Annotated in this window: 90 protein-coding genes, 1 pseudogene and 3 riboswitches; of the genes and pseudogenes, 35 read left to right on the top strand and 56 right to left on the bottom strand. The window is 43.0% G+C overall.

Annotation, left to right across the window (positions count from 1 at the left end; translation table 11 throughout):
- Window positions 1-331 precede the first annotated feature (331 nt).
- The 7 genes from CSV73_RS12210 (at window position 332) to CSV73_RS12180 (ending at window position 5,928) form a co-directional block, all read left to right on the top strand.
- Window positions 332-862 (top strand): RNA polymerase sigma factor SigV, encoded by a 531-nt coding sequence (locus CSV73_RS12210; protein WP_099627727.1) that lies wholly within the window; start codon window positions 332-334, stop codon window positions 860-862.
- Complete coding sequence (gene rsiV, locus CSV73_RS12205) at window positions 859-1,731, top strand: anti-sigma-V factor RsiV (protein ID WP_099627726.1); 873 nt, start codon at window positions 859-861, stop codon at window positions 1,729-1,731. The genes CSV73_RS12210 and rsiV overlap by 4 nt, the downstream gene beginning before the upstream one ends.
- 120 nt (window positions 1,732-1,851) lie before the next feature.
- Complete coding sequence (locus CSV73_RS12200; protein ID WP_099627725.1) at window positions 1,852-2,781, top strand: polysaccharide deacetylase family protein; 930 nt, start codon at window positions 1,852-1,854, stop codon at window positions 2,779-2,781.
- A 151-nt stretch (window positions 2,782-2,932) separates the two neighbouring features.
- Window positions 2,933-3,388, top strand: coding sequence for a MarR family winged helix-turn-helix transcriptional regulator (locus CSV73_RS12195; protein ID WP_099627724.1), 456 nt, complete (start codon window positions 2,933-2,935; stop codon window positions 3,386-3,388).
- Window positions 3,389-3,468: 80 nt separating this feature from the next.
- Window positions 3,469-4,422 carry a ring-cleaving dioxygenase MhqE gene (mhqE, locus tag CSV73_RS12190; protein ID WP_099627723.1) on the top strand — a complete coding sequence of 318 codons (954 nt, stop codon included), beginning with the start codon at window positions 3,469-3,471 and terminating at the stop codon, window positions 4,420-4,422.
- Between the two features lie 103 nt (window positions 4,423-4,525).
- Complete coding sequence (locus CSV73_RS12185) at window positions 4,526-5,128, top strand: alpha/beta hydrolase (RefSeq protein WP_099627722.1); 603 nt, start codon at window positions 4,526-4,528, stop codon at window positions 5,126-5,128.
- 269 nt (window positions 5,129-5,397) lie between these two features.
- On the top strand, window positions 5,398-5,928 hold the full coding sequence (locus tag CSV73_RS12180; RefSeq protein WP_099627721.1) for a YceI family protein: 531 nt from the start codon (window positions 5,398-5,400) through the stop codon (window positions 5,926-5,928).
- Window positions 5,929-6,052: 124 nt separating this feature from the next.
- Here the strand turns inward: CSV73_RS12180 and CSV73_RS12175 are convergent, their stop codons facing one another.
- The 6 genes from CSV73_RS12175 to chrA all read right to left on the bottom strand — a co-directional run bounded on the left by CSV73_RS12175 (window position 6,053) and on the right by chrA (window position 12,936).
- Window positions 6,053-6,490 carry a GNAT family N-acetyltransferase gene (locus tag CSV73_RS12175; RefSeq protein ID WP_085132475.1) on the bottom strand — a complete coding sequence of 146 codons (438 nt, stop codon included), beginning with the start codon at window positions 6,488-6,490 and terminating at the stop codon, window positions 6,053-6,055.
- Between the two features lie 62 nt (window positions 6,491-6,552).
- Window positions 6,553-7,239 carry a Dph6-related ATP pyrophosphatase gene (locus CSV73_RS12170; RefSeq protein ID WP_099627720.1) on the bottom strand — a complete coding sequence of 229 codons (687 nt, stop codon included), beginning with the start codon at window positions 7,237-7,239 and terminating at the stop codon, window positions 6,553-6,555.
- Window positions 7,236-8,228: a GNAT family N-acetyltransferase gene (locus tag CSV73_RS12165; protein WP_232319136.1), complete on the bottom strand. Its 993-nt coding sequence runs from the start codon at window positions 8,226-8,228 to the stop codon at window positions 7,236-7,238. The genes CSV73_RS12170 and CSV73_RS12165 overlap by 4 nt, the downstream gene beginning before the upstream one ends.
- Window positions 8,229-9,306: 1,078 nt before the next feature.
- Entirely contained in the window at window positions 9,307-9,831 is a 525-nt protein-coding gene (locus tag CSV73_RS12160) for a PCYCGC motif-containing (lipo)protein (protein ID WP_099627719.1), read from the bottom strand.
- 84 nt (window positions 9,832-9,915) lie between these two features.
- On the bottom strand, window positions 9,916-11,301 hold the full coding sequence (fumC, locus tag CSV73_RS12155) for a class II fumarate hydratase (RefSeq protein ID WP_099627718.1): 1,386 nt from the start codon (window positions 11,299-11,301) through the stop codon (window positions 9,916-9,918).
- A gap of 456 nt (window positions 11,302-11,757) precedes the next feature.
- On the bottom strand, window positions 11,758-12,936 hold the full coding sequence (gene chrA, locus CSV73_RS12145; RefSeq protein WP_099627729.1) for a chromate efflux transporter: 1,179 nt from the start codon (window positions 12,934-12,936) through the stop codon (window positions 11,758-11,760).
- A gap of 266 nt (window positions 12,937-13,202) precedes the next feature.
- On the opposite strand from chrA, the gene CSV73_RS12140 reads away from it, so the two are divergent.
- The 4 genes from CSV73_RS12140 (at window position 13,203) to CSV73_RS12125 (ending at window position 17,526) form a co-directional block, all read left to right on the top strand.
- On the top strand, window positions 13,203-13,823 hold the full coding sequence (locus CSV73_RS12140; protein ID WP_085132471.1) for a DUF47 domain-containing protein: 621 nt from the start codon (window positions 13,203-13,205) through the stop codon (window positions 13,821-13,823).
- Window positions 13,824-13,836: 13 nt separating this feature from the next.
- Window positions 13,837-14,835, top strand: a complete 999-nt coding sequence (locus CSV73_RS12135) for an inorganic phosphate transporter (RefSeq protein ID WP_085132470.1) — start codon at window positions 13,837-13,839, stop codon at window positions 14,833-14,835.
- 191 nt (window positions 14,836-15,026) lie between these two features.
- Window positions 15,027-15,227, top strand: coding sequence for a cold-shock protein (locus CSV73_RS12130; protein WP_009766462.1), 201 nt, complete (start codon window positions 15,027-15,029; stop codon window positions 15,225-15,227).
- Between the two features lie 142 nt (window positions 15,228-15,369).
- Window positions 15,370-17,526, top strand: a complete 2,157-nt coding sequence (locus tag CSV73_RS12125) for an MMPL family transporter (protein ID WP_199093098.1) — start codon at window positions 15,370-15,372, stop codon at window positions 17,524-17,526.
- Between the two features lie 156 nt (window positions 17,527-17,682).
- Here CSV73_RS12125 and CSV73_RS16515 read toward each other — a convergent pair whose 3' ends face one another.
- Window positions 17,683-17,850: a hypothetical protein gene (locus CSV73_RS16515; RefSeq protein WP_157111248.1), complete on the bottom strand. Its 168-nt coding sequence runs from the start codon at window positions 17,848-17,850 to the stop codon at window positions 17,683-17,685.
- Between the two features lie 21 nt (window positions 17,851-17,871).
- On the bottom strand, window positions 17,872-18,333 hold the full coding sequence (locus tag CSV73_RS12120) for a hypothetical protein (RefSeq protein ID WP_085132468.1): 462 nt from the start codon (window positions 18,331-18,333) through the stop codon (window positions 17,872-17,874).
- Between the two features lie 276 nt (window positions 18,334-18,609).
- On the opposite strand from CSV73_RS12120, the gene CSV73_RS12115 reads away from it, so the two are divergent.
- The 3 genes from CSV73_RS12115 (at window position 18,610) to CSV73_RS12105 (ending at window position 20,560) form a co-directional block, all read left to right on the top strand.
- Window positions 18,610-19,737: a CAP domain-containing protein gene (locus tag CSV73_RS12115; RefSeq protein ID WP_085132467.1), complete on the top strand. Its 1,128-nt coding sequence runs from the start codon at window positions 18,610-18,612 to the stop codon at window positions 19,735-19,737.
- A gap of 98 nt (window positions 19,738-19,835) precedes the next feature.
- The gene (locus CSV73_RS12110) at window positions 19,836-20,285 is read left to right on the top strand and encodes a hypothetical protein (protein ID WP_099627716.1); all 450 of its coding nucleotides are present in this window, start codon (window positions 19,836-19,838) and stop codon (window positions 20,283-20,285) included.
- Window positions 20,270-20,560: a DUF2653 family protein gene (locus tag CSV73_RS12105; RefSeq protein ID WP_099627715.1), complete on the top strand. Its 291-nt coding sequence runs from the start codon at window positions 20,270-20,272 to the stop codon at window positions 20,558-20,560. The genes CSV73_RS12110 and CSV73_RS12105 overlap by 16 nt, the downstream gene beginning before the upstream one ends.
- A gap of 217 nt (window positions 20,561-20,777) precedes the next feature.
- Here the strand turns inward: CSV73_RS12105 and CSV73_RS12100 are convergent, their stop codons facing one another.
- Both CSV73_RS12100 and CSV73_RS12095 read right to left on the bottom strand, forming a co-directional pair.
- Window positions 20,778-21,386, bottom strand: a complete 609-nt coding sequence (locus CSV73_RS12100; protein WP_085132464.1) for a superoxide dismutase family protein — start codon at window positions 21,384-21,386, stop codon at window positions 20,778-20,780.
- A 442-nt stretch (window positions 21,387-21,828) separates the two neighbouring features.
- Window positions 21,829-22,509 carry a phosphoribosylaminoimidazolesuccinocarboxamide synthase gene (locus CSV73_RS12095; protein ID WP_099627714.1) on the bottom strand — a complete coding sequence of 227 codons (681 nt, stop codon included), beginning with the start codon at window positions 22,507-22,509 and terminating at the stop codon, window positions 21,829-21,831.
- 260 nt (window positions 22,510-22,769) lie between these two features.
- Window positions 22,770-22,878: riboswitch (TPP riboswitch) on the top strand.
- Window positions 22,879-22,948: 70 nt separating this feature from the next.
- Between CSV73_RS12095 and CSV73_RS12090 the strand changes: the two genes are divergently transcribed.
- The 4 genes from CSV73_RS12090 to CSV73_RS12075 are packed head-to-tail and all read left to right on the top strand — an operon-like array spanning window position 22,949 to window position 25,521.
- Entirely contained in the window at window positions 22,949-23,548 is a 600-nt protein-coding gene (locus CSV73_RS12090; RefSeq protein ID WP_099627713.1) for a thiamine phosphate synthase, read from the top strand.
- The gene (thiS, locus tag CSV73_RS12085; protein ID WP_085132461.1) at window positions 23,532-23,738 is read left to right on the top strand and encodes a sulfur carrier protein ThiS; all 207 of its coding nucleotides are present in this window, start codon (window positions 23,532-23,534) and stop codon (window positions 23,736-23,738) included. Before CSV73_RS12090 ends, thiS begins: the two co-directional genes overlap by 17 nt.
- Window positions 23,735-24,508 (top strand): thiazole synthase, encoded by a 774-nt coding sequence (locus CSV73_RS12080; protein WP_099627712.1) that lies wholly within the window; start codon window positions 23,735-23,737, stop codon window positions 24,506-24,508. The genes thiS and CSV73_RS12080 overlap by 4 nt, the downstream gene beginning before the upstream one ends.
- Window positions 24,505-25,521, top strand: coding sequence for a ThiF family adenylyltransferase (locus tag CSV73_RS12075; RefSeq protein ID WP_085132459.1), 1,017 nt, complete (start codon window positions 24,505-24,507; stop codon window positions 25,519-25,521). The genes CSV73_RS12080 and CSV73_RS12075 overlap by 4 nt, the downstream gene beginning before the upstream one ends.
- 487 nt (window positions 25,522-26,008) lie before the next feature.
- On the opposite strand, the gene CSV73_RS12070 is transcribed toward CSV73_RS12075, so the two are convergent.
- From CSV73_RS12070 to CSV73_RS12055, 4 genes are all read right to left on the bottom strand, one after another.
- Entirely contained in the window at window positions 26,009-26,701 is a 693-nt protein-coding gene (locus CSV73_RS12070; RefSeq protein ID WP_099627711.1) for an ABC transporter ATP-binding protein, read from the bottom strand.
- 3 nt (window positions 26,702-26,704) lie between these two features.
- The gene (locus tag CSV73_RS12065; protein ID WP_099627710.1) at window positions 26,705-27,775 is read right to left on the bottom strand and encodes an ABC transporter permease; all 1,071 of its coding nucleotides are present in this window, start codon (window positions 27,773-27,775) and stop codon (window positions 26,705-26,707) included.
- 16 nt (window positions 27,776-27,791) lie between these two features.
- Window positions 27,792-29,084 (bottom strand): globin-coupled sensor protein, encoded by a 1,293-nt coding sequence (locus CSV73_RS12060; protein ID WP_099627709.1) that lies wholly within the window; start codon window positions 29,082-29,084, stop codon window positions 27,792-27,794.
- A gap of 136 nt (window positions 29,085-29,220) precedes the next feature.
- Entirely contained in the window at window positions 29,221-29,667 is a 447-nt protein-coding gene (locus tag CSV73_RS12055; protein WP_085132455.1) for a hypothetical protein, read from the bottom strand.
- Between the two features lie 128 nt (window positions 29,668-29,795).
- Between CSV73_RS12055 and CSV73_RS12050 the strand changes: the two genes are divergently transcribed.
- The gene (locus CSV73_RS12050) at window positions 29,796-30,677 is read left to right on the top strand and encodes a MerR family transcriptional regulator (RefSeq protein WP_158232352.1); all 882 of its coding nucleotides are present in this window, start codon (window positions 29,796-29,798) and stop codon (window positions 30,675-30,677) included.
- On the opposite strand, the gene CSV73_RS12045 is transcribed toward CSV73_RS12050, so the two are convergent.
- The 5 genes from CSV73_RS12045 to CSV73_RS12025 form a co-directional block, all read right to left on the bottom strand.
- Complete coding sequence (locus CSV73_RS12045) at window positions 30,674-32,077, bottom strand: cryptochrome/photolyase family protein (protein WP_158232351.1); 1,404 nt, start codon at window positions 32,075-32,077, stop codon at window positions 30,674-30,676. The two genes, CSV73_RS12050 and CSV73_RS12045, sit on opposite strands and share 4 nt — an antisense overlap.
- A gap of 23 nt (window positions 32,078-32,100) precedes the next feature.
- Window positions 32,101-33,840: a DUF2207 domain-containing protein gene (locus tag CSV73_RS12040; protein WP_099627707.1), complete on the bottom strand. Its 1,740-nt coding sequence runs from the start codon at window positions 33,838-33,840 to the stop codon at window positions 32,101-32,103.
- 91 nt (window positions 33,841-33,931) lie between these two features.
- On the bottom strand, window positions 33,932-34,426 hold the full coding sequence (locus CSV73_RS12035; protein ID WP_099627706.1) for a DUF1648 domain-containing protein: 495 nt from the start codon (window positions 34,424-34,426) through the stop codon (window positions 33,932-33,934).
- A 16-nt stretch (window positions 34,427-34,442) separates the two neighbouring features.
- Entirely contained in the window at window positions 34,443-34,829 is a 387-nt protein-coding gene (locus CSV73_RS12030; protein WP_099627705.1) for a hypothetical protein, read from the bottom strand.
- A gap of 82 nt (window positions 34,830-34,911) precedes the next feature.
- Entirely contained in the window at window positions 34,912-36,108 is a 1,197-nt protein-coding gene (locus tag CSV73_RS12025) for a class I SAM-dependent rRNA methyltransferase (protein WP_099627704.1), read from the bottom strand.
- 285 nt (window positions 36,109-36,393) lie between these two features.
- Here CSV73_RS12025 and CSV73_RS12020 point away from each other — a divergent pair, with 285 nt between their 5' ends.
- Window positions 36,394-37,131, top strand: coding sequence for an MBL fold metallo-hydrolase (locus tag CSV73_RS12020; protein WP_085132448.1), 738 nt, complete (start codon window positions 36,394-36,396; stop codon window positions 37,129-37,131).
- A gap of 194 nt (window positions 37,132-37,325) precedes the next feature.
- Here CSV73_RS12020 and CSV73_RS12015 read toward each other — a convergent pair whose 3' ends face one another.
- From CSV73_RS12015 to CSV73_RS11960, 10 genes are all read right to left on the bottom strand, one after another.
- Window positions 37,326-38,156 carry an undecaprenyl-diphosphate phosphatase gene (locus CSV73_RS12015; protein WP_085133612.1) on the bottom strand — a complete coding sequence of 277 codons (831 nt, stop codon included), beginning with the start codon at window positions 38,154-38,156 and terminating at the stop codon, window positions 37,326-37,328.
- A gap of 277 nt (window positions 38,157-38,433) precedes the next feature.
- On the bottom strand, window positions 38,434-39,066 hold the full coding sequence (locus tag CSV73_RS12010) for a response regulator (protein ID WP_085132447.1): 633 nt from the start codon (window positions 39,064-39,066) through the stop codon (window positions 38,434-38,436).
- Entirely contained in the window at window positions 39,041-40,084 is a 1,044-nt protein-coding gene (locus CSV73_RS12005; RefSeq protein WP_085132446.1) for a sensor histidine kinase, read from the bottom strand. Before CSV73_RS12005 ends, CSV73_RS12010 begins: the two co-directional genes overlap by 26 nt.
- A complete protein-coding gene (gene liaF, locus CSV73_RS12000; protein ID WP_085132445.1) occupies window positions 40,081-40,782 on the bottom strand; it encodes a cell wall-active antibiotics response protein LiaF in 702 nt (233 codons plus the stop codon). Before liaF ends, CSV73_RS12005 begins: the two co-directional genes overlap by 4 nt.
- A 50-nt stretch (window positions 40,783-40,832) precedes the next feature.
- Window positions 40,833-41,465, bottom strand: coding sequence for a PspA/IM30 family protein (locus CSV73_RS11995; protein WP_099627703.1), 633 nt, complete (start codon window positions 41,463-41,465; stop codon window positions 40,833-40,835).
- 15 nt (window positions 41,466-41,480) lie between these two features.
- A complete protein-coding gene (locus CSV73_RS11990) occupies window positions 41,481-41,825 on the bottom strand; it encodes a lmo0954 family membrane protein (protein WP_099627702.1) in 345 nt (114 codons plus the stop codon).
- Window positions 41,826-42,607: 782 nt separating this feature from the next.
- Window positions 42,608-43,069: a DinB family protein gene (locus CSV73_RS11980; protein ID WP_099627700.1), complete on the bottom strand. Its 462-nt coding sequence runs from the start codon at window positions 43,067-43,069 to the stop codon at window positions 42,608-42,610.
- Between the two features lie 55 nt (window positions 43,070-43,124).
- On the bottom strand, window positions 43,125-43,487 hold the full coding sequence (locus CSV73_RS11975; RefSeq protein WP_085132439.1) for a hypothetical protein: 363 nt from the start codon (window positions 43,485-43,487) through the stop codon (window positions 43,125-43,127).
- Between the two features lie 147 nt (window positions 43,488-43,634).
- Window positions 43,635-45,908, bottom strand: coding sequence for a sensor histidine kinase (locus CSV73_RS11970; RefSeq protein ID WP_099627699.1), 2,274 nt, complete (start codon window positions 45,906-45,908; stop codon window positions 43,635-43,637).
- Between the two features lie 156 nt (window positions 45,909-46,064).
- Window positions 46,065-46,754, bottom strand: a complete 690-nt coding sequence (locus tag CSV73_RS11960) for a response regulator transcription factor (RefSeq protein ID WP_085132436.1) — start codon at window positions 46,752-46,754, stop codon at window positions 46,065-46,067.
- A 296-nt stretch (window positions 46,755-47,050) separates the two neighbouring features.
- Between CSV73_RS11960 and CSV73_RS11955 the strand changes: the two genes are divergently transcribed.
- Window positions 47,051-47,233, top strand: a complete 183-nt coding sequence (locus CSV73_RS11955) for a hypothetical protein (RefSeq protein WP_085132435.1) — start codon at window positions 47,051-47,053, stop codon at window positions 47,231-47,233.
- A gap of 110 nt (window positions 47,234-47,343) precedes the next feature.
- Here the strand turns inward: CSV73_RS11955 and CSV73_RS11950 are convergent, their stop codons facing one another.
- From CSV73_RS11950 to CSV73_RS16615, 6 genes are all read right to left on the bottom strand, one after another.
- Window positions 47,344-48,042 (bottom strand): ECF transporter S component, encoded by a 699-nt coding sequence (locus CSV73_RS11950; protein WP_085132434.1) that lies wholly within the window; start codon window positions 48,040-48,042, stop codon window positions 47,344-47,346.
- Window positions 48,015-49,688 (bottom strand): ABC transporter ATP-binding protein, encoded by a 1,674-nt coding sequence (locus tag CSV73_RS11945; RefSeq protein WP_085132433.1) that lies wholly within the window; start codon window positions 49,686-49,688, stop codon window positions 48,015-48,017. The genes CSV73_RS11950 and CSV73_RS11945 overlap by 28 nt, the downstream gene beginning before the upstream one ends.
- Window positions 49,670-50,548 carry an energy-coupling factor transporter transmembrane component T gene (locus tag CSV73_RS11940; protein ID WP_085132432.1) on the bottom strand — a complete coding sequence of 293 codons (879 nt, stop codon included), beginning with the start codon at window positions 50,546-50,548 and terminating at the stop codon, window positions 49,670-49,672. The genes CSV73_RS11945 and CSV73_RS11940 overlap by 19 nt, the downstream gene beginning before the upstream one ends.
- Window positions 50,549-50,630: 82 nt before the next feature.
- On the bottom strand, window positions 50,631-52,961 hold the full coding sequence (locus CSV73_RS11935) for an S-layer homology domain-containing protein (RefSeq protein WP_099627698.1): 2,331 nt from the start codon (window positions 52,959-52,961) through the stop codon (window positions 50,631-50,633).
- A 79-nt stretch (window positions 52,962-53,040) separates the two neighbouring features.
- Window positions 53,041-55,149: a DUF4430 domain-containing protein gene (locus CSV73_RS11930; protein ID WP_099627697.1), complete on the bottom strand. Its 2,109-nt coding sequence runs from the start codon at window positions 55,147-55,149 to the stop codon at window positions 53,041-53,043.
- Between the two features lie 144 nt (window positions 55,150-55,293).
- A riboswitch (cobalamin riboswitch) is annotated at window positions 55,294-55,478 on the bottom strand.
- Between the two features lie 141 nt (window positions 55,479-55,619).
- The gene (locus CSV73_RS16615) at window positions 55,620-55,796 is read right to left on the bottom strand and encodes a hypothetical protein (protein WP_099627696.1); all 177 of its coding nucleotides are present in this window, start codon (window positions 55,794-55,796) and stop codon (window positions 55,620-55,622) included.
- A gap of 370 nt (window positions 55,797-56,166) precedes the next feature.
- Here CSV73_RS16615 and CSV73_RS11920 point away from each other — a divergent pair, with 370 nt between their 5' ends.
- Complete coding sequence (locus CSV73_RS11920; RefSeq protein WP_085132429.1) at window positions 56,167-57,654, top strand: glycine betaine uptake BCCT transporter; 1,488 nt, start codon at window positions 56,167-56,169, stop codon at window positions 57,652-57,654.
- Between the two features lie 48 nt (window positions 57,655-57,702).
- Here CSV73_RS11920 and CSV73_RS11915 read toward each other — a convergent pair whose 3' ends face one another.
- The 7 genes from CSV73_RS11915 to CSV73_RS11885 all read right to left on the bottom strand — a co-directional run bounded on the left by CSV73_RS11915 (window position 57,703) and on the right by CSV73_RS11885 (window position 63,246).
- Window positions 57,703-58,983, bottom strand: coding sequence for an O-acetylhomoserine aminocarboxypropyltransferase/cysteine synthase family protein (locus CSV73_RS11915; RefSeq protein ID WP_099627695.1), 1,281 nt, complete (start codon window positions 58,981-58,983; stop codon window positions 57,703-57,705).
- A 141-nt stretch (window positions 58,984-59,124) separates the two neighbouring features.
- A riboswitch (SAM riboswitch) is annotated at window positions 59,125-59,228 on the bottom strand.
- A gap of 325 nt (window positions 59,229-59,553) precedes the next feature.
- Window positions 59,554-60,330 carry a sulfite exporter TauE/SafE family protein gene (locus tag CSV73_RS11910; RefSeq protein ID WP_099627694.1) on the bottom strand — a complete coding sequence of 259 codons (777 nt, stop codon included), beginning with the start codon at window positions 60,328-60,330 and terminating at the stop codon, window positions 59,554-59,556.
- A gap of 57 nt (window positions 60,331-60,387) precedes the next feature.
- The gene (locus CSV73_RS11905; protein WP_085132426.1) at window positions 60,388-60,615 is read right to left on the bottom strand and encodes a sulfurtransferase TusA family protein; all 228 of its coding nucleotides are present in this window, start codon (window positions 60,613-60,615) and stop codon (window positions 60,388-60,390) included.
- Between the two features lie 56 nt (window positions 60,616-60,671).
- Window positions 60,672-61,793, bottom strand: a complete 1,122-nt coding sequence (locus CSV73_RS11900; protein ID WP_099627693.1) for an MBL fold metallo-hydrolase — start codon at window positions 61,791-61,793, stop codon at window positions 60,672-60,674.
- Window positions 61,790-62,368 carry a sulfurtransferase TusA family protein gene (locus CSV73_RS11895; RefSeq protein WP_085132424.1) on the bottom strand — a complete coding sequence of 193 codons (579 nt, stop codon included), beginning with the start codon at window positions 62,366-62,368 and terminating at the stop codon, window positions 61,790-61,792. The genes CSV73_RS11900 and CSV73_RS11895 overlap by 4 nt, the downstream gene beginning before the upstream one ends.
- 44 nt (window positions 62,369-62,412) lie before the next feature.
- The gene (locus CSV73_RS11890) at window positions 62,413-62,892 is read right to left on the bottom strand and encodes a DsrE/DsrF/DrsH-like family protein (RefSeq protein WP_085132423.1); all 480 of its coding nucleotides are present in this window, start codon (window positions 62,890-62,892) and stop codon (window positions 62,413-62,415) included.
- A gap of 90 nt (window positions 62,893-62,982) precedes the next feature.
- Entirely contained in the window at window positions 62,983-63,246 is a 264-nt protein-coding gene (locus CSV73_RS11885) for a metal-sensitive transcriptional regulator (protein WP_085132422.1), read from the bottom strand.
- Between the two features lie 287 nt (window positions 63,247-63,533).
- On the opposite strand from CSV73_RS11885, the gene CSV73_RS11880 reads away from it, so the two are divergent.
- Together CSV73_RS11880 and CSV73_RS11875 are read left to right on the top strand one after the other, a co-directional pair.
- Entirely contained in the window at window positions 63,534-63,755 is a 222-nt protein-coding gene (locus CSV73_RS11880; RefSeq protein WP_029053955.1) for a DUF2187 family protein, read from the top strand.
- 147 nt (window positions 63,756-63,902) lie between these two features.
- On the top strand, window positions 63,903-64,553 hold the full coding sequence (locus CSV73_RS11875; protein WP_158232350.1) for a LysR substrate-binding domain-containing protein: 651 nt from the start codon (window positions 63,903-63,905) through the stop codon (window positions 64,551-64,553).
- On the opposite strand, the pseudogene CSV73_RS11870 reads toward CSV73_RS11875, so the two are convergent.
- Window positions 64,542-64,958 (bottom strand): annotated as a pseudogene (locus CSV73_RS11870) (EamA family transporter). The gene CSV73_RS11875 and the pseudogene CSV73_RS11870 overlap by 12 nt on opposite strands.
- Window positions 64,951-65,868, bottom strand: a complete 918-nt coding sequence (locus tag CSV73_RS11865) for a LysR family transcriptional regulator (protein ID WP_085132420.1) — start codon at window positions 65,866-65,868, stop codon at window positions 64,951-64,953. The pseudogene CSV73_RS11870 and the gene CSV73_RS11865 overlap by 8 nt, the downstream one beginning before the upstream one ends.
- A gap of 113 nt (window positions 65,869-65,981) precedes the next feature.
- On the opposite strand from CSV73_RS11865, the gene hutG reads away from it, so the two are divergent.
- The 4 genes from hutG (at window position 65,982) to CSV73_RS11845 (ending at window position 70,589) form a co-directional block, all read left to right on the top strand.
- On the top strand, window positions 65,982-66,941 hold the full coding sequence (gene hutG, locus CSV73_RS11860; protein ID WP_085132419.1) for a formimidoylglutamase: 960 nt from the start codon (window positions 65,982-65,984) through the stop codon (window positions 66,939-66,941).
- Window positions 66,938-68,128 (top strand): sodium/glutamate symporter, encoded by a 1,191-nt coding sequence (gene gltS, locus CSV73_RS11855; RefSeq protein ID WP_085132418.1) that lies wholly within the window; start codon window positions 66,938-66,940, stop codon window positions 68,126-68,128. The genes hutG and gltS overlap by 4 nt, the downstream gene beginning before the upstream one ends.
- Before the next feature lie 276 nt (window positions 68,129-68,404).
- Window positions 68,405-69,631 (top strand): peptidase T, encoded by a 1,227-nt coding sequence (gene pepT / locus CSV73_RS11850; RefSeq protein ID WP_099627691.1) that lies wholly within the window; start codon window positions 68,405-68,407, stop codon window positions 69,629-69,631.
- A 4-nt stretch (window positions 69,632-69,635) separates the two neighbouring features.
- A complete protein-coding gene (locus CSV73_RS11845) occupies window positions 69,636-70,589 on the top strand; it encodes a DMT family transporter (RefSeq protein ID WP_099627690.1) in 954 nt (317 codons plus the stop codon).
- 48 nt (window positions 70,590-70,637) lie between these two features.
- Here the strand turns inward: CSV73_RS11845 and CSV73_RS11840 are convergent, their stop codons facing one another.
- The 4 genes from CSV73_RS11840 to CSV73_RS11825 form a co-directional block, all read right to left on the bottom strand.
- The gene (locus tag CSV73_RS11840; RefSeq protein ID WP_099627689.1) at window positions 70,638-71,531 is read right to left on the bottom strand and encodes a DMT family transporter; all 894 of its coding nucleotides are present in this window, start codon (window positions 71,529-71,531) and stop codon (window positions 70,638-70,640) included.
- 269 nt (window positions 71,532-71,800) lie between these two features.
- On the bottom strand, window positions 71,801-72,826 hold the full coding sequence (locus CSV73_RS11835) for an ABC transporter substrate-binding protein (RefSeq protein WP_198166121.1): 1,026 nt from the start codon (window positions 72,824-72,826) through the stop codon (window positions 71,801-71,803).
- 77 nt (window positions 72,827-72,903) lie between these two features.
- A complete protein-coding gene (locus CSV73_RS11830) occupies window positions 72,904-73,683 on the bottom strand; it encodes an ABC transporter ATP-binding protein (RefSeq protein WP_085132414.1) in 780 nt (259 codons plus the stop codon).
- Window positions 73,684-73,688: 5 nt separating this feature from the next.
- A complete protein-coding gene (locus CSV73_RS11825; protein ID WP_085132413.1) occupies window positions 73,689-74,507 on the bottom strand; it encodes an ABC transporter permease in 819 nt (272 codons plus the stop codon).
- 107 nt (window positions 74,508-74,614) lie between these two features.
- Between CSV73_RS11825 and CSV73_RS11820 the strand changes: the two genes are divergently transcribed.
- The gene (locus tag CSV73_RS11820) at window positions 74,615-75,322 is read left to right on the top strand and encodes a hypothetical protein (protein ID WP_099627688.1); all 708 of its coding nucleotides are present in this window, start codon (window positions 74,615-74,617) and stop codon (window positions 75,320-75,322) included.
- Window positions 75,323-75,359: 37 nt separating this feature from the next.
- Here the strand turns inward: CSV73_RS11820 and CSV73_RS11815 are convergent, their stop codons facing one another.
- Together CSV73_RS11815 and CSV73_RS11810 are read right to left on the bottom strand one after the other, a co-directional pair.
- Complete coding sequence (locus CSV73_RS11815; RefSeq protein ID WP_085132411.1) at window positions 75,360-75,638, bottom strand: hypothetical protein; 279 nt, start codon at window positions 75,636-75,638, stop codon at window positions 75,360-75,362.
- Window positions 75,639-75,738: 100 nt separating this feature from the next.
- Window positions 75,739-76,818, bottom strand: coding sequence for an AI-2E family transporter (locus tag CSV73_RS11810; RefSeq protein WP_085132410.1), 1,080 nt, complete (start codon window positions 76,816-76,818; stop codon window positions 75,739-75,741).
- Window positions 76,819-77,073: 255 nt separating this feature from the next.
- Here CSV73_RS11810 and CSV73_RS11805 point away from each other — a divergent pair, with 255 nt between their 5' ends.
- Window positions 77,074-78,723 (top strand): SLC13 family permease, encoded by a 1,650-nt coding sequence (locus tag CSV73_RS11805; RefSeq protein ID WP_085132409.1) that lies wholly within the window; start codon window positions 77,074-77,076, stop codon window positions 78,721-78,723.
- Between the two features lie 44 nt (window positions 78,724-78,767).
- On the opposite strand, the gene CSV73_RS11800 is transcribed toward CSV73_RS11805, so the two are convergent.
- On the bottom strand, window positions 78,768-79,967 hold the full coding sequence (locus CSV73_RS11800) for an MFS transporter (protein ID WP_085132408.1): 1,200 nt from the start codon (window positions 79,965-79,967) through the stop codon (window positions 78,768-78,770).
- A 145-nt stretch (window positions 79,968-80,112) separates the two neighbouring features.
- On the opposite strand from CSV73_RS11800, the gene CSV73_RS16865 reads away from it, so the two are divergent.
- Both CSV73_RS16865 and CSV73_RS11795 read left to right on the top strand, forming a co-directional pair.
- A complete protein-coding gene (locus CSV73_RS16865) occupies window positions 80,113-80,235 on the top strand; it encodes a hypothetical protein (protein ID WP_255397532.1) in 123 nt (40 codons plus the stop codon).
- 225 nt (window positions 80,236-80,460) lie between these two features.
- Window positions 80,461-80,670, top strand: a complete 210-nt coding sequence (locus CSV73_RS11795; protein ID WP_085132407.1) for a CsbD family protein — start codon at window positions 80,461-80,463, stop codon at window positions 80,668-80,670.
- 96 nt (window positions 80,671-80,766) lie between these two features.
- Here the strand turns inward: CSV73_RS11795 and CSV73_RS11790 are convergent, their stop codons facing one another.
- Window positions 80,767-81,240 carry a YflT domain-containing protein gene (locus tag CSV73_RS11790; RefSeq protein ID WP_085132406.1) on the bottom strand — a complete coding sequence of 158 codons (474 nt, stop codon included), beginning with the start codon at window positions 81,238-81,240 and terminating at the stop codon, window positions 80,767-80,769.
- Between the two features lie 163 nt (window positions 81,241-81,403).
- On the opposite strand from CSV73_RS11790, the gene CSV73_RS11785 reads away from it, so the two are divergent.
- The 3 genes from CSV73_RS11785 to CSV73_RS11775 all read left to right on the top strand — a co-directional run bounded on the left by CSV73_RS11785 (window position 81,404) and on the right by CSV73_RS11775 (window position 83,026).
- The gene (locus tag CSV73_RS11785) at window positions 81,404-81,703 is read left to right on the top strand and encodes a DUF3243 domain-containing protein (protein ID WP_099627728.1); all 300 of its coding nucleotides are present in this window, start codon (window positions 81,404-81,406) and stop codon (window positions 81,701-81,703) included.
- 16 nt (window positions 81,704-81,719) lie between these two features.
- Entirely contained in the window at window positions 81,720-81,959 is a 240-nt protein-coding gene (locus tag CSV73_RS11780) for a hypothetical protein (protein ID WP_085132405.1), read from the top strand.
- Between the two features lie 161 nt (window positions 81,960-82,120).
- A complete protein-coding gene (locus CSV73_RS11775) occupies window positions 82,121-83,026 on the top strand; it encodes an EamA family transporter (RefSeq protein ID WP_099627687.1) in 906 nt (301 codons plus the stop codon).
- A gap of 243 nt (window positions 83,027-83,269) precedes the next feature.
- Here CSV73_RS11775 and CSV73_RS11770 read toward each other — a convergent pair whose 3' ends face one another.
- From CSV73_RS11770 to CSV73_RS16905, 4 genes are all read right to left on the bottom strand, one after another.
- Window positions 83,270-83,830, bottom strand: coding sequence for a hypothetical protein (locus tag CSV73_RS11770; protein WP_099627686.1), 561 nt, complete (start codon window positions 83,828-83,830; stop codon window positions 83,270-83,272).
- Window positions 83,823-84,710 (bottom strand): hypothetical protein, encoded by an 888-nt coding sequence (locus CSV73_RS11765; protein ID WP_099627685.1) that lies wholly within the window; start codon window positions 84,708-84,710, stop codon window positions 83,823-83,825. The genes CSV73_RS11770 and CSV73_RS11765 overlap by 8 nt, the downstream gene beginning before the upstream one ends.
- Before the next feature lie 12 nt (window positions 84,711-84,722).
- Window positions 84,723-85,352: an alpha/beta hydrolase gene (locus tag CSV73_RS11760; RefSeq protein WP_099627684.1), complete on the bottom strand. Its 630-nt coding sequence runs from the start codon at window positions 85,350-85,352 to the stop codon at window positions 84,723-84,725.
- 89 nt (window positions 85,353-85,441) lie between these two features.
- On the bottom strand, window positions 85,442-86,416 hold the full coding sequence (locus tag CSV73_RS16905) for a c-type cytochrome (RefSeq protein WP_099627683.1): 975 nt from the start codon (window positions 86,414-86,416) through the stop codon (window positions 85,442-85,444).
- Window positions 86,417-86,761: the final 345 nt, after the last annotated feature.

The following is an 86,761-nucleotide window of genomic DNA, read 5'->3' as shown; positions in this document are numbered from 1 at the left end:
GCGTGCTTGTTCTTTTAAGGTAAACAATCGTTCAGTCACATTCATCCGCTCCCACATCTTTTTATTCATTATAAACAAAAGTACCCTATAGGATAGACTTTTTTCAAAGTGTCTATCTTATAGGGTACATTTTACATGTTGAGGAGGATTTTTAAGAATGACCAAGAACTCTCACGATTGCTTTAAAAAATCCACTTCCACTTCGATACCATACACCTCATTTACTCTCATAATGTGTACACCGTAATATGTAATCATGTTTCCTATTTTTATATAAAGTCCAAACTTTTTGCAGAAGCTACCCGTCAAATGAGTAAGACGTGATCGCGACATGTTTAAAATTGAAGAAGGTGAACCGTTTGTCATGACAAAAAATAAAAAAATGGAGAAGGTAGAGCAATTCTTGATCGAAAATCAACATGCTCATTATCGGCTCGCCTATAGCTATGTAAAAAACAAAGAAAATGCGTTGGATATTGTGCAAGACTCGATTTTCAAAGCGTTGAAATCCATTCATCGCCTAGATGAAATCAAGTATTTAAAAACTTGGTTTTATCGGATACTCGTGAATACGTCCATCGATTTCATCCGAAAACATCGACGAATGATCGTGATGGATGATGGAGTACTGGATGGATATTTACCACAAACAGAAGATGAACAGACCGATATAGATTTGTTTGATGCACTTGATACGCTCACAGCTGATGAAAAATCGTTGATTATCTTACGTTTTTTTGAAGACTTGAAAATCGAAGAAGTATCAGCGATCTTGGATGAAAACATCAACACGGTCAAAACGAAGCTGTACCGAACATTAAAAAAACTGCGTATAGAAATTGAAAAGGAGGATTTGGAATGAAACGGATGAACAAACTAAAAAAAGAATATGATGCTATTGAAATTCCTCCTGAACTCGACGATTTAGTAAAAGAATCTATTCAAGCAGCAAAAAACACGAAAAAGAAGCGCTCTCCCTTGAGGAACTGGTCGATTGGCGTCGCTGCAGCAGCTGCTTTATTCGTTGGCAGTATTAATGTCAGTCCAACTTTCGCCAATTCGATCGGGAACATCCCCGTTCTTAGTTCCATCGTGGAAGTTTTCACTATACAGACTTTAACGATAGAAGAGAAAACATATCAAGCAAACTTGAATACGCCGGCAATTGATGGTTTGAAAAACGACGGATTGCAAACTGCTCTAAATGAAAAATACATTGAAGAAAACAAAGAGCTCTTTATGAAATTCAAGCAAGAGATCGCAAAAATGGAAGAGGCAGGTAGCGGTCATTTAGGCATGGATTCGGGATATGAAGTAAAAACCGACACCGACCAGATTCTATCCATTGCACGTTATGAAGTAACTACGGCTGGATCTTCTTCCACTGAGATGCAATACGATACGATTGATAAGCAACATACTATTCTTCTCACCTTACCGAGTCTGTTTAAGGATGATTCCTATGTGGAGATCATTACTACTTACATTCAAAAAGAGATGAAGAAACAAATGGAAGAAGACGAAAACACTACGTATGTAGCTGTTGAAGGAGCAGACCTCGAGTTCAGTTCGATCCAAAAAGACCAAGATTTCTATATTACTGCAAATCATAAACTCGTCATTTCTTTTGATCAGTACGAAGTGGCACCAGGTTATATGGGTGTCGTCACATTTGAAATTCCTTCAGATATTTTACAGGACGCTCTAGTGGGAGACACGTATATTCAGTAAGTTATTTGACAGCAGCAGATGATTGATTTCGTCTGCTGTATTTCCTATGAATGAAGACCATTTTATACATACGATGAAAATAGTTTATTCAACACACCATAATAGGAGGATATATATTTCATGAGTACGCTACATCAACCAGTCCGAAGAAAAAGACGAAAGCTTAAAAAAAAATATTTTTATCTGTTAATTTTTCTTCTCGTTCTATTAGGCACTGTACTATTTGTTGGGACATCCTATTCTTTCCGTGAGCCACCTCATACAACGGATGAACCAGAAATCGTACCCGATAAGATCGAAACACCGACATCAAACGATAAGTCAGAACCCATTGATAAACTAGAACCAATAAAACCACCAGAATCAAATCCTGAACCTGAAGTATTTCCTCAAATTGAAAGCGATGAAACCGAAATACTTACTGAAGAGAATGAACTTGAAAAAGTAGTCTATTTAACTTTCGATGATGGTCCAAGCAAATGGACTGAACAGTTTTTAGATATCCTAGATGCACATGATGTAAAAGCAACATTCTTCATGCAAGGCAGTAATTTTAAAAAAGAACATCTACAGGAAAGTGTAAAACGTGTAGCACAAGAAGGTCATTACATAGGCGGCCATAGCATGACCCACAATTATCAAGCACTTTACTCTAATCAACAGTTTGTACCCGAGATGGTTGAAACACTTGATCTGATCCATGAAATAACAGGAACAACCCCTCGTTTAGTTCGTGCCCCTTATGGATCAGCACCTGGATTAAACAACGAACACATACGAAAACAACTAGCTGATGCCCAGATTAAAATTTGGGATTGGACGATCGATTCGCATGATTGGGAACTTCCTGGTAACCCCACTCAAATCATACAAAACATTAAACAGGAAACTACTTCTGATAAAGAAGTCGTATTGATGCACGAAAAATCACAAACGTTGGAAGCATTACCTAAAATCCTGAACTTTTTCAAAGATCAAGGATATGTTTTCGCTGTCTACGAGGATGCGAGTCACTTTATGCTTAATTTCCAGAATGATTCAGCACTGTGAAATAGCTCTGTATTGGAGTCTACTAGTAGAATATAGTGTTTGGATGGCTAATGATAAAGTACCGTTAGCCTCCCCTTTACAAACGCATAAGTTGACATCGTAAAATCCATATTATATGATTACCTTGAATTCGAGATAAAAGGAGAACGTCATGGACAATCAAAATGTAGATCGTTATGAAGAAGATTTGTCTCTAAAGGCATTTATAGTTTTAACTCGAGCAATGCAATCCATTAAAGTACGCGTGGAAGAAGATATCAAACGCTCAGGTTTAAATACAACAGAATTTGCTGTTTTAGAATTAATTTATAGTAAAGGCGATCAACCGATACAAAAAATCGGTGAGCAAGTACTAATTGCAAGTAGTAGCATCACGTACGTTGTCGATAAACTAGAAAAGAAAAACTTACTAAAGAGAAAACCTTGTCCTAAAGATCGACGTGTAACGCATGCGTCCATCACAACCGATGGGACGGAACTGATGAATGAAATCTTTCCCCCTCACAAAAAAGCGATAAAAGAAATTTTTAGTGGATTAGATATACAAGAAAAAGAACAACTCATTACACAGGTAAAAAAATTAGGTTTACATGCACAAAATATGTAATGTGAGATCTAGTTTTTTTAATATAATATCTCGAATTCGTAACATATCAATTCATTATAAATAAAAAGGGGTTTGAGCACATGACAACCGAATTACTAGGAATTCACCACGTTACCGCCATGACAGACGATGCCATGAGAAACTATGAGTTTTTCACAAACGTACTTGGCATGAGATTAGTTAAGAAGACAGTCAACCAAGATGTCATCCAAACGTATCACACATTTTTCGCAGATGATATCGGTTCACCAGGAACAGACATGACGTTCTTCGACTTCCCGAATAACCCGAAAGGTACACCGGGGACAAACTCGATTTCCCGAATAGGACTTCGAGTGCCTAGCGACGCCGCACTTGAATATTACGTAGAGCGTTTCAAAGAGTTCGGCGTAGAAAATGATGGCATTCAAGAGCTCTTCGGAAAAAAGGTACTGCCTTTCCAAGAAGAGGACGGGCAAAAATATCAACTGTTCTCGGATGAGAATAATGAAGGTGTCGCACCAGGTACACCTTGGAAAAATGGACCCGTACCTGAAGATTACGCAATTTACGGCTTAGGACCGATTGAAATCACAGTTAGCTATTTTGAAGATTTTAAAAAAATGCTAACGGAAGTGTATGGTATGAAGCCAATTCTTACGGAAGAGAACGTCACATGGTTTGACGTAGGCGAAGGTGGCAACGGAGGACAGGTCATTTTACGATATGATGATACAACACCAGGCCGCCAAGGGTATGGACAAGTCCACCATGTATCGTTCAGAGTGAAAGACCATGAAGCGATCAAAAATTGGGAAGCAAAATATGATGAAATGGGAATACAACATTCCGGTCATGTAGACCGCTTCTACTTTGAAGCACTCTATACACGCGTCGGCCATATTCTAATTGAGCTATCAACAGATGGCCCAGGTTTCATGACAGATGAACCATACGAAACATTAGGCGAAAACCTATCACTTCCCCCATTTCTTGAACCAAAACGTGAATATATTGAATCTCAGATTCGTTCGTTCGATACAACACGTTCATAATCGGTGTAAAAGGAGTTTTGTAAATGGAAGCCATGAAAAGAATCCACCCTATTACAGCCATTGGTAGAACGACCGGATATTTATTCAAAGGAGTGGTAGAACAGTGAACTATCTGTACAATGAAAAGAAAAAAGGTGCACCCGTATTTGTATTGCTCCACGGCACAGGTGGTACAGAAACAGACTTGGTATCTCTTGCCGAACTACTACATCCTGATTACAACGTTTTAGGCATCAGAGGAAATGTGCAGGAAAATGGAATGAATAGATTTTTCAAACGGCACGGTGAAGGGCAGTACGACTGGGAAGATCTTGAATTTCGCGGCAATGAACTGTATGAGTTCATAGTCAAGAAATCAAAAGAATACGACTTCAAACCGGAAGATGCAATTCTTGTTGGATTCTCAAACGGTTCAAACATCGCTATTCACATGATGCTTAAACAACCAGGAACTTTCAAAAAAGCCGCTTTATTCGCACCACTGTACCCAGCAGATATAGCAGAAACACAAGATTTTAGCGATGTAGAGGTGTTTCTATCACTAGGGGAAGATGATCCGATTGTGCCAGAATCTGAAAGTAAGCGAGTCATCCGTCTCTTTGAAGAAAGAGGTGCACTTGTCACGACAGCTTGGGTTACAGGACATAGCCTGACACAGGAAGTCGCGCTTCAAGCGAAAAATTGGTTGGATTCAACACATAACTAGGAGTGATCATGATGGAGATCATCCGGAAAAACCTTTAGCAGAAATGACGATTGTCTTGAAAGGTCCAAAGCAATTCATTATTACGCATATATCTCACAAAAAAGGGTAATGAATTCGTAAGAGGTGCTAGTAATGTGCTTTTATAAAACGTATAAATCAAAGCCATCACCTGATTCCTCGTTTCTCAGATTCAAAGGAAAGTTCATCTAGAATAGACTGCATCGTACTACATTTAAAATACAAACTAACAATTATTGGAGGAGATTTACATGACAAAAGCAACATGGAATGTTGACACAGCACACAGTACAGTAGAATTTTCCGTACGTCATATGATGATTTCAAATGTAAAAGGTACATTTAACGAATTCCAAGCGACCATCGAAGCGGACCCGCAAGATTTAACAGATGCATCGATCGATTTTACAATTGATGCAAACAGTATTGATACCCGCAAACCTGATCGAGACAATCATTTACGTTCAGCTGACTTTTTCGATGTAGAAAACTTTCCAAACTTATCGTTTAAAGCTACCGCTATCGAGAAGACGTCAGATAATACGTATGACATAACAGGTGACTTCACTATTAAAGATACAACGAAGCCTGTCACATTCCAAGTAACGTTTGAAGGCATAGCTAAAGATCCAATGAGCGGAGACGAAGCTGCTGGATTCACAGGTCATACGAAGATTAACCGTAAAGATTTCGGTTTAACATGGAATGCTACTCTTGAAACGGGCGGTGTCGTCGTAAGCGATGAAGTGAAAATCAATATCGAAATCCAATTACGTAAGTAAGCTGTATAAAAGTGAGTGAGTGAATTAATTAGTTAATTACGTGCAATATATACCAAGCCCCTAAAGTTAGATTTTCTCTTCTAACTTTAGGGGCTTTTCTTTATAGAATACGTCCTATCGCCAACTACAGAGCTAACTCTTTCTTCATCTCAATATGCGGTATGCCGTCTTCCATGAAGATATCAGAAGTGGTTTCGTATCCAAGTTTACGATAAAACTCTTCTGCATGTGTTTGTCCATGCAATTTCACCCAAACCAATCCCTTGTCCTTTGCGATATCCTCCAACCCTTGAACAATTACCTTCCCAATGCCTAGACTCCGATGAGAGACTAACACACAAATGCGTTCTAACTTCCCCATCCCATCTACTACTCTCAATCTACCAGATGCGATCGCTTGTCCTTCATGTTCCACTAAAATATGCTCGCATACTTCATTCAGCACATCGAATTCATCAAACTCGTCCTCTTCCGGAACAAGTTGTTCTTGAACAAATACAGCTTTTCGTATGTCGAAAGACTTTTGAAGATCTTCTTCTGTAACTATTCGCTTACTATTCATTATACATCTACTCCTTTTTCTACTTTTTATTCAGTCGGCCAAGCAAAAAGTAAGAAACTTCCTCAGACGATTTCTCCGTCTGTGGAAGTTCCTTGTTCTATTTCACATTTCAAAAATACATAGCCGTCTTTTTCGAGAGTTTCATTCATTTTCACGGGAATACGTTCCTTGAAAATAGGTCCATCGACAACAACCGTATGGAATTCTCCGGACTCACCGCAGCTATCGATGCCGAGTGCTTCGAGTTCATCTAATAATTCAAGTGTGAAACGTCTACCGAGAAATTCGGCTGGCATCATCTTTGTATTGACGACGACCACATAGGCTTCAAAGCCTTCTGCGATGAATTCTTCAAGTAGCTTACGTCTCGGTTCTTCCCAAAGTGGATGATATGTGTCCATACCCACTTTGGCACACATCGACTGTACCCACAGCAAGTGATCTTCTAAATCGATATCTCCAAATACTGCTTTGTGAATACCATGTGCTTTCGCAACGCGCATCGCATCTATAAATTGTATTTCATAGCCAGCCCAGTCTGCTTTTCGGATCATCAGTGGTATATCCATTTGCTTTGCCTGTGCTTGAACAATTTCCAGTGGTAATGCGTGTGATTTGGAATGCGGCTGATCTAACTCGAACATCGTCCACAGCATCGCTGGCGTATTTCCCTCTTGGATCGCGCGATATGCGGCGAGCGCAGAGTCTTTACCGCCACTCCATGATGTGACGAACTTCACGCCCGTCATTGTCCGTCCGCCCATGAGATGCGTGCATCCACTGTACGCGCCATGCGAATCATGTACGAACGGAATCCGAGCTTCGGCCAGAAATAGGATGCCAAATGATTCGCCGTCAACCAATCCGTCATAACATATTTATAACCTGCATTTTTCATTTGAGTGAAACTGTGGTTCGCAATCGATTTACCAATACCTTGTCCACGCAACTCAATATTTGTCGTCGCCTGTACAAGCACGGCCGATTCATCCGGCGTTGTCATAGCATGGCGCGCATCTGTCGGTGTAAATAGATGAAAAGCTACAGGTACATGATCCTGCTCAGCGACCCAGCTGCGCGTACCTTCTTTTCCTTCATACGCCGCAAACACATCGCGCTCCGCATCCAACGCTTCTTGAGTAATCGGTTTCCACGCGGGAGCTTTCGCTTGATGCAAACTGTTCCACGGCGCCATCTTGTGCAATGTTTTTTGCTCTTCCCCTACCAGTTCCTTCATCTTGACGAGACTATTCTCTCCTGGCTGTGCACGATAGTGTTCAAGTGACAACGCCGCAAAGCGCTGTTCGAAATGAAACGACTGCTCCAGCATTTCAAGAATTAATTCATCATTACCGACCGGTATATCCATCACATGCTCAAAGTACCCATTGCGGACCCATTCCGCTCCCACTTCGGTATACATCAATCGCGCTAATCTTGGGTGCTCGTCTTCATGAATGACGAATGACGGATACCCCACATAGACAGTACGACCTCGGGTAGCATCTTGACGATATTCGTATAATAAATAGCCGATGACATCTTCGTCACGCAACGTCACGAGTCCTCCTGTATACGGTTTCTCCAATTCTTCACGCAAACGTTCTTCTGCGTGTTCCACGTCCTCAAAGCGCTCCTGCAAAAATGGAAAACGTTGTCGTTCATCTGCATGTCTCGCCGCTAATAACGAGGCCATCTTCGGTATATACTGCTCTTCGAATTGTACAAAATGAATCATCAGAATCCCCTCCTGCCTAATTTAACTAAATTATACCACATGCTTTTAGCTTGCCAATGAAATGAATGGATATGATGCTTTTTTGGGGGATGGACTGTTGGTGTAGCGCGGATAGGCTTCGACATTGAGCGCGTACACTCCCACATAGAGCGCTCAACCACAGACTATGAGCGAGTACGCGCGGACATAGAGCGGATGCGTGGGTTCATTGAGCGGGTAACGTGAAACTATGAGCGGTTGTAGATGGTGAGTGAGCGGATAACGCTACGCATAGAGCGCTTGCGGGGCTACATTGAGCGGATAGCGTGATTCATTGAGCGGAAGTCGCGAATGCCAAAGATTAGATGGCGCGGCGATAAAATGTGGGGAGGTAAAGTGTAGGGCCGCGGACATAGAGCGGATGCGTGGGTTCATTGAGCGGGTAACGTGAAACTATGAGCGGTTGCGGATGGTGAGTGAGCGGATAACGCTACGCATAGAGCACTTGCGGGGCTACATTGAGCGGATAGTGTGATTCATTGAGCGGAAGTCGCGAATGCCAAAGATTAGATGGCGCGGCGATAAAATGTGGGGAGGTAAAGTGTAGGGCCGCGGACATAGAGCGGATACGTGGGTTCATTGAGCGGGTAACGTGAAACTATGAGCGGTTGCGGATCAAGATTGATCGGATAACGCTACGCATAGAGCGCTTGCCGGGCTACATTGAGCGGATAGCGTGATTCATTGAGCGGATGCCGCGAATGCCAAAGATTTGGATGGCGCGGCGATAAAATCTGGGAATGTAAGGTGTAAGGCCGCGGACATAGAGCGGATGCGTGGGTTCATTGAGCGGGTAACGTGAAACTATGAGCGGTTGCGGATCAAGATTGAGCGGATAACGCTACGCATAAAGCGCTTGCCGGGCTACATTGAGCAGATAGCGTGATTCATTGAGCGGAAGTCGCGAATGCCAAAGATTGGATGGCGCGGCGATAAAATGTGGGGAGGTAAGGTGTAGGGCCGCGGGCATTGAGCGCAACAAAAAAACTGCAGATCCCACTCCCATTAAAAAGAGTGAATCTGCAGCTTATACAATCAATCAAGCAGGCATTGGAGTATCTGTAGGTTTCGCATACTCTCCGTTGCCATATTCCGTATCAATCGCGTCACGGATTTCTTTCATCGACTTGCCGTCTTGCTTCATTTGCACGGATTTCACAGCAATCTCTAGGCAAACTAGGCAACGTGTGCCGTGATCATCCCAGACAATGGAGCCGTCTTCGCGTACTTCATCCAAGAAACAATTCATATTACTCTTATGTCCAGCACTGTCTCCGCAACCGCAATAGCAAGGCATGTATTCCAAAATGTCCGTTGCGTTGCCTGCCACTTGATAGACCATGCGCATGTCTTCCGGCTTATCATCAAGGAATGAAGGCAGGATATCCGCTGAAGCGGTCACTTCCTGCAAATCACCGTTCGGCAAATGCTCTCCGTGATCATGTCCTGCTTCTGCCTGTGCATCTTGTGGATTTACTTCAGCAGGCTTTTCTGTAGCGTCGTTTCCACATGCAGCAAGCATCAATGTCAGCGCCGCCAGCCCTGCAAGTAACTTCTTTTTCATGTATATTCCTGACTCCTTCGTATAGAGGTTATGTCATTAGTATACAAGATTTGCAGGATAAACAAGCGCACAAATTCGTGACAATTATGAGTTGCCAGTCATCTTGCTTGGATCTACATATTCGTCAAATTGTGCTTCTGTCAATAAACCAGTAGAAAGTGCCGCTTCTTTCAGCGTTGTACCTTCTGTATGAGCCTTCTTCGCAATTTTCGCCGCATTTTCATAGCCGATATATGGATTCAATGCTGTGACTAGCATCAAGGAGTTTTTCACTTTATTGTCGATTTCTTCATGGTTCGGTTCAATCCCTACCGCACAGTTATCGTTGAAGCTGATCATACCGTCAGCAAGTAATTTCGCTGATTGTAGGAAGTTGTAAATAATTACGGGTTTGAAGACGTTCAATTCAAAGTTCCCTTGGCTCGCTGAAAAACCGATTGTTGCGTCGTTCCCCATTACTTGTGCCACAACCATCGTCAACGCTTCACTTTGTGTCGGGTTCACTTTACCTGGCATAATTGAGCTGCCGGGCTCGTTTTCTGGAATCGTAATTTCACCGATACCTGAACGAGGACCGCTTGCCAACCAACGTACGTCATTCGCTACTTTCATCAAGTCCGCAGCCAATGCTTTCAGTGCGCCATGTGTATAGACGACTTCATCGTAGCTCGTCAATGCATGGAATTTATTCTGAGCAGACGTAAACTCGATACCCACGGACTTCGAAATTTCTTCCGCTACTTTTTCGCCAAAGCCAGCTGGTGCGTTAAGTCCTGTTCCAACTGCTGTACCGCCGATTGCGAGTTCTTTCATCGTCTCTACACTAGTTTTCAGCATGCTGTGCGTTTTCTCTAGCATTCTGTGCCAACCGCTGATTTCTTGTCCTAAAGTCAATGGCGTCGCGTCTTGTAAGTGCGTACGTCCAATTTTAATAATATCTGCAAAGTCTTCGGATTTTTTCTGAAGTGTGGCAGCTAATTTATCGATTGCTGGCAATACTTCGCGCTCAATCGCGATAACTCCCGCCACATGCAGTGCTGTCGGGAATGTATCGTTGGAACTTTGGGATTTATTGACATCATCATTCGGATGCAGGCGTTCTTCCTCGCCCCACTCCTCAAGCAACTGGTTCCCACGGTTAGCGAGTACTTCGTTCATGTTCATGTTCGACTGCGTACCGCTTCCTGTTTGCCAAACGACCAACGGGAAGTGCTCGTCCCATTTGCCTGCAATGACTTCTTCTGCTGCTGTTTTTATAGCTTTCATTTTAACTTCGGACAGATTGCCGAATGAATGACTTGCGATCGCTGCTGATTTTTTCAAATGGGCAAAGGCTTGGATTACACCAAGCGGAATGCGTTCCCCGCCGATTTTAAAGTTGTGCTTACTGCGCTGCGTCTGCGCGCCCCATAACTTATCCGCTGGTACTTGTATTTCTCCGAACGTGTCGTGCTCAATACGATATTCCATCTTTACATCCACCTCTCAAAATAATAATCAGACTCTCTATCTCTATCATGCCCTATTTTCGAGCAGATTTGAATTAAAAAGGGTTAGGGAGAGTTGCTTAGTGAGTAGGAGGTACTTAGATCACTCATTGTAGGTAGTGTATACATTATTGTTTTGTCTTAACTTATTTTAATTTAAGTACTGAAGTTCGAAAATGTATTACAACATTTACTTTAATGTGCAACAAACATCCAGATATCCCGACTAAACGCGCATAATACAGAAGCGATTGCATACACTATGAGCGTTATGACGAGCGGTTTCCGTCAGGCTTAATTGGACAAGCGATGTCGAAGCGTTTAGGTCATCCGCCACAATCGGCAAGCTCGGTATAATGAAGCATTCATATGTACAAAACTCTTTTTTCTATAGAATTTATTCAATATAACAAAAAAGCAACCGCATTTTATTGCCTTTCTACCATATGGAAAGTAGTGTTCCGCCTAGCGCCCCAACTAACACGACGATCCACGGAGGCATCTTCCAAAAGGTCAGCATACTGAATAAAATCGCTGCCAATGCAAAGTCCTCTGCCCGTAAAATGGAGCTTGTCCAGATCGGATTGTATAACGCCGAGAGTAAAATTCCGATAACCGCGGCATTGACACCCATCACTGCTCCTTTGATTTTCGGATGATTGCGTAAGACGTCCCAAAAAGGCAAGGCTCCGACAATCAAAAGAAAGGCGGGCAAGAAAATCGCAACGGTCGCAAATAATCCACCTTGCCAACCGTTCATCACTGCACCGAGATAGGCAGCAAACGTAAACAATGGTCCCGGAACCGCTTGTGTCGCACCGTAACCTGCTAGAAACGACTCGTTTCCAATCCAACCCATTGGCACCAATTCCTGCTCCAATAAAGGCAAGACGACGTGACCGCCTCCGAATACGAGCGCACCAGCTCGATAAAAGCTATCGAATAATGCTACCCAGTACGCCCCTGTTAGTTCCCGAAGCAATGGCAAAATACCGAGTAAAGTGAAAAACAGTGTAAGACAAATGATTCCCATTTTCTTTGATACGAGGAATTTGGTTGAAACAGAATCTGACACATCATGGGCTTTAAACAGCCATAACCCCACTAATCCCGCTAGAATAATCACGCCGACTTGCGTAAAGGCCGCTTGCCATAAAAGTGTGACGACGAGCGCAAATAACGCAATGGCCTTTCGCTTGACGTCCGGTGTTAAATTCTTCGCCATTCCTAGTACTGCATGCGCAACTATCGCCACAGCCACGATCTTCAAACCATGCAACCAACCAGCCCCACTAATATCTGAGCCTGCCAGAAGCGTAGCAAACAAGATCAACGCTACAACGGATGGCATCGTGAAACCTAGAAAGGAAATCAGTCCGCCTAGCACTCCTGCCCGTGCCACGCCGATACCAATCCCTACCTGACTACTTGCTGGGCCCGGTAGAAATTGTGCCAACGCGACTAAATCTGCATAGCCTTTTTCATCCATCCATTTACGTTTTCGTACGTACTCTTCATGGAAATAACCTAAATGCGCGGTAGGACCACCAAAGGAAGTCAGCCCCAGTTTAAGAGATACGACAAATAGTTCTACTAATCTTTTTACAGAAGAAGCCATGTGATTCAACGTTTCTATCTCCTTTCCATTTATATAATCCTTTACTGCGATCATCTCATGTCCACATTTTTTTTCAACAATTCTTATACATCTTTACAATAACTTAACAATATTCCACCAAATAAAGCTCTGATTAGATTTACTAAGTTTTCTTAAGGGACCCCATCTAACTTTCGCGCAATTTCTACACTATTCGCTATCTTTTACCACACGTTTTTTGTATGATGTAATAACTATCGATGTCAACAATAAATGGAGGAATTTAAATGCTAGGTCCACGTAAACCCGATCCATTTTTTACAGCATTATTAGACATCGCGAAACATGTGCAGGCATCTATGCACTATGCGAACGATTCTAAAGTCCATTCTGTGTCAGACCTGAAAGAAATTAGTATTCGAATGAAAGAGTATGAAACGGCAGGCGACACGCTGATTCATGAATTGATAACCAAACTAAATACGTCGTTCATGACACCTATTGAACGGGAAGATATTTTGAATATTGCGATTGCCATGGATGATATTTTGGATGGCATGGAGCATTTCCTTGCGAATCTTGAGATGTTCTCTCTCATCGAAATTGATGAATACATGCAGAAATTCATCAATAACATCATGAAAAGTACCGATGAAATCGTTCTTGCGATGGAATTGCTGACGAAGAAAAAGTTAGTTGAGATGCGCTCGCATGCTGTGCAAATCAAAGAGTACGAACGTATTTGCGATGAAGTTTTGCGAACTTCCATCAAGCAAATGTTCCTTCGCGAAAAAGATCCGATCCGCATCATTCAACTGAAAGATTTGTATGAACTACTTGAAGATACCGCAGACTTTTGTCAAGACGTGGCAAATAATATTGAAACAATCATCATGCGCAACGCATAAGGAGTCCTGACCGATGGATACGATTCTCATACTAACCATTCTCGTCGTGATATTTGCCTTGGCGTTCGACTTCATCAATGGTTTCCACGATACAGCTAACGCGATCGCTACGTCTGTATCGACACGGGCATTGAAACCTCGGACTGCGATCATGCTGGCCGCCTCGATGAACTTCATCGGAGCGCTGACATTCACAGGCGTAGCGAAAACCATTACGAAAGATATCGTCGATCCGTTCGTATTGGAAAACGGATCGCTCGTCATTTTGGCAGCACTCGTTTCCGCGATCATCTGGAACTTGGTCACGTGGTATTTCGGAATCCCTTCCAGCTCTTCGCATGCACTGATCGGCTCCATTGCCGGCTCGGCGATTGCGGCAGCGGGTTTTGGCATTCTGAATTACAGTGGCTTCATCAAAATCATCCAAGCACTGTTGCTATCTCCTATCATTGCACTAGTTGGTGGATTTCTTGTCATGACCCTATTACGGATGGTATTAAAGAACCGTAATTTATTCAAAGCGAACCGCCGTATCCGTTACATGCAAATCGGTACGGCTGCGATTCAATCGTTCACGCATGGTACGAATGATGCGCAAAAAGCGATGGGTATTATTACGATGGCTTTGATAGCGGCAGAATTACAGACAACCGATGATATCCAGCTATGGGTACGAATTGCGGCGGCTACTGCGATGGGTATCGGTACGTCAATCGGTGGTTATAAGATTATCAAGACCGTTGGCGGCAAGATTATGAAAATCCGGCCGATTCACGGGATTGCGTCAGACTTGAACTCCGCAGTCATTATTTTCGGTGCCACACTTCTTCATTTACCTGTCAGCACGACGCACGTAATCTCTTCTTCTATTATGGGAGTCGGTTCAGCGCAACGCTTAAAAGGCGTGAAATGGGGAGTCGCACAGAAGATTGTTTTGACGTGGATTATCACGATGCCAATCTCTGCATTAATGGCTGCAGTCGTCTATAAAATATTCACACTTTTCCTATAATGACATGAAAATCCAAACAGTCCTTCCTTTGTACTAATCTTTCCACTTGCTATTTCTGACTTTTCTTGTTATGATAAAGAAGAATTATTTTTGTTCGACGTTGGTCTACGATTTATCTCGACCGTTTTTTAGAAATTGAGCAAGGATAGTAATACAATGTGTACACGAGTGTGCACGAGGAGGAAACAAACATGGAACAAGGTAAAGTAAAATGGTTTAACGCAGAAAAAGGTTATGGCTTCATCGAACGTGAAGATGGCGACGATGTATTCGTACACTTCTCAGCTATCCAAGGTGATGGCTTCAAAACTCTAGAAGAAGGTCAAGACGTGTCTTTCGAGATCGAACAAGGACAACGCGGACTTCAAGCAACTAACGTTACTAAAAACTAATTTACCTATACAAACCACTTCCTTTTAGGAAGTGGTTTTTTTGTGCACTTTTTTCCATATTTCCATAACACTTCTCTATATTTCATTGTTATGATAAGCATAGACAAGTGAATAATGGACTTGATTCACAGAGTGAGGAGGAATGACATTGCAACGTTTTGGGAAGTTTGTAACTCAATCATATAAATGGATTTTCACGTTTTGGCTTTTGCTATTTGGTGTGATGGCGTATTTCGCTATTCAGTTACCCGGCTTGCTTGCAGGAGATGGCTTCCGCGTAGACGGTGAGCATGAACACGTGATGAAGATCGTTTCGGAAGACTTCGGTTTACCTGCTGAGTCTTTATTTTTAGTATTTGACGGAAAATCCGATGCAGAAATCGATGCGTCACTTGATCAGCTGGAAAAACTCGGGGTCGTGTCCGATATCGTATCCCCTCTTACTGAAAAAGAACAGTATTCAAAAGACTTATCCTATGCCCTGCTACAATTCGATAAAGCGCCTGATGATATGCCGCGTGTCGTGGAAGATATCCGCGACGAGATTGATGGTCAAAAAGGCGTAACACTCACAGGCGGCGGAGCATTTGAACACGATGTCAACCAAGCTAGCCAACGTGACTTGATGACAGCTGAAGCGATCGGTTTGCCGATTGCGATCATCGTGCTACTGTTTGCGTTTGGTACGATCGTTGCTTCATTCGTTCCATTGATCGTCGGAATCGGCACAGTCGTTTCTACTCTCGGCATTTTAGCACTGCTCGGCAATACGGTGGACCTATCCATCTTCGTACTGAATATCGTACCGATGCTCGGTCTCGCCCTCTCTATCGACTTTGCGTTATTATTCATTAGTCGTTATCGGGAAGAACTTACTAAACGCAGCGTGTCAGATTCTATCATTATGACGATTCGCACTGCAGGCCGTTCGATCATATTCTCAGCTATTTGTGTGTTCATCGGACTCGGTGCGATGCTTCTTATCAAAGTGGATATTTTCATGAATATCGCACTTGGGGGAATGATTGTCGTAGGTATGGCAGTCGTTTCTTCACTTACTCTGTTGCCTTCCGTTCTGCTGATGCTTGGCGAACGCATCCATAAAGGACGTCTGCTGAAAGAGCGTAGCGAAGAGGCGAACGGTTGGAGAAAATTTGCGCATTATGTGATCAAGCGTCCCGTGACGATTGCAATCGTTGCGTTTGTGTTACTCGCAATCGCTGTAATTCCAGTAAAAAATATGGAATTGACGATTCCACAGATTGATTCATTGCCGGAATCATTTGATACACGTGTAGCCTTTGAACAACTTGAAGATGAATTTGGTTTAGGCGACGAGAGTACCGTGTTCCTGATCGCAGAGCGTGACGGCAGCTGGAAGACGACAGAAGGTCTCGGCGATATGATCGCATTACAGGACCAGTTAACGAATGACCCATTAGTCAAAGATATTTCGACTGTCTTTACGATCATTGGAATCGATAACGTCTCTGAATGGGAGCAAACTTTACGTATTCCACAAATGTACGACCAACTCAATCCCGTGCTGAAGAATTTCACCGATAGTGGTAACCGTTTATTCATTCCCGTGACATTAAACGCTGCCGGCAGTTCGAACGAAGCACAAGACTGGGTTCGTGACTGGTCAGAGAAAGATACAGGCTTTAACATTTTGCTTGGTGGCGAACCGCGATTCAACCAGGAAATTTTCGATGAAATAGCGGATCAAATCATATACGTGTTGCTGATTATTATCGTCTCTACTTTCTTCATCTTGATGTTCGCGTTCCGTTCATTAATTATTCCGGTGAAAGCGATTCTGATGAATATTCTCGGATTGTCGGCTACATTCGGCATTCTCGTCTATATATTCCAGTACGGCCACTTCGGATTAAATCCAGGTACCGTAGCGCTCATCATCCCAGTCATCGTCTTCAGTCTAGTATTCGGCTTAAGTATGGACTACGAAGTATTCCTCATTTCGCGGATGCAAGAAGAGTTCGCGCAGTCGTTCGATAATGATAAGTCGACGGTTGAGGGATTGGCCACGACAAGTAAAGTCATTACGTCCGCCGCGCTCATCATGATCGTTCTGACAGGCGCTTTCGCGTTTACAGACGTCATGCCAGTGAAGCAAATCGGCGTAGGTATCGCAGTCGCAGTGGCGATCGATGCGACGATTATTAGACTATTGCTCGTGCCAAGCTTAATGAAACTGTTCGGCAAGTGGAACTGGTGGCTACCGTTTGGCAAAGGCCTATACCGATCAACTAGTCAGCAAAATAGCATCAAGAAATAAAATGAAGCCGCGCAAGATTCCGTCCAGGTTGACCGGAATACTTGAGCGGCTTTTTTCATTTGCTGAGACGCGTTGGCGATGGTACTCGCATAACCACTAACTCCACACGATGAAAAACTGCCAGGAATAGTACATCCCTGGCAGTCATTCTACTTTTTATTGCCAGCCAAACGTACCGATTTCGGTATACGACTGGTTGTCCATTGATTGATGATTTTTTTGTGTAGGATTACTTTTGAAGGTAGCTTGCACCATTAACACGACGCCCACTACCGCCACAATCAACACCACGATCATCCAAATCGCAACTGTTTTACCCTTCATTCGATATCACCCCTGTAGCTGTTATTTCGTTTTGACGGAAAAGCCTTCTTCTTTCAAATAACTTGCCGCCTCACCGTAATCTCCGAAGCCCTCTTCTAAGTTGACTTCATGATAAATATTAAAGAAGCCATCTTCTTCAAGAAGCGTCAGCATTTGACCATTGGAATTTTGCCAAGTCTCTGCGATTGTTTCAGGTTCCTGCACCTCTGTCGCCAATCCTTCAATTGCCGCGCGGATCACTGCACGGAATTCATCCGCAGAGTAATCGCGTACATTGACTAGACCGCGGTCATCTGCTTCATAACCTTGAACATCTGCCACGTAGACAAATGCATTACCGTTCGGGTGCAAATGCTGCACGACTACCGTTTTATCATACAACGACTCTTCATAATGATAGTTCAAGCGTTTCATAGACACTTCTTTCTTCACTAACTCCGGGAACTCTTCTATAATCTGTTGTTTTTCTTCAAATGTTAACATATTTTTTCCTTCTTTCTAATGAAATTCATTCTTCATCTTGTTCGCCATTCCGTAATCAGGACAATCAATATGACGACTGCAAATGCGACTATATAAAACCAGGAAGGTACACTGCTCACGCCACCGAACATGCCATCCACTCCTTCCAAACTTCCATTCTTTTTTTAGTATACCCTTTTTCCTGCTACTCTGTAGGAAAATTTTCAACATTTCATAGTTACCACTGTATTGCTGAGGGTGAAACAGAGTATAATATGATGGAGGAGTGGGTTTCTTATGATAAAACGCCTGTTTCAGTTACTCTTTCTCGCAGTACTACTCTACGCCTTCAAGCCTTTATGGGAAGGCCCGGTATCGGAATACGTGGACTTATCGTTTCTCGAACCGCTTGATGCCAAAGTAGAATCCGTGCTGAACGAGGAAGTAGTTGGATCTGCGCTTGACTATACAAAAGAATCGATTGTCGATTTTATTACATTCGTTTCCGATAAAGCTGTCGGAAGCAGTCCCCCAGATGAAGTGGCCCAACCTGTGCTCGATGCACCGGCAACAGGCATTATTTCCATCCACAATATCGAAATTGGCACAACCGAAGCGCAAGTGAAGGAAAAGCTCGGTGAACCTATGCGAAAATCCGTCAATGAATATGGAACGGAATGGCTGACGTTCCATGACAATTATCAGAACTTCGTCATGTTGTCATACGATATCAAACGTCGCGTCAATGCGCTCTATACAAATGATCGCCTCATCGCTTCATCCATCGGCATCGAGTATGGTGTACCGAAAGCGGAAATACGTGAAGGTCTCGGCGAACCGATCTCTGAAATACGTAAAGGGACAAACATCTATAAGTTGCAAAATGATGAAGGCATGGATATCTTTCATTCCGACGGTCTCTATATCTACGTCTTTTATGATCTGCATAATGCGAATACCGTAACTGCAGTACAATTAATAGCCGATTCGCTAGAGCAAAAAAAGTCCGCGCTCTATGCCCCTCAAAACGATGCGATGCGTCAAGGCTTTGAGATGCAACTATTTGATTTGACGAATGCGGCAAGAGTTCGACATGGCCGCTCCATTTTAACATGGGACGAACTCGCATCCGAAACAGCCCGTCTGCATAGTACAGATATGGCAGTACAAGATTATTTCAGTCATGAAAACTTACAAGGCGAGTCCCCTTTCGACCGGATGAAAAAGCAAGGAGTAACGTTCGTCAGTGCGGGTGAAAATCTAGCTTACGGTCAATCAAGTAGTATTTTCGCACATGAAGGGCTCATGAATTCAAAAGGCCATAGAGAAAACATATTAATCCGTGACTACCAGTTCATTGGGATCGGTGTAGACTTTAATGACAAAGAACAGCCATTTTATACAGAAAACTTCTTCGCCAAGTAAGGGAATTTCCTTTCATTACGATCAGTTATCCAGTAAAATAAAGAGAAGGGCTTTGGTAAATCCAAGACCTTCATTACAGCACTAAAGGAGATTTTCAATTGAAAAAATTTGCTGCATTTTTCCTCGCTGCGACATTGATTTTGTCGCCAATCGGGAACATCATCTTCCAAGATGAAATTACTGCCGAAGCACGTGGCTATAAGTCCGGTAAGAAGAGTTTCAGTACACCAAATCGTGTGCAACCGAATAAAGCAGAAAAGAAACAAGACACCAATCAAAGTAATGATAAAGCAACAGCAGGTAACACAGCGAAGAAGCCAGGCGGAATGGGTGGCGGCTTGATGAAAGGTCTATTCGTCGGTGGACTTGCAGGTCTATTATTCGGTAGCTTGTTTGCGAATATGGGTATGCTCGGCTCCATTATGGGCTTGATGATTAACGTGTTAGCGATTGTCTTCATCATTTACATGGTTCGCAAGATTTTCGCGATCTTCAAAGAGAAAGAGCGTAAACGCAATGAGGATATGAATCAATGGAACAACAGATAATCTACGAACAAGACGTAGTGAATGCGGTTTGTGTCTTAATTGCAAAAGAGTCACGTGCAATGCCAGACGACGTGGAAGTCGAACTTGCTTACGATGACGACACTGGGTTTTCAGCAGATGCAGAGCTTAACGGCAAAATGCATCACTTGGACACCTCCCGTCTCGTCGAAGCGCTTCGCCTTTGGATTGAGCAGTATCTCGATCAAGATCCGATGGCAGCAGGCATTCAGCTAAAGCTGGATGATGAAGAAGGGATTATCGCGATCGTTCGATAATCAACAGGACGCCCCTTTCCGGGAGGGCGTTCTTTTTTTCGTCTGTGGGAATGAAGAGGCCGTTAGAAAGAAGGATGGTGATATGCATTATTCCATTTTATCATTAGGATTGAAACCCCTTGTAAATACAGATTATCCAGTTCTTATATATTTCGATTAAGACTTCGTCCACGCGAAAAAAGGATGCCCCACACCTCGGGACATCCTGCCTTACCTATTACTTCATATTCTCAGATGTAATCTCTGCACAAGCAAATGGTGTTCCTGAATTGCCTGCTGGATCGGTAATGTTATCATCTGCGCCTTCATGGATAATCAATGCACTTCCATCTTCATCCATTAACGAATTTTCTTTTCCAGACTCAAGCGTAACTGCATCTGTCGTCACAGTAACTTTTGCGTTACCTTCTTCATCCGCCACAAGATTCTCCAAATCTCCTGCGTGGTGTCCTTCTGGATTCTCTAATCCATGCTTTTTATCTGTTGGGTTGAAATGACCGCCAGCAGACTCTTTAAAGTCCGGTGCAGTACAGACGCCGGTTTCATGGAAGTGCATACCGTGTTCTCCTGGCTCAAGGCCGGATACATCGATATCCATTGCTACTCCAGATGGCCCTTGCGTTAGCGTTACAGAACCAATTTCTTCTCCATCCACATTTATAACCGGCGCCATCACTTCAGGCTCCACTGTCTCCTCTTCTACAACTGGATCACCCGTGCCGTTCACCGGTTCTTTTTCCTTTTCATTTCCTTCATCCGTAGCGCCCCCGCAAGCTGCCATCAATAACGCTGAGCTCAATGCAATACTTGATAATTTCCACATCATTAAATTCCTCCTTGTATAAGTTATGTAATTCATTGTTCATTACTGATTGGATAATGAACTCATAGTGTGTAGTGTACCCCATTTCTCAAAATTCTAACATGTATCTATCATTTTAAGAGCGGATCGCGGACTGGATAGAGCGGTTACCTCGTGACATTGAGCGTTTACCGCTGGACTTTGAGCGCTTTACGCCCGACATAGAGCGTTTACACAGACACATTGAGCGCTTAACGACAAACATAGAGCGCAACCGCTTCCCCCTTCCAACAAATAAATGAAAGCCGCAGACAGATTAAAGTTTCGCTGATAGAAAAGGCCCTTTCATTAGCTAGAATTCACTACCGCACACTGGTGAAAAAGCAAACTATGTATCGCCACACACACTGGTTGCCAGTATAGGAAACATAAAAAACCGGAAACATTTTTCGTTTCCGGTCAAGTTTTATGAGAATAATATCTTTTCTAATTCCATTGGTTCAATATATGTATCGCCTCGATAAACGCGCATATTGCCTCCTGAAATTTCATCGATCAACATGATGTTGCGCTCAGGATCGCGACCGAATTCCAATTTGATATCATATAGTTCTAAACCTTTTTCCGCCATCTCTTTTCGCACTACTTCAGAAATTTGCTTTGTTAATTCTTTAAGTGTCGCATATTCTTCATGCGTTAAAATGTGAAGTTGCGCCAAAGCATCTTCCGAAATAGGTGGATCTTGACGTTCATCGTCTTTCAGCGTCACTTCCACGTAAGCATCCAGTACTTGTCCTTCTTCAGCGTATGCACCGAATCTGCGCAAGAAACTTCCGACCGCACGGTATCGACAAATCACTTCTAATCCTTTACCAAAGACCGTAGCAGGCTTCACCGTCATCGTCACTTCATCCAGATCGGCATCGATGTAATGTGTCGGTACGTTTTGCTCCTCCAATTTCTCGAAAAAGTATTTCGTCATGCGAAGTCCAGACTTCCCGGCACCTTCAATCGTCAGGCCTACTGTGTTGGCACCTGGATCAAATACACCATCTTCCCCTGTTACATCATCCTTGAATTTCAATAGCACGTGGCCATCTTCCAAGCGGTAGACGTCTTTCGTTTTACCAGAATAGGTTAATTTCATCCGTACGATTCTCCTCTATTCATAAATGTGTACTACCTATTCAGTATAAAGCACTTTGACGAGAAGAAAAAGTATTGTTTGACAAAAGTTGATGGACGTCCAGGTCGTTTTCACAAAATAATCTTATACGTAGGATAATTAATACAAGTGAATTGAGGCAAATGAATAAAATAGTTTGGCGCAATCATCTTCTAGTTTTTATGAAGAAACTCTTTTCATTCTCACACACACATGATACGCTAGTTCTGAAAATGAAATATTTTGACCATTAGGGGAATCCTTTACAAGGACTGAGAAAAGAGTGTGGCTCTGAAACCCTTATTACCTGAACAGGTTAGCACCTGCGGAGGGAAGTGGCGAGTCGTTCCGTATGTATTTCTGTCGACACATCCACCACTTTCCGATTCGGGAAGTGGTTTTTTCTATTGGAGGGGCATGAATGAAATTACTTGGCGTGACCGATGACCGTCTTTCGCTTGATGAACTAACACTTCACTTGCAACAGACAATACCGTTTCTGGATGCTATGATCTTGCGTGAAAAGTCCAAGACAGATGAACAACTGATAGATGTGATTTCACGTCTTGCGAATTGTGGATTCCCACTTGAAAAGCTCATTATACATGCCAGACCTTACGTAGCCAGCAAGCTAAACCTTTCGAACGTACAGTTGCCGGGCTATGGCATGAGTGTACGGAATGCACGTCGGAAGTTTCCCGAGCTAACATTCGGCTGCTCGATTCATTCAATAGAAGAAGCAAAAAAAGCTACGACAGAAGGAGCAGATTGGCTCTTATACGGGCATGTTTTCGAAACAAAATCAAAACCTGGCCTACCAGCACGCGGTACCGACGAATTGTTTTCTATTGCGAAGTGGAGTTCGATTCCCGTATATGCAATCGGCGGAATTCAGCCACATCATTTGCCTGATTTGCAGCGAAACAACGTAGCAGGCGCGGCTGTATTATCCCCTATGCGGTCACTAAACGTTTTACAGAGTTATAGAAAAGGAGAGGCGTTTAATGGAGAAAATGATTGACCTGAACGGAAAGTCGTATTCAGTCGTTCCGGAAGTAAGGACGATTCAGCAGTTACTTGAGCATTTAGGACTTGGTGATCGTATTTTGATTGTGGAGAAAAACAAAGAAATTTTGCAAAAAGAGTACTACGATGCACCGATTATGGATCGAGACCAAATTGAAATCATACATTTTGTAGGAGGCGGATGAAGATGTTAAAAATTGCAGATAAAGAATTCTCTTCACGTTTATTATTAGGTACAGGGAAATACCCTTCATTTGATATACAAAAGCAGGCAGTCGCAGAATCGGAAGCAGACATCCTCACATTCGCGGTACGGCGCATGGATATTTTTGAAGCATCGCAGCCTAATTTTCTAGAGCAATTGGATTTAACTCGCTATACATTGCTTCCAAATACTGCAGGTGCAAGCACAGCAGAAGAAGCCGTACATATCGCGCGTCTCGCAAAAGCATCCGGACTTTGTGACATGGTAAAGGTTGAAATCATTGGGTGCAGCCGTTCATTGCTTCCAGACCCTGTAGAAACATTACGTGCTTCTGAAATGCTATTAGAGGAAGGCTTTATTGTATTGCCTTATACGTCAGACGATGTAGTACTCGCAAAAAGACTATGCGAATTAGGCGTTCATGCCATCATGCCGGGCGCTGCGCCAATCGGTTCAGGCAGAGGCATTCTGAACCCGCTGAATCTGTCATTCATCATTGAGCAGTCCAATGTCCCCGTGATCATCGATGCAGGCGTTGGCTCACCAAAAGACGCAGCATTCGCGATGGAGCTCGGAGCAGACGGTGTCTTGTTAAATACAGCAGTGTCAGAAGCGGCAAATCCTGTCATGATGGCAGCCGCAATGAAGATGGCGATTGAAGCGGGACGTCTCGGTTATAAGGCAGGACGTATGCCAGTACGTGACTATGGTGTAGCTAGCAGTCCCACTGAAGGACTTGTGACAAATTGATTGGTAAATATTCTCGGCAAGAGCTGTTTGCACCGATCGGACTGGTTGGGCAACAGCGTATTCGTGAAGCAAAAGTTTTCGTCTTAGGAGCGGGTGCACTCGGTTCTTCTGGAGCGGAGATGCTAGTCCGGGCAGGTGTCGGTGAACTGACGATTGTCGATCGCGATATTTTGGAATGGACCAATCTCCATAGACAGCAATTATATACGGAACAAGATGTCATCGATCAATTGCCAAAAGCAATTGCTGCGGAAAGCCGATTGCGCGCTATCAACAGCGATGTGAAAGTGCGTGGGATTGTAGCGGATGTGACGCCAGAAAACATCCTCGAATTATTCGAAGGCCATCAATTCATTCTCGACGGCACAGATAATATCGAAACTCGATTACTGGCAAATGACGCCGCATTACAACTGGGCATCCCTTTCTTCATGGGTGCTTGCGTCGGGAGCTACGGGCTGACGTTTCCTATTGGTGTAAAAGAAGGCTCACCCTGCTTGCATTGTCTGCTCGAAGCGTTACCGCCACAGTCATTGACATGCGATACAGTCGGCGTCATCTCGCCAATCGTCGTCACGACAGCCGCCCGTCAAACCGCCGAATTGCTGAAGTGTATAACGGGCGCGTCGATGGAACCGCGTCTAGAATCCGTCGATCTTTGGACAGGCGAACGTGCTGCAATGGACGTGCAAAGTATGAAGAAACCCAGTTGTCCAAGTTGCTCAGCCACTCCTGTCTACCCTTATCTGTCTGCCAATGAAGTCATTCGGACTGCCGTGCTGTGTGGACGCGACACTGTACAACTAACCTGGCCGAAGCACCGACAAGTGGAACTACTGCCATTCGCCGAATCGATTCGCGGTATTGTTTCTAATTTAAAGCAAAATCCCTATTTGGTTTCCTGTGAATACAACGATCATCGACTCGTATTATTCCGTGATGGCAGGATGTTGGTGCATGGAACGAAGGATATTATGGTAGCCCGGAAGATTATCTCCGGTTTATTGGGATAATGCTTGGGGTTTAGAGCGTTCGTGAATGGGCTATGAGCAGTTTGCACGTTTGATAGAGCGGATACCTCGTGGGATAGAGCGGTTACCCATGGACTATGAGCGAATAACACGTGTGATAGAGCGCTCACCCACGGGCTATGAGCGGATAACACGTTTGATAGAGCGCTTAACAAGTGGCATAGAGCACTCACCCACGGACTATGAGCGGATAACACGTGTGATAGAGCGCTTAACACGTGGCATAGAGCACTCACACATGGACTATGAGCGAATACCACGTGTGATAGAGCGCTTAACAAGTGGTATAGAGCACCCAGCCACGGACTATGAGCGCCTAACACGTGGCATAGAGCGCTTCCCCCCGTGTATAGATCACTCCCCCCAATTTCATGAGCATACCCAATAAATCCGCCAATAAAAAACGCTTCGGAAAGCCATAAATAGCCGTCCGAAGCGTTTATTTTTATTATTTACCGAGCTATTCAACTCACTCATTTAAATCCACCTCAGCCACACTCTCCAGCCTTAACACACCATCCGTCATCTTGTACACCTTATCCACGTACTTAATCAACCGCACGTCATGTGTCACGACAATGGTCGCTGTCTGATTGGTCTTCGTTTCATTACGCAATAACTCCATTACCTCGAACGCCCGATCCGAATCAAGTGAAGCGGTAGGCTCATCTGCCAAAAGAATTGCTGGCTTACTGAACAACGCTTTAGCAATCGCCACACGCTGCCGTTCACCACCCGATAAATCAGAAGGATAATTTTTGTGCAACTTGGTAATACCCAAATCCTCGTATAACTTACGTTGCTCGTCTTTCGACATATTGCCTCTCTTTACTTTATTCAGCAATTCAAGTTGCTCGTCGACAGTTAGAAACGGCACGAGGTTGGAAGCCTGCAATATAAATCCGATTTCCTGTAAACGGATTTTTGAACGTTGCTTTTCATTCAGTTGCGATAATTCTTTCCCGTTAATGATGACTTGGCCTTCGCTTGGAGATTGTAGACCGCCAGCCACTGTCAGGAACGTACTTTTTCCTGACCCTGATGGACCGATGACTGCCACCAATTCACCACGCTCAACTACGAAATTTGTCTCTTTCATCGCTTCGACTAACGTATTGCCTTCACCGAACGTCTTTTTTGTATTTCGTAATTCCAGTACCATCGTTTACCCTCCTATCGCTTCTAGCGGATCAATTCGGATAATCGTCCAAACCGAAATGACTGCTCCGAGAATTGCCACTACTATTAAGACCAAACCATAAATTATCATGGTAGGTATATCAAACATGATAGGAACTGCATTTGGCAGGAAGCTTCCCGCAAGCAACGTCAGACCGAACGCGAGGACTACCCCGATCAACGCAAGAATGAACGTCTGCGCGATTACTGATCTTGCCAAATAAGCACTGGAAATTCCTTGCGCCTTCATCAGACCGAACATGCTGATTTTTTGTACTGTCAATACGTACAGGAAAATCGCAACGATAGCAGCTGAAATGACGAATAGGAAGTAAATCATATACGTTAACGTCAAATTTTGCTCTGTATAACCTGGCAGATTCTCAATAAACGTTTCCGTTTCAATGATTTCCGTATTGTCAGGCAAGGAAAGTGTATCCCAGTCTTTGTCTTTGATGACAATCGCATTGACCATGTCTTTATTCATTGTATAGGCGTCTCCATATTTAATTTTCTGCATATCATTTAACTTCATATAGAGAATAGGCGATGCATTGAAACGAGCCTTTTCTGTAAAGCCGACAATTGTCAGTTCCGTATCAGATGAAGACAACTCGAGTGTGTCCCCGATTTTAAAGCCTTCATCTTTCAACACATCAGATGCCACGACACCGTTTTGAACATAAAATGTCGGGTCTCCTTCACTGACTTCCGGCTTGATGAACTCTTCTCTATCAATACCGAAGAGCATCACATTTTGCTTGGTGGCACCATTGTTTGCGATGGCACCCATTTGACTGACAACAGCCGTTTCTTTCGCATTCAACTCTTCGGCTACTTCCTTGTTAAGTGCCGATTCATACAAACTCTTATCAGATTCCTCTGTCAGTAAAACGGCATCGACTTTCCATGTATCGATCGCTTCTCTGTTCATGCTGGCTAATCCATTTGCCAGTCCGGATAGGAAGAACACGAGGAAAGACACCAATAGCAAAATCGATGTAATGAGTAAAAACCGTAATTTATTCTTTTTTATTTCGCTCCAGGCTAAAAACATGCAGACTCACTTCCTTTTATAGGACATTTATCGCTTCTTCCAACTCATAAGAAGTTGAAACGACTTCTTTCGATACATCGCCAATTGATGTAATGACGCCTTGCAAATTTTTCATATGATCTGAAAAATGCTGGATATCGTCAATCGTCAAATGAACCGTCTTTGTTATGTTCCGAAATGTTTCTCTAGTTGTTTCCGTTTCTTTCCTGCCCATATCCGCAAACTTCGTGACGGTATCTATCGCATCATGAACGGCTCGCGTCTTCGCCTTCGACTGCGCGACGAGTTGTGCAATATTTTCTGTCGAACGTTTCGTCTGATCAGCTAGATTTCGGACTTCATCCGCCACAACCGCGAAACCTTTTCCATGGACACCCGCACGTGCCGCTTCAATTGCAGAATTCAGTGCTAAGAGATTGGTCTGATCAGCTATATTTTTCACTAACTGAACGACTTCTTCAATTTGAATGGATGAACGATTCAGTTCTTCAATTAATGCCGCCATGCCTTGTGTTTCCTTAACGATCGTCTCCGAAGTGACCACCATCTGTGCCATCTGTTCGATTCCAGACTGCGCTTGATCTACTGAAGTTTCGGAACGGACAATACTTTCTTGAATTTTCCCTTCGAGTACGGTAGATTGCTCAATCAAATCGTTGACGACTGCATATGTTGACTCGGACTTCCCTTCAATCTCCAGCGCAATACTACCAATTTGTTGCTTGACGCTATTTTTCACTTGTTGCTGATTTGCATGAATTGCGTCATTCGTACTCTTTTCGAATGCCTCAAGAACCAACTGCTTTTCGAAATTCAAAATCTTACTTAACGCCACAATCATTTCATGCTCTTCTGCACGATCTAATTCTAAATCAAATAATATATCGAGCATCGTTGAATGCAAGTTTTGAAAAGCCGCGATATACCATTTAGGTTCCAAACCAATGCGTAAATGAGCACCAGCTACTTTACGTCGATTGATCAAATAGGCTTCATTAATCACACCGTCGAATAATCCCGCGAGATGTATAGCTAGCGTCTTACGTAAATAATCGGTTGTACTGTACTTTTTAATCATTTGAGACAATGTAGGAACGGCTATCACACTAGAATAAAATGCTTCTACAATTTCATCCATCCGGTCGTTCATCGGGCCTTTTAACGCACGTAAAAGTTGTAAATCTCGCTCACTTAATTGAATAGCATCTAACTGCAATTGAATCTCTTTAGTAGGTACTTGCAAGTTGATAGGAACAGCGGAAATAGGTCGGACTAGTGATGGGGTTTTGCGTTTTTTCGTACTCCACATATTGGAATTCTCCTTTTCTTCCACTGACACGAACAAGCTGCTGGCTTCTAGGTTGTTAATACTTTGTACAATGTTTAGTTTACTTGATTATACATAGATCTACCCATAAACACTAGAATAATTGATGGGTATAGACTTATTTTATACTTTTTGATTTCTTGCTGATCAAAACTCCTACGAAGAAACCATAGACAGCGTGTCCGACCATCCACCAGAACAAGGAAACCATATTCGTGACAGGGGGCGTACGATCAGAAAAAGAAGTTGTCGGATACAATAATAATCCGATGGCTAAATTCACTAGAAAAGGGAACAATATCGCATGATTACGAATGAAACCACTACTCTTATCATACAGAATCACCAATATGATACAGAGAACAATTGAAACAATTAGATGGAAAAACACTTCAATCACTTCTGGAAATGCATACTCTTTTACGATAGGTATGTAATCAACATTCAATAACAAAGTATATACTTTGTGACCTGTAATTGACTGCATAAATTTTAAGAACATAGCGAGAAAAACACCAGTTAAGAGGCCAATCCATATACCTTGTACAATATATTTAGTTTTCATCTAGACACCTTCCTACACTGTAAAAATAATAGATTTGACTTAACTCGTCAAATCTATGTATAATGTTAGACATGTAGAATCGGGCGATATTGGATCGCTACTTATAGTATAAAGAAAGGTTGATCACTTTGAAGCCATCATCTGAAGCCCCTACGTATACAATTAAACAGGTTGCAGATCAAACAGGCTTGTCGCGGCAAGTTTTGAGGAAGTGGGAAGAACGTTATGACATCGTTATTCCACAGCGACTAGATAATGGCTATCGAATTTATCACGACGAGGATATCCGGTTATTTTTGCTGATGAAACGTTACGCAGAAGATGGTTTTGCGCTATCGCAAGCAGCCGAAATGGCGAAATCCCAGAAAAACTCCACACTTCCATTGAATCCAGAAAATACGTATGTAGAGGATACATTGAGCGACTTATTGCGCCACGGTAAAAATTGTGATGAACTAGAATTAAACTTCTCCTTGCAAGCCGCCTATCATAGATTAGGACTTGAACATTATCTTCAGCAAATCGTCATTCCATTTTTGCAGGAAGTAGGCGATCTCTGGGCAAGTGGTGAATGGGACGAATATCAAGAAGCCTTGTCGAGTCTGGTTGTACGCGATCAACTCGTCCAGCTACGGCGCAACTTCCAATACCGAGAAGACTCGCCCATACTGCTTGGCGCTTGCCTCCCTAATGAATCACATGAAATTCCGGTGCATATTTTTTTACTGCAACTGATGCTAAAAGGTTGGCGTACAGCGATGATTGGATCATCGCCGGCTCCGGGCGCGATCCAGTCTCTTATAGAAAAGATCAAGCCTGTCAAAGTGTTGCTGTCGGCATCCACTACGTTTCCATTTGAAGAGAATCCACAGATGATACAAGAGTTAGACGAGTTTGCAGGCCAACATCCTCATACCGAATTTTATCTAGGTGGATACGGAGCGTTCATTTGGGCTGACCGGCTGAATTTACAACATATTCATCTGCTTGAATCTATCGATGAAATTTAAGAATTTTTACATGTATCATACGCTGCCAATGCACGGGCACGGGCAGCTTGGTGGTCCACAATCGGAGCCGGATAGGATGTACCAATCGTTACTCCTGCTGATTCCAAGACATCATTCGGTGCTTCTGCCGGTTGAAATACATACTTTACTGGCATGTCCGTCAACTCGGGCAGCCATTTTTTTATATACCGCGCCTCTTCATCAAATTTCTTGGCCTGAAGGATTGGGTTAAACACTCTAAAGTACGGCGAAGCATCAAAACCGCTGCCCGCCACCCATTGCCATCCCATCGCGTTGTTCGCTAGATCCAAATCCACCAGCGTCTCTTCAAACCACTCCATACCTTCACGCCAGTCGATCAATAAATGTTTAATCAAAAAGGAAGCTACGACCATTCGCACACGGTTATGCATATAGCCTGTTTCCCATAATTCACGCATTCCGGCATCGACTAACGGATAACCGGTACGTCCTGTTTTCCAAGCCTCCAGCTGATCATCAGCTAGTTGCCACGGAAATTTTTCAAACTCTGGTCGCACAGGTTTCGTCAACATCTCTGGAAAGTACAGTAGCTGGTAATTATCGAAATCCCGCCACGCCAATTGGCGAATAAACGCTTCCACTTGTTGATCACCGACGTCTTCCGCTGCAGCTAACGCGCCGTGCCATAGCGAACGTACGCTTACATTCCCCCAAGCCAAGTAAGGCGACATTCGTGAAACACTAGATTGGGCGGGGAGATCCCGTCCTACTAAATAATCGTACAAGCCACAGTCTCGGAACGTTTCCCAACACTTCATCGCGGCTCTTTCTCCAGGTTGCCAATGATTTGCGAGCTTGTCATACCAACGAACATCCGATAACAAACCCCATTCATCGGAAGGCAATGACTGAAGTTCAGCAGTAGACGGCATGAGTTCAGGAGTCGCGAGCGGTGTCGCTATCAGTTCTTGTCGCAGTCGCTTCCAAAACGGTGTAAATACTTTATACGGCTGATTGGTTTTATTAAAGATGGCATCAGGCGCAACGAGTAATGACCCTTGGAATGAACGCACTTGAACACGTCTTTCCTCACAAGCCTCCGCTACTATACGTTCTGCTTCCCGGCTTTCGGGATCATATAATTCATTGAACACAAGCTGATCGGCTTCGCTTTCATCTAGCAACTTCATCAGCTGTTCGACAGGTTGCCCTTGACGCACCACGAACTGAATTTGTTGCTTCGCAAAGCGTTCGATTATTTCCAGCAAGCTGTGATGCAGCCACCAATCGGATGCTGCATAGCGCGTTTCCGGCAAAATGAAAACGGGCAACACTTCACCATGCGCTGCCGCCTCCACCAATGCGGGATGATCATGCAAACGTAAATCTTTTCGGAACCAAACTATTGTTTTACCCACTCTATTCACTCCTTTTACTTATCTTAAAACGCACCCGATCCACCGCCTCCACCACCTGTTCCACCTCCACTGCTACTGCTACTGCTACTGTCACTACTCGGAGCGTTGTTCGATACATTGGTCGATGCTTGATTGAAAGAACCTGTTAGGAATATAGGATTGTAGACTACACCGCCATAATAGGAATTTCCGTACTGTGCGTCTGTCGTATCCTGTCGATGTCTTTCATCATCACGAGTGCGATGTTGATCAAGCTGATTTTGGACACTGACGAAGTCCTTGTAATACGCGTCCAGTTCAGGATGCTTCACGCCTACTCCATAAATCAACACACGGAATCGATCATCAAGCGATAAGCCTTCCCATTTCTTCGTATCCAGTTCCTTCATCCATTGATCTACTCGCTCCCACTCAAGTTTGAGCAAAGTCCCTTCATAATTATTCGGACTGTAAAACAATGCGAATCCAAATGCACCTAACGTCAAAATCCCTACTAGAACTAGTTGCAAATATAACGCATAATAGATAAAAAAGATGGCCAATCCAATTCCAAGTGTACCAATTAGACTTAGGATTACGCGTTCTTTTGTAGTCTTGGCCTTCACTTTGTATTCATTCAATTCTGCTTTTAAAAGATCTTTCCACATGATAAATTTCTTATCAAATGCTTCATAATTCTTCTCTTCTTTCGTGTAACTTTTCAACTTGCCCAATGTGAACTTTTGATCCTGGCCGATTTGGAAAAATAGCAGCTGAATTAATTGCTTCTCGTGTTCTAATTTTACGTTCGCATCGACCAATTCAAACTCCTCATCGGATAGTTGTTTCACATTCCCTTTACGAACGAGATCAAGCAATGCGGCGGACATTAGCTCGATGGAAGCTGCTCCATTCTTGAAAAGAAGTACAGCCGGTAAGCTCATATCATTCGTGGGAACGTAAAAGCCATTCGACTCCATTTGATAGTGCGCTTCCTTCCTATAGCTTTTCCTTCTCGCATTCGCGAAAAAGCCAATCAAACCGACTCCAAAAACTCCCGCTGCTGCACTAACACTACCCACAGCACCTACAATCTTTTGACTCTCAATGAATTTCTCATGTAGCATAGCTACCATTTCCTGATCTTTTTTGACCGTAGGGCGAATGTCGGCATCTACCGCGGTCATGGCTGGAAATAAAGACGGTTCATAGATCACGCGAATATCACCATTGTTTCCCGCATGGACTTTTCCCAATGAAAATACGACCGTTCCATTCGCTTGTACTTTCCCTGTCTCTTCCGCACTGTCATAGCCGATGAACATTACGTCAGACGCTTTACTAGGAGGGATGATGGTAATCGTCATATTGCCATAATCCGTTTCATTACGACGATCAAAAAATGGCCAATAGAACTGCGCGCCATCTGTATATTTTTCCATTCCATTTCTAATCGTGTACTGCAAATCAAAGACTATGACTTCGCTATCTCCTTTGCGGTGTACACGATATTCCGTGTCACGCTTCTCAATCTCTAACTGTTTACCCTTTTCAGAGGCTTTAAAGTCTTCAATTGAAGCTTCATTTTTCGGTTGCATTTCTCGAATAATTCCGTTAAATCCACTGTCAAAATCATACGTGTGCTGCTCGTTAACCTGAACGGTACCATCCGCTTCCAACTGCGCGTTGATTTTTACGTCCGAAATGCTGAAATCTACTGCCCCAGCCGTTGTCGGCAGAACAAAGAAGGCTAGTAAAGAGACAAATAACAGTTTCCATTTCATAAAAAATCACCTCTTATCAGAAGTATACGATAAGAGGTGATCAATAGATTCGTTTATTGGCAGAATGTTAGGAATACATTTTAGGCATTTTCTATAACTTTAGTACTTTATACAAATAGACACCCATCGAACCAAATAATAGTGCAAGTATCGTGATGAGCAAAGGCATGTTCAATGATCCGATTCGAGCCAAAGCGATATCGATCGACTGCCATATGAGAAAGACAAATAGTAGTGTCGAAATGTTTTTCATGACATTCATGAATAGCACGCCATAGCGGTACTGGATTTCTACGTTATCAGGACGCAAATTCAAGTAGTTATACGTATGCGGATACTTCTCCAGCTTCCACATCCCTACCCACATAACGATACCAATGACTGGTAACAGCAGTAATTCCATTCTCGAACCGTAACGGTCCACTTCCCCATTCGCTCCAAAATGCGCAGGAATACGATCCGGCAATTGATTCCACTGCAACAATAAATAGACGAGAACAGCAGCGAATAAAGCGATAACCAACACATCGAACGCTTTTGCAACAGCAGGTTTCTCTATGTCTAGCTTCGGTTTTTTCGTCTCCATACTCTCGCCACCTAACTTATGATTCCGTTGCGCTCGTCATTTCAAATACATCAAAGACGTTCTCTTTAATATTGAGCGACATGATCTTGCCTTGTTTCTCATAGAAATGAATGGATCCTCTGCGGTCTTCCAGCATCTCCGTCCAGCCCCATTCTTCGATCGTACGCAAATAATGATCTGGCGGATTGCCTTCCGAGTCACCGATGCCTTTCAACTTATACTTCGCCGATTTAGTAATTTCCCCTACGCAATCCTCCGCTTTCACTTCATAAGCTTCTTTTGGAACAGGGAACCCTTGATTGATGATCGCCATGCGGTAGCCGTCTTCCCCGCTATACACATTGGAACAGCCAGTTAGTACCAAGACAGACAGCACAGCCAACAGCGCAAGTACTCGCTTCATATGTTTACCTCCCGTTTCACGACTTCATTGAATCCATCGTACTAGGAAATATTGACATTGTCACTCTACTTTTTGTGACGAATTAACGCAACTTCTGCACAATAACCACTTTTAAATAATTAAATTCAGGATAATCACGCGGCGTACGGAAGTCTCTTGGTAATGACGATTCTTCGAGTACTTTATAGCGCATATCCGTCTCTTTGAACGCTTGCTCAATGAAGCCTTTGAACTTCTTCATACTAAAGCTCGCGTTATTTGTGGAAGCTACGATAATACCGTTCTTCTCCGTAACCGCAATCGCTTCTTTCATCAGCATAGGATAATCCTTCGCTGTACTAAACGTATACTTCTTCGAACGCGCAAAGCTCGGCGGGTCCAGTACAACTAGTCCGAATTTCATGTCATGACGCTTGGCATAACGGAAATAGTCAAAGACATCCATCACTTTAATATCCTGCTGCTCGTAATCGATACCGTTGACACTGAACTGCTCGATTGTCTTCGCGACACTACGCTTCGCCAAATCCACATTCGTCGTTTTCTTCGCGCCACCTAAAATAGCAGCAACCGAAAACGCTCCTGTATAAGAGAACGTATTCAACACTTCGCGACCTTCCGCATAGTTGTCGCGAATCGCCTCACGTACATCGCGCTGATCAAGGAAAACTCCCGTCATCGCACCATCATTCAAATCAATCGCAAAGTTCATGCCATTTTCCTTGACGATGATCGGAAAATCTCCAGGCGTCCCTTGAACGAAATCATCCTGTTCCACATACTGCCCTTGTGAATCAAAACGCTTCTTCTCGTAAACCGCTTTGTAACCCCCACGCTTATCCAACACGTTATACACGTGATGACGGAACGCATAAATCCCTTCACTATACCAGCTGACCATATAATAGCCATCGAAATAATCGATCGTCACGCCACCAATTCCGTCGCCTTCTCCATTAAACAAACGGAAAGCCGTCGTATTCGGATCTTTCATATACGCGTCACGACGCTCAAACGCAGTCGCCATTTTCTGATCGAAGAAATCAAAGTCAATCTCTTCTCTCTCATTCGAAGTCAGCACCCAGCCAATTCCTTTATTTTGAATTCCATAATAACCTGTAGCCAAATATTTATGATAACGATCCGTCAGACGAATCAAACTACCTTCCTTCGCCTGAATCTCACTACTCATCACAGCATCCTTCAAAATCAAAGGATACCCCTTCTTCAAAGCCACCGTGCCCTGTGCATTTAACTGTATTTCAACTAATTTACTCATATCGTCATCCTCAAAGTGTATTTTCTCTATTATCGCATGGATGAACCAAAAGTGAAAGCGGCTCGACAGGATCGGCAGGCATAAGACGGGCTGGACTTGAGGCGCCTTTTGCCTCACGACCGGCACGGCTTATGACCCGAGATCCTAGCCGCTTGAACTAGATGAACCAAAAGTGAAAGGTGGCGCTTAGAGTCGGCACCTCAAAAAAAAATACCTACTTTACGACTTTTCCTCACCCTTCACTTACAATAAAAGTATGTAAATAACCAAACAGGAGGAATTCACATGAACATCATCCCTTTAGGCATCTGGGGCGGCTACCCAAAAGCAAACAGCGCCACCTCTTCATTTCTCATCGAACACGAAGGATTCCATTGCCTGTTCGACTGCGGAAGTGGCGTACTATCTTCCCTGCAAAATCATATCGCACTGGAACAGCTCGACGCGGTCGTCATCAGCCACTATCACGCAGATCACATCGCAGACATAGGAAGCTTGCAATATAGCCGGTTGATTCAGTACTACCTTGGACACCCTTCCCCACCACTACCTATTTACGGGCACGCGCAGGACGAGGAACAGTTTGCGAAGTTGACGTATAAAGAGCAAACACAAGGTATCGAAATTCAAGAAAATCAATCCGTCCAAATCGGCCCATTTACCGTAACATTTTGTCCAACTATCCATCCCGTCTACTGCCTAGCCATGAAGTTCACAGTAGGAGGCAAGTCTGCGGTTTTCACTGCCGATACGGAATGGTCGGACAAGCTCGTGGCATTCTCGCAACATGCCGACATCGTATTCTGCGAGGCCAATCTATACGAAGAACACCTCGACAAATCACCGGGTCACCTAGCAGGTAGCCAAGCAGGTGCACTTGCACAGCAAGCCGAAGTCGGGCAACTCGTCCTCACCCATCTGCCACCTCACGGGAATATCCATGAGATTTTGAACGAAGCAGAGAAAACGTTCAGTGGTTTGGTGGAAATTGCAGAAGTAGGAAAAAGGTATACAGTAATTTAAAGCCGGAACAGTAAACTGGTGAGTATGAAGGGATTGCAACTTCAGATAGGGGATGCTTCCCCATGGGCTCAAGCCATGCCCGCAGGAAAGCGTCCCCTCCGAAGCGCAAATCCCCTCCCCTATCCCCGTCAACCTATCCTATTTCATTCCACAAAAAACGACCTCTGCAAATTCTGCAAAGGTCGTCTAACTTCTTATAAAAACACAATCATTGCCAAGATCGCTGCCAGCACAATACGATAAATTGCAAACGGCATCAACTTGACCTTCGAAATCAACTTCAAGAAGAAGCGAATCGAAATCAGCGCGAATACAAACGCACTCAAGAAACCAACCACATAGAATCCTATGTCATCCATCGACATATACTCCCAGTTCTTCAACACCGACACAAGACTCGCACCCATCATAATTGGAACCGCCATGATGAACGTAAAGTCAGCAGCCGTCCGGTGATTCATCCCAAATAACACACCGCCGGAAATCGTCGCACCCGAACGTGAAAACCCTGGCCACAATGACAAACACTGAACCAATCCCACTGTAAATGCCTGTTTATATGTAATCTGATCCAGCGTCTGTACACGTGGATTTTTCGGTCCAAATTTATCCGCTGCAATCATTAACACCGCACCTGCAACTAGCGCAAAAATAACCGTTTCTACACCGAATAAATAATCATCAATTAAATCTTTCAGTGCAAAACCTAAAATAACAGCCGGCAACATACCAACGATTACGTGTAGCAAATTGAAACGCTCGCTCATCTTGACATCGCTATCTACTTTATACAAACCGACTAAACTAAATAACCGTTTCCAAAACACAACGACTACAGCCAAGATCGAACCGAGCTGAATCACTATTTTAAATGTAATCGCGGGATATTTCCCAAGGAATTCTTCCGTCTTCAGCCACATATCATCGACAATAATCAAATGACCCGTCGAAGAAACAGGCGCGAATTCCGTCATACCTTCTACAAACCCTAAAATTAGCGCTTTTATTAAATCAAATAATTCCATATGACTCTCTTTCCGCGAAGGTTTCCCTTCTGCTATTCTATTTTCTTTTACCCAGTCTACCATGACGTAACAAATAGTGGATAAGTTTCCGGCGGAATATTTTTTATCCACATGTGCATACTTTTTCGTTTTTGCATAAAACTGAATACTTATACACATAGTACGTGGATAGATTGTGGAGAAGTCCGTGACTTCAGACTATTCTAATTAAAAATGCTGTTTATCCACAGTTTTATCGTCTATCTACTACTATGTTGAAATTTTTACTAATAGACTATCAAACCGTTAATTTGTTTTGAAACGCATAAATAACCGCTTGAGTGCGGTCTTGGACTTCCAATTTGGATAATACATTACTGACATGGGTCTTAACCGTTTTTAACGCAATGAATAGCTCATCCGCAATTTCCTGATTAGATTTACCTTTGGCCAATAATAATAATACTTCTAGCTCACGATCAGTTAAATCTTCATGCAAGGCATGTGTCTGGGCACCGCGCATTTTTGTCATCATTTTAGATGTCACTTCGGGCTCGAGTACCGTTTGCCCTTGCATAGTTTCCCTAATAGCATCCGCCACCCGCTTTGCGTTGGACGTTTTTAAAATATAACTGACAGCACCTGCTTCAAGTGCGGGGTATAATTTATCGTCATCGAGGAAACTCGTGACGATGATGACCTTCGCTTCCGGCCAGTTAGCGATAATCGCAGCCGTCGCCTCGGCGCCATTCATGACAGGCATGACCATGTCCATCAAAATAATATCCGGACGCAAATCCAGCGCTTTCTCAACGCCTATCTGACCATTTTCCGCCTCCGCAATCACTTCGATATCCGGTTGCATTTGCAAATACGTCGATACGCCAATGCGCACCATTTCATGATCATCTACCAACAGCACTCGAATCATCCGCCAGCTCCCCTTTCAAAATCGGTAATTTCACTTCTATGATCGTTCCTTGAGAAGGTACCGAGACAATCTTACAACTGCCACCGATCTCAATCGCACGTTCCTTCACATTCTGCAGACCATAAGATCCACCTTTGCCATCATCCTGCTTAAATCCAACGCCATTGTCTTGCACGCGCAAAATCGCCAATCCATCACGTTCGATTAATAAAATTTCTACTTCCGTCGCCTGTGCATGACGAAGTGTATTCGACAATGTTTCTTGTGCAATCCGGAATAAATGATCTTCCGCACCTTTAGATAGCTCGATATCTTCTAATCGATGTGTAATATCAAACGTCACTTTTTCCTGCAATTCACTCAGTAACTCTTCGAGACCTTTCGCAAGCGTTTGATTATGCAATGCTGCCGGACGTAAATGAAGAAGTAAAGCTCGCATTTCTAATTGCGCTTGTTGAACCATTCTTTCTACTTGCAATAACGGCTTGCTTATCGGACCTTCTTCCGCTTGTTCCGCAAGTGCCGACAATAACATAGACGCCGCGAACAATTGCTGGGACACAGAGTCATGCAGTTCTCTCGCCAATCTTTGGCGTTCTTGAATGATCCGTTCCTGAATGATTTTATCTTGTGTCTCGACACGCTCATCAGTAATCTTACGCAAACTGTTCCGCTGTGCTTCGAGTACTTCATAAAGCTGTTCAATGGAACGATTCGTCTGTTTTTTCATTTTATTTGAGCTCGTAAATTCCTGTTTAGCATATAAATGCTGCAGTTTTCCGGTAATGATATTTTCTTTCATCCTACTGTTCAAGCTGACCCAGCTAGCAATTCCTAAACCGATGATGAAAATTGTTGTGAACAACCAAACGAGCAACGGCATATCCGCCGCTTCTGTATCGAGTAGCAACCTTTGATATTCCGCAATCGATACATCAATGAACAAATAGAAAAAGACCGCGACGATCAAACTAAACATCAACGTCAAGAAAATGGTGCGACCAATGATTGCCTTCATTTTCTACGCACCTCCACATCGCCGATCCAAGTAAATACCGAAATAATCAACTCGGGATCATTCGGCCGCTTTGTTTCATAGCCATCATGTTCTTGTAAGGTTTCATTGAACAATTGCTTTTGGGCCTTGCCTAAAATATTTGCTTCACCGTACAGCGTGGCATAATGAATTCGCACTGGGATATCATAAGGTAGTTCAATACGCACTTTACCAAAAATTTGCCGAACCGAAATAAACGAAGCCCCTTTAGGCAATACCGTATCCGTCACATCGACATGCACGTCACCGAAAAACCCTTGCATATGAATATCTTCCCACTCATACGTCGCGAACGGAGTCGATTGGATCGAAAATAAGCGGTTTCTCCACATACCTTGCGATCGTCTAACTCGAGGCTTTTGTAAATCACCAAACACTTCACTAGCCGGTATGCCTTTCCATAGCTTCATTATAATATACAAGACAATGGCTAAAATCAGCAGCCGCACACTCCATAATGTCAGAAGTGCAATTACGATAAAGACAATTCCTGTGATCGCTGTCCATTTCCCACGTTTTCGATAACCGTAATCGAGAAATCCCCAACCGAGAAGGAGGAAGATGAAATTACCGTTTGAAAACACCATGGATTCGACGAAAGCAATCGTCAAAAGAGCAAGCACATATACCGAAACTTTAGTAGAATCCTTCTTAGCCATTCCATACTCTCCCTTCTCGATAGAGGAAGCGCGATGCTTCCTCTTATAGTTTACACAATATCTTGAGATTTTGCGTTAGATTTCTCTAAAGAATCTAGACGTTGCTCCATTGACGAGTGCGTTTGCGGCGTTCTCGTTCTTCCACCCAGATTTTCGATGTACGAATGCAAGTCATCAAGCGTAGAAAATGACTGATCGGGCTTAACGAATCGATCCATTTTTTCTTGCGCGCGTGTCACATTCTCTTTGCCCATCAATTGTAACTGGCGAACACGCATATCCTTCACGCGATGCTTCATCTCTTCAAATTTCCGTTCCAATGACAGCAATTCTTTCGTAGCGTCTTGGATACTCGTAGACAAACGGGCAACTCGTCCTTCATATGCTTCTACTTCTTCTTGAGCGAACGCGATCAACTCTGCATCTCCTGTCACTTCAGCAAGTTCTAGCTGACGACGACGTTTCATCGCCATCAAATCCGCGTCCTGACATTCGGTTTCTAATTCTTCTTTCAGTCTTCCTTGACGTTCAAGCAACTTACCGATTTCCGCTGTTTGCTTTTGCGCATCTAGGAAATACTGATTCAGTAACTCCAGCGGATTTTCTTTCTTCTGCGGCTTATCCATCAAACCATTCAACTCTTCTTGTACTGTATATTTCAATTTGTGCCAAAATGCGTTCATAGTGCATCTCTCCTTTTATTTTGTCAGTTCATTCCACTGGCGTTCAAAGTTTGTGAACGGGTCATTAGATATGACGTTCGAATTTACATTGCGGTCTTTCCATTTGCGATATACATAATAGACTCCAATCAATGCGATGATCCCGATGAATGCGCCGATATTTGAAATCGAGCCGATTACACTAATGATCAAAACCGTCATCCAGACTACTTTCGCGAACATCGACTGGCTCTTTCTCCAGTAGTGGTAGCTAACCAGTGCGATCGCTCCTGTTACGGCTAAAACAATGATTGGACCTACGTTTAGCGCTAGAATTAAACCTGCTATAATGCCTAGTAAAACTAATCCAAGTTTCTTCATGTTGATGTCCTCCCTTCATTTGTATCCTTAGTTTATAATGAATTCCCACTTTCTCCGACGGTCCCATAGCGGATTTCTTACTCAGACTTAAGGCTGAGTGTGAGTAGGTACAGAAACCAGAATACTTTTGGCAGTAAAACTAATTCGCGCAGGCACGTGGGGGATTGCCGTTATACCTGCGCTAACTATTTAGGTTGAGTTTTAAAAGGGCTAGCAAACCGGGAAATTGCGAATGTTACCCAACTTAGAAACGCATTTGGTAGAACAACTACTCGGCTGCTGGTCTTTGTCACTTCTGGTTGAGGACGTCGCTCGACTGGTTGTTAGGTACTAAAATTAGCGAGGGTATGCTTTCTGGACCCGCGCAGGCACGTGGGGGATTGCCTCCAGCCCTGAGCCAGCTGGCGATAGTGCCCGCCAGTTGTCTCAGGGCCACGGCCTACCCCGCAGTTGTGCCTGCGCTATTGTGGGAAAGTGAATTCGTTTGTGTTTCTAGCAAAAAAACCAGCAACATTGTGATACTAATCATTTATTTTTTGCGAATGAAGTGTATTAGCTTCCCTACACAATCTAACGAAGGCGCCTGCTGTGGTAGGCGAAGCAAGGAGACAAAGACAGGCGAACTTCCTGTCTCTGGCTCCTTGCGAAAGCCATCCACCAGCGCCGAAGTGAGGACAATGAGTTTTCTACTTACACCGCAAGCAAAACAAGAAACTCCTACCGAAACACAAAAAAGCTGCTCAAGAAATCAATGATGATTTCTCAAACAGCTACATCGGATTTTACTTATTCGCTTTAATTAGGCCATCAATCAAACCTGCATGCAAACCTTCATGCCAAGTAAGAAACTGCAGAACTTCATCGACAGTTTCCATCGTAATGAATTTACCGATAGAAAGCGGTGTACTCAATCGATGGGCCAGCTGTTGTTCGGTTAGTTTCGATATACGCTTGCTTTGGTCTTTCATCGCAGCGATTAACTCCTCTTCAGCTGGAGGACTACTCGGCCAAGTAGATGGACTCGTTCCTGGCGCGAAGAATTCAGTCCACTCTAACTTATCGACTGGGTAGTCATTCAGTGCGCGGTGAAGAAGATCTTCAGTTAATGAATAGATATGTCCTACATTCCACCGTACAGTATTAGAAAAACCTTCAGGTTGAACGTCCCACGCGTAATCGTCTGCACGTTTAATGAGACTTAATGTATAACCTCTCGCCATGTAGAATTGTTGCAATGCACCCATTCACTCCACCCCTTCTTCTAACCTAAAAACAGCCTTGCACTTAGGCAGGCTGACTTTACGATGGATTCTCTTCTTGCTTTTTAATATTCTTATGCTCATTCCACTGGTCATGCGCTTCATGGTTGTATTCACGATTATATTCTTCCTGATCTCCATACGGGAACTTTTCACCGGGTGTCAGATCATGATAATTTTGGCTTGGTGATTTATTTTGACTGTATGCGGAGGGTTTATGTTCTCCCGTTTCATCCTGTGCATTTTCTCTAAATGCTACACTTGAATCAGAATCTGCTGGATCGGCAAGAGGTAGTTCGTCTGGTACTACTACGTCTTCTACTACACCCTTTTGTTCATTAATCTCTTCCAATTTCGGAGTTAGATCTTTTTTGTTTGGATACTTTCCGTCAACGATTGTCATATAACCATTCCTCCCTTTCATGCAGCCAAGAATCAATAGACCACACTCTCTATACATACCCGTATTCGCCATAAACTAAACTAATTCCTTTTTAATTTTTAAAAAAGAGTAAGACAGGAATTTCCTCCCATCTCACTCCACACCAATTTACCCACCTACGACATCAATCGTCACTTTGAATAAATCTCCATCCACTTCCACTTCCATTCGACCGCCATGCAACTCGACAATAGATTGAGCAATAGCCAGCCCGAGACCCGAACCTTCCGTTTGTCTGGACTCATCGCCTCTCTTAAAGCGTTCGAATAATTCATCCGTATTGTCTGTAAGTTCATATTTCGCGACATTCTTCAAGATGATACGTGCATTCGATCCGACTTGCTGAAGATTGACGTACACTCGCGTACCAGGCAGCGAATACTTCCACACATTGATGAGCAGATTATCAAGTACTCTCCACCACTTCTGACCGTCTACCATCGCAAACACTGGCTCTTCAGGTAAAGTAGTTCGAATATGCAAATCTTGATCAACGAATTCTTCCGCGTGTTCTGCCAATGCTTGTTGTATCAACTGATTCAAATCCACACGTTGCTTCACCATTTCTAAATTACCGCTTGCCATTTTGGATACTTCAAATAAATCTTCAATGAGCGTTTTCAGGCGCTGGGATTTCTGATCCAGAATGCCGACGTATTTCGCGCGTTCTTCCGCAGTTAACGTCTCATCTTTCAATAAATCCGTATACGTAATGATTGAAGTAAGCGGCGTCCGTAAGTCATGGCTGACATTCGTAATTAGCTCTGTTTTTAACCGCTCACTTTTCGCTTGCTCATTAATCGATACGCGAACACCTTCGCGAAGATTATTCAAGTTCGCTGCATGTTTCGCAAGCTGTGATGTACCTTTGACGGGGATCGCTTGCGTCAGATGACCCGCTGCCATATCATTCGTTGCAGCCAATATACGAGTTAAATAAGCTGTTTTTTTCACGAAAATGAATAATGCTGGTAGCGCGACAAACAGTACACAGAAAAAGTAGATGATTAGGAACGTCGGTTGCATGAATCCACCAACCAAGCCTATGCCGGCAAGGAAAAAGATCATCAGTAACAACGATAACTGTACACCGATCGTACGATTGCTGAACGTGACTCTAATATCTTTCGCAAATTGCATCGTGAAGCTTTCCTGCCAATCCTTCATCAGTCGTCCAGGTTCGCGGTATAGTATAAATAAATGAACAACTTGAAACGCCAATAATGAAGTAAACAGTACACCAACCAGCAAGAAACTGACGGTGATATTACCGATTGTCCCCAAACTTAGGTACCTAAACTGATTGAAGATATTGTAGATAGCCGATTGGAAATAAAGTGTCAGAATAAACGTAGTGAACAGTAAAAAGACTACTTTCACATCGATTTTCCAGCGTGAATACGTGGTAACGAATCTTGACTGAAGCACCCACTCTTTCTGAAACTTCATAACTGTAAACAATGCCGCGAGAGCAAGCACACCGAGAATCCACAATACATATATCATATATTTTCCACGAATGAATTGATCATTTTCCTTGGCCATTTCCCCTGACACTGTAGCATCCGCAGGAATAATAACTGTTCCTTCGAAATATTGCGTAGGGTTGCTGATTCCTTCTACATCATCTGTGAAGGTTGAGTCGTGTTCCATTGAATAATCAAAGTAGTCATCGTCATACGCCGTGCTGGTTCCTTCTACGTCATCTGTGTACATTGAGTCTTGTTCCATTGAATAATCGGAATAGCCATTGTCATACACAGCCGAGTTCGCCCTGAAATATCCTGTTGCATCAGTAAATTTTTGATGAAAGAGTGCCGTTACCTCGACATCTCCCCGAGAAAATCGTTCGCCCGTTTCAATATTAACGAGATCGTAGGCAATCGGAATATTCGTTTCCTGGCTATTTTCTGTCTCATTAATTTGACGCGCTAAAGCATTTGCCTTTTCCAAACGAATTTTGTCTTCCACGTAATGATCGCTTTTAAAGTTCTTTTGAATGTCTTCCAATTTCATATTCCGCTCTTTAACTAGAGCCAATAGCAAGGTTTCATTTTTCTTGCTTTTCGCATCCGTAATTCGTTCATCATATTGTTGCTGAATATTATCAAGCTGTTCAGAAAGTGTACCGTATCGCTGTCGGTACTCTTCAATTTCATCCCGTGAAACCACTAATTCTTTCTCCGCTTTTTTCAGGTCAATTGGATTAAGTACGGTAGTCGACAGATTATCATATACTTGTTCCATTCTGTAAGTAAATTCTTCTTGATCAGTAAACGACTTGCCAACAAGCTGCGGCGCATAATGAATAATGGACGGCAATGCGATCACTACAAGCGTCACGAGTGCGGACCAGATGGCCAATTTTATATTTTTGTTCATTACACGGTTCCTCCTCTAATAATTCGTCCGAAGTAATGAGTCGCTAGGTTTACTCGTTCCCAGCCGTCCAGGAAAAGATCCACTGTATAGGAGGCGCAGTACAGTAGGCTACCCAGAGCTAACGTAATCGCAATGATTGACCCAACCAAGCCGTTTCTATTTTTCAATTTTGTAGCCAACGCCCCACACCACCTTTACATACTGCGGATTTTTCGGATCCGCTTCTATTTTCTCTCGGATCTTTCGGATATGCACCGCCACAATATTTTCTGCGTTATATGCCTGTTCATTCCACACACGTTCATATATTTCATTAATTGAAAATACGCGTCCTGGATGTTTCATCAGGAGTTCCGTGATTTTGAATTCAATTGGAGTCAGCCGAACCGGTGTCCCATTTACCGTCAACTCCTTCTCTTCTTCATTGAGGACAAGTCCGTTTACTTCAATTACTTTTTGTCCTTCATACGTCCCCAGCATTACATACCGGCGAAGTTGTGACTTCACACGAGCCATCAGTTCAAGCGGATGGAATGGCTTCGTGACATAATCATCTGCACCAACTGACAACCCATGTATTTTGTCAGAGTCTTCCACTTTCGCACTTAACATGATAATGGGGATATTCTGTACTTCCCGTATCTTGAATGTTGCCGTGATCCCATCCATATTCGGCATCATAATATCTAAAATCAATAAATGGATTTCATTCAACGCCAGCAACTCTAGCGCTTCTTGACCATCTTTCGCTTTCAGCACATGATATCCTTCATTTTTCAAATAAATCTCAATTCCCTCACGGATTTCCTTATCATCGTCTGCTACAAGCACTGTAAACTCTGCCATATACGTCACCCCGTCTCACTAATACCTTCATTCTACCACCCTACTCTTAACAAAGACTGAGGATAAATATGAAGAAAATCTTAAGATAGATTTGAATGAATTCATTTGCGCTCATTATACTGCTTCAACCGCTCTTAAAAATTCACAAGTGCTCATAGAACATGGACAAGCGCTCTATCATGCCACAAAAGCGCTCATAGAACACATCCAACCGCTCTATGCAACGTCACAACCGCTCATAGGTGATGTATAATCTCCAATAAGAATGCCACACTTCTATAATGGAGGTGACGAACATGCCTAACAAAAAGAGTAATAAGAAGAAAAATGAGAACATGCGTGAGGAGTATGGTTTTGGATATGATCTGAGTCCTGACGATTTCGATGTAATTGGACAGAACGATGCGGCTAAGAATAAGAATGCGAACTCGAAGAAGAACAAGCAGTCGGAAGGTAATCAACCGTTTAATCCTTCGTGATTTTTAAAGGAGAAGGCATCGTTATCGCATATAATCATTCGCTTTTTACTCATTGCACACAAAAAGAGTAGCCATTTTTGGCTACTCTTTTTGTGTCTTATGTATACCAGTTAATCTGGCTGCTCATACAGCAACCCATACTTCCGCTGAATGCGTTGCAAAATCTTCATCCAACTTGCTCCAAATACACAAATGAAAAATACATTGGATAAGGCATGCGCGAGATCAAAGTAGATACTGGAAGCAAAAATCCCGGCAACGTATTTCCAAGAAAGTGCTTCAATATTCCCTACAATAACCCACGCATTCATGACCCAGCCGAAAATATAGCCCCAGACGAAACCAAACACACTTTTCCCCCAAAGCGTCTTCATAAACACGGTATTACGTAATAGTCCCGCAGTCATTCCCATCATGCCCCACGCATACATTTGCCATGGAGTCCAAGGCCCTTGCCCGAGAAAAAAATTTGAGACAATAGCAGCGACAGCACCGACGATGAAACCTGACTCCGCACCAAAGACTAACCCTGCCATAATGATAATGAAGGAAGTTGGCTGAATGCTCGGAAGTCCGGCAAATGGAACACGCCCAACTGCTGCGATCGCTGCAAGCATTGCCAGCAAGACCACTTCCCTTCCTCCTACATCCCGCCACTCAAAGCGAGCGAAAAACGGAATCATAATGGCCGCGATCATGATGATACTCAGTAATAAATACGCTCTGTAATGAAAGAAGACGATCGAAACGACAAGTAAAGACAGTAATACTAAAGAAACAATCAGTAAATACTTTCGCGAACGACCCATGTCGCCACAGCCTCCTCATACGTCAATACTTCAGGCTGTTTTGTTTCCCGCGTCGCGCGATTGATCGCCGTCGTGTAGAAATAATTGCCTTTGAATAATTCATCTGGCGTACCGTCTGCTGCGATTTCTCCATCAAACATCATGGCACAACGTTGTGCATAACTCGCTGCAAAGCCGATGTCATGCGTCACCATGAAAAGGGTCAGTCCGTCTTGCTGCAAACTATACAATAACTCACCTAAATGCTGCTTCGAAACCGGATCCATCCCTTTCGTCGGTTCATCCATGAACAACATTTCGGGTTCACCTAGCAAAATACAGGCAAGTGCCGCTTTCTGGACTTCCCCACCTGAGCAGTCATACGGATGACGCGTACGTAAATGGGAAATACCGAACGCTTCAAGCAAATGATGCATCCTTTCCGTTAAATTGGATAGCTTCAAGCGCTCACCAATAGTCTGCATTTCTTCTTCTATCGTTTGCTGAACAAAATACGTTCTAGGATTTTGTGGCAAGTAGGCAATTTTTCCAATCCACTCAGAATCCTTCATTTTCCGCATATCTTGCCCATTCAAGCGGACTTTTCCACGTTGCGGTTTTATACTGCCGAGACTCGTGCGTAAAGCAGTCGTTTTCCCACTGCCGTTTCCTCCAACCATCGCAAAAAATTGACCTTTTGGGATACGTAACGTAAAACTTTTCAAGACGAATGGTGCTTTCTTTTCGTACCGGAAAAACACATCGTCCATCTCGAGTATCCATGGCTCTTTCGATCGATTGGATTGCGCTTCAACAGGCGCAATTTCATGCTCTTCACGACCGATCCACTGCTTACATTCTTTCACCGTAAGAGGAATCGCCGTAATAACAGGTTTCTCTTCAAACTCCATATATAGTCGTGCGAATGTAGGTACGTACGGAAAAAAATGTGTTGCTTGATCCATATATAATTCTCCAATGACTTGGCGACTATCCCCTTCATACCTAATCTGACCGGATTCCACCAGTACGACTCGGTCCGCCACTGCAAACAATTCTTCCAAACGGTGCTCGACTAATACAATCGTCATCCCCGTTTCTTTATTTAAACGCTCAAGCATCAGTACCAACTCTTTTGCCGCCACCGGATCGAGTTGTGATGTCGGTTCATCAAGCAAGAGAACGCGCGGCTTCATAAGTAGTACCGACAGTAGATTTAACAACTGCTTCTGACCACCAGACAGCTCGGAAGGCTTTGCATTCAACAAATCCTCCACTCCGAAAAAGTGCACCATTTCCGCTACCCGTTTACGCATTTCAAAAGTAGAATACCCTAAGTTCTCCAATCCAAAGACAATCTCTTGCATCACTTCATCCATGACGATTTGATTGTCTGGATCCTGGAAAACATAACCGACTTGCTCGACCATCTGCCGCTCTTCCCACTCATTGATCAGTTTACCTTTATAGAGAATTTCCCCTTCAAGTTGTCCCGCCGGTGTCAATTCCCTCTTCAATACCTTCAGTAAAGTCGTCTTACCACTGCCACTTGCGCCTCCAATGACGAGGAATTCTCCTTCATTAATAGAAAGTGAAATATCTTTCAGCACATGCTGATCTGTATTCGGAAAAGAAAACGAGACGTGATTCAAATTGAATAATTCCATTTCAGTAGTTCTCTCCCTTCTACAAGTACTGGAAACAGTGCCATGGCCATGCCGCAAGCGAATACCGCGAAGTCAAGCAATGATAAATGCAATGTACCAAGTTCCGGATACATGACGATCTTTCCATAGCCCATCAATCCACCCGTAACGCACATGACGAAAACCACGATTAAATAACTTAACCACTGTTTATCCGACTTCGTCATCCGGTATGGAATATATGGACGCCTTTTACCAGATCCATATCCCCTTGCTTTCATAGAATCCGCAGTCTCCACAGCTTCTTCCAATGACCATGACAGCAGAATTTGTAACATTGACATCCCACTCTTCGCACGCTCACGTACTGTTCCCTGTGTCATCGTCAAGCCTTTCAGACGTTGGACATCCTGAATTTCAGTCAACCGCCTTTTCAGCAAAGGCACAAAACGGATGGACATCATAATTAGAAATGCAGTCCTCGGCACGATTCTTGCGAAAATATATAATATTTTATTACCGTTCAAGACGAGATTCAACGAAACGAATAACAAAAGAATCATCAACAACGACATCGCTGTCACGACACCATAGAGCATCGCTTCTAGCGTCACTTGTTTTCCAAAGAGATGAAAGAACACATGCGTTCCTCTTGAATTAATAAATGGATTGAGCACAATGATGAGCACAGTCATAGTCATCATCAACGGCATCCACTGCTTCATAGCCTGTCCGCCATCATGCGAAAGATTGACCGCAAGTAATGCAAGGCAACCGGCTAACAGAAAGATCGGATGATTGAAGAACATCGCAAAAAAACCAATGCAGATATAATAAAAGAACATCACGAAAGGGTGAACTGCGTGTATTCCATTGCCCATAACCCTTCCCCCCACTAGCCTATCAAGATACTATACGATAAAGACAGACAATCTTGCACCGCGTGTGTGCAAGATTGTGTGATCATTTGGTATTCAAAAACTCTATTAACATTTTCATAGCATGTGCACGAGATGTAGAGTTACTTGGCATAAATTTGCCATTCTCTCCATTTGCCATCTTCAAATCATATAGCATGCTCATCGCTTTTACAGCCTCCATATTGTATGAATGAATATCACGGAAAGGTGCTACTTGCTTGAACTTATACACTTCACCGTTCTTCACTTCATACGCACGGTATAACATAAGCGCCATTTGTGCACGCGTCACTTGTTGTGTCGGCATGAACTTACCGTCGATCCCTTTTATTAAACCATTATGGTATGCAGCTGCAATTTCTGCTTGTGTACTTGCGGCATACTTTTGTGTATCTACGAACGGTGCTTTCTTATCCGTCTTTAAATCCAACGCACGAACTAAAATAGATACTGCTTGTGCACGCGTCAGTGATTGATTCGGCTTAAACGTATTGTCTTTATAGCCACTCGCTATTCCTTGCTCTACTGCTTGCGTAATATAATCCTTTGCCCAGTGTGTAGTAATATCCGTGAACTGTGGAGTCGGAGTCGGGTCAGGCATTGGATCTGGTTTAGGGTCAGGTTTCGGATCTGGATCAGGTGTTGGTACAGGATCTGGCTTTGGTGCTGGGAGAACAGGTACATCTTTGAAGTTGTATAATACACCTTTGCCTTTTGTGAATAAATCAAATGCTACTAATGCTTGCAACGCTTGCTCCGTTGCCATAGCATTCGAACGACTATCTCCTGCTGTATGCTGGAAGCCGCCGTCAGATGTTTGGAAACTCAATAGGTGATCAATCAAGTTGATGCCATTTTTCGTGAACATCGGTATACGCGGATCGATTTGATTCGCAGTCAGACCGATGATGACTTGTGACGTCGCTTCACTTGAAATACCACCGACGAATGCTTCGTCAAATCCACCTGTTGGACCTTGTGCATTTGCCAGGAACTTCACTGCACGATCCATCGCTTTACGAACTTCCGGCTGATCTGTATACGGCGCAATACCGATCAATGCCATCGCCGTAATGTCATAGCTTGTCGATCCTTCCTTACTCGTCGCCAAGCTCCACGATCCGTCATCTTTTTGGTATTTCAATAATTCCGCAACTAGTTTTTCACGTGTCCATTTCGAGTTGTTTGGCACTTGGTAATCTCTTGAATCAAGTGCAATTAACGCGAAAATGATTCCGTTATTCCCTTGGTATGTCAGGCTATCAGCACCCGTCATATGCTTTTCGCTATTCACAATTTTGTCAATTAAGTTAAAGCCTTTGCCATCTGCATTCGTCGGATCAATACCGATTGCTGAAGCCGCCATGGTTAAACGCTGTACATCCGTAATCTTCATACGACCTTTGCCAGACCTGCTAATCACTTGGTCTTGCAAATGTTCATAGAATTCTTTTGTATAGGAAGCAGGTACTTTCTTACCTGCTTTCACCAGTCCAATTGCCTGCCATTCACTGTCGATTGGGCCTGCAAGCATTTGTGCACTTGCCTGGCTAATCGCTGAATTGACAAGCTTTGAGTAATCTTTAATCGATGGTGATTCTGGTTCTGGTTTTGGATCCGGCTTCACTACCGGAGGCTCTGGTGGTGGATTCGGATTAGGTTCTGGATTGGGTAACGGGTTCGGTTCAGGATTAGTATTAGGTGCATACGTCACCTTCACTGTTTTTGTAACCGTATCATCCTTCTTATCCGTTGCCTTTAAGACAATGTTGTTCTCGCCACTCTGCAACACGGTATTTACTGTGTTCCCTGTGACTACTGCTGGTTTGCCGTTTACAGTTACTGTAGGTTGAAGTGCTGTTCCGAAATAACTCGCTGCATTTACTTGGAAGGAAAGAGCAGACTGTGTAACTGTTGCTCCCGATGTAACTCCTGACACAGAGATTTTCGGCTCCAAGTCCTCTCGGAAAGGAAACAGATCGGCGTTTAAATCCTTACCTAAGTCAATCGTATATTTCCACTCCACTTTATCGCCAGGGATGAGCTTGATGACACCCGCTCCACGATTCGGGAAGATGCCGTTAACGCTGTACATCCAACCGCTGCCTTGTCCACGATCGAATTCAAATACGCCTTGGATCCCTTCGACATATGCACTTTCATGCTCTCCCCCACGATATGACATCGAAATATTATTAGCTTTAACACTGCGTTTTAGTACGCTTAGAACCGTATCGCCTTCTTCTACGGCCACAGTTGACAACGGCATCGGAACTTCCGTAGGAGAAATCGTAATAGAATGCTGTAGCGTCTGCGTTGCTTGATTTTCATAAATCGGCATCGGTTGCTCTGCAAATGAAGGAGAAACCGGCATGAGGATGGCGGCACTCGCTAATGCGAATGCTGCCGTTATTTTTGTGAAGTTTTTAATAATAGAAATAACGCATACCTCCTTATTTAATGATGAATAGTTGTCGAGCTGCTTGTTTTAATGTTTTTCCTTCTGTAGAGACGGGATCAATCACAACTAGAGAATACAACTGCCCTTTCTGATAGTCTGTTTCAGGTGTAACGGTAGCTTTTAAACCATTCGCTTTTACGGTAACTGGCACACGCTTACCTGTTACATCTTCTACATAGATTTTATCCAGATTCTCTTTTGAATCTTGTATTTCTTCGTTAAACGTGACTGTAAACGCATGAGATGGTGCCACTACTTTCGCATCGAAATAGCGATATGGACGATCATTATCTACTATGAATACTTTTTTCGCCCCTTCAGGAATCCTTGTTTCTTTTTGGGTACCTTTTTCTCCAGCTTGCACAACATAATACCCTTCAATCATTTCGGTATTTTCAATAAAGATGGAAGACCAAGCTTCATTTTTGTTTTTCTGCACATGTAGAAGGCTATTATTCACAATTCCTTGAAGAGTTGAATGACTTGAAACTTCAAGTCGCATGGGTTGATCCGAAAAATCATATAATCGGCCTTCACCTTTTGTGAATAAATCAAATGCTACAAGGCCTTGAAGCGCTTGCTCTGTAGCCATACCATCTGTCGAACCTGTTACAGTATGTTTGAAGCCTCCATTTTCTGTTTGGAAGCTTAGCAGGTGATCTATCAAGTTGATGCCATTCTTTGTAAACTGTTCACCTTGTGGATCGATGTTATTGGCTGTCAAACCAATGATAACTTGTGAAGTTGCTTCACTAGAAATACCGCCTACGAACGCTTCATCAAATCCGCCGGTAGGACCTTGGTTTTTAGACAAAAATGTCACGGCTTTCTCGATAGCTTTGTTGACGGCTGGTTGTTCCTTGTAAGGTGCTAAACCAATAAGTGCCATCGCCGTTATGTCATAGCTTGCAGAGCCTGTATTGCTTGTAGATAAACTCCATGCACCGTCATCTCTTTGATAACTTAAAAGGGATGCGACTATTTTTTCACGATTCCATCTTGCATCTTTTGGAACTTCATAGTTTTTTGTATCGAGTGCAATCAATGCGAAAATTAAACCATTCGTTCCTTGGCGTGTCATAGTATCTACGTTTCTTATATCTATACTGTTATAGATTTTATCGAGTAAATCTATACCATTGACGTTCTTAGGGTCTCTCCCTATCGCTGCCGCAGCTATCGTCAAACGTTCTGCATCTGTTATTTTTAGTCGTTCTAAGTTATCAACAATTTGTTGTTGGACATTATTATCAAATACGGCTTCATAGCTGTTCGGAACAGCTACCCCTGCTTTTGCTAAACCAACTGCCAACCACTCGCTCGATACTGATTTACTCAGTATGTAATCTGTAACTTTTTCAATTGCTTCGGGTACACGCGTTTGACTTGCCACTACAGTAATGTGTAGTGCTTCCGCTGCTTTTCCTACAACTGTTGCTTTAGCAGCATTAAGCGTGAAGTTTTCATGTTGTACGGTGCCTTCCAATTGAATCGTCACTTGCTGATCTGTGTCTTGAGTAATTTTAGAAATAGTCAATCCCGATTGTCCGACAGTCCAATATTCCGATTCTAGCGCTGCCGGTGTAAAAGTATCACCTATAAGATTCACTGTAATCGCAGGGTTGTTACTACCTTCTACAAGACTAGTAGGTGTAGAAAGGGCTGCCCAACGACTGTAAAAGAATTTCACTTGATCAGTATTTTTTAATACATATGCAGCAGCACCAATAGCAGGTGCTTGTCCGTTTATTGTATAATTCCAGCCATCCCAGCCACCTAATGACCCTGCTTCTTCATTATTAATGGAAGTTACATAAGCTCCAAAATCACTTTCTTGAACAGTGTAATGGACGCTCTTACTATCTAGTGCTTTCTTCAATGCCTCTAAAGCATTTTGCCCTGCTGTAACTTCAATCGCTTCTTTTAAAATTACTCCCGATAAACCTTCTACTTCCACATCTACCATGTAATTAGCGGCTTGCGGACTTACTTCACTTTGTTGGACATCCGTGGTAGCTAAAGCAACTGAACTTGTGACAGGCAACAGCATCATTACTGCTAGTAAAACACTTGCGATGATAGATACATAACGCTTAAACAAATGGTTTCCCCCTCATACTAGTATCATAAATTGAACGTAAAAAAGCCCTTGCCTCCAGAAAGAGACAAGGGCACTATGTATAGGCAGACTTCGGCTAATGACTTAGTAAATCCGATACAATATGCATACCTCTTCCTGGGAGGCGTAACGCATGGTATTTTGGCAAGTCTCCTGACTTATGGATCATCACGTCTTCAACCTTCCCAGTATTTCACCAGTGGTATTTTGAAGATACTTCCCATTTACAGTGGCCGGACCGTACAGGATTTTCACCTGTTTCCTTTTTCATCTTTACAATAATGCAAAGAACCAAAATATTCTATTCAATTTACAACTAGTATATCACAAGCACACCCGCTATTTTTTGTTATTTCAAATGAATAGTATAAAAGACCGATGAAAAGAATCTCTCATCAGTCTTCTTGTGAACACTATCTATTACTTCATACGCTATATAAGGGAGTGTAAACTTATAGCTCCTGATAATCTCGCTGATAGACTCCGCCGTCTTTCACTTCTGCATGATAAAGTGCTTTCAATGCAAAGCTTTTCTCCAGCTCATGCTCTTTCATAATCGCTTTCAATTTTCTATTTAACTCTGGGCTATGCTTTACGAGCTGCAGCATCTTAGGTTGTGAATATTGCACGAAAATCTCCTCCTCATTTCTTTCGTTTCTATAGTATAACATGGCTATGGTTTTTATTGTGTGAAGTGAAATCATTCGTTAGGGTGGAAATCACCCATACGTTTCATGTATACTGTCACAAGCACAAGCTGATGATTCTGGGCAAGTACATGAATGACACTACAGAACCAACTTACATATTGGACGAGAAGGAAATTTCTCTCGTCTTTTTTATTTGTATTTGCGATTAATCCGGCAATAAACCGACATTTTTCAGCGTTTACATGAGCGGCAAAACGGGTATTATCAAATGTATGTGTGCAATTTTATTCTACGGTTTCGATTATGTACTTAGCTCATTTCTCAGACTACGTTCAAAAAAGGAGGAACTATGAAAAAAACTTCTATAACATTTTACATTACATTAGTGGCCGTCATATTGGCAGTGGGATACGGCGTCATTGCCCCTACACACTTCGAAGAAATCACGTCCGCTATTAAGGACTTTATTTCGGATTCATTCGGCTGGTATTACTTACTGACCGTCTCCATGTTATTCTTCATTTCGGTATTCTTGATATTCAGTCCGATCGGGAAAATCCGATTAGGAAAGGATAATGACAGACCGCAGTTTTCCATGTTTTCATGGTTAGCGATGTTATTTTCCGCTGGTATGGGAATCGGACTCGTGTTCTACGGGGCGGCCGAACCTCTTTCGCATTACGCAGTAAGTCCTGCTACAGAAGCTCCTGAAACAAAAGCTGCTTATAAAGAAGCAATGCAGTCGACATTTTTCCATTGGGGTTTCCATGCTTGGTCTGTATACGGTATGACCGCTTTAGTATTGGCATATTTCCAATTCCGCAAAGGACAACCTGGATTAATCTCCGTTACACTTCGTCCAATTTTTGGTGATCGAGTAGATGGAAAGCTCGGCACAGTCATTGACGTCTTCGCTATTTTTGCCACCGTTTTCGGTGTGGCGACATCACTTGGCTTTGGAGCTGTCCAAATAAACGCCGGGCTCAATTACTTATTCGGTGTATCAATAGGCTTCTGGTCCCAATTCTTTATCATTGCAGTGGTAACAGTATTATTCCTTATATCTGCGTGGAGTGGACTTGGAAAAGGAATTAAAATTTTATCCAATGCCAATATGATTTTAGCTTTGGCATTGTTAATTTTCATGATCGTGCTTGGACCAACTTTATTGATTTTCAACATGTTCACGGATTCCATTGGTGGCTACCTGGAAAATCTCATACGTATGAGTTTCCGTACTGCACCGCTCACCCCTGAAAATCGTACTTGGCTAAATGGGTGGACTCTATTCTACTGGTCTTGGTGGATAGCTTGGGCACCATTTGTCGGGATGTTCATTGCCCGCGTATCAAAAGGTAGAACGATTCGCGAGTTCATGATTGGCGTACTAGTTGTTCCTACTGTGTTGAGTATGATCTGGTTCACAGCATTTGGTACGACAGCAATTGAAACGCAAAAAGCTGGAATTGTCGACTTGGCTGCAAGTGCAACTGAACTGACAATCTTTGAGATGTTCAGCGAATTGCCTTTGTCATTCGTCATATCAGTCATTGCCATTTTGTTGATTACATCGTTCTTTATCACTTCAGCGGATTCGGCTACATTTGTGCTCGGCATGCAGTCGTCATATGGTTCATTGACTCCACCAAATAATTTGAAAGTTGTATGGGGCGTAATTCAATCTGCCATCGCCATCATTCTATTATATGTCGGAGGATTGGATGCACTGCAAAACGTCATCATTATTGCCGCTTTGCCATTCTCCATCATCCTCATTATGATGGTTGTCTCGCTGTTCAAATCACTAAAAGATGAAAAGAAACGAATAAAGCGTTAGTAGAGAAAAGAACACCATCGCACTAGCGACGGTGTTCTTTTTCATATATTAGTTTGCCACTTTTTCGATTGCTTGCTTCAAATCGGCAATAATATCCTCTGCTGACTCCAACCCTACAGATAAGCGAATTAGCTCTTCACTAACGCCTGAGTCTTTCAAGTCTTCCACAGACAACTGCTGATGAGTTGTGGATGCCGGATGAATGATTAATGACTTCGCATCTCCCACATTCGCTACATGAGACCAAATTTCTACATTGTCGATTACTTGTCTTCCTGCATCGCGTCCACCTTTAATACCGAATACGATAATTGAACCGTAGCCATTTTTTAAATATTTATTTGCCAATTCTACTGTTGGATGATCTTCTAGACCTGTATACGTCACCCATTCTACTGCCGGATGTTCTTGCAGGAATGCAGCAACTTTTTGTGCGTTTTCATTGTGGCGAGGTACGCGCAAATGAAGTGTTTCCAAACCTTGCAACAAGTTGAATGCACTATCTGGTGACAGACATGGGCCGAAGTCTCTCAGCAATTGTACACGTAATTTCGTTGCGAAAGCTGCAGCAGCTGTATCGATTCCGTACCGTAAGCCATGATAGGATTCATCCGGCTCTGTAAAACCAGGGAACCTACCTTGCGTCCAGTCAAATCTCCCTGCATCAACTGCCACACCACCGATTGTCGTACCGTGTCCGCCAATCCACTTTGTCGCGGAATGAATAACTACATCGGCACCATACTCGATCGGATTTGATCCATAAGGAGACGGGAATGTATTGTCTACTAACAATGGAAGTCCATTTTCATGTGCGATGTTCGCAACGGCTTCTACGTCAAGAACTTGCAAACTTGGATTACCGATTGTTTCTGCAAACAACGCTTTCGTTTTATCTGTAATAGCTGCTTCAAAGTTCTTTGGATCTGACGCGTCAACAAACTTCACTTTGATGCCATAGCGGGGTAATGTCACAGCGAATAAGTTGTATGTACCGCCGTAGAGATTGCTGGCTGCAACGATTTCATCACCCGCTTCAGCAATGTTCATAATAGAGAATGCAATTGCCGCCATTCCGGAAGACAGGGCAACTGCCGCTGATCCGCCTTCTAGCTGGGCTACACGCTCTTCAAATACGGCTACCGTCGGATTCGTAATTCTTGTATAGATATTGCCCGCTTCTTTCAAAGCGAATAAGTTTTGTGCATGCTCCGTGTCTCTGAACACATAAGAAGTCGTACGATGAATCGGCAACGCACGTGAGCCTGTTTCCGAATCTGGCTTTTGTCCTCCATGTAATAATATCGTTTCTGGCTGTAATTTCGTCATAACCATTCCCCTTTTTTCGTGTATTGATGGAACACCGAAATTCCTAGGACTAGACAAGAAAAACGCAAGACGACGATTAGCAATATATAGAAAAAAGCCTTCTTCCATAATAAGAAGAGGGCTCTGCTTTCGCTTATTCCTCCCTTATCTTCCAAACTACTGAAAGTTTGTAGGAAGTAGCACCTTTGCTTTTGCCGGTTGCCGGGCATCACAGGGCCTAATCCCTCCGCCGCTCTTGATAAGAGTATGTCTATTCGTTTTCCATCGTTGAAAAATAGTATACGGCTATTCCTAGTCTATTGCAAGGTAATTTAATAGAATGTTTCGAAATTAGTATCACTTTTAATACCTTGCAATGAAAGTAAGAAAGGTGAAGGCACCGTTGATCTGCGTTCCAGGCGGATCAACTAGTTTACTATGCCGATGGTAGTAACGTATATTGATTCCACATTTACTTAACGGGAGTCACCTGCTAGATCAGAAGTGAGTTTAATGTTGTTTCCACTTATGACTTCACCAAAAAATCGCCAGCACATGTTCGTTGAACGATGTGCTGGCGATTGTGCTTGATTAGAATATGTCCCACCATATTTTCACGGCCGAGGCGATGATCAATACGGCTAGAATGCTTTGTAATACTTTGGTGTTTACTTTCCGGCTCACTTTTACACCGATCGGAGCCGCGATGATGCTTGCGATGATCATTACGAGAGCTGGGCCATAAGGTACTTGCCCTGTTAAGAGCTTGCCTGACGCCGAGCCCACCGATGATAACAGCGTAATCGCTAGTGATGTAGCGATTGTGACGCGTGTGGGAATTTTTAGTACTACGAGCATAATCGGGACCATGATGAATGCGCCGCCAGCTCCGACGATTCCAGCTGCCAATCCAATGATAAAAGCCGCACTCGAAGCTATGAAACGATTGAATGTAATTTCATCAATCGGCTGATTGTCGAGGCCTTTTTTCGGAATAAACATCATAATAGCTGCCATGACAGCTAGAACACCGTAGATCACGTTGACGGTAGCTTCTGAAAGCATACTGGAACCAGCACCGCCAAGGACACTGCCAACTAATACACTGATTCCCATATAGAGAACGAGTGGTTTCAAGATCAAATTACTCTTTCGATACGCTAAAACTCCTGAAAGTGATGCAAAGAAAACTTCCACTGCCGTAATACCGGATACTTCATGTGGTGTAAATGCAGTAAAGCCAAGTAATGCAGGAATAAATAGCAACATTGGATACTTGACAATTGCGCCACCAATTCCCATCATACCGGAAAGGAATGAGCCCACAAATCCAATAAGGAAGATCGTGATAATAAATGGAATAGTCATGATGTCCTCCCTTCTTCCAGACGAAAGAGGGAGACAGTTATTCCCTCTATCCTCAGTTTATCCTTTTTGGATCCAGAATTTAAAGACATCAGACTCTTGTTGCTGATCTTTTATTTCATGATTACCAGAAGTAGCCCACGCTGTCAGGTCGGACACCGATCCTTTATCTGTCGTATGAATCTCAAGAACGTCTCCTGTTTGCATATCCTTCATTGCTTTCTTTGCACGTACGATCGGCATTGGACATGCCAGGCCTTTTGCATCTAAAAATGTGGTTGTACTCATATATATCTTCTCCTTTAAATTTGTTTTTTGTTTTCCATATGAATGAAAATAACTATTTACCGTACCGCACAGCGATTCGGACCAATCTCCATCTCGCGTTGCGTTTCCTCGTCAGGCTCGATTTTCCCCATGTTCATCTGGCGAATTTCCTGATATGCGTTAGGCTGTGGAGGCAAGTTCCCCGTGACTAATTCCCTGAACTCACTTTCATCCTCAATATTCAAACCGTGATTTTGCTCATACAATACACCGAGCTTTTCCGACACGCTACCGTCTTCATTCAACTCATCTATAAGCATGAAGTGAGCCGGTAGGACTGTTAAATCCTTCGATAATTCTTTATAGCGTCGATACAAAGAATCACGCAAGTCGCCTACCCAATCTTCTGCTAAACCTGCTAAGTCAGGGCGTCCAATCGAATCAATGAACAGAATATCACCTGTCATCAAATAGCTGTCGTCTACGATAAAAGAAGTCGAACCAATCGTGTGTCCTGGCGAATAAAGCGCTTGAATATCGATTTTCGTATCACCTACCTGAATAGACATATCATCCTCTAATGCAGCATATTCAAATTCTACCTCTTCGGCATCTTTCGGTGGCAGCCAATACGTCGCACCTGTGGTTTTTGCGATTTGACGACCACCTGAAATATGGTCCGCATGCAAGTGAGTATCGAATACGTTTGTAATCTTCACACCGCGTTGCTTGGCAAAGTCAGTGAACACATTTGTCATACGTGTTGCATCAATAATTGCCGCCTCTCCGCCAGACATGACCATGTAAGAGAGACATCCTTTTCCTAGACGAACGAATTGATATAGTTCGCCACCCGATTTCAAATCCGCAACCTTCACAGGCTCAAGATGCTCGCTCCATGCTTTCATTCCACCTGAAAGATAACCTACTGAGAAGCCTGCATCCTCAAGGATTTCTGCCACCATGATGGACGAACCTTCTTTCGCGCAAACTACTAGAATCTCCTCATCTTTTGGCAATTGATCTTCAATCTCTTCAATGCCATCCAATAAATCAAAGTATGGCACGTTCAAATGGCGTACTCGATCCCCTTCAATTTTCCAATCGTTGAACGTATCTGAATTTCGCACATCTAAAATGAATAAAGATTCCTTCGCAATGACTCTCTTTGCTACTTCACTTGATTGAATAGTTCTCATTTATTTATACCCCCCGTTGTATTTTCTGTCTCGCTATTCCACTCTGACATACCAGGAATGACATTAGTAACACTTTCAAATCCATTCGCCACTAATTTTCGACATGCCATATCACTGCGGTTGCCTGTTCGGCATACAACGAAAATTTTCATGTCCTTATCCAAGTACGCCATGCGTTCTTCCAATTGGCCAAGTGGTATAGATAAGGCACCTGGAATATGAGCAAATGCATATTCCGCTTCTTCACGGACATCTAGTAACACAGCGTTAGGTTGTTGCAGTTGGTCCATCAACTGGCTGTTATCAACTGTAACCGCATATTCTTTTTGTGACTGATCTTCCCGACCTGATTTTCGTACAAAGTGGCGCCACACATCGGCTTCCTTCACATGACCGACGTATTGATGCCCCACGCTTTCCGTCCATGCCTGTAAATCTGCAGTAGTACCCGAATCTGTAGACTGAACTTCGAGCACTTGACCGTCTTCCATATCCTTTATCATTTTTCTCGTCTTCACAATAGGCATCGGACAAGCAAGACCTTTTGCATCTAAAACATTATCTGACTGAATCATTTTATTCCTCCCATACACCCTAGGGTATTTATTTTCATAAAAAATTAAATAAACAAGTTTACTTGACCATCTTGCGCTTCTCCCAAGTAAGCCGCTACACCGCCATATTCGACTTCTTTAAGAAGTTCTTCCTCACCAAGTCCTAGTAAATCCATCGTCATCGTACAAGCGATCAACTTCACATCTTGCTCCACTGCCATATCAATTAGTTGTGGTAATGTCATCGCGTTATGCTTTTTCATCACTTGCTTAATCATCTTCGGACCCATTCCTGCAAAGTTCATTTGAGATAATCCCATTTTATCTGCTCCACGTGGCATCATTTTCCCAAATGCCTTTTCAATAAAGCTTTTATTACTTTTAATAGGTTCATCTTTTCGCAATGCATTCAATCCCCAGAATGTATGAAAAATGGTTACCTCATGATCGTACGCAGCTGCGCCGTTCGCGATAATATAAGCTGCCATCGCCTTATCATAATCTCCACTAAATAATACAATCGTCGTTTTCTTTTGCTCCGTCATATTCTCATCCCTTTCTTTTGGAAAGCCACTTTGTTAAATACCTATAGGGGTATATTATATGTTATAAAAAAAAGAGTCAAGCGATGTTGCTCATCGACTCTTTACTAGAAGATCCACTGCTTCTTTAATGATGGATTCATGCGTACGTTCATCTGCTTCATCTAAATTCTCCATGCAGGCAATCAAATTCGAACTCACGATTACACCAATTGTACGATCAATAGCAGAACGACTGGCTGATAATTGCGTAATGACTTCTTTACAATCCTTACCCTCTTCCATCATACGCAAGACACCTTTGATTTGACCCTCTAGACGTTTTAACCGATTCTTGACTTTGTCATCGTACTCCATATCGTTCAACCTCCTTACTGTTAGCTTTATATTATACCCCTACAGGTATAATGTCAACCGATTGATTTGCACGTATTTCGTACTATCCTATCTTTGGCGGCGGCACTAGTCAACTTCCAAACATGATTCTACGCAAAACTTGCTCATTCGACATAATTCTAGTATGATGATTAATTTCTCAAAATGTGTTATACTAGTTCTAGTAAGCTATTGTACGTACTTTTCGTCTAATTTTAATGACAAATTACGACAGACTAGATTCCACACTACTGAAGGAGTTGATTCGATTGGCATTTCCACGAAAAGATCGTCCAGTTTCTGATTTTGTAGCATCACGGTACGTAGACGAAGTTATTTCTTTCAACCGTAATGAACATGAAGTTTCCGGAACTATACACAAGATTCTCGAAAACTCCGTCATTGTGAAGATTTCTGAAGAAGACGCAGAAAATATTGGAGCAGCTTCCAACATGACTGTCGTCGCACACAAAAATTACACAGTTTTATAATTGTATGTTCGATGCCTTGCAGATTATTGCAAGGCTATTTTTTCACACAAAATCAGCCCATTTACTAGATATCGTGGAACCTGTGGTGGTTTTTAAATAACACCCGCAAGACGATTACTATATAAACGCACATTGGAGATGATTGATTTGACAGATCGTAGAGAGGTAGATTCAATGCAAGCAACGGCACTAAAAGGAAACTTGCGCATTGCCGCTTCGCCGGTTATTTCGCAAGCCATTTTACCCGACGTCCTCACTCGCCTACATGCGAAGTATCCCGACATGCGACTGGAACTGACGACTGCGCCATCTTCTGAAATTACGCAATTACTAAAAAGCCATAAAACCGACATCGGTTGCAGTGAACTAGACAATTTACCATCATCTAAAGCATTTATGCAAGATGAACTATTACTCTTTGCTTCCATTAAACATCCGTTAGCACATAAAAAAAGCTCATCAATCCTTGATTTGCAAAATACACATTGGATCTTGCCTGACACGAAAGATCCTAGCCGTCCATTAATTGATCAATCGCTTAAACAATACGGCATACTAGTAAATCCCACTATCATAGACTCACCGGAAAGCATCAAACAAGCCGTTCTTAGTGGACTAGGCATCGCTATTTTGTCGCGCTTTAGTTGCAAACATGAACTTGCAAAAGGCGAACTAACCATACTCGATTATAAAGTGGCACCAATCAAACGTACTCTTTATACAGGAACCCATTCTAACACGAAGGAAGTACAAGCATTCCACAGCGAACTCCAAGCCTATTGCCGTCTATGGCAATAGACGGCTATTCAACTCTCGCTTACTGCGCCAGTTCACGAGGAATATCCCCAAAACTGATGAGCAATCCTCCTAAAATCAATGACATAGACAACTTCTCGTCTAACAGAATCCATCCTGACAAAGTCCCAAAGAACGGTGCTAGGAACAGAAACGCACTCGTTCTTTCGGGATTTCCTGTCTGCAATGAACCGATTAGGACAAGCCACTTCCACTCTCCAACTGTTTTAGGATGGGTTTTTTTCATTACTTTCACAACTACCACCATGATGGCTCCTGCAATGGTAAAACGCCATGCTACTAGTAATACTGGTGAAGAATATTCCAATCCGATTTTCCAACAGCAAACGAAGACCCCATTAAAGCAGTCGTAATGACAACTAAAATGCCGAATAAACATTTATTCATCCAGTTCTCCTTCTTTCCACTTTACAGAGGAGTCACGTTGCATTTGCATATTGCTTACTAACATCTCAATAGCTGGTGGCATATATCGTTTTTTCAAATACGTGAGATAGACTGTACGTGTCAACGTCTTCGAATGTATTATTTTACTTACAATTGTAGGATCGGGTCCGTGTGCAAAATATTTTTGTGGAATCATTGAAATTCCGATATTCTCTCGTATTAGCTCCACAATCGTTTCAAAGCGCTCTACTTCATAACATATATTCATTCGCACTCCTTCTTCGGCAAATGCAGCAAAAATGTCTTGACTAGTTTGCAATCCAACACTCGTAACAATGAATGCCTCATCTTCCAGATCGGCTAGCGTAATGGTATCCTTGCTTGCCAATCGATGTTCCGGATGCATGACAACCGCTAATTGCTCTTGATACAAAGGAATCGTAACGATATCCGGAGCCTTTATATATTGATTTGTCAAACAAACATGGACAGCGTACTGACGGAGCGCTCGCTCAACATCCCCACGGTCTAACACCTCAATTAACTTCACATGCATCGATGGAAACTCCTGGCGGTATGCATGTAATATGGAAGGAAGCCAATTTTTCACTGATTCGATCACACCGATCTGTACACTTCCACTGCCTGTCCACTTCACTTCTTTAATTTCTTGCTGTAGAATATCTATCTCATGGAGAATCTTCAATGCACGCTCATAAACCACATTACCCGATTCTGTCAGTTGGACACGTTTGGTCGTACGTTCAAGTAACTGAAATCCTACTTCACATTCCAAGTTCTTGATCGCTTTACTGAGCGAAGGTTGTGAAAGATGAAGTTTTTTGGCAGCTTCTGAAAAACTAGACTGTTGCACCACCATCACAAAATACTGCAATCGCTTCAATTCCATTCATTTCACCTCCACTTATAACCTTTATGCATGAATATATGAACAACATGTATTAGAATTAATAAGTACAAACCATTATAGTAAGAATATCACGTTGGAAAGGATGAAGTATATTGTTAATACAATCAAATGAAAAATACTGGTCCGGTCGTACAGATAGTGAGACCGACAGAGCTGCATTTCGAATGCACCAAATCATCCAATTTCCCGAATCAATGGAAAACTATACTGATAAGACTTGTACCCTGATTGGATTTTCTTGCGAAGAAGGTGTACGTCGAAATAACGGCAGACTTGGTGCTGCAGAAGGACCGAATGCACTACGAAGTGAACTGGCAAAACTACCTTGGCGCTTGCCAGCAGACTGTCAGCTAATCGATTTAGGTACCATAGTATGTAAAGATGGCCAGTTAGAATTAGCGCAAGCTGAATTAGGAGCAGCCGTTCAAAACAGCCTTCAAAATCATGCCGCTCCTGTCATTTTAGGCGGTGGACACGAAACCGCTTTTGGTCATTATACAGGAGTTCGCAACTTCCTTGGTCCTAACGCAAGAATTGGTGTCATAAATATTGACGCACACTTTGACCTCCGTAGCTACGAAGATCAACCATCTTCAGGCACAATGTTCAAGCAAATGCTTGACTCGGATCCAAATGTCGACTATCTCGTGCTAGGTATACAGGAGTTCGGCAACACAGAAGCATTATTTGCAGAAGCCGATGCAAAAAACGTGACATATGTCACAGAACAAGAGATTACGACAAGTCCTTTAGACGATACTTTACAAAAAGTACAGTTATTCATTGAAAAACAGGACGCTATTTTGTTAACATTATGCTCGGATGTCCTGAATTCCGCGTTTGCTCCAGGTGTAAGTGCGCCGTCCCCCTTCGGTTTGGACCCGTTGATCGTACGCTCTTTCATTCAAACTGTTGCATCGCATAAGAAAACCCTTTCATTCGACATCTCCGAAATAAATCCGTCACTTGATCATCATAATCAAACGGTTAAGCTGGGGGCCTATCTTACAAATGAAGCAATCTTTGCATTGCTGGGAGGTCGAATCACATAAATATTGAGCTAAACCAAATTACCACGCTATTTCTAGCGTTAGCGCTCCTGACACTGGGTACGATGTTAGTCCGTAAAATCGGCTTTCTTCAGAAGTTCTGTATCCCCGCCCCTGTTGTCGGTGGTTTGCTATTCGCATTATTAGCGACTATTTTAAAGTACTTCGATTTACTGAGTTTCACGTTGGATACATCACTGCAAAATTTATTTATGCTGACATTTTTCACCACGGTGGGTCTTGGCGCTAGTTTTCGTCTAATCCGTCTTGGCGGAAAATTATTGATGATTTACTGGGCAGCTTGTGGCTTCTTAGCCCTTGCCCAAAATGTCATAGGTGTCTCCATGTCTTATATATTTGGTCTGCATCCGTTGATCGGTATGATGGCTGGCGCTGTCTCCATGGAAGGCGGGCACGGCGGTGCTACTGCTTATGGGGAAACATTAGAAAGCCTTGGGATTGATTCAGCACTATCCATCGGTATCGCAGCGGCTACTTTTGGACTCGTAGCAGGTGGACTAGTCGGTGGTCCAATCGTTAAATACTTGATCAATAAGCATGATTTAAAATCTACGGAAGTCGAGCATAAAGAAGCATACTCCGTGGAATCATTGGAAAAACCAATCAATACCGATAACTTCATGACACAAACTTTACTGATTACACTTTGTATTGCTGGCGGTACACTGATAGGAGATCTTTTCTCAAACGCTACTGGCTTCGTAATGCCTGGCTACGTGGGCGCAATGTTCGTCGCGGTTATCGTACGAAACATTGTAGACCGCGTGAAAGAAGATGCGATTCATATGACGAGCATCAATTTGATCGGCGACGTATCACTCGGTATTTTCCTATCGATGGCATTAATGAGCATCAAACTGTGGGAAATCGCGGATTTGGCGCTTCCGTTGTTGCTAATTGTCTTTGTACAAGTGATCTTCGTCACGTTGTTTGCAATCTTCGTCTTGTTCCGTATACTCGGTAAGGATTATGACGCAGCAGTTATGATTGCTGGTTTCGCAGGCCATAGTCTGGGTGCGACGCCAAACGCGATGGCGAACATGGCAGCCGTCACAGGACGCTATGGCCCGTCACGTAAAGCCTTCCTGATCGTCCCTATCGTAGGCGCCTTCCTCATAGACGTCGTCTCGATGCCGATCATCATTACAACGATTAATATATTTGCTTGATTATCGTAAGCCAAATGCATAAAACATGAAAGCCAATTAGGGTGTGCGTGGGGATTGAAGCTCCAGTTGGGGGACGTTTTCCGGGGGAGCTAGCGACCTGGTTGGCTCACCGCGGGCCCTCAGGAACACGTCCCCTCCGTAGCGCCAATCCCAACCCCTACACCATTTCCAAGAACCGAAACTCTCGGTTCTTTTTTTTATTCGTTTTAAGCGAAATATTCACATAGCTCTGTTAAAATGAAAACATTAATCCGTATCTTGAGAGGAGCTTGCTACATGAAAGAAGAACTGATTGAACGACTCATCCGCTACGCTAAAATCGACACTCAATCCGACGCCGCTTCGGACACTACACCTTCTACCGCAAAACAATGGGACCTGCTGCGAGTGCTTGAAAAAGAAATGGCCGACATCGGTCTAAAAGAAATTTCTGTGGACGAAAACGGCTACCTTTTTGGCACACTACCCGCTAACACCGACAAACAACTACCAACAGTCGGATTCCTGGCTCATATCGACACAGCGCCTGACTATACAGGCACGAACGTCAAACCACAACGCATTGACAGCTATGATGGTAAAGACATTTCTTTGAATGAATCAACGGTCATGAGCGTACAGGCATTTCCTGAGCTTACCAACTACGTAGGCCACACGCTGATCACGACGGACGGCACGACTTTACTAGGGGCTGACGATAAGGCCGGTATCGCAGAAATCATGACCGCCATGCACTATTTAGTTAAACATCCCGAAATCAAACACGGTAAAGTACGCGTTGGGTTCACACCTGACGAAGAAATCGGACGCGGGCCGCATAAATTTGACGTAGAACGTTTTGGTGCAGAGTTTGCCTATACTATGGACGGCGGACCGCTTGGAGAACTTCAGTATGAAAGCTTCAATGCTGCAGGCGCAGAAGTACTATTTCACGGCGCGAATGTACACCCAGGCACAGCAAAAGATAAAATGATCAATTCATTATTGATCGCAGCAGAATTTCAGCGAGCTATGCCGCAACACGAAATACCTCAGGAAACGGAACAGTATGAAGGTTTCATTCACTTGATGGATGCGCATGGTTCTGTAGAAAAAACGACGTATCAATATATCATACGCGATTTCAACCGCGATGCTTTTGAAGCGCGTAAACAACTAGTACGAGATACCGCCGCTCGCCTTCAGGAGAAATATGGAGAACATTCCGTGGAGCTTACGGTAACAGATCAGTACTTCAATATGGGGGAAAAGATTGCACCTGTCATGGAAATTGTCGACGTAATGGCGGACGTCTATCGTAGTCTCGATATCGAACCGAAAATCGAACCGATTCGTGGGGGTACGGATGGTTCTCAACTTTCCTATATGGGCATGCCAACGCCAAACATCTTCACAGGCGGCGAAAATTACCACGGCAAATACGAATTTATCTCGGCAGATAATATGGTGAAAGCTACACACGTTATCATTGAAGCGCTGAAACTTCAAGAACAGCGCGGTTAAGCATATGAAAGCAATGTGGATCGGTGTTTTATCTGCGCTCTTTTTTGCGGTGACTTTTGTGCTGAATCGTTCTATGGAACTCGACGGTGGTAGTTGGATGTGGAGTGCCTCACTGCGCTATTTCTTCATGGTTCCGTTTCTTGTCGTGATCGTGGCGATGCGCAATGGATTGGATGGCATCAAACGGGAAATGACTGCTGCACCATGGCCTTTTTTTATTTGGAGTTTCGTGGCATTTGTTCTGTTCTACGGTCCTCTAACGTTTTCAGCCGGCTATAGTCCAGGATGGCTTGTTGCAGGAACATGGCAAATGACGATTGTGGCTGGTGTTTTGCTAGCCCCTTTCTTCACGTTCCAAACGAAGACGAAAACTGGCGAAATCAAGACAATCCGCCATCATATACCTGCAACATCATTGGTAATTTCGTTGGTCATCTTAGTAGGCGTCCTGCTAATCCAGATTCCGCATGCTAGTAGCGTATCGACTAAAACCATTTTACTCGGTACGTTACCACTCATCATTGCAGCATTCGCCTATCCACTTGGTAATCGGAAGATGATGAACTTGGTCGGCGGCCGGCTCGATATGTTCCAGCGTGTACTCGCGATGACACTAATGACAATACCGATTTGGCTGCTCCTCGCTCTCTATGCTTGGGCGACAGTTGGCTTGCCCTCTACGAGCCAAGTCGTGCAGTCATTAATTGTTTCGGTCAGTTCAGGTGTGATCGCCACTTCACTATTCTTCATGGCGACGGATCTAGTACAACATGATCAAGGGAAACTGGCAGCTGTCGAAGCTACACAGTCCGTCGAATTAATTTTCGCCATGCTTGGCGAGATGCTATTGCTGAGCTTGCCAGTACCGAGTGCTCTTTCATTAGTTGGCATGCTGGTGATTATCGGAGGCATGTCGTTGCATAGTTATCAAACTTCATTGGCAGCAAAGAAAACATAGAAAAAGGTTGTTTCAAAGTCAGTTGAAGACTTGAAAGACAACCCTTTTTCAAATTTCATGCTCTTTAACTTGCCGCGGAATGCGTTTTTTCAATAATGGCGGTCTAACTTCTGACAATAAAATCGCGATGAAGATAATGAGTGCACCTAGGAACATGCGGAACGTCAACAGTTCATAGGCGAGGGCAACAGAGAAAATCATGCCCCAAACTGATTCTGTCGATAAAATAATGGCCGCTTTCGTTTCTGATAAGTGTTTCTGCCCAACTGTTTGCATTAAGAATGCCAACGTCGTAGAAAATACAGCTAAGTACAACACTGAACTTACACCCTTTGGCTCCATGGAGAATGACGTCTCGCCCATTCCGATAACAGTCACCGAGCTGATCCCTGCGGCGACAACCATTTGTAATAGCGTTAGCAAAATGGCGTCTTCTGTGCGGACAAAGCGCGCCGTGTATAAAATATGAAACGCAAACATCACGGCACAACCAAGTGTCAACACATCGCCAATGTTAATAGTGGTAGACCACTGCAACGATAAAACCGCCACTCCAATTAGCGCCAGTACTGCACCAAACCATTCAAATGTATCGAGTTTCCGCTTATACAAAATGAATGCAATCAACGGGACCATCACTACATTTACACCGGTTAAAAATGCATTTTTCGAAGGTGTCGTAAACTGCAAACCTACCGTCTGCAAAGCAAATGCTCCATACAGAAAAACACCAAGCAATGCGCCTTTCCATAAAACCGACTTATCCACCCGAAGTAGACGTTTATGGAAGACGATACTAAGTAGTAAAGCCCCAATGATAAAACGCACAGCTAAAATTTGATACGGTGTGTAATATTCCAAAGCGAGCGCGCTCATCACAAAACCGCTCCCCCAGATAATAGCAGTGAACGTCAACCCGATCTCACCTATGTATTTCCTCATTCATTTCACCATACTCCCAATAGTCTGTCATATTATTTTAGCATGTTTTTCTGTCTAATTGTAGATGAATTTACATCAAATACCGTCTTTTCCGGTAAAAGCAAAACGTCAGGAAAGCATGTTTGCCGTGTAATTAAATTAGCACCCATAATAGATGGATGCACTAGCAGATGACACTTTCCGAGACGCCAATCCCCCTCTCTACAGCAAAAAGGAGCCATCAACAGAAGTCACAAACGTCATGACTTCTAGGACAGCTCCACCAATTATCAATCTTCGTACAACCCAATTTCTTTAATCGCACGCTCAACAAGCGACGGATCTACAGACTTATCGAAATCGATTTCACCACGAATCGCTCCATTCGCCTTATACATCTCATACTGTTTCTTAATATCGTCGATAAACATCTTGCCGTTTGGATCGAGTCCTGTCACGAACACTCTCTCCCATAACTCAGGATCTTTCAACGCCGTATGTTTCACCATAATGTCTATAATCTCTTCTTTACCATGATCTTTAAAGAATGCGTCGTTATAGTCACGCACTCCTTTTAAATAGGCCGCCATGAAGCGTAGCGACAGTTCTTCATTGGCCATGAACTGAGGCGAAGCCAATACCATGGCGATTTGTGATTCAGGCGCATAATCCGTGGCGTCTCCAAAGCGAACGTGAAAACCTTTACTGATACCCTGCGCAATAAGCGGTTCAATATTTAATGCTGCATCAATCGTTCCTGAATCAATGGCCCCAAGCATTGCACCGAAGTCTGCGATGTGCACATACTCTACATCATCTTCCGTCAAACCTGCATGCTTTAACATCTCTTCATAGATATAGCCATCAATAGAGTTACGAGACGATACTGCGATTTTCTTTCCTTTGAAGTCACTGTATTCCTTGATTTCATCGACCATATGATTACCGATGACGAAACTGAAGTAGGACTTACCGGGCATATTATGACCTTTATCCGCAATGATCCGTACATCAATGCCTTGGGCGATCGCATTAAAGAATGATGCAGTGGAGACGCCACCCGCGATATCGACTTCCCCAGCGGCTAGTGCGGGCAACATGTCATCACTATTTGCAAAATCCGCAAAATCTACACGGATATTATAATCGTCAAAATACCCTTTTTCTTTCGCAATATAGAAGCCAGCTCCAGAAGCCGCGCCATCTTCCGCTATAAATACTTTCGCCTGCTTCTCAAGTGGAGCCAAATCACCCGATGCTGGCTTGTCGTCATTCGTTACAGGCTTCGTAACTTCTTTCGGAGAACATGCCCCCATGATCAATACGAACGATAATAAGCTGAACAAACCCGCCTTCTTCACCCATTTCCCCACATCATCTCTCCTTTTATCACTTATTCTCTCGATTTCAGTACTTCCTCTTGCAAATGATGCCATATCTCGATGAATTTTGTTGCCATTTCCGGATCTTTCCGAACATCCTCCATCTTTCTCGGCCTTGGCATATCAATAATGATTTCTTCAATGATTTTCCCCGGTTGAGCTCCCATCAACAGAATGCGATCACTGAGCAACAACGCTTCATCAATACTATGTGTAATGAACAATACGGTCTTCTTCGTCTCTGCCCAAATACTCAATAACTCTTCCTGCAAAATAAAGCGGTTCTGTTCATCGAGTGCACCAAACGGTTCATCCATCAGTAAAATCTCGGGATCATTCGCAAAAGCTCTCGCTATACTCACGCGTTGCTTCATACCGCCTGACAATTCCTTTGGATACAGCGAAGCGAACCGTTCCAACCCTGTCTTCTTCAAATAAAAGTCCGTTCGTTCATTAATGAATGCTTTCGGCAAATTACGCATCTTCAACCCGAAGGCTACATTTTCACGTACTGTCAGCCATGGAATGACACCACGTTCTTGGAATACCATCGATTGCAACGGACGATCATTCGTCTCAGTCGCAATCGTAAAGTTGCCGACACTTGGCTGTTCAAGTCCAGCCAAGATACGTAACAGCGTCGTCTTGCCACAACCGCTCGGCCCAACGAGACAAACAAATTCACCTTCAGCTACCGTCAGAGAAATATCTTCAAGTGCAATGACACTGCCCTGTTTCTTATAAAAAGCTTTCATTAGTCCATCCACCGTAATCTTTGGCTCCCCCTCCATTTCCTTCACCTCCATGGCAATAATTTATTTTGAAGCGCACGCAGTATAAGCGAGAATAAGTAACCGAAAAAGGAAATGAGAATTAATCCCACATACATTTCAGGTAATAAGAAGGCCTTATAGGACGTCCATATCAAATAACCGATACCGGAAGTCGCCCCCATCATCTCTGCCGCCACAATCGTCAATAACGCAATCGCCTGCCCCATCTGGATTCCTTCAAGCATGACAGGAAGTGCTCCGGGAAGAGCGATTTTAAAGAAGAAATTCCACTGACTCGTTTGATAGTTACTAGCAACATCCAAATAAATCTTATCGATATTCAACACACCCGCCGCCGTATTAATGACAACCGGGAAAAATACACTTCCTGCTATCGTCACAACCTTCGACAAATCTCCAATTCCGAATAAAATAATGATGATTGGCAATAATGCCAACGTCGGAATTGGCATAAGAGCCATGACAATCGGTTGAACAAAATGCCGGATTGGAGAATATAATCCCATCAATAAACCGACAATGATGCCTGGAATGACACCTGCTAAAAATCCGATGAAAATCCGATACAATGAGACGCCAACATGTTTCGCCATCACGCCGCTCACAACCATGTCATAAAAGGTTTGCACAATCGTACTGGGCGGCGGGAAAAAGCGAATATCCAAGATACCCGTTCTCGACATCACTTCCCATAGCACCAGCAGGAACAACGGTGACACAATCGTCAGCAATCGCTTGCCACGTTCTTTGCGCTGCCGCAACTTCCACTCCCTTTGTTCCACCTCAAATGATTCATTGCGAGCCAATACTTGAGTCTCCACTCTTCACCACCTCTTCACTGCCTATAGTATGTAAAGGCCTAGTAAACTGGTTGGGCTGGCGTCACGTTCGGGTTGTTTCCGTAAAGTAGTTTGATTATACTGAAGCTATGACTATACTTACACCAGACCAAATCAGAGAATTGAATAGTTACAGTGTCTACTTGGAACCGCCAGTACATCCAGTCTTCACGCTAGCCGATGTACTGGACTCTTCAAAAGTACAAACTATCGTCCAAGTTGCCCAAACTGTCAGCCAAAGTCCAAATGAAGTCGTTGCAGCTTCGTTTTTCGTACGTCGCCTCGGCATGTTTTTCGCCATGCAGCTCTATAATTTGGCTGTGTATGATGAAATGTGGAATGGATCAGCAGAAGACTTGCAGTTCGGTGCACGAGAGGAGTTCGGCAATAAAGCGATCAGCACATTTATAGATAGCGCAGATTGGGAAATGATTGATGACGAAGACCGAGAAGCGCATATTAGACGTGTACTAGATGATGCACATTCGGTGATTACGTCGCTACGCACGGCTGTCCCGGTATCTCCCCTTACTTTATGGGAAAACATTTTCGGCTTCTGGTTATGGCAATATCATGTACTACTGTCAGACCCAGGATTGGAAATGGAAGCAAGCGAAGATTTAAGCATACTAAAAGACGACACCACATGGACAGGTATCGCCGATCACTCACGTTTCTCCAGCTATTTAAACGGTTCACAACCATCTGCTTTATTAAATACCACCGTTCGAAAGACATGTTGTTTCTCTAAAGATGTACCTGGATTAATGCGCTGTGGATTTTGCCCAATACCTTAAAAAAACAGGCTTTCGCTCACTATGCGAAGGCCTGCTTTTAACGTTTACGATATGCATGGAAGGATTGTTTAGTCGAATAGATAATCCCCATAGCCGCACCACTATAAAAAATTCCCATGAAAATTCCGGCAGACAAATTTTTGGGATGGCTGATGAATATAGATATCGCAAGCGCAACGACTGTGGCAACTGTCGAAAGCCAACTAAGCGACACTTTAAAAATCCACTTGACGATCAATACCACGACTAGGACAACCGGAACACCCCAAATCGCATCCCAAACATTGGTTTGAATAACGGGAAATTCCGTCAGCATATGCCAACACCCTTTCTTTTATCGTAGAATGTACTGTTTTACTTTTTTTATCCCCATAAAAAAACCTCCCAGTCCAAAGACTAGGAGGCTGATTCTATCGCTATATATTCTTCGTAGCCGCTTCACTAATTTCTTGTCGCATTTCATAGATGTTCTGCACAATTACTTTACCAACTGCATAAGCAGGTACAGCTACTAGAATACCAAGGAATCCTGCAAGACTTCCCGCCACTAATAATACTGTAATGATCGTTAGAGGATGAATATCAAGTGATTTCCCCATGACGTTCGGCGTAATGAGATTACTATCGATTTGCTGTGCGACTAACGTAACCACTCCGACCCAAATAACTAATTTGGGTTCCTGTAAATACGCAATGATTAAGGCTGGAGCTACCGCAATCCACGGTCCAATAAACGGAATGATATTCATGAATAAAGCGAGAATTGCTAGTAACAAGGCATACTCCAATCCGATGATTGAATAACCAATCAAAATAATCGCTGCCAAAATAGCACTAATTAATAATTGTCCTTGAATATAAGAACGTAAGACCTGATCAATATCTTCCAATGTCTTCTTTATCCATATACGTCGCTTTCCGGAAAATAGATTGTATACTCTCGGAGCAAATTTTTCATGATCCTTCAACATAAATAAGAAGAAGAACGGTACAAGTAACAATAACGCTACCGCTTGGACGAAGGATTGTACAAATTGTACGAACCATTTGCCGAATGTTACCGCAAAAGTTTGGATTGACTCAACTGCTGAATTCAGAGAATCCTGCAAACCTTCAGGTAAATTGTCCATTTGATTAATTGCTTTATCTTTTAGCTGCTCAATCTGATGAGTGAGAGCGGGCCCGTTGTCCACGAGATTATTCACTTGTTTCGTGACCATCGGACCAATTATTGCGATTAAAATCCAAATAACCGCTACGAGTATGAGCATAATCGTTATGATACTTCCCCATCTCGGCATTTTTTTCTTTTCCAAATAGTGCTGGATAGGTACCGTTATGTAATAAAGCAGGCCACCGAAGATTAATGGCATGATAATAGTCTGTAAAATGATACCCACCGGTCTAAAAATATAATTTACTTCTAAAAAGAATTTCGTGATCAACAATGCCAGTAATATACCAACACCTACCTGAAACCACACCTTTTTCGTCAAATGCTCACTTCCCCTCTATTTTAACTTACATAGTTAACTTTATTATACGCGGTTGAATCCCCTGTGTCGAAATTTTTAAATACCCCTTGCTGTATAATAACCGTCGATTTATACACTGTATTGTAACAATAATTATCTAATTATGCGAAAAAGTCTTAACTCCTCTTGTTCTAGTTGTATTTAATAGGTAAAATGATTGTGTCTTTGAAGATTTCAACTCTTCAAGAAATACAACGTAGAAATGAAGGGATCTTAATGTTACAACAGACTTGGAATCGTCTTTGGTCGTTACACGATCAAGTTAAAGATGTCTTCCGCTTTTTTGCTGCGCCCGCTTCTTCTGAAATGGCAACAGGCGGACAGGGTGGAAAAAAGATTGGCGTGAATCATGAAGGTGGAGGTAGGGACTCCCGCAGTTATTCAGCTACACAGCTCATTGGATTGGTGCTTGGGCCATTACTCTTTTCCCTTATTTTACTGTTTTTCAAACCTACAGACTTATCCGCAGCGGGTATCGCTATTTTAGCCAGTACTGTATGGATTGCGGTTTGGTGGATTACGGAAGCCATTCCGATTCCAGTTGCGTCCTTGCTACCACTCATACTGTTTCCAATGACAGGCGGCTTGGAAATGAAAGACACCGCTTCTTCCTATGGAGATGAAACGATTTTCTTATTTATGGGTGGATTTATGATCGCACTCGCGCTTGAGAAGTGGAATTTACATCGACGAATTGCACTGACAATCATCTCTGCAATCGGAACAAACATGGACAAAATCGTTCTCGGTTTCATGGTAGCTACCGGATTTTTATCTATGTGGATTTCTAACACTGCCACAGCAATGATGATGGTGCCAATCGGTTTGGCGATCATTACACAAGTAACAATCGCATTAAAGGACGATCCGACTATCGATACATCAAAAGAAAACTTTGGATTCGGTAAAGCATTGATGCTTGGTATTGCTTACTCTGCTTCATTAGGCGGGATTGCGACATTGATCGGTACGCCTCCGAATACACTGCTTGCTGGTGCCATCAATAAAATTTATGGCATCGAGTTATCCTTTGGTAAATGGATGTTGTTCGGCGTACCTTTTGCTTGGGTATTCATCTTACTGACTTGGTGGTACCTAGTGAAGATCGTCTACAAATCACCAGTCAAAACATTACCTGGCGGACGCGAAGTCATTGATAAGGAAAAGAAGTTGCTTGGACGTCCATCCATTGAAGAAATTATGGTCTTCATCGTCTTTGCTCTTGCTGCTTTTTCATGGATTACGCGCTCATTCTTCCTATCGAGATTTATTGACGGCTTAAGTGACGGTGTCATCGCTATAACGTTTGCAATGATTTTGTTCATCATTCCGTCTGTAAATAAAAAAGGTGATCACTTACTGGATTGGAATACGGCAGTGAAATTACCTTGGGGTATCTTACTTCTCTTCGGTGGTGGACTGGCTATCGCAGCTGGCTTTGTCAGTAGCGGTCTGTCCGAATGGATCGGTACTCAACTGATTGGGTTGAAAGGTGTTCCGCTCATTGTCATCATTTTGATTGTTACGACACTGGTTATTTTCTTGACAGAAATCACATCGAATACAGCAACAGCTTCTATGATGTATCCAATCATGGCTTCGTTGGCACTTGCACTTAATTTCCATCCGTATGCATTGATGATTGCAGCAGGTGTAGCAGCATCTTGTGCATTTATGCTACCGGTTGCCACCCCACCGAACGCAGTCGTTTTCGGATCAGGTTATCTACGAATTCCTGACATGGCGAAAGCTGGCTTCGCGCTCAATATAGTTGGGGTCTTGCTCGTGACACTTTGTATCTACTTCCTGCTTCCAATATTATGGGGCATCGATTTGCATACAGTACCAGATGTATTTAAAAACTAAAATAAACCAGATGCCGGGGTTCATCCCAAGCATCTGGTTTTTATTTACTGCACTTTACTCAACACTCTGCGTCGCAATCGAATCAATAGTACATAGACAACTGGCACAACTGCTGAAAACATAGCGAGACCCGTCCACCCTGCAAACTGCCAAAGCGGTGTTACTAGCGTACTTCCTGCCGCCATACCAATATAATAAGAAACCAGGTACAGGCTTGATGCACTCCCCTTATGATGCGTTGCTTCTTTACTGACAGATGCTGCAGTTAAAGAATGGGCAGAGAAAAAACCAAGACAGATAATGCAATAACCAATAATAATCAACGGTAATATAGTTGGAATGGTTAGAAGACAGCCAACCGCCAGCAGGAGTACACCTATAAATCGAACAGAATTCATACCTGCTTTACTGGCAATAGAGCCAGCGAGCGGTGCGCCGATAATTCCAAATGCATACGCGAAGTAGATATAAGAAACTTCATCAAGCGTCATCGAAAACGGTGAAGCTGTCAAATGGAATGGTAGAAATGTCCACATGCCGGTAAAGCTCAGCTGCAATGCGATACCAAGTCCAAAGACAATTAACAAAGCCGGATTCTTTAAATGTATGCCGAAACCTTCCATGTCTTTCTTCATTGACTCCACACTCGGCGTGAAGTAATTGGATTTTGGTAATACGAATAGTAAGAAGATAAATACCGCCACGCCTGCGACTGTTAGCAGTTGAAGAGACAGTTCCCATGACCAACGTTCTGCTAAATAGCCCGTGACAAAACGACCAAGCATTCCACCTGTGCCGTTGAATGAAATATACAGAGCTGTCGCCACACCCACTACACGCTCATTAATCTCTTCATTGATATAAGCAAGTGCGGCAGCCAATACTCCTGCCATCGCAAATCCCTGTATAAAACGCAATACAAGGATGACCGTAAATGAATGCGTCAAAAACATCGGAATAAATAAAAGCGCCGTTACTAATACTGAGACTTTTACAAAAGCGGATCTACCTAGCCTGTCGGAGTAAAACCCAAGAATCACCAAACCGAAAATTAGACCTATTGTATTAACAGACATAGCTAAACTGGCAGTGGACACGGAGACATTGAATTGCTTTGTTAAAATAGGTAGCAAAGGCTGCATAGCATACATCGCGGCAAAAATCAGCACTGAAGCAATGCCCAGCCCGATGACAATACGCCAAAATCGAAGCTCGCGAAGCGTTGATTTAGCTTGTAAATTCATGATGACACTTCCAGTCCTTGAAATATGAATAATGAAATTATATCACTACACTAAAAGTTTAACAGAAAATTGTAGAATACAAATTGAAATCCATTGTATATTCTTGCTACAAAGAGCCATCCTACCATTTGGAGGTGTTAGACAAATGAACAAAATGGCGATGACAGCTGTCGGACTAGGTGCACTTTATCTCATGCGAAATAAGCAGTCACGGGAAAAGCTTATGGAGCAAATTAGTAACCTTTCAGGAATGAACAGTAATCCGTAATGCCAGACATTTGTATACACCCGAAAAGCCGGAGCCTCCAGAAGGTTTCCGGCTTTTCATTTTCTTTAAAATTCATCCGGAGTTCTACTATTGATACTCAGTGTCTTATGGAGAATTTTATAGTGGGCACAATACATTATGTAATTATTCCGACCATTTATTGAATGTTTTCCCTTTTAAAAAGTGGGTATTTAATATAATAACAAACGAAATGGAGGAGATAGTATGAGTAACAAAGATCACGGTACAGAAGATAAATTAAAAGGTTTTGGCAACAAAGTCAAAGGTAGTGTAAAAGATACCGTAGGTGATTTAACTGACAACACTAAAATGCAAGCTGAAGGTAAATGGGACAAAGCAAAAGGTGCTACACAAGAAAAGATCGGTAAAGCAAAAGAACGCTTTAGTGATGATGAATCACATCCTGAAAAATAATACATGTACTAACAAGTCTGCTGCTCAATCAGCGGACTTGTTTTCTATACAATATAAAAAGAAGGATCTTCCATTACAATGGGAGATCCTTCTTTTTTACAACTGATTTGTACCTATTCGTGGACTATTTGGAATAGGATTACCTACTTCTCCATTCGGATTACTATCCAGATTTTCACCACTGTCTGTTTGCTGATGGGCACTATCATGTGGATCTACAGATTGCGCTCGTTCTTCATCTGTCAGTTGATCAACAAATAAAGCGATCCCACCTTCTTTTAAATCATTATAGAATGTTTTGGATTCTAATTTTGTAAAACCCATTTTAATGAAAATCGTTAACATTTCATCTTTACTGTTGAACAAACGGCGCGTATGATCCCAAACCGATCCTTCCTGAATACCGATTATTTCAATTTCAGGATCACTTTCCAGTACTTTTAGGTCATCTCGCACATTGGAGACTACACAAATGTGATGTTTTTTAAATCCTTTTGCTTCTAGTTCAGTTATTTTATAACGAACGTTATCTACGGAATGAAATGTGCCCTCATATTGTTTATTAGCCATTATTGCACCTCCCTATCACTAACACTATGCTATACTTCTACCCATTGAAGACCACTTTCACACATAATTCGAAATACTTTACATATATCTTCCTGTGCATAGTTCTCCACTTCTTGTACACGCTAGTTGTATCACAATGAAAAGGAGTGGTTGATTGGTGGAAATGAAAAAAAAGCTGGAGTCTGAAGTTTCAAACATGGGTAAGGACAAGAAAGATCAGATTTTGCAGAACTTCAATCATTTTAAAGGGTATCTAGCCGATAAGGTAGAAAAAGGTGAAAGCCTTGGAATGAGTGATGAACAATTGGCGAAAACCACAACGTTTATTGCCGATTATTTATCACGTCATGAAGAACCGCGAAACCGTGAGCAATATTTATTACAAGAACTGTGGGATTCAGGCACTAAAGAAGAGCAACACTCTTTGGCACATATGCTTCTAAAAATGGTTCGCCAAGCATAATAGGAGGCGATAAGACGTGGCGTCAAGGAAAAATCCAAGCCCTAACTATCATCCGAATACCTATCGTCTGATTCAGACACATCCTGAAAATCTACAGACTAACACAGTTAGTTTGTTCGATTTGCATGAAGATATGCAAACGGTCGATTCCATCTCTTTACCCGATCAGCGAAAAGCGCTTATGAAAGAAAAAATCAACCACTCCCCTCGTTTTAGTGGTGGCAGCTTGTCGAATGACTACGGCGCTCCCCACTGATTCACCGTTAAAAGCTGTACAGTGAAAATTCCACTGTACAGCTTTTCCCCGTTTATTTGCAGTACTTGTTGCTATTTCCCGGGAAATACAGTGAGTATAGTGCAGTCTGAAAACTTATTTTCATGCTATACTATGATCCGATGGAAATGGAGGTTATGCGGATGAAAATGTGGATGTATCCGCTGCTCGTTGTACTTGGAGCTGCAAGTTATGGAATTTTATCAACGATTATTAAATTAGCAATTCAAGATGGCTTCACCGCTTCGGAAGCAGTGACGAGCCAATATTATACCGGATTTCTTTTAGCGCTTATTATTTTCATCTTAGTCAAACGTGGTTTACCGACTTTCCGTGGAAGTTTCCCAGTATTAATTGCTGGTTTATTCACAGCGATTACCGGGACGGTGTACGGGAAAGCAGTTGAATATATGCCCGCATCATTGGCGGTCGTATTACTCTTTCAATTTACTTGGATCGGAATGCTCTATGAATGTGTAGGGGCCAAGCGTTTGCCCAAACGTTCGGAAGTGGTATCACTTGTCTTTCTATTTGGCGGAACGATTTTAGCTGCCGGATTAATTGACGTTGATCTAAGCGAAATCCCATGGCAGGGATGGGCATGGGGACTTGCCGCGGCGTTTAGTTTCGCTGCGTTCGTTACAGCAAATCAGAAGCCCGTACCAGGTATGGACGTAGTGACGCGGTTGTTCTTAATGTCGTTTTATGCCGCGATTGTCATTACATTTTTCCAATCTCCAGAGATTTTATGGAACGGGATGTTAGGTGATGGTTTGTGGATTTATGGTGCCATTTTAGGTGTGTTCGGAATTGTCCTTCCTATTTTCTTGTTTTCTGTCGGAGTGCCAAAAGTCGGCGCGGGCATGTCTTCTATTTTGAGTGCTGTTGAGTTGCCTGTGGCGATTATAGCTTCGATGTTGTTGCTTGGCGAAAAGTTAACGGCATTGCAGTTTCTTGGCATTTTCCTAGTACTGTTCGGGATGACGTGGCCGGCTATATTGCAGCGGTTTGCGGTGAAGAGGCGACTACAGTTACGACGGGTGAATTAAACGGTAAGGCGACGGTGATTGTCGTTCCGAGCTGATGCGTTTGGAAGAAACCGAAACAAAACCAAAAAAACGCATGAAGGATCATTCTTCTCCTTCATGCATTTTTTTGACTACGTATTTATAAAAGTAACTTTTGTGATACAGAAGTGTACCGGAGCGGAAAAAGGCCGACTCCTGCGGGATCTAGCGCGAATGTTGAGACCTTACAAGAGCGCCAGCGCAGGGGAGCGGACTATTTTCTAGTTATGTCCCAGCCTCGTTGGTTTTATATTCTGCCCAATTCTCTCTACGCAATGAAGCGATGAGGAACAGTAGCAAGACGTCCATCGCAACCAATGCAAAACTGATAATAATGAAGAAAGTTGAAAATGCATGGTCTCCAAAATTTAGCGAGAATGCTGTCATGAGCATCATCATAAAGTGAATGCTCATGTACCAGATATAAGCCGTGTGTATGCGGTTACGCAACTGTGCTTGGCCAGGTTCTTGAATAATCGATTTCCACGTACCAAATAAGTAGTAGACGACGATTGTTTTCCAAATGAATAAAATTCCCGCATATATGGTCCAGCCCATATCACTGACTTCAGAAAGATTGACGAAAACCCCCGGTACCGAAATCAGCATCCCAATGAATGCGGTGATTTCCACTTTTTTGGCTACCCGATAACGTTGAGTTAGTAGTCGCGCACCTGAATAAATCAAATAGTAACCAATTGGTGCTGCCAGTATATCAATCCCTATTTGCAATCGGAAGAAAACGAAGAGATAGCCCCAAAAGAATAACTTAAATGCTTTATTCATGAGCTTTTACCTCCGTTCGATCCTCGATGACTTGCCGGATAGACTCTTTCGTCATATATGGATAATAGTGGAGATGACCAACCCGAGTAACGAACGATTCACCCGCTTCGGTCGTACCGTTCAAATCAATCTTTACGTCTAATACGGCATGCAATGCAGGATCCGCATAACTTTTCACATTCAACCAGGCCCCTGCGGCTAATTGCAGAGGGAAATTCATCTCACGTAGATCAATGCCTTTTGCATGATTCCACTCATCGCTTTCCAATACAGGCCTTAGTTGCTCTGTTTCGACACCATTTGCGCTATGCAATTTTATAAGAAATTGATCTTGTAAGGCATCATCGAATACTGTGTCGACCGATTCAATCGTCAGTGCCTCTTTTGCGTTCAGACGGGTTTCCGAATATTCTCCTACCGAACCCGATTTGAATGAGAGCGGGTCCCACTGTTCTTTTTGATATTGAAACACAATCTGACCTATTGAATAAGTAGCTACTTCGTTTCCAGAAAAGTGGACAACCATATTATCGAATTTTACTGTTTCACCAGAGGTCACGAATGCTTCCGGATCGAACTGGATATTCACTCTTTTTAATGAATATCTGCCAAATTGCTCTACTACCTCTACTCCCTCATTCTCACCAAAACGATCCGGAATTCCCCGAATATTGCCTAGCTCCACGAACTGTATAAAAGACGTATCATCTTTATTCGTAATAAAATAAAACGGTATATACTGTTCATTTTTCAAGTTTAAATCAAGATAATGATTCAAGAATACAGGACGCTCAAGCTTGTGCTTCTCTGCGTAAATATAATTAGCCACCCAAATCAATACGACCGTCAGCATAATTGCCCAAAATGGTTTGATCTTCAACCGATCAACTCCTTATAGCGACCGAATAAACGCCGCCAAGTCTTGTTGATTCTCTGGTGTTACACCATGTCCGTCATTATATGTTTTAAACGTAACGTCTGCACCAAGCGACTCGAAATACTCCTTGCTTTCCACTCCAGATTGGGATGGAATTACATAGTCATAGTCTCCATGGGAAATGAATACCTGTTGATTTTCCACAGATTGTATTGCGTATTCACTCTTGACGAAATCAGGTACATACCCGCTAAGCGCCACTACTCCATGCAGTGAAGGGATCAACGTTACACCCAGCGCCTGTGCAAGTACGGCTCCCTGACTGAAACCGACGACCGTCAAACGGTCAGGATCTAGATCGTACTCCTGAATAGCTTCACGAATGAATGATTGGATATAGACGAGCACTTTATCGAATACTTCACGAACCGGCTTTCCTTCCTCTTCAATCGTGAAAAATGCATAGCCTGGCTCATGAACGATAGGTCCTCTCAAACTGAAAATATGATGTGTATCTGTAAAATCTTTGACTAGTTGTGGTAAATCTTCTTCATGACTCCCCATTCCATGAAGTAAAAATAGTGCAGGCATTTTTCCTGCGGTATTCGTTGGTGCGGTATGTGCAAATGTAAATGGTGATTGCATGGATATCTTCCCCTTTTCTGTTCTTTATTCCACTAGTTTACCATAGAAAAAAACGCCTGCCACTTTATGCGACAGACGTGTTGAACAGCTTATTTCTTTTCTGGCTTCGCTAATACTTCATCCCAGTTGATAGTTCCATCTTTGATTTGATCACGACGTTCTTTCGTTATGATATCGTTCGGACGACCTCCGTCCGGCCAGTCTTTGTCATGATTTTTCCATTCAGGACGATCTTTTGATAGGATGTACGCCGCCAAGTCACTAGCTTCTTGATCAGTGAGTGTACTTTCTTGACCAACAGGCATGTTGTTCTGGATGTACCCCGTCATTTTCGTCATACGTGCAATTCCTGCTCCATCGTTAAATGATCCTTCACCCCAAAGTTTAGGACCCGTGTTAGAACCGATCCCTTCACCGTTCTCACCGTGACATGCGATACAAGATTGCTGATACACTTCTTCACCGTTTTCTACGTTCGGTGTCGGTAAATCATCCAGAGAGTTCTTATGGCGCCAATCTAATTCGGCGCCTACTGGAATTCCTTCGGAGATATACGTCATGTATGCGACCATTGCATCTAAGTCTTCATCATCAGCAGCAAATTTTTGCCCGTCCATACTTCTTACCATACAGCCGTTAATACGTTCTTCTAGTGTAACCATTTGACCCGATCGTCCGATGTACATCGGATAAACTGCAGACATTCCGACCATGGATGAAACACCTTCGTCTGTTCCTGCACCTGCATGACAACTTGTACAAGACAATTCATTCACTCGTGCAAGTCCGTCTTCTACTGTTGCCGCCTCAGAACGTAATACGTTAGACGTATCATCGAATAAATCGAAGCCGCGTTTAATTGCTTCCCCTTCTTTCCCCTCTGGAATGTCATCCATTGAAGGCGGGTTGTGCTGAATCCCAGCAACCTCTTCAGTCGGCGCTGCTACTTCCGGCGTTTCTGATGCCTGGTCTTTATTAACACGCAGTTGGTTGCCCATAAATGCTATGACGACCAAACAAACTATGACGATAAAGCCTAGGGCTAGTCCCGTTGCTCTTTTCATGTCCGCTCCTCCTTTCCATAATTTTCTATATACCCTATTCAACCTATCACACATCTTTATGTCAGTCTATCCATTTTATGACTGATACCTAGTGTCATTTAACTTTACAGCTTATTGTATAAGCAAATCTAAAACCCAAATACTTTGTGACAAAAAGAAAACGAGGTTGGGACAGAACAGAAAAAACGTAAGGGGAATGAGTCCTTTACGTTTTTTTCTGTTCTATCAGCAAATATTTTTTAGAGTATCAGAATGTACCGGAACGGAGAAAGGCCGACTCCTGAGGGATCAGCGTGCGTCTTGAGACCCTGGACGTAGCAAAGCGAAGGAAGCGGCTCAAGCCAC

The sequence above is a fragment of the Sporosarcina sp. P1 genome (genome assembly GCF_002743155.1).
Lineage (GTDB): Bacteria > Bacillota > Bacilli > Bacillales_A > Planococcaceae > Sporosarcina > Sporosarcina ureae_B.
This window is presented reverse-complemented; position numbering and strand designations above follow the sequence as displayed.

Excerpts from the sequence above, each read along its gene's own strand:
- CSV73_RS12210 (WP_099627727.1), top strand. The coding sequence starts at position 332 with ATGTTTAAAATTGAAGAAGGTGAACCGTTTGTCATGACAAAAAATAAA.
- rsiV (WP_099627726.1), top strand. The coding sequence starts at position 859 with ATGAAACGGATGAACAAACTAAAAAAAGAATATGATGCTATTGAAATT.
- CSV73_RS12200 (WP_099627725.1), top strand. The coding sequence starts at position 1,852 with ATGAGTACGCTACATCAACCAGTCCGAAGAAAAAGACGAAAGCTTAAA.
- CSV73_RS12195 (WP_099627724.1), top strand. The coding sequence starts at position 2,933 with ATGGACAATCAAAATGTAGATCGTTATGAAGAAGATTTGTCTCTAAAG.
- mhqE (WP_099627723.1), top strand. The coding sequence starts at position 3,469 with ATGACAACCGAATTACTAGGAATTCACCACGTTACCGCCATGACAGAC.
- CSV73_RS12180 (WP_099627721.1), top strand. The coding sequence starts at position 5,398 with ATGACAAAAGCAACATGGAATGTTGACACAGCACACAGTACAGTAGAA.
- CSV73_RS12175 (WP_085132475.1), bottom strand. The coding sequence starts at position 6,490 with ATGAATAGTAAGCGAATAGTTACAGAAGAAGATCTTCAAAAGTCTTTC.
- CSV73_RS12170 (WP_099627720.1), bottom strand. The coding sequence starts at position 7,239 with ATGACGGGCGTGAAGTTCGTCACATCATGGAGTGGCGGTAAAGACTCT.
- CSV73_RS12165 (WP_232319136.1), bottom strand. The coding sequence starts at position 8,228 with ATGATTCATTTTGTACAATTCGAAGAGCAGTATATACCGAAGATGGCC.
- CSV73_RS12160 (WP_099627719.1), bottom strand. The coding sequence starts at position 9,831 with ATGAAAAAGAAGTTACTTGCAGGGCTGGCGGCGCTGACATTGATGCTT.
- fumC (WP_099627718.1), bottom strand. The coding sequence starts at position 11,301 with ATGGAATATCGTATTGAGCACGACACGTTCGGAGAAATACAAGTACCA.
- chrA (WP_099627729.1), bottom strand. The coding sequence starts at position 12,936 with ATGGCTTCTTCTGTAAAAAGATTAGTAGAACTATTTGTCGTATCTCTT.
- CSV73_RS12140 (WP_085132471.1), top strand. The coding sequence starts at position 13,203 with ATGCTAGGTCCACGTAAACCCGATCCATTTTTTACAGCATTATTAGAC.
- CSV73_RS12135 (WP_085132470.1), top strand. The coding sequence starts at position 13,837 with ATGGATACGATTCTCATACTAACCATTCTCGTCGTGATATTTGCCTTG.
- CSV73_RS12130 (WP_009766462.1), top strand. The coding sequence starts at position 15,027 with ATGGAACAAGGTAAAGTAAAATGGTTTAACGCAGAAAAAGGTTATGGC.
- CSV73_RS12125 (WP_199093098.1), top strand. The coding sequence starts at position 15,370 with ATGACATTGCAACGTTTTGGGAAGTTTGTAACTCAATCATATAAATGG.
- CSV73_RS16515 (WP_157111248.1), bottom strand. The coding sequence starts at position 17,850 with ATGAAGGGTAAAACAGTTGCGATTTGGATGATCGTGGTGTTGATTGTG.
- CSV73_RS12120 (WP_085132468.1), bottom strand. The coding sequence starts at position 18,333 with ATGTTAACATTTGAAGAAAAACAACAGATTATAGAAGAGTTCCCGGAG.
- CSV73_RS12115 (WP_085132467.1), top strand. The coding sequence starts at position 18,610 with ATGATAAAACGCCTGTTTCAGTTACTCTTTCTCGCAGTACTACTCTAC.
- CSV73_RS12105 (WP_099627715.1), top strand. The coding sequence starts at position 20,270 with ATGGAACAACAGATAATCTACGAACAAGACGTAGTGAATGCGGTTTGT.
- CSV73_RS12100 (WP_085132464.1), bottom strand. The coding sequence starts at position 21,386 with ATGATGTGGAAATTATCAAGTATTGCATTGAGCTCAGCGTTATTGATG.
- CSV73_RS12095 (WP_099627714.1), bottom strand. The coding sequence starts at position 22,509 with ATGAAATTAACCTATTCTGGTAAAACGAAAGACGTCTACCGCTTGGAA.
- CSV73_RS12090 (WP_099627713.1), top strand. The coding sequence starts at position 22,949 with ATGAAATTACTTGGCGTGACCGATGACCGTCTTTCGCTTGATGAACTA.
- thiS (WP_085132461.1), top strand. The coding sequence starts at position 23,532 with ATGGAGAAAATGATTGACCTGAACGGAAAGTCGTATTCAGTCGTTCCG.
- CSV73_RS12080 (WP_099627712.1), top strand. The coding sequence starts at position 23,735 with ATGAAGATGTTAAAAATTGCAGATAAAGAATTCTCTTCACGTTTATTA.
- CSV73_RS12070 (WP_099627711.1), bottom strand. The coding sequence starts at position 26,701 with ATGGTACTGGAATTACGAAATACAAAAAAGACGTTCGGTGAAGGCAAT.
- CSV73_RS12065 (WP_099627710.1), bottom strand. The coding sequence starts at position 27,775 with ATGTTTTTAGCCTGGAGCGAAATAAAAAAGAATAAATTACGGTTTTTA.
- CSV73_RS12060 (WP_099627709.1), bottom strand. The coding sequence starts at position 29,084 with ATGTGGAGTACGAAAAAACGCAAAACCCCATCACTAGTCCGACCTATT.
- CSV73_RS12055 (WP_085132455.1), bottom strand. The coding sequence starts at position 29,667 with ATGAAAACTAAATATATTGTACAAGGTATATGGATTGGCCTCTTAACT.
- CSV73_RS12040 (WP_099627707.1), bottom strand. The coding sequence starts at position 33,840 with ATGAAATGGAAACTGTTATTTGTCTCTTTACTAGCCTTCTTTGTTCTG.
- CSV73_RS12035 (WP_099627706.1), bottom strand. The coding sequence starts at position 34,426 with ATGGAGACGAAAAAACCGAAGCTAGACATAGAGAAACCTGCTGTTGCA.
- CSV73_RS12030 (WP_099627705.1), bottom strand. The coding sequence starts at position 34,829 with ATGAAGCGAGTACTTGCGCTGTTGGCTGTGCTGTCTGTCTTGGTACTA.
- CSV73_RS12025 (WP_099627704.1), bottom strand. The coding sequence starts at position 36,108 with ATGAGTAAATTAGTTGAAATACAGTTAAATGCACAGGGCACGGTGGCT.
- CSV73_RS12020 (WP_085132448.1), top strand. The coding sequence starts at position 36,394 with ATGAACATCATCCCTTTAGGCATCTGGGGCGGCTACCCAAAAGCAAAC.
- CSV73_RS12015 (WP_085133612.1), bottom strand. The coding sequence starts at position 38,156 with ATGGAATTATTTGATTTAATAAAAGCGCTAATTTTAGGGTTTGTAGAA.
- CSV73_RS12010 (WP_085132447.1), bottom strand. The coding sequence starts at position 39,066 with ATGATTCGAGTGCTGTTGGTAGATGATCATGAAATGGTGCGCATTGGC.
- CSV73_RS12005 (WP_085132446.1), bottom strand. The coding sequence starts at position 40,084 with ATGAAGGCAATCATTGGTCGCACCATTTTCTTGACGTTGATGTTTAGT.
- liaF (WP_085132445.1), bottom strand. The coding sequence starts at position 40,782 with ATGGCTAAGAAGGATTCTACTAAAGTTTCGGTATATGTGCTTGCTCTT.
- CSV73_RS11995 (WP_099627703.1), bottom strand. The coding sequence starts at position 41,465 with ATGAACGCATTTTGGCACAAATTGAAATATACAGTACAAGAAGAGTTG.
- CSV73_RS11990 (WP_099627702.1), bottom strand. The coding sequence starts at position 41,825 with ATGAAGAAACTTGGATTAGTTTTACTAGGCATTATAGCAGGTTTAATT.
- CSV73_RS11980 (WP_099627700.1), bottom strand. The coding sequence starts at position 43,069 with ATGGGTGCATTGCAACAATTCTACATGGCGAGAGGTTATACATTAAGT.
- CSV73_RS11975 (WP_085132439.1), bottom strand. The coding sequence starts at position 43,487 with ATGACAATCGTTGACGGAAAGTATCCAAACAAAAAAGATCTAACTCCG.
- CSV73_RS11970 (WP_099627699.1), bottom strand. The coding sequence starts at position 45,908 with ATGAACAAAAATATAAAATTGGCCATCTGGTCCGCACTCGTGACGCTT.
- CSV73_RS11960 (WP_085132436.1), bottom strand. The coding sequence starts at position 46,754 with ATGGCAGAGTTTACAGTGCTTGTAGCAGACGATGATAAGGAAATCCGT.
- CSV73_RS11955 (WP_085132435.1), top strand. The coding sequence starts at position 47,051 with ATGCCTAACAAAAAGAGTAATAAGAAGAAAAATGAGAACATGCGTGAG.
- CSV73_RS11950 (WP_085132434.1), bottom strand. The coding sequence starts at position 48,042 with ATGGGTCGTTCGCGAAAGTATTTACTGATTGTTTCTTTAGTATTACTG.
- CSV73_RS11945 (WP_085132433.1), bottom strand. The coding sequence starts at position 49,688 with ATGGAATTATTCAATTTGAATCACGTCTCGTTTTCTTTTCCGAATACA.
- CSV73_RS11940 (WP_085132432.1), bottom strand. The coding sequence starts at position 50,548 with ATGGGCAATGGAATACACGCAGTTCACCCTTTCGTGATGTTCTTTTAT.
- CSV73_RS11935 (WP_099627698.1), bottom strand. The coding sequence starts at position 52,961 with ATGCCGGTTTCTCCTTCATTTGCAGAGCAACCGATGCCGATTTATGAA.
- CSV73_RS11920 (WP_085132429.1), top strand. The coding sequence starts at position 56,167 with ATGAAAAAAACTTCTATAACATTTTACATTACATTAGTGGCCGTCATA.
- CSV73_RS11915 (WP_099627695.1), bottom strand. The coding sequence starts at position 58,983 with ATGACGAAATTACAGCCAGAAACGATATTATTACATGGAGGACAAAAG.
- CSV73_RS11910 (WP_099627694.1), bottom strand. The coding sequence starts at position 60,330 with ATGACTATTCCATTTATTATCACGATCTTCCTTATTGGATTTGTGGGC.
- CSV73_RS11905 (WP_085132426.1), bottom strand. The coding sequence starts at position 60,615 with ATGAGTACAACCACATTTTTAGATGCAAAAGGCCTGGCATGTCCAATG.
- CSV73_RS11900 (WP_099627693.1), bottom strand. The coding sequence starts at position 61,793 with ATGAGAACTATTCAATCAAGTGAAGTAGCAAAGAGAGTCATTGCGAAG.
- CSV73_RS11895 (WP_085132424.1), bottom strand. The coding sequence starts at position 62,368 with ATGATTCAGTCAGATAATGTTTTAGATGCAAAAGGTCTTGCTTGTCCG.
- CSV73_RS11890 (WP_085132423.1), bottom strand. The coding sequence starts at position 62,892 with ATGACGGAGCAAAAGAAAACGACGATTGTATTATTTAGTGGAGATTAT.
- CSV73_RS11885 (WP_085132422.1), bottom strand. The coding sequence starts at position 63,246 with ATGGAGTACGATGACAAAGTCAAGAATCGGTTAAAACGTCTAGAGGGT.
- CSV73_RS11865 (WP_085132420.1), bottom strand. The coding sequence starts at position 65,868 with ATGGAATTGAAGCGATTGCAGTATTTTGTGATGGTGGTGCAACAGTCT.
- pepT (WP_099627691.1), top strand. The coding sequence starts at position 68,405 with ATGAAAGAAGAACTGATTGAACGACTCATCCGCTACGCTAAAATCGAC.
- CSV73_RS11845 (WP_099627690.1), top strand. The coding sequence starts at position 69,636 with ATGAAAGCAATGTGGATCGGTGTTTTATCTGCGCTCTTTTTTGCGGTG.
- CSV73_RS11840 (WP_099627689.1), bottom strand. The coding sequence starts at position 71,531 with ATGAGGAAATACATAGGTGAGATCGGGTTGACGTTCACTGCTATTATC.
- CSV73_RS11835 (WP_198166121.1), bottom strand. The coding sequence starts at position 72,826 with ATGGGGGCATGTTCTCCGAAAGAAGTTACGAAGCCTGTAACGAATGAC.
- CSV73_RS11830 (WP_085132414.1), bottom strand. The coding sequence starts at position 73,683 with ATGGAGGGGGAGCCAAAGATTACGGTGGATGGACTAATGAAAGCTTTT.
- CSV73_RS11820 (WP_099627688.1), top strand. The coding sequence starts at position 74,615 with ATGACTATACTTACACCAGACCAAATCAGAGAATTGAATAGTTACAGT.
- CSV73_RS11815 (WP_085132411.1), bottom strand. The coding sequence starts at position 75,638 with ATGCTGACGGAATTTCCCGTTATTCAAACCAATGTTTGGGATGCGATT.
- CSV73_RS11805 (WP_085132409.1), top strand. The coding sequence starts at position 77,074 with ATGTTACAACAGACTTGGAATCGTCTTTGGTCGTTACACGATCAAGTT.
- CSV73_RS11800 (WP_085132408.1), bottom strand. The coding sequence starts at position 79,967 with ATGAATTTACAAGCTAAATCAACGCTTCGCGAGCTTCGATTTTGGCGT.
- CSV73_RS16865 (WP_255397532.1), top strand. The coding sequence starts at position 80,113 with ATGAACAAAATGGCGATGACAGCTGTCGGACTAGGTGCACTTTATCTC.
- CSV73_RS11795 (WP_085132407.1), top strand. The coding sequence starts at position 80,461 with ATGAGTAACAAAGATCACGGTACAGAAGATAAATTAAAAGGTTTTGGC.
- CSV73_RS11790 (WP_085132406.1), bottom strand. The coding sequence starts at position 81,240 with ATGGCTAATAAACAATATGAGGGCACATTTCATTCCGTAGATAACGTT.
- CSV73_RS11785 (WP_099627728.1), top strand. The coding sequence starts at position 81,404 with ATGAAAAAAAAGCTGGAGTCTGAAGTTTCAAACATGGGTAAGGACAAG.
- CSV73_RS11775 (WP_099627687.1), top strand. The coding sequence starts at position 82,121 with ATGAAAATGTGGATGTATCCGCTGCTCGTTGTACTTGGAGCTGCAAGT.
- CSV73_RS11770 (WP_099627686.1), bottom strand. The coding sequence starts at position 83,830 with ATGAATAAAGCATTTAAGTTATTCTTTTGGGGCTATCTCTTCGTTTTC.
- CSV73_RS11760 (WP_099627684.1), bottom strand. The coding sequence starts at position 85,352 with ATGCAATCACCATTTACATTTGCACATACCGCACCAACGAATACCGCA.
- CSV73_RS16905 (WP_099627683.1), bottom strand. The coding sequence starts at position 86,416 with ATGAAAAGAGCAACGGGACTAGCCCTAGGCTTTATCGTCATAGTTTGT.